This window comes from Niallia endozanthoxylica, from assembly GCF_008710145.1.
GTDB lineage: Bacteria > Bacillota > Bacilli > Bacillales > Cytobacillaceae > Bacillus_BD > Bacillus_BD endozanthoxylica.
Window position 1 is genome coordinate 1 of the sequence record NZ_VYKL01000035.1, and the last position, 105,466, is coordinate 105,466.

Annotated in this window: 94 protein-coding genes, 1 tRNA gene, 1 other RNA gene and 3 pseudogenes; 24 read left to right on the forward strand and 75 right to left on the reverse strand. The window is 39.3% G+C overall.

The annotated features are described in order from the left end of the window. Positions 1–419: pseudogene (locus F4V44_RS27550) on the reverse strand (hypothetical protein); the annotation flags it as partial. 364 nt (positions 420–783) lie between these two features. On the opposite strand from F4V44_RS27550, the gene F4V44_RS20280 reads away from it, so the two are divergent. From F4V44_RS20280 to F4V44_RS20315, 8 genes are all read left to right on the forward strand, one after another. Continuing rightward, positions 784–981 carry an IDEAL domain-containing protein gene (locus F4V44_RS20280; RefSeq protein ID WP_150441838.1) on the forward strand — a complete coding sequence of 66 codons (198 nt, stop codon included), beginning with the start codon at positions 784–786 and terminating at the stop codon, positions 979–981. Positions 982–1,166: 185 nt separating this feature from the next. After that, the gene (locus F4V44_RS20285; RefSeq protein ID WP_150441839.1) at positions 1,167–1,628 is read left to right on the forward strand and encodes a hypothetical protein; all 462 of its coding nucleotides are present in this window, start codon (positions 1,167–1,169) and stop codon (positions 1,626–1,628) included. 16 nt (positions 1,629–1,644) lie between these two features. Further along, a complete protein-coding gene (locus F4V44_RS20290; protein WP_150441840.1) occupies positions 1,645–1,950 on the forward strand; it encodes a hypothetical protein in 306 nt (101 codons plus the stop codon). 2 nt (positions 1,951–1,952) lie between these two features. Continuing rightward, positions 1,953–3,239 (forward strand): glutathionylspermidine synthase family protein, encoded by a 1,287-nt coding sequence (locus F4V44_RS20295; RefSeq protein ID WP_150441841.1) that lies wholly within the window; start codon positions 1,953–1,955, stop codon positions 3,237–3,239. Continuing rightward, positions 3,239–3,652, forward strand: coding sequence for a DUF350 domain-containing protein (locus tag F4V44_RS20300; RefSeq protein WP_150441842.1), 414 nt, complete (start codon positions 3,239–3,241; stop codon positions 3,650–3,652). The genes F4V44_RS20295 and F4V44_RS20300 overlap by 1 nt, the downstream gene beginning before the upstream one ends. A gap of 177 nt (positions 3,653–3,829) precedes the next feature. Beyond that, positions 3,830–5,314: a spore germination protein gene (locus F4V44_RS20305; protein ID WP_150441843.1), complete on the forward strand. Its 1,485-nt coding sequence runs from the start codon at positions 3,830–3,832 to the stop codon at positions 5,312–5,314. Positions 5,315–5,324: 10 nt separating this feature from the next. Beyond that, positions 5,325–6,425 (forward strand): GerAB/ArcD/ProY family transporter, encoded by a 1,101-nt coding sequence (locus F4V44_RS20310; protein WP_150441844.1) that lies wholly within the window; start codon positions 5,325–5,327, stop codon positions 6,423–6,425. Then, positions 6,409–7,485 (forward strand): Ger(x)C family spore germination protein, encoded by a 1,077-nt coding sequence (locus F4V44_RS20315; protein ID WP_150441845.1) that lies wholly within the window; start codon positions 6,409–6,411, stop codon positions 7,483–7,485. Before F4V44_RS20310 ends, F4V44_RS20315 begins: the two co-directional genes overlap by 17 nt. Positions 7,486–7,525: 40 nt before the next feature. Here F4V44_RS20315 and F4V44_RS20320 read toward each other — a convergent pair whose 3' ends face one another. From F4V44_RS20320 to F4V44_RS20365, 10 genes and pseudogenes are all read right to left on the reverse strand, one after another. Next, positions 7,526–8,527 (reverse strand): nuclease-related domain-containing protein, encoded by a 1,002-nt coding sequence (locus F4V44_RS20320; protein WP_191090789.1) that lies wholly within the window; start codon positions 8,525–8,527, stop codon positions 7,526–7,528. Between the two features lie 298 nt (positions 8,528–8,825). Beyond that, positions 8,826–9,186: a transfer-messenger RNA gene (gene ssrA / locus F4V44_RS20325) on the reverse strand. A 215-nt stretch (positions 9,187–9,401) separates the two neighbouring features. Next, on the reverse strand, positions 9,402–9,869 hold the full coding sequence (gene smpB / locus F4V44_RS20330; RefSeq protein WP_150441847.1) for an SsrA-binding protein SmpB: 468 nt from the start codon (positions 9,867–9,869) through the stop codon (positions 9,402–9,404). Positions 9,870–10,037: 168 nt separating this feature from the next. After that, complete coding sequence (gene rnr / locus F4V44_RS20335; protein ID WP_150441848.1) at positions 10,038–12,404, reverse strand: ribonuclease R; 2,367 nt, start codon at positions 12,402–12,404, stop codon at positions 10,038–10,040. 55 nt (positions 12,405–12,459) lie between these two features. Beyond that, complete coding sequence (locus tag F4V44_RS20340) at positions 12,460–13,206, reverse strand: alpha/beta hydrolase (protein WP_150441849.1); 747 nt, start codon at positions 13,204–13,206, stop codon at positions 12,460–12,462. Between the two features lie 125 nt (positions 13,207–13,331). After that, on the reverse strand, positions 13,332–13,568 hold the full coding sequence (gene secG / locus F4V44_RS20345) for a preprotein translocase subunit SecG (protein WP_150441850.1): 237 nt from the start codon (positions 13,566–13,568) through the stop codon (positions 13,332–13,334). Positions 13,569–13,737: 169 nt separating this feature from the next. Next, complete coding sequence (locus tag F4V44_RS20350) at positions 13,738–14,013, reverse strand: hydrolase (RefSeq protein WP_223881989.1); 276 nt, start codon at positions 14,011–14,013, stop codon at positions 13,738–13,740. A gap of 213 nt (positions 14,014–14,226) precedes the next feature. Then, positions 14,227–14,343 (reverse strand): annotated as a pseudogene (locus F4V44_RS20355) (hypothetical protein); the annotation flags it as partial. 269 nt (positions 14,344–14,612) lie between these two features. Then, positions 14,613–15,593 (reverse strand): DUF4365 domain-containing protein, encoded by a 981-nt coding sequence (locus tag F4V44_RS20360; RefSeq protein ID WP_150441851.1) that lies wholly within the window; start codon positions 15,591–15,593, stop codon positions 14,613–14,615. A 96-nt stretch (positions 15,594–15,689) separates the two neighbouring features. Next, on the reverse strand, positions 15,690–16,241 hold the full coding sequence (locus F4V44_RS20365; protein ID WP_150441852.1) for a recombinase family protein: 552 nt from the start codon (positions 16,239–16,241) through the stop codon (positions 15,690–15,692). Positions 16,242–16,472: 231 nt separating this feature from the next. Here F4V44_RS20365 and F4V44_RS20370 point away from each other — a divergent pair, with 231 nt between their 5' ends. Together F4V44_RS20370 and F4V44_RS20375 are read left to right on the forward strand one after the other, a co-directional pair. Beyond that, complete coding sequence (locus tag F4V44_RS20370; protein WP_150441853.1) at positions 16,473–16,931, forward strand: hypothetical protein; 459 nt, start codon at positions 16,473–16,475, stop codon at positions 16,929–16,931. 46 nt (positions 16,932–16,977) lie between these two features. Further along, on the forward strand, positions 16,978–17,979 hold the full coding sequence (locus F4V44_RS20375; protein WP_150441854.1) for a DUF3231 family protein: 1,002 nt from the start codon (positions 16,978–16,980) through the stop codon (positions 17,977–17,979). A gap of 602 nt (positions 17,980–18,581) precedes the next feature. Here the strand turns inward: F4V44_RS20375 and F4V44_RS20380 are convergent. The 11 genes from F4V44_RS20380 to rpoN form a co-directional block, all read right to left on the reverse strand. Further along, positions 18,582–19,751 carry a hypothetical protein gene (locus F4V44_RS20380; RefSeq protein ID WP_150441855.1) on the reverse strand — a complete coding sequence of 390 codons (1,170 nt, stop codon included), beginning with the start codon at positions 19,749–19,751 and terminating at the stop codon, positions 18,582–18,584. A gap of 779 nt (positions 19,752–20,530) precedes the next feature. Continuing rightward, positions 20,531–20,686, reverse strand: a complete 156-nt coding sequence (locus F4V44_RS27555) for a hypothetical protein (protein ID WP_191090790.1) — start codon at positions 20,684–20,686, stop codon at positions 20,531–20,533. Then, entirely contained in the window at positions 20,683–21,600 is a 918-nt protein-coding gene (locus tag F4V44_RS20385; RefSeq protein WP_150441927.1) for a tyrosine-type recombinase/integrase, read from the reverse strand. The genes F4V44_RS27555 and F4V44_RS20385 overlap by 4 nt, the downstream gene beginning before the upstream one ends. 160 nt (positions 21,601–21,760) lie before the next feature. Continuing rightward, positions 21,761–23,056, reverse strand: a complete 1,296-nt coding sequence (gene eno, locus F4V44_RS20390; protein WP_150441856.1) for a phosphopyruvate hydratase — start codon at positions 23,054–23,056, stop codon at positions 21,761–21,763. Positions 23,057–23,572: 516 nt separating this feature from the next. Continuing rightward, positions 23,573–25,108 carry a 2,3-bisphosphoglycerate-independent phosphoglycerate mutase gene (gpmI, locus tag F4V44_RS20395; protein WP_150441857.1) on the reverse strand — a complete coding sequence of 512 codons (1,536 nt, stop codon included), beginning with the start codon at positions 25,106–25,108 and terminating at the stop codon, positions 23,573–23,575. Further along, the gene (gene tpiA, locus F4V44_RS20400) at positions 25,101–25,862 is read right to left on the reverse strand and encodes a triose-phosphate isomerase (protein WP_150441858.1); all 762 of its coding nucleotides are present in this window, start codon (positions 25,860–25,862) and stop codon (positions 25,101–25,103) included. Before tpiA ends, gpmI begins: the two co-directional genes overlap by 8 nt. Positions 25,863–25,900: 38 nt before the next feature. Continuing rightward, positions 25,901–27,085: a phosphoglycerate kinase gene (locus F4V44_RS20405; RefSeq protein WP_150441859.1), complete on the reverse strand. Its 1,185-nt coding sequence runs from the start codon at positions 27,083–27,085 to the stop codon at positions 25,901–25,903. 298 nt (positions 27,086–27,383) lie between these two features. Beyond that, positions 27,384–28,391 (reverse strand): type I glyceraldehyde-3-phosphate dehydrogenase, encoded by a 1,008-nt coding sequence (gene gap, locus F4V44_RS20410; protein ID WP_150441860.1) that lies wholly within the window; start codon positions 28,389–28,391, stop codon positions 27,384–27,386. 62 nt (positions 28,392–28,453) lie between these two features. Then, positions 28,454–29,476 carry a sugar-binding transcriptional regulator gene (locus F4V44_RS20415; protein WP_150441861.1) on the reverse strand — a complete coding sequence of 341 codons (1,023 nt, stop codon included), beginning with the start codon at positions 29,474–29,476 and terminating at the stop codon, positions 28,454–28,456. Between the two features lie 133 nt (positions 29,477–29,609). After that, entirely contained in the window at positions 29,610–29,849 is a 240-nt protein-coding gene (locus F4V44_RS20420; protein ID WP_150441862.1) for a glutaredoxin family protein, read from the reverse strand. Between the two features lie 33 nt (positions 29,850–29,882). Next, on the reverse strand, positions 29,883–31,211 hold the full coding sequence (gene rpoN, locus F4V44_RS20425) for an RNA polymerase factor sigma-54 (protein WP_150441863.1): 1,329 nt from the start codon (positions 31,209–31,211) through the stop codon (positions 29,883–29,885). Between the two features lie 337 nt (positions 31,212–31,548). Between rpoN and F4V44_RS20430 the strand changes: the two genes are divergently transcribed. Further along, a tRNA-Arg gene (locus F4V44_RS20430) sits at positions 31,549–31,620 on the forward strand. Between the two features lie 284 nt (positions 31,621–31,904). Beyond that, a complete protein-coding gene (gene clpP / locus F4V44_RS20435; RefSeq protein ID WP_263406672.1) occupies positions 31,905–32,519 on the forward strand; it encodes an ATP-dependent Clp endopeptidase proteolytic subunit ClpP in 615 nt (204 codons plus the stop codon). A 238-nt stretch (positions 32,520–32,757) separates the two neighbouring features. On the opposite strand, the gene F4V44_RS20440 is transcribed toward clpP, so the two are convergent. The 25 genes and pseudogenes from F4V44_RS20440 to F4V44_RS20565 all read right to left on the reverse strand — a co-directional run bounded on the left by F4V44_RS20440 (position 32,758) and on the right by F4V44_RS20565 (position 58,557). Beyond that, the gene (locus F4V44_RS20440) at positions 32,758–33,015 is read right to left on the reverse strand and encodes an HPr family phosphocarrier protein (protein ID WP_150441865.1); all 258 of its coding nucleotides are present in this window, start codon (positions 33,013–33,015) and stop codon (positions 32,758–32,760) included. A gap of 242 nt (positions 33,016–33,257) precedes the next feature. Beyond that, a complete protein-coding gene (whiA, locus tag F4V44_RS20445; RefSeq protein ID WP_150441866.1) occupies positions 33,258–34,199 on the reverse strand; it encodes a DNA-binding protein WhiA in 942 nt (313 codons plus the stop codon). A gap of 35 nt (positions 34,200–34,234) precedes the next feature. Then, positions 34,235–35,218 (reverse strand): gluconeogenesis factor YvcK family protein, encoded by a 984-nt coding sequence (locus tag F4V44_RS20450; RefSeq protein WP_150441867.1) that lies wholly within the window; start codon positions 35,216–35,218, stop codon positions 34,235–34,237. Continuing rightward, complete coding sequence (gene rapZ, locus F4V44_RS20455) at positions 35,215–36,108, reverse strand: RNase adapter RapZ (protein ID WP_150441868.1); 894 nt, start codon at positions 36,106–36,108, stop codon at positions 35,215–35,217. Before rapZ ends, F4V44_RS20450 begins: the two co-directional genes overlap by 4 nt. Before the next feature lie 199 nt (positions 36,109–36,307). Next, positions 36,308–36,766: an NUDIX hydrolase gene (locus tag F4V44_RS20460; protein WP_150441869.1), complete on the reverse strand. Its 459-nt coding sequence runs from the start codon at positions 36,764–36,766 to the stop codon at positions 36,308–36,310. 478 nt (positions 36,767–37,244) lie between these two features. Next, on the reverse strand, positions 37,245–38,198 hold the full coding sequence (trxB, locus tag F4V44_RS20465) for a thioredoxin-disulfide reductase (RefSeq protein WP_150441870.1): 954 nt from the start codon (positions 38,196–38,198) through the stop codon (positions 37,245–37,247). Between the two features lie 130 nt (positions 38,199–38,328). Further along, positions 38,329–39,828, reverse strand: coding sequence for a tetratricopeptide repeat protein (locus F4V44_RS20470; protein ID WP_150441871.1), 1,500 nt, complete (start codon positions 39,826–39,828; stop codon positions 38,329–38,331). Between the two features lie 178 nt (positions 39,829–40,006). Beyond that, positions 40,007–40,658: pseudogene (hisIE, locus tag F4V44_RS28315) on the reverse strand (bifunctional phosphoribosyl-AMP cyclohydrolase/phosphoribosyl-ATP diphosphatase HisIE). Next, entirely contained in the window at positions 40,655–41,413 is a 759-nt protein-coding gene (gene hisF, locus F4V44_RS20485; RefSeq protein WP_150441873.1) for an imidazole glycerol phosphate synthase subunit HisF, read from the reverse strand. The pseudogene hisIE and the gene hisF overlap by 4 nt, the downstream one beginning before the upstream one ends. Next, positions 41,413–42,144, reverse strand: a complete 732-nt coding sequence (gene hisA / locus F4V44_RS20490) for a 1-(5-phosphoribosyl)-5-[(5-phosphoribosylamino)methylideneamino]imidazole-4-carboxamide isomerase (RefSeq protein WP_150441874.1) — start codon at positions 42,142–42,144, stop codon at positions 41,413–41,415. The genes hisF and hisA overlap by 1 nt, the downstream gene beginning before the upstream one ends. 37 nt (positions 42,145–42,181) lie before the next feature. Next, a complete protein-coding gene (gene hisH, locus F4V44_RS20495) occupies positions 42,182–42,799 on the reverse strand; it encodes an imidazole glycerol phosphate synthase subunit HisH (RefSeq protein WP_150441875.1) in 618 nt (205 codons plus the stop codon). Next, positions 42,800–43,390 carry an imidazoleglycerol-phosphate dehydratase HisB gene (gene hisB, locus F4V44_RS20500; RefSeq protein ID WP_150441876.1) on the reverse strand — a complete coding sequence of 197 codons (591 nt, stop codon included), beginning with the start codon at positions 43,388–43,390 and terminating at the stop codon, positions 42,800–42,802. A gap of 120 nt (positions 43,391–43,510) precedes the next feature. Then, positions 43,511–44,779, reverse strand: coding sequence for a histidinol dehydrogenase (gene hisD / locus F4V44_RS20505; RefSeq protein WP_150441877.1), 1,269 nt, complete (start codon positions 44,777–44,779; stop codon positions 43,511–43,513). Positions 44,780–44,804: 25 nt separating this feature from the next. Then, on the reverse strand, positions 44,805–45,446 hold the full coding sequence (gene hisG, locus F4V44_RS20510; protein WP_150441878.1) for an ATP phosphoribosyltransferase: 642 nt from the start codon (positions 45,444–45,446) through the stop codon (positions 44,805–44,807). Beyond that, the gene (locus F4V44_RS20515; protein ID WP_150441879.1) at positions 45,443–46,630 is read right to left on the reverse strand and encodes an ATP phosphoribosyltransferase regulatory subunit; all 1,188 of its coding nucleotides are present in this window, start codon (positions 46,628–46,630) and stop codon (positions 45,443–45,445) included. Before F4V44_RS20515 ends, hisG begins: the two co-directional genes overlap by 4 nt. Before the next feature lie 378 nt (positions 46,631–47,008). Next, on the reverse strand, positions 47,009–47,512 hold the full coding sequence (locus F4V44_RS20520; RefSeq protein ID WP_150441880.1) for an acyltransferase: 504 nt from the start codon (positions 47,510–47,512) through the stop codon (positions 47,009–47,011). Beyond that, positions 47,509–48,159: a pyrophosphatase PpaX gene (gene ppaX / locus F4V44_RS20525; RefSeq protein ID WP_150441881.1), complete on the reverse strand. Its 651-nt coding sequence runs from the start codon at positions 48,157–48,159 to the stop codon at positions 47,509–47,511. The genes F4V44_RS20520 and ppaX overlap by 4 nt, the downstream gene beginning before the upstream one ends. Further along, positions 48,149–49,105, reverse strand: coding sequence for a nucleoside recognition domain-containing protein (locus tag F4V44_RS20530; RefSeq protein WP_150441882.1), 957 nt, complete (start codon positions 49,103–49,105; stop codon positions 48,149–48,151). Before F4V44_RS20530 ends, ppaX begins: the two co-directional genes overlap by 11 nt. Before the next feature lie 50 nt (positions 49,106–49,155). Continuing rightward, positions 49,156–49,974 carry a prolipoprotein diacylglyceryl transferase gene (gene lgt / locus F4V44_RS20535; protein WP_150441883.1) on the reverse strand — a complete coding sequence of 273 codons (819 nt, stop codon included), beginning with the start codon at positions 49,972–49,974 and terminating at the stop codon, positions 49,156–49,158. 102 nt (positions 49,975–50,076) lie between these two features. Further along, positions 50,077–51,006 carry an HPr(Ser) kinase/phosphatase gene (gene hprK, locus F4V44_RS20540; protein WP_150441884.1) on the reverse strand — a complete coding sequence of 310 codons (930 nt, stop codon included), beginning with the start codon at positions 51,004–51,006 and terminating at the stop codon, positions 50,077–50,079. A gap of 405 nt (positions 51,007–51,411) precedes the next feature. Then, on the reverse strand, positions 51,412–51,774 hold the full coding sequence (locus F4V44_RS20545; RefSeq protein ID WP_150441885.1) for a phage holin family protein: 363 nt from the start codon (positions 51,772–51,774) through the stop codon (positions 51,412–51,414). 260 nt (positions 51,775–52,034) lie between these two features. Beyond that, positions 52,035–53,150, reverse strand: coding sequence for a DUF4097 family beta strand repeat-containing protein (locus F4V44_RS20550; protein WP_150441886.1), 1,116 nt, complete (start codon positions 53,148–53,150; stop codon positions 52,035–52,037). Between the two features lie 104 nt (positions 53,151–53,254). Further along, positions 53,255–56,116, reverse strand: coding sequence for an excinuclease ABC subunit UvrA (uvrA, locus tag F4V44_RS20555; protein WP_150441887.1), 2,862 nt, complete (start codon positions 56,114–56,116; stop codon positions 53,255–53,257). Positions 56,117–56,123: 7 nt separating this feature from the next. Then, the gene (uvrB, locus tag F4V44_RS20560) at positions 56,124–58,103 is read right to left on the reverse strand and encodes an excinuclease ABC subunit UvrB (RefSeq protein WP_150441888.1); all 1,980 of its coding nucleotides are present in this window, start codon (positions 58,101–58,103) and stop codon (positions 56,124–56,126) included. A 214-nt stretch (positions 58,104–58,317) separates the two neighbouring features. Next, the gene (locus F4V44_RS20565) at positions 58,318–58,557 is read right to left on the reverse strand and encodes a CsbA family protein (RefSeq protein ID WP_150441889.1); all 240 of its coding nucleotides are present in this window, start codon (positions 58,555–58,557) and stop codon (positions 58,318–58,320) included. Positions 58,558–58,799: 242 nt separating this feature from the next. On the opposite strand from F4V44_RS20565, the gene F4V44_RS20570 reads away from it, so the two are divergent. Further along, positions 58,800–59,117: an ArsR/SmtB family transcription factor gene (locus F4V44_RS20570; RefSeq protein WP_150441890.1), complete on the forward strand. Its 318-nt coding sequence runs from the start codon at positions 58,800–58,802 to the stop codon at positions 59,115–59,117. Here the strand turns inward: F4V44_RS20570 and F4V44_RS20575 are convergent. Beyond that, positions 59,114–60,058, reverse strand: coding sequence for a cation diffusion facilitator family transporter (locus tag F4V44_RS20575; RefSeq protein ID WP_150441891.1), 945 nt, complete (start codon positions 60,056–60,058; stop codon positions 59,114–59,116). The two genes, F4V44_RS20570 and F4V44_RS20575, sit on opposite strands and share 4 nt — an antisense overlap. 329 nt (positions 60,059–60,387) lie before the next feature. Here F4V44_RS20575 and F4V44_RS20580 point away from each other — a divergent pair, with 329 nt between their 5' ends. From F4V44_RS20580 to F4V44_RS20590, 3 genes are all read left to right on the forward strand, one after another. Next, entirely contained in the window at positions 60,388–61,254 is an 867-nt protein-coding gene (locus tag F4V44_RS20580) for a cation diffusion facilitator family transporter (RefSeq protein ID WP_150441892.1), read from the forward strand. Positions 61,255–61,435: 181 nt separating this feature from the next. Next, entirely contained in the window at positions 61,436–62,020 is a 585-nt protein-coding gene (locus F4V44_RS20585; RefSeq protein WP_191090792.1) for a YitT family protein, read from the forward strand. 54 nt (positions 62,021–62,074) lie between these two features. Continuing rightward, a complete protein-coding gene (locus F4V44_RS20590; RefSeq protein WP_223881992.1) occupies positions 62,075–62,401 on the forward strand; it encodes a hypothetical protein in 327 nt (108 codons plus the stop codon). A 75-nt stretch (positions 62,402–62,476) separates the two neighbouring features. On the opposite strand, the gene glnA is transcribed toward F4V44_RS20590, so the two are convergent. The 3 genes from glnA to gltB form a co-directional block, all read right to left on the reverse strand. After that, positions 62,477–63,811, reverse strand: coding sequence for a type I glutamate--ammonia ligase (gene glnA / locus F4V44_RS20595; RefSeq protein ID WP_150441894.1), 1,335 nt, complete (start codon positions 63,809–63,811; stop codon positions 62,477–62,479). A gap of 240 nt (positions 63,812–64,051) precedes the next feature. Next, the gene (locus F4V44_RS20600; protein ID WP_150441895.1) at positions 64,052–64,528 is read right to left on the reverse strand and encodes a diaminopimelate epimerase; all 477 of its coding nucleotides are present in this window, start codon (positions 64,526–64,528) and stop codon (positions 64,052–64,054) included. A gap of 84 nt (positions 64,529–64,612) precedes the next feature. Further along, entirely contained in the window at positions 64,613–69,127 is a 4,515-nt protein-coding gene (gene gltB / locus F4V44_RS20605) for a glutamate synthase large subunit (protein ID WP_150441896.1), read from the reverse strand. Positions 69,128–69,947: 820 nt separating this feature from the next. Here gltB and F4V44_RS20610 point away from each other — a divergent pair. Then, positions 69,948–70,508 (forward strand): DUF421 domain-containing protein, encoded by a 561-nt coding sequence (locus F4V44_RS20610; RefSeq protein ID WP_150441897.1) that lies wholly within the window; start codon positions 69,948–69,950, stop codon positions 70,506–70,508. Between the two features lie 247 nt (positions 70,509–70,755). On the opposite strand, the gene F4V44_RS20615 is transcribed toward F4V44_RS20610, so the two are convergent. The 10 genes from F4V44_RS20615 to secA form a co-directional block, all read right to left on the reverse strand. After that, positions 70,756–71,271, reverse strand: coding sequence for a DUF3189 family protein (locus F4V44_RS20615; RefSeq protein ID WP_150441898.1), 516 nt, complete (start codon positions 71,269–71,271; stop codon positions 70,756–70,758). A gap of 48 nt (positions 71,272–71,319) precedes the next feature. Then, positions 71,320–71,625: a phage holin family protein gene (locus F4V44_RS20620; protein ID WP_150441930.1), complete on the reverse strand. Its 306-nt coding sequence runs from the start codon at positions 71,623–71,625 to the stop codon at positions 71,320–71,322. A 464-nt stretch (positions 71,626–72,089) separates the two neighbouring features. Beyond that, positions 72,090–73,331: a PDZ domain-containing protein gene (locus tag F4V44_RS20625; protein WP_150441899.1), complete on the reverse strand. Its 1,242-nt coding sequence runs from the start codon at positions 73,329–73,331 to the stop codon at positions 72,090–72,092. Between the two features lie 275 nt (positions 73,332–73,606). Further along, positions 73,607–75,097, reverse strand: a complete 1,491-nt coding sequence (locus tag F4V44_RS20630; RefSeq protein ID WP_150441900.1) for a S41 family peptidase — start codon at positions 75,095–75,097, stop codon at positions 73,607–73,609. A 300-nt stretch (positions 75,098–75,397) separates the two neighbouring features. Continuing rightward, positions 75,398–76,696 (reverse strand): murein hydrolase activator EnvC family protein, encoded by a 1,299-nt coding sequence (locus F4V44_RS20635; protein WP_150441901.1) that lies wholly within the window; start codon positions 76,694–76,696, stop codon positions 75,398–75,400. A 131-nt stretch (positions 76,697–76,827) separates the two neighbouring features. Further along, entirely contained in the window at positions 76,828–77,721 is an 894-nt protein-coding gene (ftsX, locus tag F4V44_RS20640; RefSeq protein WP_150441902.1) for a permease-like cell division protein FtsX, read from the reverse strand. After that, the gene (ftsE, locus tag F4V44_RS20645; protein ID WP_150441903.1) at positions 77,711–78,397 is read right to left on the reverse strand and encodes a cell division ATP-binding protein FtsE; all 687 of its coding nucleotides are present in this window, start codon (positions 78,395–78,397) and stop codon (positions 77,711–77,713) included. The genes ftsX and ftsE overlap by 11 nt, the downstream gene beginning before the upstream one ends. Before the next feature lie 597 nt (positions 78,398–78,994). Beyond that, positions 78,995–79,318 (reverse strand): cytochrome c551, encoded by a 324-nt coding sequence (gene cccB, locus F4V44_RS20650; protein WP_150441931.1) that lies wholly within the window; start codon positions 79,316–79,318, stop codon positions 78,995–78,997. A 287-nt stretch (positions 79,319–79,605) separates the two neighbouring features. Further along, a protein-coding gene (prfB, locus tag F4V44_RS20655; RefSeq protein WP_150441904.1) for a peptide chain release factor 2 occupies positions 79,606–80,707 on the reverse strand; the annotation gives its coding sequence in 2 pieces (ribosomal slippage) (positions 79,606–80,634 and positions 80,636–80,707; 1,101 coding nt in all). A gap of 101 nt (positions 80,708–80,808) precedes the next feature. After that, positions 80,809–83,319 (reverse strand): preprotein translocase subunit SecA, encoded by a 2,511-nt coding sequence (secA, locus tag F4V44_RS20660; RefSeq protein WP_150441905.1) that lies wholly within the window; start codon positions 83,317–83,319, stop codon positions 80,809–80,811. Between the two features lie 333 nt (positions 83,320–83,652). Between secA and F4V44_RS27560 the strand changes: the two genes are divergently transcribed. Next, on the forward strand, positions 83,653–83,817 hold the full coding sequence (locus tag F4V44_RS27560) for a hypothetical protein (protein WP_191090793.1): 165 nt from the start codon (positions 83,653–83,655) through the stop codon (positions 83,815–83,817). On the opposite strand, the gene hpf is transcribed toward F4V44_RS27560, so the two are convergent. From hpf to F4V44_RS20690, 6 genes are all read right to left on the reverse strand, one after another. Next, a complete protein-coding gene (gene hpf, locus F4V44_RS20665; protein ID WP_150441906.1) occupies positions 83,800–84,351 on the reverse strand; it encodes a ribosome hibernation-promoting factor, HPF/YfiA family in 552 nt (183 codons plus the stop codon). The two genes, F4V44_RS27560 and hpf, sit on opposite strands and share 18 nt — an antisense overlap. 293 nt (positions 84,352–84,644) lie before the next feature. Continuing rightward, positions 84,645–84,995, reverse strand: a complete 351-nt coding sequence (locus tag F4V44_RS20670) for a flagellar protein FliT (protein ID WP_150441907.1) — start codon at positions 84,993–84,995, stop codon at positions 84,645–84,647. Further along, on the reverse strand, positions 84,995–85,396 hold the full coding sequence (gene fliS, locus F4V44_RS20675) for a flagellar export chaperone FliS (protein ID WP_150441908.1): 402 nt from the start codon (positions 85,394–85,396) through the stop codon (positions 84,995–84,997). Before fliS ends, F4V44_RS20670 begins: the two co-directional genes overlap by 1 nt. Positions 85,397–85,423: 27 nt before the next feature. Beyond that, positions 85,424–87,535, reverse strand: a complete 2,112-nt coding sequence (fliD, locus tag F4V44_RS20680) for a flagellar filament capping protein FliD (RefSeq protein ID WP_150441909.1) — start codon at positions 87,533–87,535, stop codon at positions 85,424–85,426. 13 nt (positions 87,536–87,548) lie between these two features. Beyond that, on the reverse strand, positions 87,549–87,914 hold the full coding sequence (gene flaG / locus F4V44_RS20685) for a flagellar protein FlaG (protein WP_150441910.1): 366 nt from the start codon (positions 87,912–87,914) through the stop codon (positions 87,549–87,551). Positions 87,915–88,143: 229 nt separating this feature from the next. Continuing rightward, complete coding sequence (locus tag F4V44_RS20690) at positions 88,144–89,343, reverse strand: CynX/NimT family MFS transporter (protein ID WP_150441911.1); 1,200 nt, start codon at positions 89,341–89,343, stop codon at positions 88,144–88,146. A 410-nt stretch (positions 89,344–89,753) separates the two neighbouring features. Here F4V44_RS20690 and F4V44_RS20695 point away from each other — a divergent pair, with 410 nt between their 5' ends. From F4V44_RS20695 to F4V44_RS20710, 4 genes are all read left to right on the forward strand, one after another. After that, positions 89,754–91,433 carry a diguanylate cyclase domain-containing protein gene (locus tag F4V44_RS20695; protein ID WP_191090794.1) on the forward strand — a complete coding sequence of 560 codons (1,680 nt, stop codon included), beginning with the start codon at positions 89,754–89,756 and terminating at the stop codon, positions 91,431–91,433. A gap of 464 nt (positions 91,434–91,897) precedes the next feature. After that, positions 91,898–92,218 (forward strand): YbjQ family protein, encoded by a 321-nt coding sequence (locus F4V44_RS20700; RefSeq protein WP_150441913.1) that lies wholly within the window; start codon positions 91,898–91,900, stop codon positions 92,216–92,218. 3 nt (positions 92,219–92,221) lie between these two features. After that, positions 92,222–92,449 (forward strand): hypothetical protein, encoded by a 228-nt coding sequence (locus tag F4V44_RS20705; RefSeq protein WP_150441914.1) that lies wholly within the window; start codon positions 92,222–92,224, stop codon positions 92,447–92,449. A gap of 262 nt (positions 92,450–92,711) precedes the next feature. Continuing rightward, positions 92,712–93,677, forward strand: a complete 966-nt coding sequence (locus F4V44_RS20710; protein WP_150441915.1) for a methyl-accepting chemotaxis protein — start codon at positions 92,712–92,714, stop codon at positions 93,675–93,677. A 224-nt stretch (positions 93,678–93,901) separates the two neighbouring features. Here F4V44_RS20710 and F4V44_RS20715 read toward each other — a convergent pair whose 3' ends face one another. The 4 genes from F4V44_RS20715 to F4V44_RS20730 all read right to left on the reverse strand — a co-directional run bounded on the left by F4V44_RS20715 (position 93,902) and on the right by F4V44_RS20730 (position 97,739). Further along, positions 93,902–94,618: a LutC/YkgG family protein gene (locus F4V44_RS20715; RefSeq protein ID WP_150441916.1), complete on the reverse strand. Its 717-nt coding sequence runs from the start codon at positions 94,616–94,618 to the stop codon at positions 93,902–93,904. Continuing rightward, positions 94,618–96,045 carry a LutB/LldF family L-lactate oxidation iron-sulfur protein gene (locus tag F4V44_RS20720; RefSeq protein ID WP_150441917.1) on the reverse strand — a complete coding sequence of 476 codons (1,428 nt, stop codon included), beginning with the start codon at positions 96,043–96,045 and terminating at the stop codon, positions 94,618–94,620. The genes F4V44_RS20715 and F4V44_RS20720 overlap by 1 nt, the downstream gene beginning before the upstream one ends. A 21-nt stretch (positions 96,046–96,066) precedes the next feature. After that, on the reverse strand, positions 96,067–96,786 hold the full coding sequence (locus F4V44_RS20725) for a (Fe-S)-binding protein (protein WP_150441918.1): 720 nt from the start codon (positions 96,784–96,786) through the stop codon (positions 96,067–96,069). Between the two features lie 233 nt (positions 96,787–97,019). Beyond that, a complete protein-coding gene (locus tag F4V44_RS20730) occupies positions 97,020–97,739 on the reverse strand; it encodes a FadR/GntR family transcriptional regulator (RefSeq protein ID WP_150441919.1) in 720 nt (239 codons plus the stop codon). Positions 97,740–98,066: 327 nt separating this feature from the next. Here F4V44_RS20730 and F4V44_RS20735 point away from each other — a divergent pair, with 327 nt between their 5' ends. Beyond that, the gene (locus tag F4V44_RS20735; RefSeq protein WP_150441920.1) at positions 98,067–99,758 is read left to right on the forward strand and encodes an L-lactate permease; all 1,692 of its coding nucleotides are present in this window, start codon (positions 98,067–98,069) and stop codon (positions 99,756–99,758) included. A gap of 179 nt (positions 99,759–99,937) precedes the next feature. On the opposite strand, the gene F4V44_RS20740 is transcribed toward F4V44_RS20735, so the two are convergent. From F4V44_RS20740 to F4V44_RS20755, 4 genes are all read right to left on the reverse strand, one after another. Continuing rightward, positions 99,938–100,255, reverse strand: coding sequence for a YerC/YecD family TrpR-related protein (locus tag F4V44_RS20740; protein WP_150441921.1), 318 nt, complete (start codon positions 100,253–100,255; stop codon positions 99,938–99,940). A 175-nt stretch (positions 100,256–100,430) separates the two neighbouring features. Continuing rightward, entirely contained in the window at positions 100,431–101,585 is a 1,155-nt protein-coding gene (locus F4V44_RS20745; RefSeq protein ID WP_150441922.1) for a Leu/Phe/Val dehydrogenase, read from the reverse strand. Positions 101,586–101,621: 36 nt separating this feature from the next. After that, positions 101,622–103,046 (reverse strand): Na+/H+ antiporter NhaC, encoded by a 1,425-nt coding sequence (nhaC, locus tag F4V44_RS20750; RefSeq protein WP_150441923.1) that lies wholly within the window; start codon positions 103,044–103,046, stop codon positions 101,622–101,624. Between the two features lie 96 nt (positions 103,047–103,142). Further along, positions 103,143–103,382, reverse strand: coding sequence for a hypothetical protein (locus tag F4V44_RS20755; RefSeq protein WP_150441924.1), 240 nt, complete (start codon positions 103,380–103,382; stop codon positions 103,143–103,145). Positions 103,383–103,938: 556 nt separating this feature from the next. Between F4V44_RS20755 and F4V44_RS20760 the strand changes: the two genes are divergently transcribed. Further along, positions 103,939–105,150, forward strand: coding sequence for a NupC/NupG family nucleoside CNT transporter (locus tag F4V44_RS20760; RefSeq protein WP_150441925.1), 1,212 nt, complete (start codon positions 103,939–103,941; stop codon positions 105,148–105,150). The last annotated feature ends 316 nt before the right edge of the window (positions 105,151–105,466 follow it).

Here is a 105,466-nt window from a genome sequence, read left to right on the forward strand (position 1 = left end):
TTGTCTTTATCTTTTTGCTTATCTTGGTCTTTGTCTTTGTTTTTGTTTTTGTCTTTGTCTTTCTCCTTGTCTTTATCTTTTTGCTTATCTTGGTCTTTGTCTTTCTCCTTGTCTTTATCTTTTTGCTTATCTTGGTCTTTGTCTTTCTCCTGATCTTCCTTTTCATGATGGTGCGGTTTTGGTTTTGTAGGCTCACTGATACTCTTTACATGTTCTGCCTGGTAATAGATAACCGAATCTTTCACAGCAAGCGCCAAATAGTCTGATTGTACATCGACAACTACTCCGTGCTTAGCTTCAGGACCACCGCGATAGACTTTTACGTCTTTTCCCTTTAAAGAATCTAAAAACGCTTGATAAAAACGTGACTTGGGACTATGGTCAGCATCTTTGTGTTGTTTGTTCTTACTTTTGCTCATTTTTATCCTCCTTGTTCATCCTCCAAAATGGTTAGATATACTGCATGTATACGTAACTTTGTACCATTTTGAATGATGAACAAACCTATTTACTGAAATATCAACACGTACCTATAAAAAAAAGAAATATGATTATTTAATTACTAAGCTTTGTTAGCAAACAATATTGATAAACCTGATTTTTGACTCATCCGTGAGAAACGTCCATTTCTCAAGCCTTTCAGCTATGCTGAAAGGTTGCTGTATGGTTATAGATGAGTCAAAAATCAACCATGTTAATAAACAGAGCTAATTATCAAAAAAATGTTTGAATTATCTGAAATTTATTGATATAATTGAAAAAAGGTTAAGGAGTTGATTTCCAATGAATAAGTACTCTCTAAATGCACCCCAACAAACTGAGGTAATTGATGATTCACTATTTGCTGAAATGGTGTTAGACAAAGCGCTGCGCGATTTCCAGAAAGAGCAAATACTAAAGGAAATCGACTTATCGTTAAGCAGCAGAAACAAAGAACAATTTTACATTTTAACAGAGAAATTACAAAAGTTTCTTGAATAGAAATAAAGAACAGCTAAATTCCCGATTTCACTGAAATCGGGTTTTTTATTTTGGCCATCTAAACATATCCTCCTAGTCTATTCGTATGAAAAGTAACAAATTACGATTTTTTCGACAAATCGTTCGAAACTTTTCTTATAATTAAGCGTACTTATTATTTGAAATTAGACAAAAGGGTGTGGGTTATGAAACTTCACAATGCTATTTTGGAATATCGACTTCGCAAAGGGAATGACCATTTTGTCCCTATTTATCATTATCCGGAGATTGAGCTTGAACAAATTTTAGCTAGAAGAGAATGTGAGTTTTTTGTTAAAGATGGCATTACCTACAAACAACTGTCCTCTGCTATTGAGGATAACCTCTTTATTATTTATGTAGAAATATATGAAGAAGGACCACCAGAACCGGCCGTTTTAATTCAGGATGGCATTCTACTTGAGGTTCGAGAATTAAATGCCATCAAAAGCCATCCACTTATTACCTCTGAATATTTGACAAGTCATCTGGATGTGTTAAGTACAATTGGCAGTGTCTATATCTACCATCAGCAGAAGGAATGGGAACGAGATTCTGCCGAGATTGATGAGGACCGTAAAGCATTTGTTTTGTATGTCACACCAACAGGCTATTCCATTAAAGAATAAAGAGAGGGGATTAAGATTGAAAAAGACTAAAAACATGATGAAGGGTGTCATTGCTGCAGCACTTGTTACCTCTTTAACAGCCTGCGGGGAGGATCGTCCGCCGGAGCCAACGGGATACGATTGTGATGATTGGGACTGGGACAGCGAAACAGGGACCTATTACTGTGATGATAATGACTCCTACTATGGCGGCAGATACTATCACAGTGGATCCTTTTATTCAAATAAATCATCACTTAAAAGCAGTCCGAGCTATAAATCTTACGAAAGCTCATACAAATCAGGGATTGGCAGCGGATCAAAAGGCGGCTTCGGGGGATAAACATGAATACATTTCGTCAGGAGAGACAGCGCTTTTTTGAAGAAATCGATGATTTCTGGCATGACCTCTTCGATACAGAATATGCTTTATGGGATATTAAAAAAGAATCACCATCTGAGATTAAAACCATTAGACAGGCAGCAGAACGAATCGGACATATTTTGTTTAAAACGGCGCCGCTCTTACGACAATTAGATGAAGAAACACTGCTGCAGCTTGGATTTCCAGAAGCCTCTCTTGCCTTTATTAAACTTCATACACTTCCTTTTGAGAGCGTAATTGCACGGTTTGATTTAGTGGTTACAAATGAGGGAATAAAGCTTCTTGAGGTCAACTCCGATACACCTACTTTTATCAAAGAGACCTTTGCCGTTAATGGCGAAGTATGCAAAGCCTTCGGATGCATCAATCCCAATCACCACTGCGAAGAACAACTTCGCGATGCCGTACAACTGGCAGTGAAAATGGCTTTTCTCTCACTCGAAAAAAGAAAAAGTCCAAACATTGTCTTCGCTTCACATGATGATCATGAAGAAGACTGCCTAACAACGAAATATTTACAGAATCTATTTGGATTAAAAAGTCAATATTTGGGCTTAAGTCAGCTTCGCCTTGTAGCTGAACCTGTAATGGAGAACGGTCAGACTATCCTTGAAAGAGGTCTTTATGACGAACAGGGGGATAAAATTGATGTTCTTTACCGACAGACCTATCCGATTGAACACCTTGTCGATGATGAGGACCCGGAAACAAAAGAAAAAGTCGGTCAGCTCTTAATGAAGCTTGTAGAAGAAAAAGAATTAGCTATCCTCAATCCTCCTTCTGCCTTTTTACTTCAATCTAAAGCAGTCATGGCACTCATTTGGGGATTGCATGAAGAAAAACATTCCTTTTTCACAGAGGAAGAACATTATTGGATTCATACTTATTTTTTACCAACCTATTTAGATAAAGACTATTTTCTTGAGCAGGGTATCTCCTATGTGAAAAAACCTTCCTTTGGACGGGAAGGAGACACAATCGAAATATTTACGGGCAGCGGAGAAAAAATAGATGAGGACTCACATAAAACATACAGGGATTCACTACCTGTTTATCAACAATTCATCAGACTTCCTGAAACTTCAGTTCAAACCGAACAAGGCAAAAAGAATGTCCATTATATGTACGGATGTTTCTATATTAACGGTCAGGCAAGTGCCATGGGTATCCGTGCCGGGAGACAAATTACAGACAATGAAGCCTACTTTCTACCAGTAGGCATCGAAAACAAGGAGGAGAAACAGTAATGGAATTTATTTCATCAGATAGTTTTTTAAACTTTCTAGCACATGTTGGAACAGGCCTAGGTTTAATTATCATCGGTATAGTTGTCTTTGCCTTTACAACAAGATTTTCTGAATGGCAGTTAATCAAGGAAGGCAACATGGCTGTTGCCTTAAAACTGTGGGGAAAAGTCATCGGTTTAGCGATTACTCTGTACACCGTTTGGGGAGGAAGCGTCAATCTTCTCGATGCCTTTATTTGGGGGTTAATCGGGATTATCACCCAGGTCGTTGTTTATCTAATTATTGAATATGTTTTAACACCTGGAACAAACCTGGAAAAAAAAGTGGAAGAAGGCAATATGGCAATCGGTTTCAGTTTATTCGCTGCCGGAATCACGGTCGGATTGGTCGTTGCCGGAAGTTTAACCTATTAAGTTTAAATTCAATTGGTAATTTACTTGAATGTCTAGATGGAAAAGCCGAATCATCGGGAACCTCCCGTGATTCGGCTTTTTTGTTTGCTTTAGAATCTCGTTTCTTTAATAAACTCATAAACTTTCCAATTCAGGTAACAATAAGCCATAGAATCAACTACTAAGGAGATACCAATCGTGTTTAATCTTTTTAAAAATAAGAACAAAGAAAGGGAAAGTATAAAGGAAGTTTTTGCAAAATCGCATGATTTTCAGTCTTTTGAATTTACAAATGACAAAACAAAACTTGCCTTTTCCTTAACGTTTCTTTCTACTCTTGTGGAGGAAAAAACGATTCGCGAATGTGCTCTCCCTTATTTGTTAGAAAGAGAATTTCATCAGTTGGAGGATGCAAAGCAGCTTCTCCCCTTGCCTGATGTACAAATTTCGACAGACCCTTCTACAATTGAAGAAAAGTTGTTAAATGGAAACGTGCTGTTGACCATACGCGGGGAAGCAAATAAATTCTGCCTTTTTGCAGCTGTAAAAGATACGACACGAAGCATCACACCGCCTGAGGTTGAATTCAGCGTGATTGGTCCGAAAGAATCCTTTGTTGAATCTATTGACCAAAACTTAAGTTTACTGCGTAAAAGAATTCCGGTAAAAGAATTAATTATCGAAGAACAGACGGTCGGATCCCTTTCCAAAACAAGAGTAGCTATTCTTTATTTAGATGGTATTACTAATAAAGAAAATGTGAATACGATTAGACAACGTATTAAGGGGATTGAATTTGATGAAATCACCGACAGCTCTTATATCGTTCAAATGATTTCAGACAACCATAATTCACCCTTTCCACAGCTTCTTGATACAGAAAGGCCTGACCGTGTTGCAGCCATATTAGCTGAGGGTAAGGTCGCCATAATGGTAAACGGTTCACCGCATGCCTTAATAGCGCCTACTACATTGGTTGAGTTTTTTAGCTCATTTGAGGATTACTATTTAAACTGGGTTCTTTCATCATTTTTTCGCTTAATTCGTTTATTTGCCGTTACCTTTTCAATTTTAGTTACACCTGTCTATGTTGCAACACTTTCTTATCATTATGAATTAATACCACAGGATTTATTAAGTGCGTTAGTGGCTTCAAGAAGAGCCATTCCCTTCCCCCCGATTCTGGAGGCATTATTTCTTGAATTAACGATAGAACTTTTACGGGAAGCAGGAGCCCGGCTTCCCACAAAGGTCGGTCAGACCATCGGTATCGTGGGTGGTATTGTTATCGGAACGGCTAGTGTGGAGGCTGGCCTGACAAGTAATGTCTTATTGATTTTTGTTGCCCTCGCTGCATTGGCTTCATTTACGACGCCTGTCTATAAAATGGGTAACACCATCCGTTTGCTGCGCTTTCCCTTTTTGCTTTTTGCTGAGCTATGGGGACTGCTCGGAATCGTGATGTGTTTCTGTTTTTTACTAACCCATCTCATTCGTTTAACATCTCTAGGAAGGCCGTTTTTAGAGCCGATTTATCCATTAAGAAAACAGGATTTGAAGGACTCCTTGATACGATTACCTTTTCATAAACAAAGAAAACGACCATTCTTCTTACGAACCCAGCAGCCAAACCGTTTCCCTGAGAAAGCTGTAAAGGCTAAGAAGAAAGATATCGAGGATTAGAGGTAGATTCATGAAAGTGACCATTCCAGAAAACAAAAAAATCGCTCCTTTTCTTGTATTTTTCACCATTCATGCCATGCAGACTGGTATTGGTATTCTTGGCTTTACAAGAATCATTGCCAGACATGCCGGCTATGATTCTTGGATGTCCATTATCCTTGTCGGGATCATTATTCATATTTTGATGTGGATGATCTATAAAATGACAGCCATTGCTGATGGAGATATTATAGCGGTTCATACGTACATCTTTGGTAAAAAACTCAGTAAAATGATCTGCTCCATTTTTATCCTTTACTTCTGTTTATTAATCGTTACCGTACTGAGAGGCTTTATTGAAATTGTTCATGTATGGATGTTTCCAGATCTCAGTATCTTTTGGTTCAGTCTTACCTTTTTTATCTTGGCCATCTATATCGTAAATGGCGGTATTAGAACCATAACAGGGATTGCTTTTTTTTCAGTCGTACTGCCCTTTTATATTGTGATAACCTTTTTGCTTACACTGCCATATGCCAGCTTTACGAATTTACTTCCCATGTTTGATCACTCCTTAACGGAAGTGCTGCATAGTACACGGAGCATGTCTTTAACGGTAATTGGGTTTGAAACGTTACTATTTTTTTATCCTTTTATTAAAAGTCCTGAAAAGTCAAGAAAATGGGCCTTTTTTTCCAATATATATACCACACTCCTCAATCTCTATGTAGCCATCTTTATCTTTGCCTATTTTTCAGAAAATCAGCTGCAAAAATATACATGGCCTCTTTTGACTATATGGAAAGTTATTAAGATGCCTTTTGTGGAACGGTTTGAATATATCGGGATTGCCAATTGGTGTTTAATTATTCTACCAAATATCTGCCTTGCTCTTTGGTGTGCAAGTCGGCTAATCAAGCAAATTTTCTCTATTAGGCAAAAAACATCCGTTCCAGCTTTGGCAATCGTTTGTCTGGTGACCATAAGCCTGATTGTCACTGGAGAGACACAAAACATGTTATCAGATCTAACAGGGAAAATTGGATTTTATATCAATTTCTTCTATTTACCCTTTTTATTTTTCGCCACGTTATTGGCAAGGAAGGTGAAAAAACGTGAGACCCCTTCGTAAATGGATAGGGTGCCTGAGCCTCTTATTACTACTTAGCGGGTGTGTCGAGAAAGAAGTATTGGACGATATCAGTTTAATTGAAGGCATCGGCTTTGACCTATCTGAAGATGGAAAGATACTTGGAACAGTCACATTCCCGCTCTACCTTAAGAATGCCCCGCCAAAGAACCAAACCTTTTCGGCAGAAGCGAAAATTAAAAAGTCCTTTTTACAGGAAGTTCAAAAGCAAACGTCAGATCCAATCGTGACAGGCAGCCTTGAGATTGTCTTATTTGGTAAGGATATCGCAAGGAAAGAAGGAATTCTTGAATTAATTGATGCTTTCCAACGAGATCCCGGTGTTGGTGCAGGTCTCTACTTGGCTGTTATCGACGGAGAAGCCAAATCATTATTAGAAGGCGAATACGGAATAAGGGGAAATGGGACCTTTTTAGCGAATTTACTTGAACATAATATCAAGCAGGAGGAAATTCCAAGAACAAACCTTCATCTATTTCTTGCTGACTTTTACCAAGAGGGAAAAACACCTTTTCTGCCCCAGTTAAAGCAGACGTCGAAGAAAAAAATTGAAATTACCGGAATCGCCCTCTTTAGTCAAGGAAAGGTCATTGATGTAATTCCACCTGAAAAGATGTTCTCCTTTAAGCTTCTAGTGGACAGGTTCAGTGAAGGAATGCATCAAGTCAGTATTAATGAGGGTGATGCCGCCATACGAAGCATTCGCTCAAGTCATAAGTTTGAGCTGAGCAAACGAAATCCAGAGGAAATTAACATTCACATAAAAGTTAAGGGTGTCATTAATGAATTTACTGGGAATAATCTGACACCCAAACTGATTACTAAGCTTGAAAAACAATTTGAAGAAGATATAAATAAGGAATGTCTTAGTATGATTGAAAAGTTTAAAGAAAAAGAACTTGATCCCATCGGATTAGGTCGTTACGTAAAAACCCAGACGAAAAATTTCAATATTAATAAGTGGAGAAATACAGAGTATAAGAATCTTAAAGTAAAGGTAACATCCGATGTGGTAATTACGGAAACTGGGGTTATTCAATAATATGGAGTACCTTGATGAAAAAGCTGAGGGGCATTTTGGTTCAGCTTTTTTGTTTGAAATGGAATTCGAAATTGTCGAGGGAAGAAATCGTATAGACGCGGTTCTTCCTTGTTCCGGTATATTTAAACATAAGTGTCTGAAAAATTCTTGTTGCCGCAGCTGAAGAATGAATTTGCAAGAAATCTCTTAACTGACTATTTGCAATCGTATTTCCAATTAACAGTTGATAATCCCTGATTGCTGGTAAGTGGGCATTTTGGGAAATTAGGGAGCACTTAGGACAATACCACGAAGCACCGTGTTTTTTTATCATGGATGGATGATTGCAATTGGGGCAAATCACTCCTTTTACGAATTCTTCTTTAGAAATATTATATGTTTCTCCTATAGAAGGGTCTAATTCTGTGTGCTGCTTTAAAAAATGCCGTGTAATTTTCTTTATTTCCTTTTCTTCGAGAACAGGATGGCTGTTTGAGTTTTCTATTTCTTCAATTTTATTAGCTAAAATATCAAGATGAATAACTTTCCGGCGTATAAGATGATTTTGGGTTGTGGAGCGAATGATAGACTGAGGATTACTAATGACAACCAATGAACAGATTGGAATTTGAGGCAGGCGGTTATTCTGAAACCATGTTTTCAATTGTGCTTCATGACGCTCAGCCTGTGTGATAGGATCAGAAAAAGCCATCTCTTTGCCATCTTTTGTTCGAATTAATTGTTTGAAAACGGGATCAAACAGTAAAGAACCTGCTATGTTTTTTACTTCGATAATAAGACACATCTTCCTAGAGAGGAGTACAGAATCCATTTGAAAGTAGCGGTTGTCATCCGGCAAGCGAAGATCATGCAAAATAAAGAAATGTTTGGTGTCCAAAAAGGAAAATTGATAGTCAAGAGAGCACTCACCCTTATAACCTGCCATTCTTTTTTTGAGATCTTCAGTAATAATAGGGACTTTTATATGATTTGATGGAAGTCTGCGTAAAAGTGCCTGTAATTTTAATATGGTTAGAGGGATTTTTCGTTGTTTTACAATCATTTCATCTCTCCTCATTTATTTTACTATCTCTATTCTTGATATTAGTGAAAATTCTTTTGAGAAGTAGCATGAAATTATGACTTATTTTCGAAAATAGCATTTTATTTTTGATTTTCTGATTTTATAATCGAGTTTACTGTTTTTATTTTCGAAAAATCCAATTTATCGATTTTTCGACAAAGACTAATAACAACAAGCAGCCAAATTCGTTATCAAACTACCATGATATGCAAAAACGGACCTGCCACTGCGGCAAGTCCGTTTATTATTAAGTATAAACCACCAACATCATTATGTATGGTGGAGACGGTGGGAGTCGAACCCACGTCCAAAGATATCGTCACTTAAGCTTCTACGAGTGTAGTCGATATATTTGCATTTCGCCGCACCATATGCCTATCGACGGGCGTCCGGGCTAGCTAGTCTGATTGTTCTCTTCCTTCATCCTCAGACGGTGGAATCCGGCGTAGCCCACTAAAGTTGAGTCCCTTACCCTACCACATGGGCAATGGAGGGAGGAACCGCTAAGCGCTTATTAAGCAGCTACAGCGAAAGAATTTTGTTGTTTGCCAGTTATAGGCTTTGACGTTTTAACGAGGCCGATCCCCTCGACTCGCAACCCAAGCTCGAACTACCCCTGTCGAATCCGTAGCGTCCCCATATGAGAAAATCAACTGATAAATAAATCATTATCAAATTGATTCGCGCTGAACTGCGCTGACGTTAGGAATGCTCAAAGGTCGAGCAAAGATTATGTGTCAGCTCCTGCTGACATAACTTATTATAACATAATTGAATCTGATTTCAATTGTAAGTTACTGGTTTGATTGGAAACCAAACGAAATGGTTGATTACTTTTAGAATAGCTCGCCTTTTACAGCTTCTGTCTCTCACGGAATGCACGTTCAATATCACGCTTTGCTTCTTTTTTCTTCAAGTCTTCGCGTTTATCAAATTTCTTTTTCCCTCTTGCTAAACCAATTAGGATTTTTGCATAGCCGTTTTTTAAATAAATCTTTAATGGAACTAATGAATAGCCAACTTCTTTCGTTTCACCAATCAGCTTGTTAATTTGTTTGCGATGAAGCAGAAGCTTTCTCGTTCTCTCCGGATCATGATTGTAGCGGTTTCCTTGTTCATATGGACTGATATGCATGCCAATCAAGAACACTTCTCCATTTAGAATTTTCGCATAGGAATCCTTCAAATTGGCCCGACCGGCACGTAGCGCTTTAATTTCAGTGCCTTGCAGGACAAGTCCTGCTTCATATGTTTCTTCAATAAAATAGTCATGATACGCTTTTTTGTTTTGCGCAATAACCTTACCTTCACCTTTTGGCATAGAGCTTTTCCCCACTTTCTTTGCTCTATTTTAGCAAAAAATAACGCTCCGAACAAATCAGAACCAACCGTTGTTTAATACTTTACCTCAATGGGGGACAGTCCCCCACCGGTTTAACGCTTTACTCAAGTGGGGGACTGTCCCCCACTTGTTTAACGCTTTACTTGCTTAACGTTTTTTCTTCCGCTTAGCTTTTGGTGCATTTTCGAAGAACTTTTTATTTCTATTTTTCTTCTTTGCCGCCGGCTTGCTGGCATTAGCTTCCTTACCTCTTCCATTACGACTTCTGCTTCGACCGCTGCCTTCACCGCCCTCTTTGCCTTTCCTAGGCTTACGGTCAGAGCTGCCTGTTTTAAAGACACGACCACCTTCACTTGGATCGCGTCTGCGCGTGCCCTTCATGCCGACAATTTCAAAATCAATCGAACGTTCATCTTTATTCACGTTAATGACCCGAACAGTAATTTCATCGCCAATGCGGAATACATTCCCGGTACGCTCGCCAATCATCGCAAAATGACGTTCATCAAAACGATAATAATCGTCTGTCATATAGCTGACATGGATAAGCCCTTCAATCGTATTTGGAAGCTCGACAAACATGCCGAAATTGGTTACAGAGCTAATAATACCGTCATATTCCTCTCCAATTTTATCTTCCATATACTCAGCTTTCTTCAACTCATCTGTTTCACGCTCGGCATCAACGGCCCGGCGCTCCATTTTTGAAGAATGTTCGGCAATATCAGGCAGGCGTGAATCCCATTTCTCACGTGTTGCTTGATCTACTTTTCCTTCAATTAGATACGTGCGGATTAATCGATGAACAATTAAATCCGGATAACGCCGAATCGGAGAGGTAAAATGCGTGTAGTACTCTGTTGATAATCCAAAGTGACCAAGGCTGTCAGGGTCATATTTAGCCTGCTGCATTGAGCGAAGCATGACCGTTGAAATGACCATTTCCTCCGGCTTACCTTGAACTTCTTCAATAATTTCCTGTAATGCCCTTGGATGGACAGAGTTCGCAGTTCCCTTTACGATATAACCAAAGTTTGTAATGAACTCAAAGAATCGACGCAGCTTGTCTTCCTTTGGATCCTCGTGAATTCGGTAAATAAACGGTATATCCATCCAGTGGAAGTGCTCCGCAATGGTTTCATTCGCCGCAAGCATAAATTCCTCTATCAAACGTTCCCCGACAGAGCGCTCACGAAGCACAACATCCGATGGTTTGCCTTCTTCATCTACAAGCACCTTCGCTTCTTTAAAATCAAAATCAATGGCCCCGCGATGCTGTCTTTTTGCATTTAATATTTTCGCTAGTTCATGCATGAGGCGAAACATCGGAACAAGAGACTCATAACGTTTGATTAATTCCTCGTCCTCATCCACTAAAATTTTATTCACATCAGAATAAGTCATTCTTTCTGTCGTCTTAATGACGCTTTGGAAAATGTCATGCTTCACAACCGTACCATCTTCATCAATTTCCATTTCGCAGGAAAGAGTCAGTCGGTCTACCTTTGGATTTAAAGAACAAATCCCATTCGATAAGCGGTGCGGAATCATCGGAATCACACGGTCTACCAAATACACACTTGTCCCTCTGTCAGCCGCTTCGCGGTCAATCGGCGATTCTTCTGTCACATAATAGCTGACATCCGCAATATGTACGCCAAGTTTATAATTTCCATTGTCAAGCTTTGTGACCGTTACGGCATCATCCAAATCTTTTGCATCTGCACCGTCAATTGTAACAATCGTTTCATTACGCAAATCGCGGCGGTTTTTAATTTCCTCTTCATCTATCGAATCAGGCGTATCATGTGCCTGCTGTAGCACATCTTCCGGAAACTCGCCAGGCAATCCATGCTTATGAATAACAGAAAGGATATCAACACCCGGATCATTTTTATGACCAAGAATTTCAATAACTTCTCCTTCTGCACTCATCCGCCCTTCAGGATAGACAGTCAATTTGACAACGACTTTATGTCCCTCTACAGCCCCATTCGATGCTTGTTTTGGGATAAAAATATCTCCAGCGAATTTTTTTTCATCCGGAATAACAAAGCCAAAGTTCTTACTCTCTGTGTATGTTCCAACAACTGTCTGGACCCCTCTTTCCAGGATTCTGACAACCGTTCCCTCCCGGCGCTGGCCTGAGGTTTCTGATGATACACGGGCAAGAACCGTATCGCCATGCAGTGCATTATTGGTTTCATTAGGTGGAATAAAAATATCATCCATTCCCGGCTCTTCCGGAATAACAAAAGCAAATCCTTTCGCATGTCCGGTAAGCTTTCCGCGAATCAGGTTCATTTTTTCCGGCAAACCGTAGCGATTGCTTCTCGTCCGAACGACAATCCCCTTTTCTTCCATATAAACTAGGGCTTTTACAAAGTCTTTAAATGCGGCAGAATCGTCTACGCCCAATGCTTCCTCTAATTCTTGAACCGTTAAAGGCTTATAGGCCTCATCCTTCATATAATGTAATAATCGATCAACATGCGGTTTTATAGCAGCATCCATCTATTTCCCTCCTTTTAGAGAATCATTTTCTATAAAAAATACTCATCCTATTCGTTTATTCTTCCCAGCCCAGTCCTTCTAAGAACTGATAGATGTCTTCATGGAGCTGATCCTTTTCTTTATCCAATGTAATGGCATGGCCGGATTCTTCATACCATTTTAACTCTTTTTGCAGGGATTCTGCCTGATTGTAAATGATATTTGCACTATCCGGATTAATCATGTAATCATGACGACCCTGGACAACAAAGAGTGGCGCATAAACCATATCAATATGATCTCGGACATCAGCAATTAAATTTTGCAGAGCTTTGAGGGTTTTCATTGGTGTCTTTTGAAACTCCATCATTTCTTGCTCAACCTGCTCTTCCGTTTTCCCTTCTAGTCTTTTATATTCGCGGGCAAAAGCAAGGATTCCTTCATACATTACTTCTTCGCTTTTTATATAGGCGGGTGCGCACATTGGCACAATTCCCTTTATAGGTACAGTGTATCCCAATTTTAAGGAAAATACCCCGCCAAGTGACAGCCCGGCTACAGCAATCTCCTGATGACCCTGCTTTTGTAAAAACTCATACCCATTCATCACATCCTGCCACCAATCTTCCGGTCCGGTATGTACAAGTTCTTCCGGCGGAACTCCATGTCCTTTATATAAGGGTGCGTGACACGTGTAGCCTTTTTTTTCGAGGAAGCGGCCAAGCATACGAACATCAGCGGTATTTCCCGTAAAGCCATGCAATAATAGTACCGCTCTCTTCCCGTTTCCAAACGTAAATGGTTTTGGGACAACAATTTTCATATAGTAAACCTCTCTATTCATAATCTAGGCATTTATAGTTTTAACAGATGAATTCGGAACATGCCATCATTCTGTTTTCATACAAAAAAAACCTGACCATATAGTACGGCCAGGCTTTTATTGTATTATAGACCAAAATAAGCGACAGCAATAGCTAACACAAAGAATAATACTGATAATACAATCGTTAATCGCTGAAGGACTAGGTCAAGTCCGCGAGCTTTTTGTTTACCAAATAATTGCTCAGCTCCACCGGAAATAGCTCCTGATAAACCAGCGCTTTTTCCTGATTGAAGAAGAACTACAACAATTAGCGCAATGGATACAATCACAAGTAACGTAATTAAAATAGTATGAAGCATGTTAGAAACCTCCTGAAACGCCCTTTTACAATATTTCTATTTTATCATACTATCCAATAGAAAACCAAATAAATTCATGAAATTGTAAAGAAGACTGATTACTCTTCTCCACAAAATATAATAGGACTAATCTCATTAAAATGAAATTAGTCCAAAAATTAATCCTTTATTATCCGAAAATTCTAATACCCTGCATTTTTTCACAATCCAAAACTAGCGTTGCTCCGGGTGCTGTAGTTTGTGTAAAGAAAGCACAACAAGTCCTGTCATCGAAGTTAACAAATGTTAATCCAGTAAATACTGCTCCACCAGATAAAAATACATCTACTAATGTTCCTGTTTGCAGATCGTCTAGTTGCTCACAAACGCAACCTTCGCATCTGTGTTGACGATTAGTGTCTTCTATACCCATTACTTCGCCTTGACGAAATCCCATATAACTCATTAAGAATCCTCCCCTTTCAACTATAAATATCATTCGCATTAATACTTTATGTTGAAAGGGCTCTTATAGATTGGACAAACAGTATGTGTCGAAAGTACATTTTTTCTGCCACTGAAAACTAGACATGAAGTGAGTTTTCTAGACAAAAGAAAGCCCCCGATAAACAGGGAGAAATCCCACATTTATTGGAGGCTTTACTTGGCTATGCCATCATTACTTCTTTAAGTTATAGAAAGATTGTAACCCAGCATATACTGCTTGCTCGCCAAGCTCGTCTTCGATGCGAAGTAATTGGTTGTATTTTGCGATACGGTCTGTACGAGAAGGTGAATTTTATACAAAACATGATTAAATCAAGGTTTAATTACTTTTTCTTTCTTATTTATATGTAGTTGTATTACACAGTTCGTGAATAGCTTTAATAAACACTTTAAGCTATGTACGAATTAATCCCATTATATCATAATCCTAAAATCTGTTGACAGATACAGCTTGTTTTTCTAATCAGATTGCAGGAGCGGAAGGGCTAATACATATCCTATTTTCAAAAATTATGTTTTTGGTGAAAAGCACCCCCATTAAAATAACATTTGAAAGCATCATTCGTGTAAAAGTTCATTTAGATATGTTGGCAAAAACCATTCCCTTACAATGTCCTCATAAAGATTACCTAGACCATTCAGACCTTCCCATAATAATCTTACTTGCGTAAAATAATATATGTCGTCAAATGTATATTCTTTGCTAAATGAAAAATTAGTTTCCCACAAACCATCTCTTTCTTTTACATTAGAAAAAGTTATAATACCTTCTTTCCCTTTTTCGCAAAGTATATTTAATTTTTCGAAATAATCCCCCATTATTGCCCACAAGTTTCTTATTTCCCAAACATCAAGTCTTAATAATATCTGAAGAAAGTGAGGATAAATCTTTAATAACTCATCTTCACTTAAATACTTAAGTTCACCCGCTTGGTAATTTATTTTGTTAAAAAACGAATATAACTTCGGTCTTTTTGCATAGAGCATAATAGGGATTTGGTTATTTGTATTATTTTTGTTTAGTATGTTCGTTTTCGGAATATATATTGTTTTAGATTTCTTCTTATAATATTCAGGGTCAGTCGGTACTAGGACTTTTTCTATATAATCATTCAGACATAAAAAATATATATTCTCATTATTAACATCTACAACAAATAACAAAATAGGTACAGCGCTACTCATTCTTTCAACTGTATAAAGTTCTGCCGTATCCAATTGAAATTTAACTACATCTATTTTCTTATAGGGTTTGCCCTGAACCCCTTCATACATCTCTACATTCTTTCTTTCATGAATTGTATATGTTGAAAAATCAATATTCTCTGTTCCTTTTACTTGTATAAAAATATGCTCGCCAAGAGTATCATAAACTCTTTTTTTATCCTCGTCTTTAGGCTCAAACAATTCTATCTCAAGGTCTATTCCATAATCAGGCTTATATTCCCTTATAGTCCAATAATCAGGAAGTATGCTACCAACAATTTCTAGAGATTTTTTTTCAATTAAATGAGTATGAGATTTCCTTTTTGTCCTCATTCTTCTCACCCGACCTATGCCAACTTTTATGGAGATTGTACATGTATATGCAACATTGAATTACAGTTTTATTATTGAATGAACCACCCTTTCCGATTAATTCTGTTTTCTTTTTGCTCGAATTAATGTACTCTTACTTATCCCTGTCAATGATTCTACTTGCTTATATGAATTGCTTTCAAGTAACTGTAAAGCATGTTCAATTTGTTTTCTGCTGTATTTGTTTGGTCTGCCTTCACGAAAATCAGCCTTTTGCTTTGCAATTGCTTTTCCTTCCTGTGTCCGTTCTACAATCATATCCCTTTCAAACTCTGCAAATGCTAACATAACGTTTAATATCAATCTTCCTGTTGGTGTATCTTCGACTAATCCCATGTTTAGCACATGCACCTTGACACCTCGTTCAAACAGTTCCTTAACTGTGTTAATACCCTCTGCTGTTGTTCTAGCAAAGCGGTCTAACTTTGTGACCACTAATGTATCATTTTCTTTAAGGATTGAAAGCAATTCTTGAAATTTTGGTCTATCCGTTTTTGTTCCAGTAAACTTTTCAGAATAAATTTTATCGCAACCTTCATTTTCCAATGTTTGCAATTGTGATTCCAAATCCTGTTGGTGTGTACTTACACGCGCATAACCATATTTCATATTAAACACCCCTTTTTTTACAAGTATTTAAGATACTAAGTTATGACACCTCCCTATATACTGATAATACTGCACTGCCAAAACAGTGTCAATACTTTTAAGTTATGACACTATTGAAATAAAAAAAGACCACCTCATATGAGATGGACACATCTTACTTGTTTCTTCAACTACATATTATTTCTCCTCTTGTGAATACTAAAATTATTACAGATATAAGGATAACATGCTATGACTTATAAGTTAGAAGCTATTCTATGGAGTATGGCTCTCCCTGGATTTGCTCAGTTACTAAATGGGAAATTCATTAAAGGAATCGTTTATATTTTCTTGGAGTTGCTCGTTAATGTTAATAGTCATTTTAATATGGTAATTTTGTATAGCTTTCAAGGAAATATTAAAGAAGCAATCGAAGTAACAAATTACCAATGGCTAATGTTCTATCCCTGTCTATATATGTTTGCTATGTGGGATGCATTTAAAGATGCCGAAGGAGAAACTCCTCCTTATTCCTATCTTCCTTTTGTATTTGGGGCTTATTTTGTAACCATTGGGCTTATCTACTCTCCTACACTAAAATTAGGACAAATATTACTGGGACCTGTGTGGCTTCCAATTTTGTCTTTATTCCCAGGTTTATTGGTTGGACATCTTTTAAAGTGTATGTTAATGCGAATTAAGATTCAATGAAAGTGGTTATTTGTTTGAGTAAATACAATAAATGGAGGCTAAAATTATGAACCAAAAACAGGCTTTAAGTTCAAGTGAATTAGGAACATTGTGGATGACCTATCAGGAAAAAACAATGATACAAAGAATGCTTGAATATTTTATAGAACAAGCAGATGACAATCGAGCTAAAGAGATTATGCAAGATACTCATATGAAAATTATTAACTATCTGGAAGATATAAAAAGCATCTTAAAAAATGAAGGTGCTGTCATTCCTGTTGGATACACGGAACAAGATGTGAATATTGGCGTTCCTAAGCTGTATGACAACATGTTTGATATTATGTTTCTTCGACTGCTCCAAGAAATAAGCATGGGATTACATACTCTCCATTTAAATATGGCATATCGTAAAGATATCGTACTTCTCTATAAGGAATTAACTGCATTTACTCAAAGTGTTTACGATGAATGCGTGGACTATTTACAAGAAAAAGATGTTTTACCACGTCCTCCTGCTGTAACTATGCCAAAGTCTGTGGAATTTGTAGAGGGAACGAATTATATGAGTGGTTTTAACTTATTTTCTGAAAAACGTGCATTGAATACAGTTGAAGTAGCACATTTATATCACGTAATTGAATCAAATATTATTGGCATGCAATTGATAACGGGGTTCGCACAAGTGGCAAATGAACCCGAAGTGAAAAAATACTTCGTAAAAGGAAAAGAATTAGCTAAAAAAATTGTGACTGATAATACGCAATTATTTCTTCAAAGTGATATTCAACCGCCTTCAACATGGGGGGCAAATGCAACAGACTCAAAAGTAGCTCCTTTTTCAGATAAACTGATGATGTACTGTACCAGCCTGTTTTGTAGCTTTGGTTTAGGAAGCAATGCATTAGGAACAGCATTTAGTTTACGAAGTGACCTCCCATTAAAAATGATTAGTGAAGCAAAAGACATATTAACTTATGGGCAAGAGGGTGGAAAACTTTTGGCGAAAAATGGTTGGCTTGAAGAACCACCTCAAATGCAGGATAGAAATCAATTAACTAAATAATCAAGATGCAATTACTGAAATAATAAAAGCTCTCCTTACTATTCAGGAGAGTTTTATTATTTTACTTATAAGATAGAAGTTCTGTCCAATATTTAACTACTTTTATCAACTCCTTCTTAAACACTAACCTGCACCGTTCGTTAAATTAATAAACTACAAATGGATAGCTCTACAATAAAAGGGAATCAAATGTACGATCCTTTTTCCTTAGAGTTTCCTTTGCTATTTTAATATTCACCGCTTATTTCTTCAACAAAATCATTCCAAACACAAATATATGCAGTTTGTATAGCTATACTCCTTCCACACGATACGCCACCATTAGTTACGATATTTCACGTAAAAGTAGCTTAATTGACACGTTTTTTGAATAATTCACACGGTATTAATATTTAACATAGTGCGGGTGTGGGACACTCATTTTTGAATAAAAATCGAATTTTATACAGTGAACCCCCACTCTAATTGGCGGGGGTATTCTTGTTACTTAGTGTTTGAAATGCTTGATTAGCATTATATATGTTCTTGTGTTTTTATATAAGGTTAATCAAATATTCCAATACCTTATTTTTCTTTTTTGGTTGCTTCAAGATAGAATCATTTTATTTAAAAGTCTGCCCGTAGTATTCTTGCAACTGTCCGATACGATTAGCATACAAACCATCAAAATACAAGGCATAATAATCGCTGTCAAATTCATAATCGTTTATTGTAGGGGTTCTAACAACAGGTTTGCCACCAAACACTTCATTTGCAATCTTGAATGGTTTAGGCTCTAAGAATTTTTCAGCCTTCTTCTGTGCATTATCAATAACATGCTCTTTACGTTTGTCATGGAATTGCTGTTCATTTTCAGCTAAAAACTTTTGTTCATCCTGCTTGAATTGCTCAATAACTTCTTTATTATATTTCTTTAAATAAGCAATAATCTTTTTCTTTCTTGCCTTTAAAATTACTGCATATGTAGTATAATAATAATCTAACCCAAGCACCTTACCATTTTCATCTTCCACAAATGCAAGCTGTTCTAAGTATTCTTCATTAAATTTAACTGTCTTTTTCGAATTTTTATATGTCATTAAGTACCATTCACTCACATCATAACGTTCCATTAACCTACGTTTTAGTGCGACCACTTGCTTATACACATCTTCATGTAGATTGATAGTTTCATCCGTTTCTGCGATATGTCCTTTAAATACAGGATAGTATTCAATGATACCTGCTTTCTCCATACGTTTAAGAGTACCTGCAACTTGATTTGTTAATTCTTTAACAGTTTGTACGAAATCATCAACAATTCTATCTTCATTTTCTTTAATAATAGAGTTATCTTTTAAATCATTTACATAAGTTTCCCTCAAACCTTCATGATGTCTTGATAATAGTAAGTCGTGCATCTTTTCTGTAATTACTCCGAAGTCTAATGCCCAATTTGCCAATGTTTGTGCTGTTGATTTTTCTAAACCTTGTTCTAGGACACTCACAACTACAACATCTAGGTTTTTAGTGTAAGAGATACTCCATGCTCCGTTTGAAGCTCTGCCATCGTCTTTTTCAGTTGCAACATCTTTTTCCTTCGCACAAGTGATAACCCTTTTAGTACCTCTACCTTCAACCGTAATTGAATCTTTTTCATAAAATCTACTTGCTTCTTTTTTAACGCTATCAAGTGTACGCTTATTAACATTTCCTTTACCATCAATTAGTGCCTGTTTTTGCTTGTCTGTGCCAAACTCATTGATAAATTGTTCTAGTGTAAACTGTTTCATTTATAGAAAACTCCATTTCTTTTTATTAATTTTATAGGATCGTGCATAATCACTTGTAATATATTCATATATTTTATTATGACTAATCTTGCACGATTCTGATTATATCTTCTTCTATTGCTTATGTACTTTGCTACCATCTCTGTTAAAAGTGCAAAAAAACGCACTTTCACCAGACCTCGCCCAAAGTACGCAAAGGGCGTGATTAATCTATTGATGTTGATTTGATTTTTCATTCACATAAAGTAAATTTGTCGGCGATGTTTTTGGGTACCTTTTTGCATCGCAACACTTTGAAATAATTCGTGGAGCATGGCGTAATGAATTTTTTCAAGTGCTTATGTAAAAAGGTACATAACTTATCATTACCCATGTAAACCCTTTCAAATGATTTAAAATGTAATATATGTATCCTTTAAATCCCATATACCCCCTTTCGCCCAAATTCAGTTGACACCTGCACTAAACATATTAATCTGTCAACCATTTACACTTAAATTATAGCATATTTTTTTGTTATTGTCGAATTTATATGCTACATACATATTGACTATTCGATAAAAATATGGTATAGAAAAAAACCGCTCTATTAAGGACATTTTTTCAATTACTCATTTTTCATTAAATCTAATCAAAATTATGTCTTTAGAGCGGTTTTTGTTCTTGCTGAAAAAATATCAATTTTTTTAGATAGATATTAAATTTAGGTTTGAAAGTAGAAGGGATAAGCGGGGCAACGAGGTTGCAACCACTTGTGTAAGCAAACAGAAATATAATTGTTAGACTTTAAGCATCTCATTCATTAATTTTTTATACAATAATAGGCGTTTATGACGAAAAGAGTTTCTAAAACCTGTATATGTTGGTCTTGCTTTTGCACCCTCTTGTGCTACTTTCTTAGTGTAATAGGCAATATGCTTCATCTGTTTATTCATTTCTTAGCCCTCCCCATATTCATTAGAGGGCTTGATTTTGATGCCAATTCTAAAATATTCTCTGTTTCTAATCCCTGCAAATACCGCTTTGTAACTTGAATATTTTCATGCCCTGCTATCTTGGAACAACTATACAAATCAAGTCCGTTTCTTAAATTAGCTTGAATAGAATAGTGTCTTAGGGTATGAGGACTACAGCGTATGCCTTCCCTTATATTCGCCATTTTTCCTGCATCTCGTACAATGTTTTGTATTTGAACGCTCGTTAGTGGTCTTCCACTTCTTGAAAGAAAATAATTATCATGTTCAAGGCTTTTCCCTTTAAAGTATTGTTCTTTTATTCTTTCATATCTAATCATGTATTTCTTCAACATTAAACTAATTGGAACATAACGCCATTTCGCACCTTTGCCGTAAATCTGCATATTGGTTTCATGTACATAGCTTGATTGTAAATTAATTAGCTCACTCATTCTTATGCCTGTATCAAAGAACATTGCAAGGATAACTTTATTTCTTGCATTGAGATAATTTTTAAAGTTATAGACATTTAGCATTCTGGATACTTCCATATCAGTAAAAGTTTTTATTACTTCTTTATCTTCTTTCAACAACCTTATACGTTTCATTATGTTGTTACTAATGTATTCCTCTTGAACTAAATAGTTGTAAAAAGAGCGTAAACTTTTGATAATCGTATTGATATAATTTGATTTATTACCTTGTTCTTGTTCAAACTGTACAAATTTTTTTACATGAACCGTTGAAATATCTTCTATTTCATCAATTTCATGATGCTCTTTTAAAAAATTAATAAATTGCCCTACGTTGTAATTGTAGGTTTCAATTGTCCGTTTGGAATAGTTCTTAATCTGTAAATCAAATGTAAATTCCTTTAACAAATCTTTTATCAACATACAAAAAACCCCCTACTTATCGTGGATTACCACATATAAATAGGAGGTTAAAAGCCATAAACTGTATGACTTAATTCATGTTAATGTATCGCTTAATTCAGACCCTTAAAAAGTCCCATGTACGACACAATTCAATCGAAAATCTTGTCTAAATTGATTATTTCTTTAAGTTATAGAAAGATTTCAACCCAGCATATACTGCCTGCTCGCCAAGCTCGTCTTCGATGCGAAGTAATTGGTTGTATTTTGCGATACGGTCTGTACGAGACATAGAACCTGTTTTGATTTGACCAGCGTTTGTTGCAACAGCAATGTCTGCAATTGTTGCATCTTCTGTTTCACCAGAGCGGTGAGATACAACAGCTGTGTAACCTGCACGCTTCGCCATTTCAATCGCATCAAATGTTTCAGTTAACGTACCGATTTGGTTTACTTTGATTAGGATGGAGTTACCAACTCCTTTTTCAATACCTTCAGCTAATTTCTTTGTATTTGTTACAAATAGGTCATCTCCAACAAGCTGAACCTTTTTACCAAGGCGGTCAGTTAAAAGTTTGTGGCCTTCCCAGTCGTTCTCGTCTAAACCATCTTCAATAGAGATGATAGGGAATTCGTTGCAAAGCTCTTCATAGAAAGAAACCATTTCTTCAGAAGATAAGCCTGTACGGCCTTCACCGGCAAGATCATATTTACCTGTTTCTTTGTTAAAGAACTCAGAAGAAGCAACGTCCATTCCTAATGCAATATCTTTTCCTGGTTCGTAGCCTGCAGCTTTAATTGCTTCGATGATGACTTCTAATGCTTCACGGTTAGAACCAAGGTTTGGCGCAAATCCGCCTTCGTCACCAACAGCTGTATTTAAGCCTTTACCAGAAAGAACCTTCTTCAAGGAATGGAATACTTCCGCACCCATACGGATTGATTCTTTAAAAGTAGGGGCTCCAACAGGAAGAATCATAAACTCTTGGAAGTCTACGTTGTTATCAGCATGTGAACCACCGTTAATGATGTTCATCATTGGTGTTGGAAGCTGCTTCGCATTTACTCCGCCAAAATAACGGTATAAAGGAAGACCTACTGATTCAGCTGCTGCATGGGCAACGGCCATAGATACACCAAGGATTGCATTTGCACCTAATTTTCCTTTATTTTCAGTTCCGTCTAAGTCGATCATCGCACGGTCAATACCAACTTGGTCAGTAACGTCCATACCGATAATTTCTTCAGCGATTACTTCGTTTACATTTTCTACTGCTTTCAGAACACCTTTACCAAGGTAACGAGATTTGTCTCCATCGCGTAGTTCAACTGCTTCGTATTCACCAGTTGAAGCACCAGAAGGCACTAATGCACGTCCGAAAAATCCGGATTCTGTTAATACTTCTACTTCAACTGTTGGATTACCACGGGAATCAAGTACTTCACGAGCATAAACATGTTGGATATATGGCATAGAAAATCTCTCCTTTAAAATTGTCTTTTATTTTAGGCTTTAGTCAACGTAACGATGATGGGATAAAAAACGACTTTTTCTATTATGTACGCTTTTTAGTTCCCATTTGCATTGCATGAAAACATTTTCAGGCACTATCAGCAGCCTTTAGTTCCCATTTATAGGCCATGAATCTACTTTCGGGCACTATCAGCAGCTTTTAGTTCCCAATTTATAGGCCATGAATCTACTTTCGGGCACTATCAGCTGCTTTTTAGTTCCCATTTACAGGCCTTGAATCCACTTTCAGGCACTATCAGCAGCTTTTAGTTCCCATTTACAGGCCTTGAATCTACTTTCAGGCACTATCAGCAGCTTTTAGTTCCCATTTACAGGCTATGAATCCACTTTCGGGCACTATCAGCAGCTTTTAGTTCCCATTTGCAGGCCATGAATCTACTTTCGGGCACTATCATCAGCTTTTAGTTCCCATTTGGGGTGTTAGTCCATCATTTATCGGTGCCTGACACCCTTATCTTAGGCTTTAATAATGGTTGTTCCAGTCATTTCAGCTGGTTTTTCTACTCCTAGGAGGTCAAGCATTGTTGGAGCAAGGTCAGCTAAAATACCGCCGTCACGGATGGTTACGCCTTCTTTTGTCACGATAACCGGTACTGGATTCGTTGTATGAGCGGTCATTGGTTTATCATCTAGAGTGATTACTTCATCTGCATTACCGTGGTCGGCTGTAATGATAGCATACCCGCCTTTAGCAATGATTGCATCTACCACTTTTCCTAAACACTCATCAACGGTTTCAACCGCTTTAATTGTTGGTTCAAGCATGCCAGAATGGCCTACCATATCAGGATTAGCAAAGTTTAAAATAATCGCATCAAATTTATCTGCTTCGATTTCTTTTAAAAGAGCATCTGTTACTTCATAGGCACTCATTTCCGGCTGCAAATCATATGTAGCAACCTTTGGTGAATTAATTAATATTCTTTCCTCACCAGGGAATGTATTCTCGCGTCCTCCGCTTAAGAAGAACGTAACATGCGGGTATTTCTCTGTTTCAGCAATACGCAGCTGGGTTAAATTATTTTGCGATAAAACTTCCCCAAGTGTATTGTCCAGGTTCGTTGGTTTGAAGGCTACATAGCCGTCAACTGACTCGCTGAAATGTGTTAAACAAACGAAATGCAACGGGCTAGGATGTTTTGGTCCACGTTCAAATGGACGGAAATCATCATTCGTAAATGTGTTTGAAATTTGAATCGCACGATCCGGACGGAAATTATAGAAAATAACCGCGTCATTGTTTTGGATGGTTGCAACCGGCTCTCCATTTTCCTTCGTCATAACAGAAGGAAGCACAAACTCATCATAAATGCCGTTTTCATAGCTGTCTTTTACGACTTGTAATGGATCGGTATAGGATGGGCCTTCTCCATAGACCATAGCACGATAGCATTTCTCCACGCGCTCCCAGCGCTTATCACGGTCCATTGAATAATAGCGGCCAGAGATTGTAGCAAATTCTCCGACACCGTATTCCTGCATTTTTTCAAGCGTGTCTTTAATGTAAATTTCAGCCGTTTGCGGACCAACATCACGTCCATCTAAAAATCCGTGAATATAGACCTTTTTCAAACCGTGTTCTGCTGCTAAACGTAACAATGCATACATATGGGTAATATGGCTGTGTACGCCACCGTCAGATAGCAGACCAAATAAGTGAAGGGCGGAATCATGCTGCTTCACATGAGAAACTGCATCAAGGAAGGTTTGATTCTTTTCAAATTCGCCTTCACGAATGGCAATATTTACTTTTGTAAGGCTTTGATAAACGACTCGTCCTGCACCAATGTTCATGTGGCCTACTTCTGAATTCCCCATTTGTCCATTAGGAAGACCGACTGATTCACCGCTGGCACCTAAATGATTGTGCGGGAACTGCTTCCAATAGCGGTCGAAATTTGGCTTCTTGGCTTGGGCAACAGCATTCCCTTTTTGCTCATCACGACAGCCAAAACCATCTAAAATGATTATCGCAACAGGCGCTTTAGTCATTCTTTCCACCCTCCAACAATTGAAGGAAAGATGATGGTTCTAGACTTGCTCCGCCGACTAAGGCTCCATCGATGTCTGTTTCTGTCATATATTCCTTAATATTTTCAGGCTTCACACTGCCGCCGTATTGAATGCGGATGGCATCGGCAACCTCTCCTGAGAACTGTTCTGAAACAACAGAACGAATATGAGCACATACTTCGTTTGCATCCTGTGCAGTAGAAGATTTCCCTGTACCAATCGCCCAAATTGGTTCATAAGCGATGACAACCTCTTTTACTTGCTCTGCTGAAAGACCCTGTAAAGCCTTTTGGACTTGAGATGCAACGAACTCATTCGTTACGCCGCTTTCACGCTGCTCTAATGTTTCACCGCAGCAAACGATTGGAATCAGATTATGTTTAAAGGCAGCCAAGACCTTTTGGTTAACAGACTCATCTGTTTCATTAAACATTTCGCGACGCTCTGAGTGACCAATAATCACATACTGTACGCCAAGGTCTTCCAGTGCAGCAGGGCTGATTTCACCCGTAAAAGCACCGTTATCTTCAAAGTGCATATTTTGAGCACCGATTTTTACATCAGTATTCTTAGCAAGCTCGACTAAACTATGCAAAAATAAAGCTGGAGCACATACCACTGACTCTACTTTATCATTAGATGGGACTGCATTTTTTATTTCTTCCATAAAGTTTTTTGCTTCAGGAAGTGTTTTATGCATTTTCCAGTTTCCCGCAATAATCGGTTTTCGCATACGTAAACATCCTTTCAGTAGTAAAAAAGCTTTTTCTATTATTTATCGTTAAGTGCCGTTACACCTGGCAGTTCTTTGCCTTCCATGAATTCCAAGGAAGCACCGCCGCCAGTGGAAATATGGCTCATTTGATCTGCTAGGTTGAACTTTTCAACTGCTGCTGCTGAATCTCCGCCTCCAATAATGGAGTAGGTATCCTTCGACTCTGCTAAAGCTTCCGCAACGGCTTTTGTGCCTTGAGCAAATTTGTCGATTTCAAATACACCCATTGGTCCGTTCCAGATGACAAGTTTCGACTTTTTGATGACATCACGATATAACTCAGCCGTCTTTGGACCGATATCAAGTGCCTGCCAATCAGCCGGAATTTCTTCAATGGCTACAACATTTGTATTGGCATCTGCGCCAAACTTGTCAGCAATGACTGCATCAACCGGCATATAAAAGTTTACGCCCTTTTCTTTTGCTTTTTCAATAAATGATTTGGCTAAATCAATTTTATCTTCTTCTAAAAGCGACTGGCCGATTTCATGTCCCTGTGCTTTGATAAACGTATAAGCTAATCCGCCTCCGATAATCAAATTATCCACTTTATCTAACAGATTATCAATTACGCCAATCTTATCTTTTACTTTCGCTCCGCCGATTATTGCTGTAAATGGGCGTTCAGGATTAGAAAGAGCTTTTCCAATTACTTCAAGTTCTTTATCCATTAAGAAACCGGAAACAGCTGGGATGTGGTGTGCAATCCCTTCTGTTGATGCATGTGCGCGGTGAGCTGCGCCAAATGCGTCATTCACATAAATATCTGCTAATTCGGCAAATGCTTTCGCTAATTCCGAATCATTTTTTTCTTCACCAGGATAGAAGCGAACATTTTCAAGAAGGAGAACATCCCCTTCATTCAACTCTGCAATCATTGCTTTAACTGACTCGCCATAAGCCTCGTCCGCTTTTTTAACATCCTTGCTAAGCAGTTCTGATAGTCTCTTAGCAACAGGTGTAAGACGCATTTCTTCTACTACTTGTCCTTTTGGACGTCCTAAGTGACTGGCAAGAATGACTTTTGCCCCTTGCTCCTGCATGTACTGGATCGTTGGAAGTGCCGCACGAATACGAGTTTCATCTGTGATCTGGCCATCCTGCATAGGTACGTTAAAATCAACGCGGCAAAATACTCTTTTCCCTTTTAAATCAATATCTTTTACGCTCTTTTTATTCAACGAAAAGATCCTCCTTTAAGGTCTAAGTATAGACAAGCAAATCTATTTGCGGTGGGAGTGGGTGTTATCGTTCTCTATCATACCTGCTGATCATCCCAATCCGCACGACGAAAAATTAAAAAAGGAGTAGGGAATGTTCCCCCTCCCCTGTGACACCATTAACCATTATAGACGTTCACTGGAAAATTTTCCATGGGTTTCTTCCACGAACATTATAATTATTTTCACAATTAGAAAAGTAATAAGTAGAGAGACCCTGGTTTATAGTCGCTAACCGAGGGCTTCTCTGTTTTGACTATTAAAGTCCCTTTTGAGCAATGTAGTTAACTAAGTCAACCACACGAGTAGAATAACCTGTTTCATTATCATACCAAGAAATTACTTTAACCATATTTCCTTCCATTACCATTGTTGAAAGTGCATCAACAGAAGAAGAATGTGGATCACCGTTATAGTCAGTTGATACAAGTGGCTCTTCACTGTATTGAAGGATTCCTTTTAATTCGCCTTCAGCTGCTGCTCTTAATGCTGCATTTACTTCTTCAGCTGTTACTTCTTTTTCAAGCTCAGCAACAAGGTCTACTAATGAAACGTTTGGAGTTGGTACACGTACTGCCATACCATTTAATTTACCTTTTAGTTCAGGTAAAACTAAAGATACTGCTTTTGCTGCACCAGTTGTTGTCGGAATCATGTTTTCAGCTGCTGCACGAGCACGACGGTAGTCCTTATGTGGTAAATCAAGAATCTGCTGATCGTTCGTGTATGAGTGAATTGTTGTCATCATACCGCGCTTAATTCCAAAATTGCTATGTAATACTTTAGCAAATGGAGCTAAGCAGTTTGTCGTACATGATGCGTTAGATAATACATGGTGGTTTGCTGGATCATATTGATCTTCGTTAACACCCATAACAATTGTAATATCTTCATTGGATGCCGGAGCAGAGATAATAACCTTTTTTGCACCCGCTTCAAGGTGTTTCGCTGCATCTTCACGCTTTGTGAAACGGCCAGTTGATTCTACTACTACATCAATACCAAGTTCTCCCCAAGCAAGGTTTGCTGGATCACGCTCAGCTTTTACAATGATTTCATTTCCATTAACCACTAAGTTTGTACCATTTACAGATACTTCAACATTTAATTTACCATGTACTGTATCATATTTTAAAAGATGTGCAAGCATGTTTGCATCTGTTAAATCATTTACTGCTACTACTTCTACATTAGGATTATTAAGTGCTGCACGAAATACATTACGCCCAATTCTTCCAAATCCGTTAATACCAACTTTTACTGTCATTATAGTTTCCTCCTCTAATCATATAAGGATGATTTATCAATTTGTCTATTTATTATAAGGATTTACCCTTTTAACAACTCTGTTGCTGCTGCTTCATCTGTGATGAGAACTGTATTTTTGGGAGCCCGATTCATATAAGCCCGAATCGCTTTCGCTTTTGAAGCACCCCCAGCAATAGCTATCACATGTTCGACATTGTTTAAGTCATTCAGCTGCATACCAATCGTTTGCACCTTGTGAATAACTTCTCCTACTTCGTTAAAATAATAGCCAAAGGCTTCACCGACTGCTTTTGATTCTTCCAGCTTCCTGATGTCCTCAGCTGCTGTTTTGCGCCGCTCAGCCATTTTTAAAGCATCACCAATCCCATGCAGGACCATGTTTGCCGATTTGATTAGCGATAAAACCTCATGAATTTCAGGTTCCTTGATCATCGATCGATACATTTCCTCGCTTACCTGATCGGGAACATATAATACTCGATGCTTACATCCTGTCTTTTCTGCCATTTTTGAACAAATGGTATTTGCTTGGTTTTTTACATCTTCACCAATGCCCCCACGTGCAGGAACAAAAACTAATTCGCGTTCATTTGATTGCGGAGTCATCATATCGGCAACAGCAGCCATTGTGGAACCGCCTGTGACTGCAATAATACTTTCCCCCATTAGATTCTCATTTATGCTTGTGACACATGCTTTACCAAGTTCATCCTTTACCCAAGGAGTTTCCTCGCTATCGCCAGAAACGATGATAACCTTTTTTATACCAAGCATTTGCTTCAAATTGGATTCCATTTCATCAATTCCAATTATGTCGCGGATGAATCCTAGAAGTTCTTCTACAAGTTCTTTTCCATCTTCAGTCAAGCTCATGCCTGCCGTTGTACTGAAAAGTAACTTTTGCTGCTTTAAAAATTCAACTTCACTTCTTAACACTCTTTCCGTCAAACCAAGCGAGGCTGCAAGACTTCTCCTGCCGACTGGTTCCATCGCTCCAATAAAGCGCAGAATCTGGAATCGCTTTTGGATAACAGTAAGCAAATCGGGTAATAATCTTTTTTGTAATTCAATTACTGATTTCATTATATGTATCTCCTTCACAGTTGGTCACTTATAGTCCATGTTAGACATATTATGTCCCGCCTGCTGCAAAAAAAATTACCCTGCAGAAGTAATTCTAACAGGTAAGTTTTACTATGACAATAGTAAAACTTAATTATTTTTTTGAAAACGCTTTATATAATGTAATTTTATCTATTTGTCCATATTGGACTTCTTTTCCATCAATTAAAACGACTGGAATCATCAAGCCATATTCTTCTATCCATTCATCACGCTCTTCAATATCGCATTCCTCATAGTCAAAATGGAATTCTTTTTTTAGACTAAAAATGATTTCCTTTGCTTTTTCACATAAATGGCAGCCTTTTCGTGTAAATAATGTTACTGTTGTCATTCTTCTTCATCCTTTTCAATCATTCAATCATTTTCAGAATCGCTTTCGTTTCGAAGACGATGGAATTCCTAATTGATTACGATATTTCGCAATCGTTCTTCTTGATACGACGATTCCCTTCTTCTCTTCCAACATAACAGCTAAATCCTGATCAGACAACGGCTTTTGCTTATTCTCCTGATCAATTAACTGAGAAATCTCCTTTTTTACTTGTACGGAAGAGGCATCTTGTTCAGAAGTTGTTTTAATTGTACTAGAAAAAAGAGATTTTAACTCGATTGTACCAAAAGGTGTTTGTGCATATTTTTCTCTGACTGCCCGGCTTACTGTTGATTCATGGATTTCCAGCTCATCGGAAATCTCTTTCATCGTCATCGGCTTTAGATAATTAGGTCCATGTGTGAAATATTTCGGCTGTTTTTCAATTATTTTCAAAGCTACTTTTAATAATGTTTCTTTTCGTTGTTCTATGCTCTTCATAATCCAATGGTAATCCTGCTGCTTTTCCTGCAAAAAGTTTATAACCTTGGTATCGCCGGTCGAGAAAAACTTTTGAAAATATTTTTCATTAAACTGGATTTTCGGAAGTGCATCATCATACATGTTAACAGAAAATGCTTCTCCATCCCATTTAATCATTAAGTCGGGTACGATATAAGTGGCATGTTCGGAATAATAATCAGAACCGGGACGAGGGTTCAACGTTTGAACATAATCAAAAACTTCCTGAATTTGTTTCAACTGGATATTAAGTTGCCTGGATATTTGCCTCCACTTCTTTTCAGCAAATAATAGAAAGTATTGGGATAAAATGGTATAGGCCAATTTATTGCTATCACCATTGTGTTCCATTTGCAGCAGTAAACATTCTTGTAAGTTTCTCGCTCCAACGCCCGCAGGCTCTAGTGCCTGTATCACTCGTAAAGCTTCTTCTGCCTGCTGCATGGTAATAGACAAAATGGAGGCTACTTCATCAAGATTGATATGTAAGTAACCGTTTTCATCGAGACTGTTTATTAAAAAAAGAATCGTTCTCTTTAAACTTTCATTGTACAAACGCAAATCAAGCTGTGCCAACAGATACTCTGTGAGGGTTGTTTCTTTTTTTGCTATTTGCTCGAGCCAATTCTGCTTATCATCACTTGAAGTCTTATTACTCTTTTTTACAGAATCGTACCGAGGGTCCATGGTTTGCATGCTTCCAGTTTTAATCTGCAAAAGCGGGTTTTCAATTGCCTTATTTTCAAGAAACTCAATTAATTCTTGACTAGAATACTGTAACAGGGCAATTGCCTGAGTTAATTCCTGTGTCATCGCTAATTTCATTGTTTGCTGCTGCCATAAGCCTGCCTTCATACTCATGAAATTCACCTCTTTGTTTATTTTATAAAAAGAACCTTTATTTGTTAATGAATATTATTAGTTAAAAATACTACTATAATTATAGTTTTATGCTAGAAATTAGCAGCTAAATATGTCCTTTTTAATATTTCGACATATACTAGTGGATATTGACTCATCTAAGCGATATGGTCAAATATCTAGCGGAAGAACCATGTTTACTACCCATACATGATAGAAAAAGAATTCCTATGTCGATTTAATAAGTTGGCTATATATAAATATTTAAAAAGAAACTTGCAAAGGAAAATGTCTTATCATATAATAAAAAGGCGTTGTTTTAATGCATTATTATTAAGCCCTCGTGGTGCAACGGATAGCACGTGAGATTCCGGTTCTTAAGATGTGGGTTCGATTCCTGCCGAGGGCGTACATATCAAAGAAAACTCCTATCTACTGTAGATAGGAGTTTTCTTTTTGCAGCCATGATTAATGTATACAAATTCGTTTAAGATTACCCATTTTTGGAAATGATGGAAGAGGAACATTCGGGCCAATAGGTAGACAAAAATATTGTCGAATAATTACTTGTTTCAAATCTAGGTCTATCATTTGACCTTATTTGACCATCAGTGTATGATTAAATTACGAACAGCTTTAGGATGAGAGTACCCTTTCTATCGCTGCTGAACCTATTGTAACGAGAAGGAGGATATAGAAATGAATTTAATCCCAACAGTTATTGAACAAACAAACCGTGGAGAAAGAGCATATGACATTTATTCCCGACTATTAAAAGACCGTATCATTATGTTAGGAAGCGGGATTGATGATAACGTAGCAAACTCCATTGTTGCTCAATTATTATTCCTTGAAGCGGAAAATCCTGAGAAAGACATATCCATTTATATCAACAGCCCTGGCGGCAGCATTACAGCTGGAATGGCCATCTATGATACCATGCAGTTTATTAAACCAGACGTACAAACAATTTGTATCGGTATGGCTGCATCAATGGGTGCTTTCTTACTTACTGCAGGAACACCTGGAAAGCGCTATGCTCTTCCAAACGCAGAAGTAATGATTCACCAACCACTTGGCGGTGCCCAAGGTCAGGCAACTGAAATTGAAATTGCAGCAAAAAGAATTCTATTCTTACGTGAAAAATTAAATACCATTCTTTCTGAGCGTACTGGTCAGCCGCTTGAAGTGATTGCACGTGATACAGATCGTGATAACTTCATGACAGCTGAAAGAGCAAAAGAATATGGCTTAATTGACCATATCATTTCTCGCAGCAGCGCTGTTGAAAAGAAAAACGATAAATAAATAAATAAATAAAGCGGAAGCGCCTTGTTCACCCCCGACAAGCACAAGACGAGCCTCACGGAAAGGTGTTCTTTATCTTTCTGGGAGGATTGGCTTGTGACCTCGAGGGGGTAAGCGCTGTAGCTAGGCAGTTATCGTTGTTAAGAAGCCAAACTACATATGACCTTTAAAAGAAAAACTCGCATGCGTGTAATGCTGCGAGTTTTTCTTTTTTCTTTTATTTAGATAAGTGGCAGCATTAACCTTCCTGCTGGATATACTTAGATAGTTCTTCGATTGCCTCGTTTTCATCACTTCCCTCTGCACTTAAAAGAACCGTACTGCCTGAACTAACGGCAAGGCTCATCAGCCCCATAATACTTTTCGCATTTACTTTCTTTCCATCTTTTTCTAAAAAGACATTTGATGAAAATCGATTGGCTTCTTGAACGAACAATGCTGCAGGACGAGCTTGCAAACCTGTTTTCAATTTCACTTCAACCTGTTTTTCTACCATCTCTTATAATCCTCCTAATTGTTATCTATAACGGGAATATACCCAAATTGTAACTGAAGTTTAATACTTTATTTGTTAAATATTTGCAAATTTTCTTCATGATTATATTATACTAATGGATTGTTAATACTATTTATCAAATTCACCCGTCGAATTTGCGCCCAGATTTTTATTGAGCTTGCTCGGGTAAAATACCTTTAAAAAATCGCAAGGCTCGCCGGAGGCTTAACTTCAGAATGAAGTTAAACTTTTTGACCTTTTCGTAACTTTTCTGCGATTTCATCAATCTTTCGAAGTCGATGATTGATGCCTGATTTGCTAATCATTCCTCCAGAGACCATTTCACCTAATTCTTTTAGCGTAACATCCTGGTAATGAACGCGGAGCTGGGCAATTTCCCTCAATTTTTCGGGTAATACCTCTAAGCCGACGGTTTCTTGAATATATTTGATATTTTCAACTTGGCGAATCGCTGCCCCTATCGTTTTATTTAAATTAGCTGTTTCACAATTAACCAAGCGGTTAACAGAATTTCTCATATCACGAACAATCCGGACATCCTCAAAACGTAATAAGGCATTGTTGGCTCCAATGATAATCAAAAAGTCAGTTATTTTTTCAGCTTCTTTTAAATAAGTGATAAATCCCTTCTTGCGTTCCAGTGTCTTACTGTTCAAATCAAATGAGTTCATGAGTTCACAAAGTGAATCATTATGCTCTTTATAGAGTGTAGCAATTTCAAGATGATAGGAGGAAGTCTCTGGATTATTGACAGAGCCACCTGCCAAAAATGCTCCTCGTAAATAGGAACGCTTACAGCATTTTTTCTCGATTAATTCTGGAGAAATGCTGTTTTGGAATTCAAAACTTTCTCCTATTATTTTTAAATCTTCTATTATACCACGGGCATTTTCGACCATTCTTACAATGTACACATTGTTTTTCTTTAAACGCATTTTTTTTCGAACTAAAAGTTCCACACCAACGGTATAATATTTTTTAATTAAAGTATATATTCTTCTTGCAATAGCCGCGTTCTCTGTTTGAATATCAACGGCCAACTTTCTATTTGTAAAAGAGAGGGAGCCATTCATTTGTATCAGCGCTGATAATTCGGCCCTTCCACAACAGTCTTTTACCTCTAAATTTGTTAGTTCTTTTTTTGTCTCTGAAGCGAAAGACATTGCTGCACCCCCCTGTGACAACTCCTATTTATTTATTACGCATGATGATGCTTTTTGGTTTCATCTATTAGTAAAGAATATAAAATCTTTGCCACTTCATTTGTATCATGACGAATCACACCATTTTCAAGACTCACAATTTCTCCGTAGATGACCTCAAGTCCTAAATCATACAGGTTGCTGACATCGAAATGAACTGGCTTTGCAGCTTCTTCGCTGTACCGTTTTTGAATTTCCTCTGGAATATCTTCACTGTTCACGAGGATTGTATCAATAAATGGTTCTTTCAAATGGTCATATATTGCCTGCACATGATCACTTGCTGTAAAATCATGTGTTTCTCCTGCCTGTGTCATTAAGTTACAGATATATACCTTTTTCGCTTTAGCACGGCAAACCTCATCACCGATTTTCGGAACGAGAAGATTCGGCAGTATACTTGTATAAAGGCTCCCCGGACCAATAATAATTAAATCCGCGGTCCGAATAGCCTGAATCGCTTCTGGAAGCGGTTTAATATTTTCCGGTGTTAAAAACACACGTTTGATTCTTTTTCCTGAATAAGGAATTTTGGATTCCCCTGAAATCATATGACCGTCCTCAAGCTCAGCATGAAGCACGACACTTTGATTAGCAGCGGGCAATACTTTTCCATGAACATTCAGCACTCTGCTCATTTCCTGGATTGCATACATGAAGTTACCTGTAATGGAGGTCATCGCCGCGAGAATTAAATTCCCGAGCGAATGGCCTGATAATTCATTAGCAGACTTAAATCGATGCTGGAACATTTCTTCAATTAATGGCTCCACATCTGAAAGTGCGGCCAAAACATTACGAACATCGCCAGGAGGTGGAATATTCAACTCATTCCTGAGTCTTCCCGAGCTTCCGCCATCATCGGCAACGGTCACAATTGCCGTTATATCCACGGGATATTTTTTCAATCCCCGTAATAATACCGGCAATCCTGTTCCGCCGCCAATTATAACGATACTCGGCTTCCCTTTTTGCGTCATGTGTGTGGTTCCTTTCTTTTCTGAATGTCACGATGCGAAATACGAGTATGATAATCCTTTTCGAAATGATGACCGATATATTCTGCCAATGCAACAGAGCGGTGCTGACCACCCGTACAACCAATTGCAATGACCAACTGCGCTTTTCCTTCACGCTTATAATGCGGCAACATAAAGGTAAGCAGATCCGTTACTTTTTCAAGGAATTTATGTGTCTCATTCCATTTTAAAACATAGCTGGATACTTCAGCATCTAAGCCAGTCAGCGGCCGCATCCGGTCAATGTAATGCGGATTTGGTAAAAAGCGAACATCAAACACAAGATCTGCATCAATTGGGATTCCATGTTTAAAACCGAATGACATGACGTTTACCGTAAAGGCAGCTTTTTTGTTTGAAGAAAACTCCGTTAAGATTTTTTCTCGTAGCTCCCGCGGCTTCATCAATGATGTATTATAAATCATTTGGGCTCTTCCTTTTAAATCCGCAAGTAATGCTCTTTCATTCTGGATTCCTTCAAGCGGAAGACCGGTTCCTGCCAGCGGATGCTTTCTTCGCGTTTCCTTATATCTTCTAACAAGAGCCTCGTCATCAGCCTCAAGAAACAAAATTTGCGGTGTCGCCCAAGAGCTTTCCACCAAATCATCTAACGCTTTAAAGAGGTCATCAAAAAACTCTCTTCCACGTAAATCCATTACTAAAGCTACTTTATTCATCTTATTCCCTGATTCTTTCATCAGTTCAAGAAACTTCGGAAGCAGAGTAGGAGGTAAATTATCAACACAGAAAAAACCTAAATCTTCAAAACTCTGAATGGCAACTGTTTTTCCTGCACCTGACATACCTGTTATTATCACTACTTGAGAATCATTAAGCGATCCGGTACTCATTCTTTTGTCCTCCTCCTTGTAAAAAACAGGCTGTGTTATGGGCTAATTGTTGATAGATGGCCTGTCGTGTATGCAGCCATGTCTCCGGTTCAGAATGAATCACTGAATGGACGCGTACGCCACAGGCCATTTATGTATCAACATCATTTTGACACAGACAAAGCCGCTGTCATTTGCTTTGTCTAATACCCTTCAATCATCAACTTGGATCCAAGCGATAACTTAGCAATTCAAAATCGGGTGTATATGTGAACGTTCCGTATATCATGCCATTTCCGTGCACCATATAATCTAATATATGATAGTCACCTTCCGCCATTGGCAGATTTTTTAGTTCATTAATGGGCTGCCAACGAATAATTCCTTCATCTGATTCATCTAAATGCAAGCCATCCGCATCTTTGGAGAAAAACGTAAACATCATCCACTCGTTTACAATTTGATCCCCATCCTTCATGATAAAGGTAAAGATTCCTTTAATATTTGGATTTCGCAAATAAATTCCTGTTTCTTCTCTGAATTCACGGATACATGAATCTCTGACCGATTCACCCGGCTCCATTTTACCGCCAGGCGCCACCCACCAATTACGTCGCGGCTTTTGCAGCAATAATACTTTATCATCCTTCAGTAATACACAATTCGTTACTCGCTGCATCTTATACACCTCCTAATCCAAACAACGTAATATCCATTCATTTATGTACTAGCCAACTTTATCAAAAAGTATGCAATACTTATAATTAAATTCGTCCCTTAACTTCACAAGTAGAGAGCTTCTGCTGAATGAAGTTAAATCGCAACTATTTCCATTTATTATACTATGTTTATGAGGTCGTCACAATGGATATAGTCTCCATTAAGTCGCCCCCTCTTAGTAGAAACAAATAACGAATCCACTTTAAGAACTTTCTAAATCGTTCTTTATACTAAACCCTTATAAACAAAAAATAGCACAGGCAGTTGCCTGTGCTTGTAAAGGAATAACTATCTTAAAGGGGGTCAATTTCTATTTTTATCATACCTTAATTATATTTCGTTCTTGTTACAAAACAATTAAATCCAAGTGAATTTTCCCAATGGGGAACCCCTAAAGAAACCGCTTGTTTTCCCAAAGAATCTTTTCTATTCACTAATTATTTTGCTTGTACCTTTAATTCTTCAATCAGCTCTTCAACGTAATGTTGAGCAGACTGAGCAGCGATACTGCCATCACCTGTAGCGGTAACAATTTGACGAAGCGTTTTTTCACGAACATCTCCCGCCGCAAAAATACCAGGTACCTTTGTTTCCATCTTTTCGTTTGTAACGATATAGCCGTTTTCATTGGTAATGCCAAGATTTTCAAATGGTTTTGTCAGCGGCACCATACCAATATAGATAAAGACACCATCTGCTGGAAGTGTTTTCTCAGAGCCGTCCTTTGTGGAAACCAATGTGACACTTCCTACTTTGCCATCCTTTTCATTGATTGATTTCAATGTATGGCTCCATTCAAAGTGGACCTTTTCATTATCAAAGGCACGCTGCTGAAGAATTTTTTGCGCGCGAAGCTCATCACGGCGGTGAACAATCGTTACCTTGCTGGCAAACCTTGTTAAGTATACACCTTCTTCAACCGCAGAGTCTCCTCCCCCGATAACAAACAATTCTCGGTTTTTAAAGAAAGCCCCGTCACACACGGCACAGTAGGATACACCGCGTCCGCCTAGTTCTTTTTCACCAGGAACGCCAATTTTCTTATATTCTGCACCTGTTGAAATAATAACGGCACGAGCTTTATATTGTTTTGAACCGGCAATGACCGTTTTATATTCTTTTCCATCGATAATTTCTTTAATATCACCGTATGCATATTCAGCACCGAATTTTTTCGCATGGTCAAACATTTTAGTAGATAAATCAGGACCAAGAATGGTCTCAAATCCAGGATAGTTTTCTACTTCTTCTGTATTTGCCATTTGACCGCCTGGAACACCGCGTTCAAGCATTAATGTAGACAAATTAGCACGTGAGGTATAAACAGCAGCAGTCATTCCGCCAGGTCCAGCTCCGGCAATAATTACATCATAAATTTTTTCTTCCGTCACGACTGAAATCACTCCTCTTTCGGTAAGCAGATTCAGCTAGTTATTTGAACTGCTGAACCATTCATCATAATAGGTCAAATACCCCTATCCCTATCCTATAAAACAACGGTTTGGATGTCCATCTATATGCTCACTGCAGGTATCCATTTACCAATGTAATGTATTTTCTTAATGTAGAAGGTGATAATCCATATTGTTTGGCCACGAGTTTCTGCGAGGATTTTTCATTTCTCAGCTTTTTCCAAACATATTCCGTTGCGGCAGCCAAAGCATCCTTATTTTTTAAAGCGATATTTGCCTCACTCATTTCAACAAAGATGGAAAACCACATTAAATAAAGTCCCGCTTCAACGGTTCCAATTGGATGATGGTGTTCATATAGTGCTTTTGCTGTTTCATGAGCCACGACAAGCTGGCTACTATCTATCTTGCCCACTTTCACCATGTTTACATATTGATTTTCAAGTGAAGAAAATTTATCATTTTTCACAATTTCTTTTGACGATAACCAGGTCTCTTTTTTCTCGGAAAGAGAAATAAGGAAAAGAGCGAATAATCTTTCCTCAATATAATCACTTTCTAATTTTTTTAAGATAGTGGTGTCATGTTCTTCAAAGCCGTCTTCATGATGTTGTTCTTCATTCCAGGGCTCAAGACCATCCTTCCCTGGATTCAGCTCAAGCACCTTATCCCATAAAGAACGGGCAAGCTGTTCTTTTCCTGTAAAATAAGCCGCATAGGAAAACCAGTAGTAATAAGACCCGTCACCTTCATATCCATGTTTATAAAGCTTGCGAAACCAGTTGTACGCTGGTTCATACTCACCAATTAAGGCAAACGTAGCTCCTAACTTAAACTGATGCTCAGTTAAAATAGGCTTTACCTTTTTTAATACATTAGAAATCGCTGCCGTTTCTTTTTCATCTTTTTGGAAATAGGCAAACACAAGCTTGTTACACATGGCATGTAAATTGCCTGGATTCTTTTCCATAACTAAATCCAATGTTTTTGCCGCTTTTTCAAGCTCCCCTAAATAAAAATAAGCAAGGGCTAAATTATTGTAAGCAGACCAGTATTCAGGAAATTCCTCTATGACATTCTTTAACAGCTTAACAGCCTTCGGAAAATGTCCTGATTCAAGTAATTCTCTAGCCTGCTCCTGCTTTGTAATTAAATCATCCTGCTCATACAATTCATCATCTAGATCATCGGCTTCAAGGGTAAGAATTTCAAGAAGATCTTCTGCATCTTCAACAAATTCCCCGTCTTCCTCTTCTCGTAAATACAAAGTAACATGAGCATAAGCATCTTTAAAATAGCCTAAATGTGCATAGTTATTGGCTAAGAAGTAATGGCACTCCATCATCTCTTCATCCAGCTCCTCGAGAATAAGATGAAGGAGTTCATTTGATTCCTTATATTCACCCATCTCGGTATGAATAATCGCCAATTGACAGACAATCATCGGCTCACCTGGTTCAAGCTGCATTGCTCGTTTTAAATATTTAATTGCCTTATGAAAATCACGACGGTGAAAAGCCTTCAAGCCCTTAGAAAAATAATATTCACCCGTAGGGATAAATGACAATAACTGTCCTTTTGATTTTTTAGCTTGAGAGTTTTTACTCATGTAATCCTCCAACTGTTACAAATTAACAAATTTTATCCGCACACAACGTTCGCGGGCGGCTATTTCTGCTCAACCAAACAATTATAACACACCCTTCACAAGGCAGAAAGTGCAAAAAAAAAGAGTGCCTGACACCACAAAAAGACAAATGTCTTTTCGTGGTGTCAGGCACCAGAAATTATTTATTTTCTTTTTGGACATGTCTTTCTTGAAGAACGTTCAGAACTTCTTTGAATGGAAGCTCTTGTTCACGCAACAGGACAAGCAAGTGGTATAAAAGATCGGAAGCTTCCCATTTTAGTTCTTCTTGATCACGGTTCTTCGCCGCAATAATCACTTCGGATGCTTCTTCCCCGACTTTTTTCAGGATTTTATCCACACCTTTTTCAAAAAGATAGGTCGTATAAGCACCTTCAGGGCGTTCTTTTTCACGTTGATCGATAATGTTTTCTAAATCAATTAGGATTTGATAGTCTTCTAACTTTGCTGCCTTTGTCACTTTCTTATTCCTCCTCTAAAATCCGCTCTGAAAAACAGCTGATTGCGCCTGTATGGCAGGCAGGACCAGCCGGTTGGACGAGTAATACAATAGCATCTCGGTCACAGTCAAGCTTCATCTCCACAATCTTCTGTGTATTTCCGCTTGTTGCCCCTTTGTGCCATAATTCCTGGCGTGAACGGCTGTAAAACCAGGTTTCTCTTGTTTCAATCGATTTCTCCAGAGAAGTCCGATTCATATAAGCAAGGGTTAAAACTTCCTTCGTAGTGGCATCTTGAACGATCGCAGGGATTAAGCCTTGTGAATCCCATTTCAGATTTTCCATATTCATCGGACATTCACACCTTTTTCCCTTAGATAGGCTTTCACTTCATGTACAGACGTTTCTTTATAATGGAAAATAGAAGCGGCAAGGGCTGCATCTGCTTTTCCTTCTTTAAACGCCTCTTCAAAATGTTTCGCATTTCCTGCACCGCCTGAAGCAATCACCGGAACAGTCACGGCTTCACTGACTGCTTTTGTTAAAGCAAGATCAAAACCTTTTTTCTCTCCATCAGAATCCATACTTGTCAGGAGGATCTCACCTGCACCCCGCTCAACAACTTCTTTAGCCCAAGATATAACTTCTTTATCAACTGGTGTTCTGCCCCCGTGAGTATAAACACGCCAAGAGCCTAGTTCTTCGTCATATTTCGCATCAATGGCCACAACAATACATTGAGAACCGAAAAAGTCTGCCCCTTCTGTGATTAATTCCGGACGATTCACCGCAGCTGTATTTAATGAAACCTTGTCAGCACCGGCACGTAACATGCGTTTCATGTCTTCAAGCGAATTAATGCCGCCTCCGACTGTAAATGGAATGGCAAGCTCTGATGCCACATCCTTTACCACATCAACCATTGTTTTACGCCCTTCATGTGAGGCAGAAATATCTAGAAACACCAATTCATCTGCCCCTTGCTCATCATAAAAACGGGCAAGCTCCACCGGATCACCCGCATCACGCAGCTGAACAAATTGAATCCCTTTCACCACTCGTCCATCTTTCACATCAAGGCATGGGATAATTCTTTTCGTAATCATTATACACCAACCTCTTTCAAAGCGTCAGAAACAGTAAAGCGTCCCTCGTAAATGGCTTTCCCGACAATCGCACCGCTGACACCTACCGCTTCAAATTCTTTTAAACGAGTTAAATCAGCCAGCGAGCTGACACCGCCAGAAGCAATGACCTGCTTGCCTGTTTCAGCAGCCAACAGTTTTACAGCTTCAACATTTGGACCTGAGAGCATGCCGTCTGTTGCAATATCAGTAAAAATAAATGTTTCCGCACCGGCATCTGCAAAGCGTTTGCCAACTTCGACTGCCTTTACTTCTGATGTATTTAACCAGCCGTGTGTCGCTACATAGCCGTTTTTCGCATCAAGGCCAATAGCAATCTGTTTACCGTACTTTTTCACCATTTCAATGGCAAACTCCGGATTAGAAATAGCAATACTGCCGATGATGACTCTTGTTACACCGTTATCCAAATAATGAACAATATCCTGTTCTGTACGAATTCCGCCGCCAATCTGAACATTGACGTTCAATTCTTTCGCCGCCTGAATCACAAATGTATCGTTCACACGCTTGCCGTCCTTCGCACCGTCCAGATCAACCATATGAATCCACTGTGCACCCGCTTCTTTAAACGACCTTGCCATATCAAACGGAGAATCTCCATAAACCGTCTCCTGATTATAATCTCCTTGAATCAACCGAACACACTTCCCGCCTCTCATATCAATAGCAGGATATATTGTAAAAGCCATCATCCGTTCCCCTTTCCTGAGATGCACCCTCTGTATTTTAGACCATTTTAGTAAAATTCTTTAACAGTTCAACACCGAGTTTGCTGCTTTTTTCCGGGTGAAACTGCATGCCGAAGACATTATTTCTTCCAACTACGGCTGGGACTTCTTCATTATAGGAAGCTGTTCCAATTAGAATGTTGTTATCGTTTGTTTTTACATAATAGGAATGAACAAAATAGGCATAATCCTCTTCCAAATTGGCAGTGATAGGCGAGCTGTTTTCCCATTTTAACCGATTCCAGCCCATATGCGGCACCTTGTAGGTTTCGCCACTTTCAGCTTGTCCTGGAAAGCGAACCACACGTCCTGGCAGAAGCGCGAGGCCTTTTGTTAGGCCGCCTTCTTCACTCTCTTCAAAAAGAAGCTGCATGCCAAGGCAAATGCCTAGAAGCGGCTTTCCTGTTTTTACATATTCGTGCAAGAAGCTGGTAAGTCCTGATTCATTAAGACGGGCCATGGCATCCTTGAAAGCACCAACTCCGGGAAGGATTAAGCCATCTGCTTTCGCCAGTTCAACCGGGTCCTCCGAGAGGAAAAATGGTACTTCCAAACGTTTCAGAGCCTGACTGACACTGAATAAATTCCCCATTCCATAATCAACAATTCCTATCATTTATAACATCCCCTTTGATGATGGAACACCTTTTACCCTTGGATCGATGGTTGTGGCTTCATCAAGCGCTCTTGCCATTGCTTTAAAAATGGCTTCAATCATATGGTGTGTATTTTGACCATAATGAACAATAACATGAAGATTCATTCTAGCTTCCAGGCAGAACTTCCAAAGAAATTCGTGAACTAGCTCCGTATCGAACGTACCCACCTTCTGACTTGGAAATTCGGCGCCGCGGATTTCCAAATGCGGACGATTGCTCAAATCAACTACTACTTGTGCAAGTGTTTCATCCATTGGTACGAATGCATTTCCGTATCGCTTAATGCCTTTTTTATCACCCAACGCTTCTTTTAAAACCTGTCCAAGGCAAATAGCGATATCTTCTGTTGTATGGTGATCATCGATTTCTATATCACCCTTTGCATTGACTGATAAATCAAATTGACCGTGTTTGGCAAATAAATCAAGCATATGAGTTAAAAAAGGTACCCCTGTATCTAATTGAGATTGACCTGAACCATCAATGTTCAATTGGAGCTCAATGTTCGTTTCATTTGTTTTTCGCTGTATCGATGCGCTTCTCGTCATAATCCTATCTCCCTATTCTGGCTCTTTTTAATAAAATGAGCTGTATTCATTTGCTAGTAAAAAATCTTATTCGATGTAAAATTGGAAGCGAAAGGAAGCAGAAGAATGTCCCTCTGCTTCTTAATCCTGTTTTCTTGCTTCGATGGCTCTGGCGTGGGCTTCGAGACCTTCGAGACGGGCAAACTTAGCGATTTTTTCGCTATTTTCATTGAACGCTTGTTCACTGTACATGATGATGCTTGATTTCTTTTGGAAATCGTCGACGTTTAACGGACTGGAGAAACGAGCGGTTCCGTTTGTCGGCAGCACATGATTCGGGCCGGCAAAGTAATCGCCAACAGGTTCTGAACTGTATCTGCCGACAAAAATGGCTCCAGCATGGCGAATTTGGCCAACCTTTTCCATTGCATGTTCCATCATGATTTCCAAGTGCTCCGGTGCTAATTCATTAATCGTTTCAATTGCTTCTGCGACTGTCTCGGTTACATAAATCACTCCGTAATCAGCAATCGACTGTGCCGCAATGCTTTTTCTCGGAAGAGTTTCAAGCTGTTTTTCCACTTCTAATGAAACGGCTTCTGCAAGCTGTCGGGATGGTGTGACTAGGACACTGCAAGCCCGCGTGTCATGCTCTGCCTGTGAAAGCAGGTCAGCTGCAATTTCATTGGCTCTTGCTGTGTCATCAGCAAGAACGGCAATCTCACTTGGACCAGCTATCATATCAATATCGACATCCCCGAATACTTCCCGTTTAGCGAGAGCGACAAAGATGTTTCCTGGGCCTGTTATTTTATCAACCGGTTGAATAGACTCCGTACCATAGGCAAGCGCAGCAATCGCCTGAGCTCCGCCAACTTTATAGATTTTTTTTACCCCTGCTTCTTTCGCTGCGACCAAGACACCCGCCGGCAACGTTCCTGATTCTCCAGGAGGTGATACCATGACAATCCGTTCAACACCTGCCACTTGTGCAGGTACAACATTCATTAAAACGGATGAAGGATAGGCAGCCGTTCCACCTGGTACATAGACGCCTACAGAATCAAGCGGAGTGATTTTCTGCCCCAAGACGGTTCCGTTTTTCTCCGTTGTGATCCAGGAATTCCGCAGCTGTTTTTCATGAAAAGAACGAATATTTTGCGCTGCTTCTTTAATAATCTCGATGATTTCCTCTGACACCTGGCTGTAGGCCTCTTCGATTTCGGATTCGGTAACAGCAAGATTTGTCAGCTGTACACGGTCGAATTTCTCTGTGTAAGCCTTTAAAGCCTCGTCCCCATTGTTTTTGACTTGTTCAATAATGTCTTTGACAATTTTCCGCTGCTCTTCTGTTCCGCTATCAACCGATCTTTTGATTGAAATTCCTTCATTTCTCGTTATGATTTTCACCGTTCTCATCCTAACTTAAAAAAATTTAAACCGTTGCTTTTTGTTTCAGCACGTCGGCGATTTTTTCCACTAGTTCGCTGATTCGCTTATCCTTCATGCGGTAGCTTACTGGATTGACAATTAATCGTGAAGTGATATCTACAATCTGCTCATACTCAACAAGACCATTTTCCACTAATGTTCTTCCTGTTGAGACAATATCCACAATGCGGTCCGCTAAGCCAATCAATGGGGCTAACTCAATAGAACCATTCAGTTTAATGATTTCAACCTGCTCACCCTGCTCACGAAAATATGTTGAAGCAACATTCGGATATTTTGTGGCAATTTTTGGCGCAACATCATTCATTTTTGTGTTTGGCAGACCGGCAACGGCTAAGTAGCACTGGCTGATTTTTAAATCAAGCACTTCATACACATCGCGTTCTTCCTCAAGCATCACGTCTTTTCCAGCAATCCCAAGGTCTGCAACTCCATGCTCCACATAGGTCGGCACATCCATTGGTTTCGCGAGGATAAAACGGAAGTTCTCCTCCTCTACATCGATAATTAGTTTCCGTGAATCATCAAATTCCGGCGGCAGCTTGAAGCCTGCTTCACGAAGCAAAGCCGCTGCTTCTTCAAATATACGACCCTTTGGCATGGCAATTGTTAACGGCTCTTTCATAGCGATGACTCCTTCCCTGCTTTTCCGACTAGCATCGTAACCTCTTCGTATAATTCCGTACTTGCGTCGAGATTTTCGACTCCATTGATATCCTGAAGAACAACTTTGATTCCGCTGCTGCGTTTTTCAAAAGCTAGCTCGTAGGCTTCCTTTCTCCTCTCGGCACTGAATAAAATACATTCAACCGGCTCGCGGGCCTCAATCGTTCCAAGCGCTTCAATCAAACGGTCAAGGCGAATGGCAAAGCCTGTTGCGCCTGTATCCTTCCCAAACTTGCTTAACAAATGGTCATAACGGCCGCCACTGGCAATTGGGAATCCAACCTGATCGGCATAAACTTCAAATAAGATTCCTGTATAGTAACTCATATGACTAACAAGGCTTAAATCAAATTTCACTCTGTCCCCTACTTGACCGTAATCGGCCAAAGTTTCCCAAAGCTGTTTTAAGTTGTCTAATGCATTTCGCCCTTTGCCGTTTTCAAGCAAAGCATTTGCCGCTTCAATGACTTCTTCTCCTCCTCTGAGGCTTAAGAAATCTAACAAGCGCTGCTTATCAATCGATGATAATGGCAATTGCTTCACATGCTCACGATAGCCGACATAATTTTTCTCATATAAAAAGGTTGTTAATGCATTGACACGGTCTTCCGTCCCTAAAATATCAGCAAAGAATTCCTTTACGAAGCCAATGTGGCCGACAGAAATTTGAAAATTCTTTAGACCTGACTCTTCTAAGGAAGAAATTAATAAAGCAATACCCTCTCCGTCCGCGCTGATTGTGTGATCGCCGATGCATTCCACACCAATTTGTTCAAACTCGGCCGGACGCCCGCCTTCACGCTGCTGGGCACGATATACGTTTGCTGAGTATGCGAGTCGTAAGGGTGTGATTTCCTTTAACATTTTGGATGCAGCGACCCTGGCAATTGGTGATGTCATATCTGGTCTGAGGACAAGTGTATGTCCCTGCTGGTCTAATAATTTAAACAACTGGTTCTCTAAAATGGCAGAAGCCGCACCAACGGTTTCGTAATATTCCAGTGCAGGCGTTTCAATAAATTGATAGCCCCATTTTTTCATAACATCGCCGATAACATGGCGAACCTTATGTTTTGTTTCATATAATCCCGGTAATGTATCTCTCATGCCTAATGGCTTTTCAAACATAAATAAACGGCTCATTTGCTAAGAACACCTCTGTTCATCACATTTATACGAAACGCTTTAGTTCGCTAATGTGGTAGTAAGTTGAAGTTATTGTATCTCTATAGGTCGATATTTGTCAAGGAAAAACTAACCAAGGTTGGCGGACCGTCAGATCTTTTAAAGTTATGTATTCTGACTGCTTTTTATTGTTTGGAGCTTAACTGGTCAGAATGAGAACCCTTTTCTTAATCCTAGTATCAGGCACTGCAAATGGACAATACTATCACTTTGTCTTTTCACGGCGCCTGACACCAATATAAAAAGGTGACAGTCACCCGCTGGGGCGTCTGTCACCTTCCGTCCAATAAGGTTAGCATTCACTCTAAAAAGAGAAATATGCACCAAAGAAATACTCTATTCTTTCAGAACCTCTCGAGCATCCTCTCGTATGATTCTCATTGGATTTCCTCCGACAAAAGCTCCTGCAGGTACATCTTTATGGACGAGGGTGCCTGCTGAAACGATGGCACCATCCCCAATCGTTACACCGGGTAAGATAGTCGAGTTGGCCCCAATCATCACTTCGCTGCCGATCCTCACATCTCCTAGACGATACTCCTTAATTAAATATTCGTGGGCAAGAATCGTTGTATTGTAGCCAATAACAGTATTTCTTCCTACACTGATTTTCTCAGGGAACATGATATCAAGCATCACCATTAACGCAAAGGATGTTTGATCTCCCACCTTCATACCTAACAAATTCTTATACAGCCAATTTTTCAAGCCGAGAAAAGGGCTGTAACGGGCTAACTGGATGACAACAAAGTTTTTGATGACCTTCCAAAACGGTACGGTTTTGTAGACATGCCAGAGTGAATTGGGCCCTTCTACCGGATACCGATCCGTGTTTCTCATCTTTTGCCCTCGACAATATCGATTAAATCGCTCATCGATTCGAGAATATAATCCGGCTCATAGGATTTCAAGTAATCAACACCCTTGATTGTCCAGGAAACACCGGCTGTTTTCATGCCGGCATATTTCCCAGCCAGGATATCATGAAAATTATCGCCAACCATAATCGCCTCTTCCGGACGAGAATCAAGGATTTCCAGCGCCTTGAAAAGGGACTCAGGATCAGGCTTTGTTTTTTCAACATCTTCAAACGCAACGAAAGCATCGAAAAATGGAGTAAGATTTGTTAATTTCAAGCCCATTTTCGCCACTTCCGTTCTTTTTGTTGTGACAACCCCAAGCTTATAGCCGTCCTCTTTCAGCTTCTTAACGGTCTCAAACACTCCTGGAAAAATGGTTACCAACCTATCATGGTGTTCTTTATTATGAGTCTGGTATACAGTAATCATCTCTTCTGCTTTTTCCGGATCAATCCCGTAAAAGGTATCTGTAAGAGATGGTCCGAAAAACGGTAAAATATTCTCCCTTGTGTATTGACCAGGAAAATATTGATCTAACGTATACTGAAAGGAAGTATAAATCAATTCATTTGTATCAATTAATGTTCCATCTAAATCAAATAGTAATGTTGTTATCTTATTGTTCATACGTTATTTCTTTACTCCTTGTCTTTGCCAAAATAGATTTATTCCAAATAAGTGCTACAGTTGCCGTCAGCACAATTGCCACCGCCAAACGAATCAACAAAAGTGGCAGTACGGGAATGCCAAGCGGAATGAAGATAAGCGTATCCTCAATAACTGCATGACAGGCAGAGAGGAAGATAAACGCAATCGTTAAATCTTTTTTACTGACGCCATCCTCTTTTACAGCCTGAATCATAACACCAGCCCCGTAAGCAAGACCAAACACTAAACCAGCAGCCAACGTGGTTGACGTATTTGGATTCATTCCTAATGTACGTGTAACAGGTGCCATCCATTTTGAAAAAACATCAATCCATTTCAGATCCTTCAAAATTTGGATTCCAATCATAAGCGGTATAACAATGATTGCTAGCTGCATTACACCCATAACAGCCGACTGAAGACCAGTCAATCCGATTTGAAGCCAGCCTGTCACCACTTCGTTGCTCCCAGAAGCAGTGACGAAACCATATTGCGCCTGCTGTGAACCGCCCTGCCATACCAAGTTAATGATAATCGCTGAAATAATCGCCAAGCTGATTCTGACAAGAAGGACAATCCATAATTTCACTCCGGTCTTTAAGGCTACCCCCGACTCAAGGATCATGCTGTGGGAAAAAGACAGCATGACTGCAATGATAAAGACTTCTTTTACAGTAAAATCAAGTGATAAAATGGCCCCGATAGCGGCATAAATATTAAGGGCATTCCCTAGAACCAAAGGAATCGCCGCATCCCCAGAGAGACCAATTAAACTCATGAATGGTGCAATTTGTTCAATAATCCATGGTAAAACCGGTGTATGCTGAAGAATAGAAATCAGCAGCGTAATCGGAAAGATAATTTTTCCAAATGTCCATGTTACCTGGAGCCCTACCATTAAACCTCTTTTACATGTTCCTAACATTTTTTCATCTTCCTTCTCCTTGTTGTCTATTAGGACAACTCCCCCTTATTTTATCCCTGATTATCTAAATAGCGAACGTTTGAGTATCCTTTTACTCTCCTATAAATAAGCAGACTGACAGCAAGCACAATCAGCGCAACCGAAATCGTTTGAGCCATTCGAAGCGTCTCTGTCAGCATTAAACTATCTGTTCTCATGCCCTCGACAAAGAAACGGCCAATCGAATACCAAATGACATAAGTTAGGAACAATTCTCCCCTTCTTAGGTTCACTCTTCTTAATAACATTAATAAAATAAAGCCCAATAGATTCCAAATCGATTCATATAAAAAGGTTGGATGGTAGTAGGTACCGTCAATATACATTTGATTAATAATAAATTCAGGTAAATATAAATTTTCTAGAAAGGCACGACTCACTTCCCCTCCGTGCGCTTCCTGGTTCATAAAGTTCCCCCATCTGCCGATTGCCTGCCCTAAAATAATACTAGGTGCAGCAATATCGGCAATCTTCCAAAAAGATACTTTTTTCTTTTTCGTAAATACATAGGCTGTAATGACCGATCCAATTAATGCCCCGTGAATGGCAAGTCCGCCATTCCAAATAGCGATAATCTCACCCGGATAACGAGAATAATATTCCCATTCAAATAATACATAGTAGGCCCTAGCCGAAAGAATCGCAATGGGGATGGCCCACAGCATAAGGTCTGTGAACAAATCCTTGTCAAGCCCGCGTCGGGTTGATTCCTTAATGGCTATATATAATCCAAGTGCGATGGCCGTCCCTATAATCACCCCATACCAATGAACCTGGATGGGCCCAAGTGAAATGGCAATGGGGTCAAGCGGTTGAATACCTTCCTCCATTCCTACAACTCCTTTAATCTCTTCGTCCAGACTTTTTCAGCTTTCATAGCTTTCAACCTCCACTATGAAGGAAAAGTTTCCATCTATCAACTTATTAGCCATTTAGTCTTTACCGTTCTCATCAATTACTTCACTGAGACGCTTTGTAAACTGTTCTGCAGCGTTCATACCCATCCGTTTTAAACGGAAATTCATCGCAGCCACTTCAATAATAACTGCTAAGTTTCGTCCCGGACGGACAGGAATCGTAATTTTCGTAACATCTGTATCAATAATTTTTACTTTCTCTTCATCAATGCCTAGACGATCGTATTGTTTTTGCTGATCCCAGTTTTCCAGACTGATAACAAGGGAGATTTTTTTATGCTTAAGAACAGAACCGGCACCAAACAATGTCATGACATCGATAATCCCTAGTCCGCGAATCTCCAGTAAATGTTCAATTAATTCAGGTGAGGTGCCTACTAACGTATTCTCATCCTCCTGGCGGATTTCTACACAGTCATCAGCAACAAGCCGATGGCCGCGCTTCACAAGCTCAAGCGCCGTTTCACTTTTACCGACACCGCTTTGCCCTGTTATCATAACGCCGACACCATAGATATCAACGAGAACGCCATGTATAGCTGTTGTCGGTGCCAACTTACTCTCAAGGAAATTCGTTAACAGTCCTGAAAACCTTGTTGTTTTTTGCTTTGATCGCATGACCGGTACGGATTCACGCTCAGATGCTTCGAGCAGTGCTTCAGGAACTTCTAAACCTCTTGTAATAATGATTCCCGGAGTCACATCTGTGCAAAGCCTTTCCAAGCGGTAATCCCGCTCACTTTCATTCAGCTTTTCAGCAAAAGTCATCTCTGTCATACCGATTAACTGAATTCGATCTGCCGGATAATAATCAAAATATCCGGCGAGCTCGATGCCAGGTCTTGATATATCACTAGTTGTGATTGGGCGATTTATTCCCTCTTCACCACTAAGCAGCTCAAGGTCAAACTTCTCAATTATGTCTTTCGTCCGTACTTTAACCAACTTTGTGCCTCCTTTTATACCTGAACAAAAAATAACAGTGGGATACTAGAATAAGTTTCACATTATTTTATCATTTTTTTGCCAATAACCAAATGAGATTTCCTTGTAAGATATAATTTTAACTTTTTTATAAAGTGAAACTTCCATCAGTGGGGTTTTCTTCACCCCCTACTGATGGTTAGTTGAGACCCACAGGTTGTGGGTCACACAGACGTTGCCACAAATGTGGCATTCTTAGTCTGTGATTCCACGAATGGACCTTTACGGGCAGTTGGTCCCCCACTCTCTTCTTTATGTATACTCATAACCTTGAGGTGGGGGGTCTTACTGCCCGTTAAGAGTGGGATAAAAGCAAAAAAAGCTGACAAGCAGCCTATCATGCACTTCTTGTCAGCTTTTTTACGATTAATGTACTTTTTCATCTTTTCGATTGAGATAGTTTTGAATGATAATATTCACGATAGACATAATCACAGCGATAAGAAAGGCCATTCCAAAGCTTTCAATTTCAAAGGATTCTCCCATGATATTATCAGTCAAAAGCAATGTCAGTGCGTTTATGACAAATAAAAATAAACCTAATGTAAAAACCGTTATAGGCAGTGTCAATATGATGAGAATAGGCTTAACAATCATATTTAGCACCGATAACACGAAACTCGCCCCAATGGCTGCGAGAATCCCTTCAATGTAAAAAGATTCATTGAAAAAACCAGACAGGGCGATAAATAAAATGGCATTGATTAAAATCCCCGCTAACCATCCCATATACTAACACCTCATACTCAAATTCGCGCGCCGAATTTGCGCCCGGATTACCTGAGCTCGCTCGATAAATTACCTTAAAAAATCGCAAGGCTCGCCGGAGGCTTGACTTCATTCAACAAGATTTTAACCTTCCTCTGAATCAGAGTACTTTTGCATTCATCCTCCACTAATAGAAGTGAGGAATGAATGCTGAATGAAGTCCAAGCTGGAATCCTTCGATTCAATTCCAGCTGCAAATCAACATTCTGTTGCACAAATTCTTATACTTTCCGAACCGCAATCGTACCTGTTTTCGTATCCGCATACAACTGGACTAGATCAATTGATTCCTTTACTGATTTAAAACTCAGCGACTTTTGGATAAATTCACTTTTCTCGTCAATAATCTGAACGCCCTCTAATTCAACGTTGAAATTTCCAAGATTAGACTTTAGCATACCGTTCACAGCAGCCTGCTCCGGTATCCCCAATTCAATATTACCAGTCGTTGTCTTTGCATCGATTACTTCACATTCATGGTTGATTGTTTTACACTGAATATTTCCGTTAAAAGTCTGCAGTTCAGCTTTACGAAAATCACCATTTAGCATAATCGCTCCATTTAATGTTTCAGCATCAATTGACTTTACTTCACAGCCAATGCATTGGATCAGACCGTTAGCCGTCTCTGCTTCCACTTCCTGGCTGTTAACAGCATCTAAGATGATTTTTCCGTTGGCCGTTTTGATTTTCATTTTTTTCATTCTGATATTTTTGCTCTCAACATTTCCGTTAAAAACCCGGATATCCCCATATTCATATTCCGATTCTGGAACATAAATAACCGTTTCAAGCTTTATCCACTTTTGTCTTGTTGAAAAATAAAGCCGTTCTTCTTTCACTGCAAAGGTGACTTCTTTTAAAAAGTTCGCTTTTGCTTCATCCTGATTATCTCCGCGGTATACTTGGGCTTTGCATTCAATACGGATGTCCTTTTGATCCCATGGAATGACACGAACATCTCCATTTGCCACATCGATAACCATATCTTTAAAATCAGCATCTGTCTGTTGAAAAATATGAGAAATGTCCATCCGTTTTCCAAAATTCAAATCCAAATCTAGATCTTTTATCTTTTTCACAGCATAATCCACAAATTCAAAAAGCTTTTCCTTTGTGGATTGATAGCTGTGCTGGGATTGAGATTGGGAATGCTTTTCCTGCTTTGTCTGTTCATCAGATTGAACGACCGTTGACAGCTCTGTCACCAGCTGTTTTTGTTTGGCTTCCATTTCTTTTGTTGATTGTTCGAGCCTTTCTAATAATGTCAGCGCTTCATCAACCGTCAGCTTTCCTTCTTCCACCATCTGTAAAATTCTTTTACGTTGTTCCTTCATTATGATTCCTCCCTTAGAGAAACATCTTCATCTAATACATACGAAATGAACAACAATATGTTTCAGAATAAATAAGAATACGTCTTGAGACTGAGTACGTCCGCTTATTGGGTTACTTCAATTTGATCATGCATTCTCTTCCGGTCACGCTCCAAAATCGGTTTAAGATATTTACCTGTATAAGACTCAGGAACTTCGGCTACTTCCTCAGGTGTTCCAGTTGCAATGATTGTTCCGCCTTTATCCCCGCCTTCTGGACCAAGGTCAATCAAATAATCAGCCCGTTTAATCACGTCTAAATTATGCTCAATCACAAGGACGGTATCACCGTTTTCTACGAGGCGTTCTAGAACAACTAAAAGGCGGGCAATATCATCCACATGAAGGCCTGTAGTTGGTTCGTCTAATATATAGAAGGAACGACCTGTTGAACGTCTGTGGAGCTCAGATGCCAGCTTCACCCGCTGCGCTTCCCCGCCGGAAAGTGTGGTAGCCGGCTGTCCGAGTGTAATATAGCCAAGTCCGACATCCATCAGCGTCTGCAGCTTCCGCTTAATTTTCGGGAGATTTTCGAAAAACTCTACCGCATTTTCAACCGTCATGTCCAATATCTCAGAAATATTTTTCCCTTTATACTTCACTTCAAGTGTTTCACGGTTATAGCGTTTCCCATGACACACCTCGCATGGAACATAAACATCCGGTAAAAAGTGCATTTCAATACGAATAATCCCGTCACCACGGCATGCCTCACATCTGCCGCCCTTCACATTAAAACTGAAGCGGCCTTTTTTATAACCGCGCACCTTGGCTTCATTCGTTGAAGCATAAACATCCCGAATATCATCGAACACACCCGTATAGGTGGCAGGATTGGAGCGCGGTGTTCTGCCGATTGGTGTTTGATCAATGTCAATCACTTTATCCAAGTGCTCTAATCCGGTAATGGAGCGGTGCTCACCCGGTTTACTCTTAGCTCGGTTCAGGTTTAGAGCCAATGCTTTATGTAAAATTTCATTCACTAACGTACTTTTTCCGGAACCTGAAACACCTGTCACTGCCATGAACATGCCAAGAGGAAACTTCACATTAATATTTTTTAAATTATTTTCCTTTGCCCCTTTGATTTCAACGTAGCGCCCGTCAGGCTTCTTCCGTTCAATCGGCAGCGGAATAAACTTCTTCCCTGATAAATATTGTCCTGTTAACGAGTTCGGGTCTTCCATCACCTCTTTCGGTGTACCGATGGAAACAATTTCCCCACCATGAATCCCTGCACCAGGACCAACATCAATAAGAAAATCAGCCGCCATCATTGTATCCTCATCATGTTCAACGACAAGCAGCGTATTGCCGATATCACGCATATTTCTCAGTGTTTCAATCAAACGGTCATTGTCACGCTGATGAAGGCCGATGGATGGCTCATCAAGAATATAAAGGACACCTGTCAAACGTGAACCGATTTGCGTAGCCAAGCGTATCCGCTGGGCCTCTCCGCCAGACAAAGTTCCAGCCGTGCGGCTAAGCGTTAAATAATCAAGTCCAACATTCACAAGGAAACCGAGACGTTCTCTAATTTCACGGAATATCAGGTGGGCAATTTTCATTTCCTTTTCTGACAAAGAAAGACTGTCAAAAAAACTTAAACTCTCCTCAACTGAAAGGGAAGTCACCTCTCCGATATGCTTCCCGTCAATCAAGACAGCCAGTGTTTCTTTTTTCAGCCTATATCCTTTACAGCTTGAACAATTGTGCTCGGCCATATATTTGTCCATCTGCTCACGGATCCAATCGGAGCTAGTATCTGTATAACGACGCTCTACATTCTTGAGCACACCTTCAAATTCAATCTCATTATCCCTGACCTGTCCCCAGTCATTTTCATAGTGAAAACGAATTTTTTCTCCATCCGAACCATGGAGGATTTTATCCATTTGATGCTGCGGGATATCCTTTACAGGGACATCCATATCAATTCCATAATGATCGCAAATACATTTCAACAGCTGCGGATAATATTGCGAGCTTGCAGGCTCCCACGGAGCAATCGCATGCTGATTCAAGGTTAATTCTTTATTCGGAATCACAAGACTAACGTCAACCTTTTTCTTCACTCCAAGGCCGTCACATTCCGGACACGCACCAAACGGGTTGTTAAAGGAAAACATTCTCGGCTCAAGAGCAGCAATGGAAAATCCGCAGATGGGGCAGGCATGGTGCTCACTGAATAAAAGCTCCTCTTCCCCTATTACATCAATTTTCACCCTGCCTTCGCCAAGCTTTAAAGCAGATTCTAAGGAGTCTGCCAGTCTTGCTTCCACGCCTTCTTTCACAACAATCCGGTCAATGACCACATCAATTGAATGCTTTTTATTTTTTTCAAGCTCGATTTCTTCTCCTAAATCATACATTTCCTCATCAATCCGTACCCTTACATAACCCTGCTTCTTGATATCCTCAAGGACTTTGACATGTGCGCCCTTTTTACCAGAAATGATAGGAGCCAATATTTGCATCTTGGTTCTTTCAGGATATTCCATGATTCGGTCAACCATTTGCTCAATCGTTTGCGAAGATATTTCAATTCCATGTGTCGGGCAAGTGGGGTGACCGACCCTTGCAAAAAGCAAACGCATATAATCATATATTTCCGTTACCGTTCCAACCGTTGATCGTGGGTTGTTGCTTGTCGTCTTTTGATCAATGGATATCGCAGGAGATAACCCTTCAATTGAATCCACATCAGGCTTTTCCATCTGCCCAAGAAATTGACGGGCATACGCTGACAAGGATTCAACGTATCTTCGCTGTCCCTCCGCATAAATGGTATCAAAGGCAAGCGAGGACTTTCCTGAACCGGAAAGTCCTGTTAAGACAACAAGCTTATCTCTCGGAATTGTGACATCAATATTTTTTAAATTATGGGCTCTGGCACCCTTTACAATCAGTTTCTCCATCGCCATCTATAAGTCATCCTTCCGCTTTCAATTCTAATATTAAATCCCGAAGCTCTGCCGCACGCTCGAAGTTCAGTGCTTTGGCAGCTTCTTTCATTTCTTTTTCCATATCGGCAATCACTTTTTCTCGTTCCTTCTTTGACAAATTAAGCAATCCAGACACCGCATTGTATTCTTCCTGCTCTTCGGCCGCATGTGTCGCGCGAATCACATCGCGGATTTCCTTTTGAATGGTCATAGGTGTAATGCCGTGCTTACGATTGTATTCCTCTTGTATCGCGCGGCGCCGCTTTGTCTCATTGATGGCTATTTCCATTGAATGAGTCATTTTATCCGCGTACATAATCACCTGACCATTGGCATTACGTGCAGCACGGCCGATTGTCTGTATCAATGATCGTTCTGACCGCAGGAAGCCTTCTTTGTCTGCATCCAGAATCGCAACAAGCGATACTTCCGGAATATCCAGTCCCTCTCTCAAAAGGTTGATACCGATAAGTACATCGTATTTCCCTAACCGCAGCTCGCGGATAATTTCAATCCGCTCCAACGTCTTTATTTCAGAATGCAGATAATTGACTTTAATACCGATTTCCTTTAAATAGTCGGTTAAATCCTCTGACATTTTCTTCGTCAGTGTCGTTACCAGAACACGCTCATTTCTCTCAACACGCTCATTAATTTCTGCAATCAGGTCATCAATCTGCCCTTCAATTGGGCGAACCGAAATCACCGGATCCAGCAATCCAGTCGGACGGATAATTTGCTCAATCATTTCCGGTGTATGCTCTTGTTCATATGGACCAGGTGTGGCAGAAACAAAAACGATATTTTTGATATGCTTTTCAAACTCGGAAAAAATGAGCGGACGGTTATCAAGCGCAGATGGAAGACGGAAGCCGTGATCCACAAGCACCTGCTTTCTCGCCTGGTCACCATTATACATCCCGCGAATTTGCGGGAGCGTCACATGTGATTCATCAATGACAATAAGAAAATCTTCAGGAAAATAATCCAGAAGTGTGTATGGAGTTGAACCCGGCGGTCTTAACGTAAGATGACGCGAATAGTTTTCAATTCCTGAACAAAAACCCATTTCTCTCATCATTTCTAAATCATAGCGCGTCCGCTGTTCCAAACGCTGTGCCTCAAGTAATTTACCGTTTTCACGGAGCTCCACTAATCTTTCCTCAAGCTCCTTTTCAATATTTTGAATCGCCACCTGCATTTTCTCTTCGCGGGTAACGAAGTGGGAGGCCGGGAAAATGGCGACATGCTCTCGATCACCCAAAATCTCTCCTGTTAAGGCATCCACTTCACGAATCCGGTCAATTTCATCACCGAAAAATTCGATTCTCAAGCAATGTTCATCCCTTGAAGCGGGGAAGATTTCTACAACATCGCCTCGTACGCGAAATGTCCCGCGAATGAAATTGAGGTCATTACGGTCATATTGGATATCCACAAGCTTACGGAGGAGCTGGTTCCGTTCCATTTCCATACCCACACGTAAGGAACAAACAAGTTCGCGATATTCCTCCGGCGAACCCAAACCATAGATGCAGGATACACTCGCAATGATAATTACATCCTTTCGTTCAAATAATGAGGATGTTGCCGAGTGACGAAGCTTATCAATTTCATCATTAATACTGGCATCTTTTTCAATAAAGGTATCTGTCGACGGGACGTAAGCTTCTGGTTGGAAATAATCGTAGTAACTGACAAAATACTCGACTGCATTGTTCGGAAAAAACTCCTTAAATTCACTGTACAGCTGTCCTGCGAGGGTTTTATTATGGGCGATAATCAATGTTGGTTTGTTTACTTGCTGAATCACATTCGAAACGGTAAAAGTTTTACCTGTTCCAGTAGCTCCAAGCAATGTTTGATGACGTTTCCCTTCCTTAATGCCTTCAACAAGTTTTCTGATGGCCTCCGGCTGATCTCCCTGAGGTGTATATTTTGATACTAGTTGAAATTGATCTTTCACAAGCTTTCCTCCCATTCGTGCATCCTTCTATCTTTAATCCGTATCCAAATTTTTCATCTATGTTCATTCTACCACATTGCCATAAAAACAAACCACAATTATAGCGAACAAATATTCTATTTTTTCAAGAGGAAAATAATTACTTGTTCGTGCTAAGAGCTATATCCAAAGTCAACGAAAAACCCGCCTCCTTTTTGTGGTGACAGGTTCTTTTTTATGATGTTGATGTATGCTTTAGTTTCTGTTCCATCCGATCTCCGTACCAAAAACCGACTGTTAAGGAAAAAGCATCGATGACAATCAGCCAAATACTATGGGTATAGCCTTTATAGACTGAGGCCGCAATTAATGCTACTGTCAAAACAAGGGCCAGCACCCGATTATAGGTGACTCTTGTAAACCATACAACCAACAAGCCGGGTAAAAAAAAGGCTGATAAAATTTTTAAAAACAATCCTCATCACCTGCTCCTACTAGAGATTATGTACCGGTCCTGGAAAGAAAGTGCCGCAAATTTCCTCGTAACCATCTTATTTTCATTTTACTACTTAGCTTTACATATGAAAAGAAACAGTTGGATTCATATGGATGTTCTTGATGATTCATCAGCGTAAAAAGAAAAAATCATGAGCAATAAGAGGATGCCCATGATTTTTCCTACTAAAGTCGTTATAATAGGTTCAAGAGGTGATTCTATTGGAAAAAGAAAACCCAATTGAAGAAATCAAAGAACTTGATGAAGAAACGCTCTTTATTGTTTCACAAACCTTTAAGGCTTTATCAGACCCGACCCGAATTCGGATTCTTCATTTATTATTTACCGGTGAACATTCTGTCAATGAAATTGCTGAAAAATTATCCTTGCTGCAATCAACCGTCTCACATCAGCTGCGTTTCTTGAAAAATTTACGTCTTGTTACATTCCGTCGCGAAGGGACCACTTTATACTATACACACGATGACGAGCATGTCATGGATATATTAAAGCAAACCATCGAGCATGCCCACCATTAATTACAGCCTTGATGCGGGTTTGGACAGCCCAGTTCATTTCGTTCTACTTGGATTGTGCTGTGTTCAATTCCAAAATCATCATGGAGAATCGACTGCGCCTTCTCCAAAATTTGATCATGAACGCCATGCTCTGAAATGGAAATATGGCAGCTTAACATAGGCATTCCCGAAGTGATGGACCAAATATGAAGATCATGTACCTCTGTCACTTCTGCAATTTTACCTAATGCAGCCTTCACTTCTTCGAGTTTAATTTGAGCAGGTGCTCCTTCCATTAAAATATGGAATGAATCTCTTGTTACTCTCCAGCCGCTGATAATAATCAGCACAGCCACAATTAGGCTCGCAATCGGATCAGCAATTCCCCAGCCAAAGAAAATCATTAAGAGAGCGGCAACAATAGCCCCGGCAGAACCAAGCATATCTCCCAATACATGCAGGAAGGCACTTCTTACATTTAAGTTTTCATCTTTGTCACCGCGCATAAGAATCCAAGCAGCAATGATGTTAACAACTAAACCAATCACGGATATCGTCAGCATCCCTATGCTCTGCACTTCAGGAGGGTCAGCAAAGCGGTGAAATGCTTCGTAAATAATATAGATGGAAATAATAATTAACGTCAGACCGTTTAAAGCTGCAGCAATAATTTCAAATCGTTTATATCCAAAGGTCTTTGATTGTGATGCCGCTTTTTCCCCAAGCTTAAGGGCAAAAAAGCTCAGCCCAAGGGCAGCTGCATCGCTTAGCATATGACCGGCATCAGCAAGTAATGCCAAACTGTTTGTTAGGAGTCCTCCAATAACCTCCACTATCATAAAAGTAGTGATGAGGATAAAGGAAAGAAATAATGCTTTTTTATTTGCAGAATGTCCATGATGATGGTGTCCGTGGTGATGACCGTGTGAATGTCCATGCGAATGACCGTGATGGTGGCCCATTGCAACCCCTGCTTTCTTTATAATATTCTTTGTAAATGACTATATGAATATGTGTTCATATATATTATGATAGAGAATGGAAAAAAGTTCAACTAAAACGCATGTATTTTGTCTATATTTTTAGAATTTTCCTTCTATATCTGCTACCTTAATAAGTTTTATTTTTCCCGAAAATATAAACGTCTTTCCTTATCGCCTTCTTTACAAATTCCTTCCATTCTCTACAGTGAACCTTTCTTTAACAAGTTACTTACCGGCCAAGTATATAATCAACTGCCCTAAACAATACTATATAAGGTAAATTTTCATGTTCATTCTAGGAGGATTGTATGGGGAACTCCAATCTAAAAAAGGCAGAAACAGGAGCCTGGATTAGTATTTCAGCCTACGTGGTTCTTTCCGCTTTTAAACTAACAATGGGCTATATAGGCAACTCCGAGGCGTTAAAAGCAGATGGTTTAAATAATTTAACCGATATTATGGCCTCTCTTGCTGTCTTAATCGGCTTAAAAATTTCACAAAAACCACCCGATGAAAACCACCGCTACGGCCATTCACGCGCCGAAACGATTGCCTCTTTAGTGGCAGCATTTATTATGATATCGGTTGGGATTCAAGTTATTATCGGCTCCGTAGAGTCCTTTTTTAATCCGAATGATACTAGACCTGAAATTATAACAGCTTTTGTTGCGTTGGCCTCAGCCCTCTTTATGTTTGGCATCTATCGTTACAATGCTGGCTTATCCAAAAAACTGAATAATAAATCCCTTTATTCAGCTGCGCAGGATAACCGTTCAGATGCCTTAGTCAGTGTCGGAGCAGCCGTTGGGATTACCGGATCCTATTTTGGCATTGGCTGGCTTGATCCACTGGCAGCAGGAATTGTCGGATTCATGATTTGCTATACGGCATGGGAGATTTTCAAGGATGCTGCCCTCGATCTAACAGATGCTTTTGAAGTATCCAAGCTAAAAGAAATCGAAGAAACCATCCGTACGACACCTGGTGTACATCTGGTGAAGGATATTAAAGCAAGATTGCATGGAAACCGTCCCATCGTGGATGCGACCATTTTCGTTGAACCAAGCTTAACGGTGATTGAAGGCCACCAAATTGCTGAAGAAGTCGAAGATCGGCTGCTAGAAAACCATCAGATAAATGATTCTCATATTCACATTGAACCGCGAATGAGCTGATACAAAAATAGGCAAAACAAAAGGAGCGAATCATAGCGATTGGCTCCTTTTGTTTTGCTGTCTCAACTTTTTTATTTTTTACAGTTCCCCCTTTGTATATACCATTTTTTTACAAAAATCCAAACAAAAAATCCTTCTAACATAAAATGCTTGGACATATATTATTTCATATCCAACGTAAATGAAGGTGACATTTATTATTCAGAAAATATTTGTAGTTTTTATTGGCAGCCTTTTAATGGGAATTGGAATTAACGGTTTTTTAGTACCTTATCATTTGATTGATGGGGGCATTATTGGAATTTCCCTCATTTTACATTATTACTTTGATGCACGCGTCGGACTTACTATGATGCTCCTGAGCATTCCTCTATTTCTATATACATGGCTTCGTGAGAGATTGTATTTTTATCATAGTCTGTACGGTCTCTTTATTGCCGCCTTTTTCATTGATTGGCTGGCACCGATGAAGCATCAGCTCCATTTGCCCATCCTTGCAAGTGCCTTGTTGGGCGGAACCTTTATCGGACTTGGCACCGGTCTCATGCTGCGCTATCAGACAAGCACCGGCGGAACCGATTTGCTGGCGAAATTAGTTTCAAACTCCTCCTCTTTAAATATCGGCATCGTCATTTTCATTATTGATGGCTTGATTGTAACAGCTGGCTATCGTGTGCTCGGACTTAGATCCTTTCTTTTTTCCTGTATTGCGATTATCACAGTCGGCGTCATGAGTTCCCTCATTATCGGCCCTGCTAAGCATTAGTAACAATCTTTAAATATTCGCATATTTTGGGAAGAGAGAAAGGGAGGGATGGTTATGGACCAAAACTATGGAAATCAATCAGGTCATATGCCTAATATGCCAAATGAACCAGATATGAAAAGTCTTTGCATGAAGTACAGGAACTATCATGTAATTACACAAATGAGTGATGGCACGCAAATGGAAGGAATTATTGAGGATGTTGATGAAGAAGGCGTAACCATGTTAGTGCCTGAAGATATCGAAGCAGATGACAGGGTATTGGGTTTTGGCGGTTATGGAGGATACGGCAGAAGAAGATTTAGAAGATTCCGCCGCCACAGATATCCATTCTTCTTCTTCGGATTTCCATTTATCTTTCCATTTCCTTATTACTACTAAAGTGGAATCGTACTACTTATATTAAAAGCAGCCTTCTAGCAAGGCTGCTTTTGTATGTTAGAGGATGCAGACTGATTAATATACACTCATATATTCATCGCGTTCCCAAGGATGAACTTGCGTGCGGAATATATCCCATTCAATTTCCTTTGCTTCAACAAAGTGTTCAAAGATATGCTCACCAAGAGCAGACACAATCACTTCATTTGATTTTAGTACATCGATGGCTTGAGCTAATGTGGATGGAAGATCCGTCACACCTTCAGCTAGACGCTCTTCTTTATTCATGGCATAGATATTACGGTCCACTGGTGCTGGAGGAGCCATTTTATTCTTTACTCCGTCAAGACCTGCTTTTAATAGAACAGCTAAAGCTAAATATGGGTTTGCAGCAGGGTCTACACTGCGTACTTCTACACGTGTGCTTAAACCGCGGGATGCTGGAATACGAATTAATGGTGAACGGTTACTTGTTGACCATGCAACATAACATGGAGCTTCATAACCTGGTACAAGACGCTTATAAGAGTTGACGATTGGATTGGTTATAGCTGTGAACGATTCTGCATGCTTCACAATACCAGCAATAAATTGACGAGCGGTTTCGCTTAGTTCCAATTCATCTTGTGGATCGTAGAATGCATTTTCCCCGTTTTTGAATAAGGATAAGTTACAATGCATACCAGATCCATTCACACCGAATAATGGTTTTGGCATAAATGTTGCATGTAGACCATGTTTACGCGCAATGGTTTTAACAACTAATTTAAATGTTTGGATATTGTCGCATGCAGTGATTGCATCTGCGTATTTGAAATCAATTTCATGCTGTCCTGGAGCTACCTCATGGTGTGAGGCTTCAATTTCAAAGCCCATTTCTTCAAGCTCAAGAACAATATCACGTCGGCAGTTTTCACCTAAATCTGTAGGAGCTAAATCAAAGTAGCCACCGCTGTCATTTAGTTCTAATGTCGGCTTCCCATTTTCATCCAGCTTGAACAAGAAGAATTCCGGCTCAGGCCCAAGGTTGAAGTCGGTAAAGCCTAATTCCTCCATTTCCTTCAATACCCTCTTAAGATTATTACGCGGATCTCCTGCAAATGGAGTTCCATCTGGTTTATTAATATCGCATATAAAACGTGCCACTTTACCTTTCTCAGCGGTCCAAGGGAAGATAACGAATGTATTAAGGTCAGGACATAGGTACATATCCGATTCTTCAATACGGACAAATCCTTCAATAGAAGAACCATCAAACATCATTTTATTATCAAGCGCCTTTTCAAGCTGGCTGATTGGAATTTCTACGTTTTTGATGACACCTAAAATATCGGTAAATTGAAGGCGGATATATTTTACATTTTGCTCCTTACAAATTTGTCTAATATCCTCTTTTGTATACTTTGTCATACACTATCTCTCCTTTTTTTATGTGGCTCTGTTAACGAATAAATATTGATAAATTAGATTTTTGACTCATCCGTGAGAAATGGACATTTCTCACGCCTTTCAGCTGTGCTGAAAGGTTGCTGTATGGTTATGAAGTGATAGGAGAAAATGAATTTCTCCTATCACTTCATAACCATACAGCTTTAGATGAGTCAAAAATCAACAATGTTAATAAACAAGGCTTTATATAAAAATATTTAACTACTCATTTTGATCAAGAATATCTTGCGATTTTAGTAGAGTCATCTCCTCTAATTCACCATAACAAACATATCTGACTTCATCTTTTGGCCAAACACGATTCAGGTTATCCCATACGACTACATTATTTACTTTTCGTTTTTCCCCAACCTCCACTTTGACACTTACATCTCCATCTATTGTCTCAATCGTGAAGTTTGGAGATTCAGCATACATCGTATCGTATAGATAGGCAGCAGCACATCGTATACCGCTTAAACAATGGTTAGCTTCTATCCCATCTTTATTGAAAATCCTTATGCTAAAATCGGCTCGATCGGAAGGGCCAATGATAAGAATACCATCCGAACCAATCCCAACCTTCACATTTGAAACCAGTTTCGATAGCTCAGAAAAATTGACATGTTCCATCGAATCTTCTAAAAGATTAAATAATACATATGAGTTCCCTAAGCTCTGCATTTTGGAAAATTGCAAACCGATCCTCACCTCCTTTAATTTCAACTTCAAATCATTTAGTCTTCATTAATAAGAACTAACTTCCTTGCCGAGGAAATGAAGTTATTTCATTAAGAACTTACTGGAGTTGGATTGAAGCATCCCCTTAAATTCTTTCGGAATCACTTTTACCCACTTTGAACGAGTTTGTTTCCAATTGTTAAGAATATGGAATGCCTTTATACTACCTGTATAGTTGTAATGGTTTTGTACGAGGCGATAAACCTCTTGACCATCTTGTTCTTCTTCTAAAGCTTCTAAATTGACCAACTCTTGATTGCAGCGTTTTTTGAATTCTTCCAACTGCTCACTGTAAACATAGGCGATGCCGCCAGTCATACCTGCAGCGAAGTTTTTACCCACTGAGCCCAATACCACAACACGTCCGCCAGTCATATACTCACAGCCATGGTTTCCGACTCCTTCCACAACGGCATGAACCCCGCTGTTTCTTACACAGAAACGATCACCTGCAAGACCCCGGATATAGGCTTCTCCAGCTGTGCCGCCGTAAAAAGCGACATTACCAATAATTGTATGAACTTCTGGAGTTATAACAGACTTTTCAGATGGCTTTACAATGATTTTTCCGCCAGAAAGACCTTTACCAACATAATCATTTGCCTCACCTTCAAGATCTAATGTAAGTCCTTTTGGAATAAAGGCACCAAAGCTTTGTCCTGCCGTCCCAGTAAAATTCAAACGAATAGTATTTTCTGGAAGCCCATTCGCACCATAACGCTTCGTGATTTCACTTCCAAGTAAAGTACCTACTGTTCGATTAATATTTTGGATTGGAAAGCTTGCTTCTACTTTCTCTTTTCTTTCTAGCGCAGGCTGACTAACGGATAGAAGCTCTCGATAATCAAGCGATTTCTCTAGTCCATGATTTTGCTTTTGTTTATGGACCGCTCCATTATTCACCGATCCATCAGGCTGGTAAAAAACAGCTGACACATCTAAATCTTTCACTTTCCAATGAGATTTAGCCTTTTCACTTTGAGTTAATAAATCCGTACGGCCGACCAATTCATTGATGGTTCGAATACCTAAATTAGCCATAATTTCACGAACATCCTGTGCGATAAAGCGCATAAAATTCTCCACATGCTCTGGCTTACCAAGAAACTTCTTGCGTAATTCTGGATTTTGTGTGGCAATTCCTACCGGGCAAGTGTCATTTTGACATTGACGAACAAGGACACATCCTAAAACAACTAACGGGGCTGTGGCAAAACCAAATTCTTCTGCTCCAAGCAAGGCTGCCATAACCACATCACGGCCAGTCATTAATTTTCCATCCGCTTCTAGTACAACCCGATCACGCAGACCATTTAATAGTAAGGTTTGATGAGTTTCTGCAAGTCCAAGCTCCCATGGCATACCAGCACGCTTAATGCTTGTTCTTGGTGCAGCGCCTGTTCCACCGTCAGCTCCACTGATTAAAATCACATCCGCAAGACCTTTTGCCACTCCGGCTGCAATCGTTCCAACTCCTGCCTTTGACACAAGCTTCACACTGATTCTGGCACTTGGGTTGGCATTTTTTAAATCATGAATTAGCTGGGCTAGATCCTCTATCGAGTAAATATCATGATGCGGCGGCGGTGAAATTAAACCAATACCTGGTGTGGAACCGCGAACTTCAGCAATCCATGGATAAACCTTACTGCCTGGTAAGTGTCCTCCTTCACCTGGCTTTGCCCCTTGCGCCATTTTTATTTGAATCTCATCTGCACTCATTAAATAATGACTGTTTACACCAAAACGAGCGGATGCTACTTGTTTAATGGCACTGCGGCGCAGATCGCCATTTTCATCTGGCAAATAACGGTCAGGATGTTCGCCGCCTTCACCGCTGTTGCTCTTGCCACCAAGACGGTTCATCGCAATCGCAAGGGTTTCGTGCGCTTCTTGACTTAGGGACCCATAGGACATCGCCCCAGTTTTAAAACGCTTAACGATTGACTCAATCGGCTCTACTTCTTCGATTGGGATTGGACTTGTTTTCTTAAAGCTAAATAAATCCCTTACAAAGATCAGCTTCGATTCATTTGCTTTTTCTGTATAGGTTTTATATTGCTCATAATCATTCGTACGGCATGCCTGTTTGAGCAAACGAATAACATCCGGACTATAGGCATGTTCTTCTCCGCCTTTACGCCATTTGAAATCTCCACCTACAAATAGAGGCTGTTCTTGACCTTCAGCATTTTCAAAGGCTTTTTCATGACGAATCAGTGTTTCCGTGGCGATGGTCTCAAGCTTTATTCCGCCTAGTTGGACAGAAGTTCCATTAAAATATTTATCGATCACACCCTGATGAATGCCCACAGCCTCAAAAATTTGTGCGCCGCGGTAACTTTGGATGGTTGAAATACCCATCTTTGAGAGAACCTTCACAATTCCCTTTGTTACTGCTTTGATGTAATGATTAATTGCCTTAGATAGCTCCATTTCGCCTAATTTACCGTTATGAAAGAAGTCTTCAATGGTTGCAAAAGCAAGATAAGGGTTAATGGCATCTGCTCCATAACCAATTAACATACATAGGTGATGGATATCCCTTGGCTCACCAGTTTCTACAATAATACTTACCTTTGTCCGTGTACCTTGACGGATTAAATGCTGGTGGAGTCCGCTGACAGCAAGCAAGGCTGGAATAGCCGCCTTTTCTTTACTCAACCCTTTGTCAGATAAAATAATCAGTGAGACACCCTCTTTTACTGCTTCATCGACCGACTGAAATAATTGTGTCAGAGAAGATTCAAGATGGGATTCTCCATTAGCCGCCTGAAACAAGATTGGGAATGTTCTTGCTTGAAATGGAGTTCTTTTCAAAAATCTAAGCTTATTCAAATTTTCGTTTGTTAGTATCGGCGAATCAAGGCGAATACGCTGGCAGCTTTCTTCACTAGGGTTTAAAAGACTTCCTTCCGGCCCTAGTAATGTCGCTGTTGATGTAACATAGTGTTCTCGTATCGCATCGATCGGCGGATTCGTTACTTGGGCAAACACTTGTTGAAAATAATTGTATAATAACTGAGAGTGATTGGAGAGCACCGCAAGCGGCGTATCATTCCCCATCGAACCAATTGGATCTTTTCCTTCTTTTGCCATTGGAAGGATTTGATCATTCAATTCTTCCTGTGTAAACCCGTATGCCTGATGGTATTGCTTTAATGTGGCATGATTTTTACTATTATCCATGGCATTTAATAATTCATTGATATGAACACTTCGATTATTTAACCATTGTCTATAAGGCTGCTCATGTGAAACCATCCGCTTCGCTTCATCATTATTAAGGATGCATCCTTTTTCTAGATCAACTAGAATCAAGTCACCAGGGCTTAATTTTCCTTTTTCAAGAATTCTTTCTTCTTCGACCTCCAGAACGCCCGCTTCAGAAGCAAGGATGATTTGGTCATCTGCTGTCACATAGTAACGAGCGGGACGCAGACCATTTCGATCCAGCATAGCGCCAATTTGTTTCCCATTTGTAAAAGCAAAAGCTGCAGGACCATCCCATGGTTCCATTAAATGGCTGTGGTATTCATAAAAGGCTTTTAAGCTATCATCCATTGTGTCATCTTTTTCCCAAGGCTCTGGAACCATCATCATGACTGCATGTGCCAAGGAACGGCCAGTTAAATGTAAGAATTCCAGACAGTTATCAAAGGATGAGGAGTCACTTCCATTTTCATCAATAATAGGCAGTACTTCATGACCAAACTCACCAAAGACAGAATAATCAATCATCTTTTCGCGTGCTTTCATCCAATTCACATTACCTTTTAAGGTATTGATTTCTCCATTATGAATCAAATAACGATTTGGATGAGCTCTTTCCCAGCTAGGAAATGTATTTGTACTATAACGTGAATGAACTAAAGCAAAGGAGGATGTAAAGGATTCATCTTGTAGATCAAGATAGAATGGTTGGATTTGATCCGGCGTTAGCATCCCTTTATAGACAATTGTTCTTGATGAAAGACTCGCAACATAAAAGGTCGATTCTTGTGCTAGTTGTTTTTCCTGAACTTCTTTTTCTACTCGTTTCCTAATCATATATAGCTTTTGATCAAATTCGATTTCACTCTGTTTGCTATTTGCTTTTCCGATAAATACTTGTCGAATGAAGGGCTGACTTGATTTGGCTGTTGTTCCAATCGCATAATCATTGATTGACACCGTTCTCCAGCCTAGAAGGTTCAATCCTTCTTGGACAATCATGTCATTAAATGCAGTCTCACATTGTTTTCGCTGCTTGCTATCTTGAGGAAGAAAAATCATTCCGACTCCGTAATCGCCTTCTTTATAGGCACTTAATTGTGGACACGCTTTTGTGAAGAATTCATGGGGAATTTGAGTCATCAATCCTGCTCCATCACCTGTATCCCGATCGCTTCCTTGACCGCCGCGATGTTCCATTCGAGACAGCATCGTAAGACCTTTTTGCACGATAGTGTGCTCTTTGTTGCCTTTTATATTTGCAATTAAGCCAATCCCGCAGGCATCTCGTTCGTTAATTGGATTGTAAAGACCTTGTTTTACAGGAGGTTTATTCTGATTCATGTTTACTTCACCCTTTATCTAAAAATATGATTAATAACAAATAGCTTGTTTCCAAACTGTTCTCGATTTGTTATTAAATTTCTTAAATTCATCATATTACAACATTAATAATATTTCTAATATGTATTTTGCATAAAATCAATCTAATTATGAGATGAATAAAATATAATTAATGCGAATTCCCTATTATTAAAGGGGTTGACGACAGCTAAACAAGCTTATTCAACCAATTCCTCTTTCATAAAAAAGGAAAAAAGATTCAAATTAATTAGATTATAAGTTTTTAAAAAATCAAGAAAAAAGGAAAAAACTACTTGACCTATCCTTATTTTAATAGATCAAGCAGTTTGCATAATTATTTATTCCGGAAAATAATTAGTGTATCCCATGTTGTTTTGTTGTTTTGTTCTTTTGCAACCATTGCTCCCTCTTCCCATTTTTTCAACAGATGAATCAGGAATAACCCCTCAAATATTTGACTCATCTTTTTATAAGGCTTTGTTTATTAACATGGTTGATTTTTGACTCATCTAAAGCTGTATGATTAGGAAGTGACAGGAGAAAATGCATTTTCCCCTGTCACTTCCTAATCATACAGCAACCTTTCAGCATAGCTGAAAGGCGTGAGAAATGTCCATTTCTCACGGATGAGTCAAAAATCAGGCCTATCAACATTGTTCACTAACAGAGCTTTTGATAAAATGTTTAAACTCTAAAAAGAAAGTATGATTATACTTAACTGCATGTTCTTCTCCATTCCTACACATCATAACAACAGCAATAGGTAACTAATTAGAATCCTACAAAAGGTGATTAAGGTATGATGAATAATTTTATAATCGAGTCCTTAATATTATTAATTTCCGCTGTCATTTTAATAAGAATAGCTGGCAAAAAGTCTGTTGCAAAAATGACTAGCCTTGAAACCGTCATTATATTAGCAATAGGGACTACAATGGGACATGCCATTAAAGAAAATTCTCTATGGCAAGTGATTATTATTCTATGTATTTTTGTTCTATTTTTAATATTTATTCAAAAGCTGCAATTAAAACACAAGCTCTTTGAACGCTATCTAATTGGAAAAGCAACTCTTGTCATTACGGAAGGTAAGATTATTGAGGATAATTTAATAAAACTTCGAATGACAAAAGAACAATTAGAAATGAGGTTACGAGAGAAAGGGATTTCTTACATTACTGATATCAAAAACGGAACCATTGAGTCTAATGGAGATTTTGGCTTTGAATTAGCTGACCATGCGAAACCTATTACTAAAATGATGCTTTTAGAGATTTTAAATAAATCACAACATGAGAATAAAAACCAAAGTAATCATACGGAAAGTTTATTTGATCAAGTACTAAAAGATAATAAATAGGCAAAGTTATGGACTCCCCATCCACTAAGCTTTTTCCCCTTTTCATAAACAAAATCATTTATGATTAGAGACCCTTCCTTATTGAGAGATTTCCATTTTTCTTCTCCCTCTCCATTTCATTCTTTGCAAAAGATGATAAAGGCCGCTAAATAGCACATCATTTAGCGGCCTTTCCTATCTTACTTGTTGAGGAAGCGTTCATCCTATCTATCGTTTGACCAATCGTAAATGGATTTTCCTCTCTTAATTATACTTTAAAATTTTTATTATCCAGGATTATGACATTCTTCTCTGTCTCTTTTCTTGCTGCTTGTTTAGTATGCTCTACAAGCTTAAATACAACCTCACTACTTTGCTGAGCTCCTTTAACGAGCAATGGAACACCGATTACATCTATTTTTAATCCTCTTGAAAACATCCCCCCAAAAGTCATCGCAAGTGGAACGGTAGGGGATGTATTGGATAATACAAGCTTATCCTTAAATTCATACTTATTTTCTAATAATAAATAGAAATCCAACAGTAGAGGGGCTGCTTGCTTAAACCTTCTTCTTGCGACTGTATATACCTCATTGCCCTCTTCATCTTTTCCGTGAAAGATGAGTTTCCCCACATCCTTCTTCGTTAATTTATTAAAATAAGGGACCGCTAAAATTTCTTCTCTCGTTAGCTTTCTCTTCGTTGGAGTTAAGAGTTTTAAGTGACAAGCAGCTGCTAGTGAAGTAGAATGTGTACCGGCAAAATCGTGATAAATAAAAATCATCCTTATCACCTACTTAAAAAGTTATAATCTAAAAGAGTCTATCTATTCTTATGTTAGTTGTTTTCGAAATTTTTTCACTATAGCTTTCTTTTTATAGGCAATGATTGCCGTTTTTAAAGAGGCATAACTTCCTATCGCTGCATAGCCATAAAAGTATCCCATAATGATACCCGCTAAAAGATTTCCTCTATGACTAATAAAAATAGAAATAGCATAACCCAAAACGACAGCTGCGAAAGGAATATACTTTTTCTTTATTTTAAAACTCTTTTTGATTACCTGCGTGAGGATCATAACTGCCGGCACAGCAATCACTGCATCCCAAAAATTAGTATGTATAGTTGGAAAATCCAAGGCCATCACCCTTTTCTTCTATGCTATATTTTAGGTTGTGTTAAAGTACTATGTTGATAAAGCTAGATTTTTGACTCATTCGTGTGAAATGTTCATTTCACATGCCTTTCAGCTATGCTGAAAGGTTGCTGTATTGTCATGAAACGGTAGGAGAAAATGCATTTTCTCCTACCGTTTCATGACAATACAGCTTAAATGAGTCAAAAACCAACAATATTCTTTAACAAAGCCATATTTTATAAATATTTTATAAAAACATCTATCCGTATTAGTTTTACTCATAAATGATGATTTTACCCACCATACATGGATAATATTCCACCAATTATATGATCTAAACGCTATTCATAATACAGTGCAAAAAAAGAGCTGTCCCAAAGGCAAAGGTTTCAGGCACCACAATACAAGAAAAAAACTGCTTGACCTATCCTTATTTTGATAGATCAAACAGTTTGTATAATTATTTATTCGGGAAAATGATTAGTGTATCCCAAATCGCTTTGTTCTTTTGCAACCGCTACCTCATCTTCCCATTTTTTCTCATTCTGAACAAAGAGAATGCCGAGCTGATGATGATCGCCTTCATATAAAGCTCTTTGCACGAAGCGAACCTGTTCATTTACATCAAACACTTCAAGCTTACAGTGAGCACGATTTTTTTGCATCGCTTCATAGAAGCTCTCCTCATCTGTAATCGTGACACCATTCACTTTAAAAACAACTTCGCCAACGTCAAGCCCCATTTTTTCGGCAGGTGAGTCGGGAATAACACCTAGAATCATCACACCATGATTGCGCTGTGAAAAATAAAACGGAAGGTTGTCCTCGACTAAACGCTGGCGCATAGATAACAACTCACGCCCAATGATCGCAAGGGCGACAAGAACAATCGATGCAAGCGGATACCAGTACCCGACTACTGACAAGCATGTGAGCACGATTCCAAATTTAACGATTTTCTTTCCAGCCTGCATAACAGCTAATACAGGGAGCTTCCCTTGAATTTGCTGATAGTATCCAATGGCAAAAGGAACAAGCAGGATGGAATAGGTTTGACCGCCGACAGAAAATACCGGCCACCATTCAAATGGCACCTGCAACGCTTCACCCGGAATAATCAAGAATAAAGGCAGCATCCAAAGCCGTTTCACTTCATGGACGCCGACACGCAATCCTCTTCTGCCTTTAACTAACTTAGGAGATGTTCCCTTCCTTCCATTTCGAAAAATCAAAATACCCTCAGCAATGATTAATAAACCCAATAAAGCGGCAATCGGAGGAAGAATCGATTGATTCCATTCTGGCGTATGACTTTCAATAAGAGGAAGAGACCATTTTTTACTCAAAAAGAACAGCGTAGCAAAAAAGGCAAAACCAATTGTGTAAACCGGAGATAAAAAGCGAAAATTTGTGGTTAAGCTCCATAAAAATGTGAACAATGCGGCAAAAATAACCGTTTCAATTGGAATAACCAATCCAGCTGCAATGGTAACAACGGATAGTATCAAACCAAGGACAAACCCCAACGGAAGAAGCTGCCGTATTTCAAAAAAGGGATCCTTCGCCCGCACATGAAATTGCTTCCGTTCTCGCTTCACCCTTGAAAACCCCAATAAACCTGCAACGATAAACAAATAATAAAACAGCGGATTTAGAAATAGTTTCTGTAATCCATTTAAAAACTCAAAACCCCAATCTAGTGCCAATACTGCCACCAACCTCTATTTATCATTCATTTAGAAATCTATTACGTCTATAATCTCTATTTAACTATTCTATCAAATTAATCCAATACAGTAAATTAGGCGTAATGATACATTTTCTATTTCATCTAGACTATTTACTAGAATGACTGCTAATACTGCTAGTTTCATGATTACTAAGACTTTATTACAGAAAAGAAGGCTGATATTCAGCAAACACGAACTAGAATGTACTATGATTCTAGTCATGTTACTGATTTCAGCCCCATACTTTTTGGCTATCTGCTTTTAGCTGCCTGTGCAATAAATTTTAACGCTGCTTGCAATTGCAGGTCGTTGCTTTCCTTTTTCAATTCCTTAACCACATTTTGTTCAAGTGCTGCAGCAGTTTTTCCATCAATGACGCCGGTAACCTTCAACTCATTTTCCTGCTGAAAGGCTTTGACTGCTGTTTCTGTAGCTTCGTTAAAATAGCCATCCTTTCGCCCTGTTTCATACCCAAGGCTTTTTAAGATTTGCTGAGCGTTTTTCACCTGCTCATTGTTCATATCCTTTTTCAAAGGTTCAGTTAGCTGCAATGGATGCGTGTGATAAAGCTCCGTTTGCGTTACTTCTAAATTAGGCTTAATCCCTTTCTTGTGAATCCAGTTTCCTTCCGGTGTCAGCCATTTAAACAAGGTCAGCTTAATATTGCTGCCGTCTCCCATTGGTACGGCCTGCTGAACCGTTCCTTTACCAAAGGTCGTCTCTCCAATCAGCGTAAATCCTTCTGCCTCCTGCAGCGCACCAGCAAGAATTTCCGATGCCGAAGCACTTCCTTTATCAATTAAGACCGCAACAGGATACGGCTTTTCTTTTCCTAATGTCGTATAATATTTTTCCCTTTCCCCATTACGCTTCTCGATCTGCATATATGGATTATCCTTCGTGACAAATTCCTTTAATATTTCCTGGACACTTTCTAAAAATCCTCCTGGATTGCCGCGAACATCAATGACCAGCCCGTCGATATCCTTTTTCTCCAGCTGGCTTAGCTGCTTTTTAAATTCAGTAGCGGTATCTTCTGAAAAGGATGTAATTTCGATATATCCGACGGATTGATTGTCCTGCTTCTTCGTTTTCGAGTAGACAGTAATTTGCGGAATTTCATCACGCTTGACGGATACCGTAATCGGCTCCTTTAACCCCTGCCTCATAATCTCAAGCTTTACTTTTGTTCCTTTCTCGCCGCGGATTCTTAACGTTGCTTCATACAGATCAAGCCCGTCCACACTTTCGTCGTCCACTTTGAGAATTTGATCATTTGGTTTAAGTCCTGCTTTTTCCGCTGGAGAATCTTTAAATGGAGCAACAATCACAATCTTCCCATCTACCATGCTGACTTCTGCCCCAATTCCTTCAAAGGATGAATCTAATGACTGACTGAACTTCTTGGCCGTCTCCTTGTCCATATAAACGGAATAAGGATCATCCAATGTCTTGAGCATCCCTTGAATGGCCCCTTCAACCAACTTTTCCTCTTTCACTTCCTCCACATAATTTCCTTTAATCAACTGATAGGCCTGTACAATTTTATCCATGTTGCCTTCCTCAATGGTGATGTCAGGCACAGTTTGCTCTTGTGAGTGTGGTTTTTCGGATTCTGCTTTTTTTGTTTCTTCCGGCTGTGCAAGCAGAATATCCATTTTAAACATCATGGCCGCATATGTACCACCTGCTCCTGTCAGCAAGGCTCCTGCCATCAAGAGCGCTATCCATTTCCGGTTCATCTCCATCTTCCTCTCCGTATTTCGTGAACCATTTTTATCAAATGACGCAACCGCCAGGTCATGGCTGGACGAGTGATCCAAGCCTTCTTAGTTCAATATATGTGGAAAAGGACAGGTTATGAAAAAATCTGTAAAGCAGGAAGGAAATTAAGTTATTTGAGAGTTGAAGAGCGTGTTCGAGACGAGAATCCATTCTAGAAATCTAAATCTACATTCTATCATACAGCAACAAAAAAAAACGGAAGAGCCGCATTTCTGCACTCTTCCGCTTTATCTAAAACGATAGTAATCTATCTTTTTTTACAATGGTACAATCCCAACTGGGTTAATGGCATTCGATTTCGCTGCATTCCAGGCTCCTCTGTGGAGTTCGAAATGTAAATGCTGGCCGTAGGAATCACCCGTATTCCCCATATAACCAATGACTTGTCCTTTTGAGACAGCAGTTAGGTTGCCGACTGAACGGCTGCTTAAATGAGCATAGACCGTTGTATAGGTTTGTCCATCAATAATATGGGTAATCATAATCGTTTCACCGTATGAAGACGATGAGTATGATCGGGATACAACTCCGTCAGCTGCCGCAACAATTGGCACGCTGCCGCCCTTAGCGATGTCTACACCGTAGTGGAAGCCACCGCCGTTAAAGCTGCGCCATCCGAAACCAGATGTAAGTGTACCTGCTGCCGGTCTAGTAAACGTTCCATCTGAAACAGGAATCGTGGAGACAGCACTTGAACTACTTCCAGATGGGCCACTTGCCTGTGCCGCTGCTGCCTGGGCTGCTGCTTCCCTTTGTCTTTTCAGTTCTGCTTGTCTTTGCTGCTCTAGTTCAATGGCTTTTTGAACCGCTGAATCCTGGGCTGCAAGGTTTTCATTTTGTTCTTCTAAACTCATTTTTAATTCGTTCACTTGTGCTTCTTCTTGAAGCAGAGACGCCATCAATTGATTTTTCTCTTCTTTTTGAACATTTAAATCAGCCTGCAACTTAGCAAGCTCTGCACGCATAGCCTCCAGCTCGCTTAGTTCCTTTTCTACCTGTGCCTGCTTTTGCTCAAGCGCTTCTTTATCCGCATTATGCTCCGCTAGAATGTCCTGGTCCGCTTCTAAAATAACAGCAACTGCTCCAACGCGGTCAATAAAGTCAGAAAAGCTTTCTGCCCCTACTAACACTTCAATATAGCTGACCATGCCGCCGCTTTCCTGATAGGAACGAGCACGATCCTTCAATACTTCATTACGTGCTTTTATACGCTCTACTAACACATCAATTTCCTTATTGAGCTGTGTAATCTCTATATTTTTTTCCTCTATCTGCTGATTTTTTTCCGTTATTTTCGCTGTTGTATCACCAATCGCTAAATCAATTCGGTTAATCTCAGCATTGACCTGAGCTTTTTCCGCACTGATTTCATTTAACTGAGCTTCAGTCTGATTCAATTCATTCTGAATGCCCTCCTTCTTATTTTGAATCTCTTTACTTTTCTTTTCTAATTCACCTATCGATTCAGCCATCGCAATTCTATCAGGGAAACCAGTTAACGCTGTACCCAATCCAACTGTCACGGCCATTGATAATATCATAATGGTCTTCTTCATCTTCGATTTCTCCTCTCTGCGCAGGTAAATCGCTTCTCTCTCTTTTTCTAGTAAGCTAGTAAAATCCATCCTTTCAAAGATGGATTTAATATGTAGAGGGAACATGACGTACATGCTCCCTACATGCATACTTATACCTTTAGGAACTTTCTTACTGACATTAAGCTTCCCCAAACCCCAATAAGTGCACCCAATAGAATCAGCAATCCAGAAATTTGATAGATAAACGGACTAAACTCCAATAATTGAATGAAATTTCCTGCCAGTTTTTCTGATAAATATCCGTGGGCATAGTAATAGGTTGTACCCACTACGATGATAGGAATAATAGATCCTAATAACCCAAGCCATAATCCTTCAAGGAAGAAAGGCCAGCGGATAAATCCATTCGTAGCACCTACAAGCTTCATAATCTCAATTTCTTTTCTTCTAGCAAAAATCGTAATTTTAATAGTATTGGAGATTAAGAACATCGCAGTAAACAACAGTCCGACAACTAAAATAAGACCAATGTTTCGGCTGACGCTCGTTACTTCAAAAATCTTCTCCACACTTCCCTGACCATATTTTACTTTTGAAGCAAACTGCATTTTTTCAATCTGCTTAGCCGCTTTCATGGTATCTGTTGGGTTTTTCGTTTTTACGACAAATACGTCGTTAAGCGGGTTATCCTGTTCAAACAATGTAAAGGCTTCTCCCTCTTCACCTAAGCTGGTAATCAAATTATCGAGCTCATCTTCCTTTGGCGAAAATGTAACACTCTCAACTTCCTTGAGCTTTTCTATTTGACTCTGCAATGCTTTCTGTTCCTCATCTGATGCGGCAACATCAATGTGAACGCGGATTTCAACGTCCTCTTCAATACTTTTTGCCACATTATTAAGATTCATCATAATAACGAAAAAGACCCCAACCAACAGAAGTGTAATGGTTACCGCACTGACAGATGCAAACATCATCCAGCCGTTTCTTCCTAAACTCTTAAAACTTTCTCTTACATGGCGGCGAAGTGTATTAGCTTTCATAGCCGTAATCACCTCTCTGTTCATCACGGGTAATCATACCGCTTTCAATGGCAATCACTCGGTGTTTAATCGCATTGACGATTTCCCGGTTATGTGTTGCCATGACAACAGTTGTCCCGTTCCTATTAATTTCCTCAAATATTTTCATAATCTCCCAGGAAGTTTCAGGGTCAAGGTTCCCAGTCGGCTCATCTGCAATCACAACCTTAGGATTGTTCACAATCGAACGAGCAATGGACACACGCTGCTGCTCCCCACCTGACAGCTCAGAAGGCAACATGCGGGCTTTTTGTTTTAAGCCTACAAGAGCTAACACTTCCATTACCCTTTTTTTAATATGGTCGGGATGCTCCTCAATCACTTCCATGGCAAAGGCTACATTTTCAAAAACCGTCAGAGTTGGAAGTAATTTAAAGTCCTGAAACACGACGCCTATCTGCCGGCGAAGCATGGGAACCTTATTTGGCTTCAACTTTTCTAGATTGACACCGTTTATCATAATGGTTCCTTTTGTCGGAAGTTCTTCGCGATACATCATTTTTATAAACGTAGATTTCCCGGCACCGCTGGGTCCTACGACATAGACGAATTCACCTTGCTTTATAGAGACACTAATCCCATTGGCTGCAACAATACCATTAGGGTACTTCTTAAATACTTCTTCCATTTCAATCATGTTATCACCCAATGTTTTTTTTTGTTGAAAAAAACAATCAAATTCGCTCCACCGAATTTGCGCCCGGATTTTTATCGAGTTTGCTCAATAAATTACCTTTAAAAAATCCGTGGCATCCGCCGGAGGCTTAACTTCATTCAGCAGAGATTTAAACCCTAACTGAATCAGAGAACTATTTTTGCATTCATCACTTAACTTAAGAAACGACGAAATTTGCTGAATGAAGTTAATTACAGTCGACAAACTTCAACAAAAACCTTTATGTTTTTCTCACACACACCATTATAACATCATAATCCAGCAATAATAGTATTAAAAATATTACAGTTTCTTTTCATAAGAGAAAAATGTCGTTTTATAAGGGGGTAAATTCTTGTAAAATATTGAAGAAATACGGCTTTTCATGCGGTAATTGCTATTTATGAAGCCCATTTAATAATTTGTGAAAGTTTTAGGAAAATAGAAGTGTAAAGTTTGAAATAATTGTAAAATAAGAAGATGGAGGTTGGATGGAAAGTGATACGTATATATAAAGGGTCTGATTTGTACAAACGGCATAACGAATCATTACACAAAGAAATCAGACCCTTTATTCTTTTATTTTTTAGAAGCGAGCCATTCTGCTACTGCCGTTACATCTTCCCCTTCAATTAAACGCGGAGGCATCGCACCTTGTCCTTCGTTAATGACCGTTTCAATATCTTCCTGAGAAAGCTTTGATCCAACTGTAGTAAGGTCTGGACCGACTCCACCCTGTAAGTTTTGTCCATGACAGTTAGAGCATTTTTGAGTATAAATTTTCTCGCCAGCACTCACTGTATCTGTCGTTGCCCCTTCACTGGAAGTTTCATCCTCACCGCCGCCACAGGCTGCAAGCACAAGGGCAGTCCCTACAAATAAGGCTGCTAGTTTCCCCTTCATTTTCATTCTCTATCCCCCCTTTGAACTACATATTCTAGATATATTATAGCATAATCATTTTCTATTAAAAATATTTCTAATCTACTGTAGAGTCATACAATTGTAAAGAATCCAATCATATGAAGCATTCGAAGCAATTATTTCCACCTTGTGAATTATTTTCCAAATGTTCAAAGCGGTTAAATCTATTTTTTCCTATTTTATTAGTACCATGCATGAGAGAAAAAAGAAAAGGTCTCCTAAACGGAGGCCTTTTAAAAAAGTTAACATTTCAAACCCATTCATTATTAAGAAATTCTTGAACGCAGATACGCATTAATAAACTCATCAAGATCCCCATCCATGACTCCACTCACATTCCCAACCTCTGTGTTGGTACGATGATCTTTGACCATGGAATACGGATGGAATACATAGGAGCGAATCTGGCTTCCCCAGCCGATATCCTTTTGCTCGCCGCGAATTTCAGCCATCTGTTCTTCTTTCTTTTCGATTTCCAATTGATAAAGCTTCGACTTTAACATTTTCATTGCGGCTTCACGGTTTTTAATCTGTGAACGCTCGGATTGACACGTTACCACAATATTGGTTGGAAGATGCGTAATACGAATAGCCGATTCCGTTTTATTGATATGCTGTCCACCGGCACCGCTGGCACGATACGTATCCACCTTTAAATCCTCTGTTCGAATCTCAATTTCAATTTCATCATTGAATTCTGGCATGACTTCACAGGAAACGAACGATGTATGACGTCGGCCTGAAGCATCAAACGGCGAAATACGCACAAGACGGTGGACTCCTTTTTCTGCTTTTAAATAGCCATAAGCGTTATGGCCTTTAATCGCAAGTGTCACACTTTTAATCCCAGCTTCATCACCAGGTAAATAATCCAGTGTTTCCACCTTAAAGCCCTTTTTCTCTGCCCATCTTGTATACATACGTAAAAGCATAGAGCCCCAGTCCTGTGATTCGGTTCCCCCCGCACCAGGGTGCAGCTCTAAAATCGCATTATTTTTATCATATGGTTCGCTTAAAAGCAGTTGAAGCTCAAATTGGGCTAATCGCTCCGAAAGGCCGGTAATCTCTTCTTCAAGCTCGCTTTGAAGCTCCTCATCACTCTCTTCCTTGACAAGCTCATAGGTCAACTCAAGGTTTTCGTACGTTTCATAAAGGCTGTTAAACTCATTAACCTGGTCCTTCAAGGCATTGGATTCGTTGATGACTCCTTGCGCCTTTTGTTGATCATCCCAAAATCCCGGCTGCAGCATCACTTCATCCAGCTCGGCAATTCTTGCTTCTTTATTTTCTAAGTCAAAGAGACCCCCTAAAGTCCGCTAATTTTTTAGCTGATTTTTCTAACTGATTACGAATTTCTGCTAATTCCATTTCCCTTCACCTCAAATAAAATTAATCTATACTCACTAACAAGTATAACAAGGCCTATTCAGGATAGACCTTGTTATATAGCATGTAATGGATGGAATGGACTACTCCAATAATCCATGACAATTTTTATATTTTTTTCCGCTGCCGCATGGACACGGATCATTTCGCTTAATCTGATTGGTTTTCACAACCGGCTTTTTCTTCACTTCTCCGTCTTCCTTTGGATTCACAGCCTGTCCTTTTGCGACCTCTTCACGCTGAAGATTATTGCGAATTTCTGCTTTCATCACATACTTCGCTACTTCCTCTTCAATTGATTCAATCATTGCTTCAAACATCGCGAAGCCTTCCTGCTGATATTCACGGAGCGGGTTGATTTGTCCGTAGGCACGTAAATGAATTCCTTGACGAAGCTGATCCATCGTGTCAATATGATCCATCCATTTCGAATCAACGGCACGAAGAACAATGACTTTCTCAAACTCACGCGCTTGCGCTTCGCCTAGCTGCTCTTCTTTTTCATCATATTTTTCTTGTACCTTAGCCAATACCATATCAATGACTTCCTGGCTGTTCTTGCCTTGAAGATCATCAAGAGTGATGTCGCCCTCATTTAGAAGGTTTCCATTGATGTAATCTAACAGGCTTTGGACATTCTTTTCTTCTGGATCCTCGCCGCCTTCAAGATGAAGTGATACATTACGTGATAACGAAGCTTGAATCATATTTTCAACAATGCTGCGCAGATTTTCTGATTCTAACACTTCATTACGCTGTGCGTAAATAATTTCACGCTGTTGACGAAGAACATCATCATATTGCAGAAGTTGCTTACGAGCATCAAAGTTATTCCCTTCCACCCGTCTTTGTGCAGATTCAACCGCTTTTGATACCATTTTACTTTGAATTGGCTGGGTATCATCCATACCAAGCTTCTCCATCATGGCCTTCATATTATCGGAGCCAAAGCGGCGCATCAATTCGTCTTCCATAGAAAGATAGAACTGTGTCACCCCAGGATCTCCTTGACGGCCAGAACGTCCGCGAAGCTGGTTATCGATACGACGGCTTTCATGACGCTCCGTACCAATAACAGCAAGACCGCCAAGCTCCTTCACGCCTTCACCAAGCTTAATATCCGTACCGCGTCCGGCCATGTTTGTCGCAATCGTTACAGCACCAGGCTGTCCGGCATTTAAAATGATTTCTGCCTCGCTCTCATGGTTTTTCGCATTAAGGACATTATGCTTGATACCTTTTTTCGTTAAATAACGTGAAATCAGCTCAGACGTTTCAATGGCAACCGTACCAACAAGCACGGGCTGTCCTTTTTGATTCCGTTCAGCGATGTCTTCTACAACGGCCCGGAATTTACCATCCATGCTTGAATAGATTAAATCCGCTCTGTCATCACGGGCTATCGGCAGGTTGGTTGGAATGACAATGACATTCATATTATAAATGTTACGGAATTCTTCTTCCTCTGTCTTCGCCGTACCTGTCATACCAGACAGTTTTTCATACATCCGGAAATAGTTCTGGAACGTAATCGTTGCAAGAGTCATGCTTTCATTTTGAATTTCGAGCGCTTCTTTTGCTTCGATAGCCTGGTGGAGCCCTTCACTATAGCGGCGTCCCTTCATTAAACGTCCGGTGAATTGGTCAACAATGATAATTTCTCCGTCCTGCACCACATAGTCAACATCACGATGCATGCTTGAATGAGCCTTTAACGCCTGGATAATATGATGGTTCAGTGTTACGTGACGAATATCGAACAGGTTTTCAATTCCAAACGCACGCTCCGCCTTCGTCATTCCATTCTCTGTTAAAAGAACCCCTTTTGTTTTTTCATCATAGGTAAAGTCTTCATCTTTAATCAGCGTGCGAACAAACGCGTTCGCCTGAATATAAAGCTGTGTGGACTTTTGCGCGGAGCCGGAAATAATCAATGGTGTACGGGCTTCATCAATCAATATCGAGTCAACCTCATCAATAACAGCAAAATGCAAAGGACGCTGTACCTTTTGCTCTTTATACAGAACCATGTTATCACGTAAATAGTCAAAGCCGAGCTCATTATTCGTACTATAGGTGACATCGCAGGCATAGGCAGCCTGCTTGTCTTCTTTTGACAGACTGTTTAGGTTCAGTCCTACGGTTAATCCAAGGAAAGTATAGAGCTGGCCCATTTCACTGGCATCACGGCTTGCTAAATATTCGTTGACCGTTACAACGTGAACGCCTTTTCCTGTTAAGGCATTTAAATAAACAGGCATGGTAGAAGTTAATGTTTTCCCTTCCCCTGTTTTCATTTCCGAGATATTTCCCTCATGCAGGGAAATCCCCCCCATGATTTGAACAGGGTATGGATACATACCGAGTACACGTCTAGCCCCTTCACGCACAACGGCGAACGCTTCATATAATAAACTATCAATGGATTCTCCGCCTTGATAACGAGCCTTAAATTCCTCCGTCTTGCCGCGCAGCTCATCATCCGAAAGCTTTTCCATGTCAGAAGCAAGCGCTTCAACCTTCTCAGCCATTTTTGTGAGGCGTTTTATCTCCCGCTTATTCGGATCAAACACTTTACTTAAAATCCCAGCCATACGAACGCTCCTTTATTTGTTTCATGGGGAAGCACAGAGTCGATTCTATTTGCTTCCTTATCATATGCATGTCGCGAAAGCGTGATGTCAATTCTCCCGCTTCCAACGATATACATGTCGCTTCATTTTAATTACATTTTCTATCAATTATGAATGAAAAAAGATTCGCCTTCTAGAATATCGAATCCTCTCAATAATAACCGTTAATTTCCTTCATTATCTTACCACTTCCATTGAATAGTGACAACTTATCTTAGAGGGATTAACCTGACGATGGACTACCTTCTTGGAAAAAATAATCATTGTTTTCTGAGGATGAAAGGATGGTTTTGGATGTTCAAAAGGATAGTTAATATCTATCCATACCCACTTATTTCATTTATATACGATAGGCTGATTGAGAAAGAAGATAATAAAACGCAGCTCCTTTTGGAAAGAGCTGCGCTAGATGTTCATAACTATCATGATTGGGAGTTCACTTTAGTGAGCTTCGATTAATCCGTAACGGCCATCTTTACGCTTGTAAACAACGTTTGTACGGTTTGTTTCAGCATTTGTAAAGACATAGAAGCTGTGGCCAAGCATGTTCATTTGAAGGATAGCTTCTTCATTATCCATCGGCTTTAGATCAAAGCTTTTTTGACGAACAACTTCCAAATCAGTTTCTTCCTCAATTGCAGGTTCAGTTGGTTCATTTACTACATTAAACAATGTGCTGATTCCGCCTTTTTCACGGAATTTACGGTTTACTTTTGTTTTATGTTTACGGATTTGACGCTCTAACTTGTCAGTAATAAGGTCAATTCCGGCATACATGTCAGCGTTTACTTCCTCTGCACGTAATACAAGATGCGGGATTGGAATGGTTACTTCCACTTTCGCTTTTTTATCGCTGTACACTTTAAGATTAACATTTACGTTTGCTTTTGGTGTTTCTGTAAAGTATTTTTCAAGACGGCTAATTTTCTTTTCAACATACTCTCTAATTGCTGGAGTTACCTCAATGTTTTCACCACGAATGTTGTAGTTCATAAGTGAACTCCTCCTTTTCTTTTTCACTTTCGGCAAATCCTTTGCTTTTCTGATAGCAACAGGCATTTAGTTCCTGCTACCATCAGTAGTATAACCTTAGAGTCTGCCGTTGTGTGTAACTTTTATTTCTATATGATTATATTTCTATGTTGCCCTTCCAATCTCCTGCTAAATCAACTAATTTTTTCAAAATATGTCGAAACGGTGACAATTTTGTAAGAAAGCAGGAAACTCAAGGCTGGAGTAGTTTTTTTGAATAAGAAAATCTTCTGATGTCATGCATGAATAAAAAATTAATTTCGTTTGTCGTAAAAAACACCGTCTGCTGTTGGGAGTGAATCGTAAGGATTATGGTATTTTGTTTGTGATTGCTTCTTTTTTTGCAGTGTTTGGATATCCCTTTTGATGGACTCTTTTTCAACTGCCAGAAGCCTTGCTAACTTTTTTTCAAGCTCGACTAGCTGTTTTCCTCTTTCTTGGTCTTCTTGTGAAAAAGGGGGCTTCATCCCTTGCATGAACCCCTCCCGCTTTTCTAACAGTTCTTCAACCCCTGCAATTTTACCATCACGGTCATTAGACTGCTCGTTTTCAAGCAGTTTTATTAATTCAACCGTAGTTTGGTAGTAATCCTCTACTGCGCTCACTAGACTTGCCCGCCCTGTGCGAACTGCTTCTGACGATTCAATTGGATGACTTCTTTCCATGTATCACGAAACTCTGTAACAAAGCCTTCTACTTCATCTAGTATCGCCGGATCATTCTTTGTATTGGCTTCAATCAAACGGCGAAGTAAAAAGTCGTATAAGGACATCATGTCTTTGGAAACAGGAATATCCATATTTAATGTCACCATGAATTCTTGAATAATTTTTTGTGCTTTAATAAGGTTTGTGTTTTTTTCTTCTATATTCTTTTCAGCCATCGCTCTTTTAGCCATACGGATAAATTTGATACATCCATTATAAAGCATGAGTGTTAATTCTCCTGGAGATGCAGTGGTGACGGAATTTTGCTTATAAGATTGATAAGGATTTTGAACAGACATTTAGTGTACTTCCTTTCTATTTCTTCATTACATGGAAAAATTCTGCATGATATAGGCGGATTGCTGGTTGGCATTTTGAATGGCTTTTTCCATCGCTGTAAATTGTCTGTAATAGCGATCCTCCATAGCCTTCAATCGGTCTTCCAGACTGTCCATTTGATTATCAATATTGTTCAGTTGTTTACCAATGGCAAATTGATTATTCGTTGAATAGCTTTTCCCTGCTTTTTCATATAATATATCCATCGTTCGACCGACCGTATCATATAGACGCTGGGCAATCCCTTTTTGTGAATTGTTCGTGCCAGATGCATTGAATAAGGCTTCAATTGATTCAGGATCTTCTTCAATGGCCTTCTTCAGCTCTGCTTCATTAATCTCAAGCTTTCCGCCTTCTAAATAATTCGCCGTTGTCTTAATGCCGATGCTTGCGAGCTGATTATAGATAGGATTGATTTTCTCTGATTCTACTTTTCCGTAAAAATCCATCCGCATCGATGAAAGCAGGCTTGTTAACGTCTGATCCCGTCTTAAAAGACCGCTCTTTGCTTTCTCTTCCCACTGCTCCTGCTGCTTGTCCGACAGCTGTTCCCGCTGCTCATCCGTAAGCGGCGTATACCTTTTGAAACGCTCCTGCTGGGTTTTCTCTTGGATTTTCCCGATTAGTTCGTTGTACTTGTCGATGAAGCCTTTGATGTTTTCGAATATGGCATCGTTGTTGTTGTTGATGGCGATGGTGACGGGTGGAGCTGTATTCTTAGTTGCATCGGTGGAATCATTGAATGTTTGTTTTAGCGTAAAAGTCACTCCGTTAATTGCGAATGTGTTTGATGGACGATTGGTTTCTAGTCCATTTATCGTAAAAGAGGCATTTTCTGCTTCAACACTAATTCTACTTGTTCCTACTGCTTCCATCTGAAGCAAATCACTTATTCCTCCAGAAGTTCTAATTTCATTGCCAGTATCAAAATCACCGGTTTCAGTTCTTGTAAGTGACATCTTTCCAGTCACGGTATCATAGAACATATTGACTCCCGTATTAGCTGAGTTTACTCTGCTGATAACTGAATCCAGCGAGTCGTTGCCTGAAATAAGAAAGGAATCATGCCGTGCCCCTTTAGATGTATTTGTATCTAGAGAAAATGTTGTATATTTATGATTATAGGTAACTTCTAAAGTCATCGAGGTCTTAGAATCCTTTGCAGGTCTTAGCATATCTTCTGTTAATGTAATTTCTCCTGTTTCCCTATTAAGAATACCTACGACAGTTTTTTCCCCGGCCCTTGTCTCATAAATATCATTGGTATTAGCATCAATAGTAAAGGTACGACTTTGTTCCTCGTCTAATACTCCATCAGTCATTACTTTTAATGTAACGGAAGTATTTATACTCTGAATAGCACCTTGACTTAATTTTATGGAAGAACCTTCAGCAGGAATACTTATATTATCTGTTCGATTCTCAGCAATATAATCGACCTTAATTGCACTATCGATTGAAAGAGCATCTTTAAAATATAACTTATTATCTAAAACTAAAACTTCATTCTCAGCTAAGTCAGATTGTACCTTGTTCGTTACTACCTTGTATCCTTGACCATTAACTTTAACACTCCAGGAGGAAATGCTTTCTGTATCAATATTAGTAAGATTTAGCCCTATACCATTTTCACCTTTTTTAGCATTAAGCTCTTTACTTTCAATTGCACCAGTTTTCCATATCGCTTCCTCTGTACCCGTATATTGTAATTTACTTATTTGAGAATATATACTCTTTTTCGATTCAAAAGTGCTATCTTTGTAAATTGTATCAACTACTCTCGTTTCCGCACTTGCCAATTTAGAAACACTAGATATCGAATACGACGACAACGATGCCGCCCCCGACGCCGTAGCTGTCACTTTCGAATCATCCGTCGTTGTTGTCTCACGTGTTCTGTATTTTGTCGTTAACTTCATTTGTGTTAATTCCGAACGGAAGTTTAGGAGCAATGTATTCATTTCGCGGTAGTCGTCCCGCTGCCATTCCATTGTCTGTTTCTGCTGCTTAAGTTTATCAAGCGGCATTCGTTTGATTTTCATCATGTCGGAAACAATGGAATCAATATCCATACCGCTGGCTAATCCGCTGATTCGCATATTACTTCACCTCTTAAATCTTCTTATCTACAAGCAAACCGACAGATTCCATCATGCTGGCATAGGTGTCCAATATCTTTTTCGATGGAATTTCTCTTATCACTTCTTTTGTTTTATCATCAACAATCGTTACATAGAAATCATTTAATTTTTCATGCAGGACAAAATGAAGAGAAGTACTGACAGGCTGGATAAAGTCATTCAACCCTTTTACGATATCTTCCATTTTTTTCTTATCTACCTTAGACTGCTTTTCCTCTTGATTCTGTTCAGGCTTTTTCAGAATATCCTCGACCGGTTGTGTGGGTTGTGTCTTTTCTACTGGAGACACTCTTGCTGTATTTGAATTCGTTGGTTGATGCACACGATCAATATTCATAGAATCCCACTCCTATATTTTTCGCTTACTGCCTTTTATATCGGCAAAAGCGGGAACTTTTTAATAGAAATCTTACAGAATCTTTTTCAAAACGTTGTAATATTACTCCGAGAAAAATAAAAAACCCGAGTCATGACAACTCAGGTTCGTTAAACTATCCCATCCTCTAATAACCATATTCGCACCAGCATCCATTTGTGCCTTCACTGCCTTCCAATTCATCATCCTATTATACATATTGGTTTCGGCCGGCGCTTGCTCCGAAGAGACCAACGAGTACGCTGACTGCTATGAGAGTGATTAACGGAACGGTCCAGGTATGGGCGAAGTCGTAGAGGGATCCAATGGCAATCGGTCCTATTGCCGCGAGAATGTACCCAACGGACTGGGCCATACCGGATAATTCAGCAGCCTGTCTCGCATCCCTGCTCCTCATGCCTAAATAAGCCAGTCCCAACGGAAAACTTCCTCCCAATCCTACACCTAATAAAATGATACTAATCATTAGAATGGCAAACGATGTGCTAAACATAATTCCCGCATAGCCAAGGATGGAACAGGCACCAAGAATACCGGCCAGCCAGGCTTGGCTGCGAATTTTCCCGGCAATCACAGGCACAAAGAAGCTTGCAGGCAGCCCGATAAATTGAGTAAAGGAAAGCAGCCAGCCTGCTGTTGACGTACTGACACCAAAATCATGAAGCATTTCAGGCAGCCAGGCGATCGTGACATAAAATAGAAACGATTGAAAGCCCATAAACAAAGCCACATGCCAAGCAAGCGACGAGCGCCATATTCCCTTGCCTTTTTCTGAGGACCGTTTCATTTCCCCCTTATTTCCCTTGCTGTTTTTGATCAGATATATCCAAAGAAGGATGGCGATGACAGCTGGGATTCCCCATACGAGCAACGCGCGCTGCCACCCAAGATCAAATCCAATGGCCAACGGCACGCTGAAACCTGATGCCAGCGAAGCAACAAGTCCCATGGAGGTCGAATAGACACTCGTCATTAATCCGAACTTGGCTGGGAATTTATCTTTAATCACAACCGGTAAGAGCACATTACAAATCGCGATCCCTACACCAATCAAAAACGTTCCAGCAAAAAGGAAAAACACCGTTGAAATGGTTCGAACGATGACTCCAATTAGGATTGTTACAAGACCTATTTGCAGCGTCAACTCATTGTGAAACCGGCTAGCAATCTTCGGAACTAAGGGTGACATGAAAGCGAAACAAATAAGCGGGAGGCTCGTAAGCAGACCTGCACTCCAATGCGCGAGCCCTATATCCTCTTGAATCATACCGACCAATGGGCCCACTGACGTAATGGCAGGACGTAAATTGAAGGATACTAGCACAATGCCGACAATAAATAAATTTATGTATAGCGATTTTGTTTTTATAGCTGAATCAGGTAAAACCACAAACGTATCTCCTCTCTAAATACACCTTATATTAATATAACATAAAGATATTTTTCGTCTCCAAAAATAGTTGTATACTCTAAACCTTGAAGAGGAAATGTTTACTGTAAAGGTCACCCTCTCTTGTTTGACTTTTTTATCCCACTCTTAACGGGCAGTAAGACTCCACCTTAGGATTCTGAGGATATAAACAAATAGATGGGAGATCCAACTGCCCGTAAAGGTCCGATTAGTGAGATAAGGATTTTCTTTGGGCTTCAGCCCTTAGAAAATCCAATCAGGCTCTGCGTGACTAACCATCAGTAGGGATGAGGAAAGAATCCCCACTGACGGAAGTTTCACTTTATCTACTAGTCAGCGCAACTTTCTCATGGTATAAAAGATATATCGGTATAACTGGAGGAAGAGGTATGGGTTTATTAAATAAAATTTCTAATCTTTTTAAACAAAAAATGAATACTTCCCAGCAGCTTGAGATTGGAAAAAACCCGCTATTTACCCAACATCCAGATGCGACCCTTGTTCTTAACAAAGACAACCAAATTTTATTCATGAATCATCAAGCAACAGCATTGCTTGGCTATACTCTTAAAGAGGGAAAATCATCACTATCCAAATGGATGTCTGTAGATATGTATGAAAAGATGAAATCCTCTATTCAGCAGTCATTAAATAGTGAATCTGCCTCTGTTGACGTATTACTTCTTCATCAGAAGGGATACGAAATTCCAGTCAGCCTTACTTTGATTCCAAATGGAAGCGATTTCTTTTATTGTATTTGTAAAGATTTACGAACACTTAATGAATATAAAAATCAAATATCAAAATTGTATGATAATCTGCTTTATATTCAAAAAATCACCAATATCGGCAGCTTTGATTATGATGTGGTAAATGATAAGGCCTTTTGGTCACATCAAACCTATCAGATATTTGGTGTGGATGATGACGATTTTACCCCATCTTGGAAAAATATTGTTCAGTCTATACATCCAAATGATCGGACATTCTATGAAGAAACGATTCAAAAGGCCATTGATACAGGACAAGGATACGAGATGGAACACCGTATTTTGAGGAGCGGCGGGGAAGAACGAATTGCTTTTCAACGCGGTGATGTCATGATAGATGAAACAGGAAAATCCGTTCGACTGATTGGAACCATTCAAGATATAACAGAACAAAAAACGATTGAATTAAAATTAATCCAAAATGAAGTGCAGATGAAATCGGTCACAGATCGTCTTCATGTTGGCATTTGGTCATATGATGTAAGACAAAAACGATTTACGCTTTGCTCAAAAGGGATGGAAAAAATCTATGGTGTGGACCAAAAAGAATTCTTAGAAAGGCATTCAACCTGGTTTAAGTATATTCATCCGGAAGATTTGTTTTCTGCCCTCTATTTCTTTAAACATTCTATGAATGGAGAAGAAATGACATATGAACACCGAATTATTGATAGGGAAGGAAAGATGAAATGGATTCACCATCAAGTCCTGCCATACAAGAATTCAGACGGTAAGGTCATTCGATTAGACGGCATTATTGCTGATATTACAAAGGATAAAGAGCATAAAGAAACACTAACGTTTAATGCGAATCATGACCATTTAACAAAACTTCCAAACCGGCGTTATTTTGAAAAAGAATTAGAAGAACTTCTGCAACATTCCCAGCAAAGTTCAGAAAAGTTTGCTGTCTTTTATCTCGATTTGGATGGATTTAAATTGGTTAATGATACACTTGGCCATGAGATTGGCGATAAACTGCTCATTCATGTGGCCGAGCGATTGAAAAATATTTTAGGAGAGCACACCTTTCTTGCCCGTTTAGGCGGGGATGAGTTTGCCGTCTGCGTGAAGCAATTTGAAAATAATGAAGAGGTCAGTACGATTGCCAACCGCATCATTCTCGCTATGAAAGAGCCATTCCATTTAAATCATGAGCTGGTGAACACCGCAACGAGTATCGGAATCAGCTTTTTTCCAAAAGACGGCCAGGATGCTCCTACCCTGCTGAAGAAAGCGGATTTTGCTTTGTATCAAGCGAAGGAAGCAGGAAGAGGAAATTGGAAGTTTTATTCATAAAAATTATATACAGATACACAAAACCCTAATAGAAAAAGAGATTTCATATCTGAAGTTTCTTTTTCTATTAGGGTTTTTCTTAAGAAAATATCCCCTTGATGATACAGCAATCTAAATACTTATTTTTCCAGGCATATGGTATGATTAGAATAGATAATACATATATTCTTTTGATGTTTTTGGATAGATCAAATTCGTCCCGTCGAATTTGCGCCCGGATTTTTATCACGCTTCAAAACACCACATCCTGTGGTTTCGCCTGACTAGGACATCCTGTCCGTCGTCGAGCTCGCTCGATAAACTACCTCTAAAAAAATCCGTGGCATCCGCCGGAGGCTTAACTTCATTCAGCCGAGGTTTGACCTCCCTCTGAATCAGAGAGCTTCTTGCATTTATCCCTTAACTTTAGAGATGAAAGACTTCTGCTGAATGAAGTGAAAAAGATGGAGAATGGAGTGAAATCAATGATTATTGTAACGACAGAACGAGTTCCAAACTATAGGATAACAGAAGTAAAAGGGCCTGTTTTTGGATTGACTGTTAGAGCCCGCGGAATTGGAAAGGATATTATGGCTTCATTCAAAGGCTTGGTTGGCGGAGAAATTAATCAATACACAGAAATGCTCGAAGATGCCAGAAAGCAGGCCATGGACCGGATGGTCGAAAATGCAAAAGCGATGGGCGCGAATGCGATTATCATGATGCGGTTTGATTCAGGGGAAATCGGGCAGAACATGAGCGAGATTGTGGCCTATGGAACAGCCGTCATAGTTGAGCAGGAATAAAAAATGGAATGGATTCTCGGTTATTTCGGTGTACAAATTCTTATACTCGCTGTTTTGATTTTCGGCTCCTGGTTTATTTGGGACCGCCGCTTCAAAACAAAACATGGGACAGACGTACCCGAAGGCTATATCCGGACAAACGAAGTCTCCATTGATCCAACTACGAAGAAAAAACTTGTCGTCTACTATCACCCAGAAACAGGTAAGAGATTTTATAAAGAAGAAGATTAATAGTGCCGGGGGCAGATTATACCGTTTTACTAAAAACCATCTGCCTCTACGTTCGTTTGTGTCAATCGTATTTTCTTTTCACGTTCCTCCTCTCTCTATCCCCTTTTTTCTATCCCTTCAACGTTGAAAAATTCAGCAAAATCCTATGTAATGTGATATAAGTCATATTTTAGTAGTATAAATAGTATTAATATTTAACTAGTATAATGCCTTCCTTTTACCTATTTTAAATATCCACTTATTAGAAAGATTGGTGTAGAGTATGTTCGTTACGAAAGCCCGCCTTCATGAAATCGAAAAAGAAAAATTAGAGTTACAAGAAAAGATTGACCAAATGTTTTCTGAGTTTAAAGACAAAGAGTCCTTCTTTCAATCCTTTCTAGAGCGTTTTAATCAAGAATTAACCCAAACCATCGAACAGCATGAGCTTGTGAATAGCCAGCACTATACAATGGCAGATTTAGTAAAAGAAATCAAAAGTCATTTTGATAAAGTAGATCATTTAAGTTATTCCTCCTTTGAAAACTCTAAAAAGCTTCATCAAAAAGGAGAAAATTTAATCTTATCGGCAAAGGATATGGTGAGTAAATCGGACGAAGGAAGAGATTCCGTTAACAAGGTCGAACAACTGATTATCCAGCTTGGTGAGAAACTGGAAGAAACCTATAATAGAATGAATCAATTAAATGATCGTTCAAAGGAAATCGAATTGATTGTCATGACAATTAAGGAAATTGCCGAACAAACGAACCTTTTAGCGCTAAATGCTTCTATAGAAGCCGCGAGAGCTGGAGACCAGGGAAAAGGTTTTGCTGTTGTTGCGGAGGAAGTTCGAAAGCTTGCGGAAAGCACGGCTATGAGTACAAGCGACATCAGCCTGTTAACCCAAAACATTCAGAAAGATATTCATGATACCCTTCAATCGACCAATTCAAGTACCGAATTAATAAGAGAAGGAATGGATTTAAGCAAGGACACCTCTACCAAAATCGATTTTATTTCTTCGGTTATTTATCATGTGGAGAACGAGGTCAACACAGTGATTCAAAAGATTATAGAACAAAAAGAATATTCACAGGAAGTGATGGACGAAATCTCAAAAACGAAGTTTGTCTTTGATACGGCAAATCAATTAATCCTACAGCATATTGAAGATGCGAGTAAAGTGGATATGAAATTAGAAGAAACGATTAGACAAGTTACCTCTTTAGATGTAAAAAACAAGTAAACTAACAGTAAAGATTTTGATGATTGATCTTAATGTCCTATTGGAATCCTATTAATATAGAAAAAGTTATTTCAAATAAAATGAAGTCAATTTCTGTCTTTTTTATAGATAATAGACAAATGAAAGACATGACATATTTTATATAAAATACGTCATGTCCTTTTTATTCCACGATTGTGATCCATTAGGGGACAGTTAAAGCATAGGTAGAGCCCCTTCTATTTCTACAAATCTTCTACTACAATGTATTTCATTTTAACTGGTCCATGAACACCGACAACAAGGTTCAGCTCGATATCCGCTGAATTACTCGGACCGGTAATATAGTTAATACAGGAAGGAACTTGTTCACCCTGCTTAATCTTTTCACGTAATATTTTTGCCGCTTGGGTCATGCGCGGAACAATGGTGCTTTTTGGGACGATTACAATAGAGTTTGTTGGCAAAAAGCTGATGGTTCTCCCTCTATCCTTGCTGCTGTACAAAACAACGGTACCTGATTCAGCCAATGTGATTTCACTAATCGTTATTCCAACATTCGCTCTTTCAGCTTTCACAATATTTTCTTTCCCTAACGCAGAATTCCATTCAAATACATCAACATTGTCACTCGGTAAATCTTCCTTTAATAGTTTTCCAAGTCCAAATTGCTCAAAGCGCTTATCCTTCCACGTCACAATGGGTCCGCCGCCAACTGCTTCAATTGAACCCTTTAGTATTTCCGGTAATGTTTCTTTCGTCGTAACAACTAGTTTCGTATGAACTTTTGTGCATTGAAGTTTTAACACGTCTAACAATTCATCTTTAGTAGCACCCTTTAATACCTCTTCTTGCGGATTGTAAGCCCAATTTGGCTTTTTTACATAGGTTTTTCTTTCTCGGCCAAGACGATTAGCAATATCTTCTAGAAAAGCCTCACGATTTTTAATAGTTCCTTGCATTATTCATTTCCTCCTTTTGGCCGATTTTTAAACCAATCCCGGAAGCGCTCTTTATTAGGCGCTGGGAGATCGCGAATATCTGTCCATTCTTTTAAAAGACCGACACCTCTCGTAATATGGTCATCCGTAGACAGTGGTTTCGAAAGCACTGGTGCCATTTTTGAAGCCATATTATATAGAGTGGGTGAAGATGTTCCCATTCCAATCGTCTTCATAAGAACTTTTTCGGAAAAAGGCGCCTTCCCTTCCTTTTCAACAATCACTTGTCTGTGCTTCAAGATTAGCTCATGAAGCGGGATCTTTACCGGACATGCGTCCGTACAAGCCGAACATAAGGTGGAGGCATATGGTAATTCTTTATAATCATCATAGCCGCCAAGAAGCGGTGTTAAGACAACTCCAATGGGTCCAGGATAAATAGAACCATAAGAATGACCGCCGACATGTCTATATACTGGGCAAACATTTATACATGCTGCACAACGAATGCATTGAAGAGCCGATTGAAATTCCGTTCCAAGAATGTTTGAACGACCATTGTCAACGATCACTAGATGAAACTCTTCAGGACCATCCACATCGCCTTCCTCACGTGGACCTGTTAATGTTGTAATATAACTTGTTAATTTTTGGCCGACGGCACTGCGTGTAAGCATGCCGACCAATACTTCCATTTCTTCAAAGGTTGGAACAATACGCTCCATCCCCATGACAACGACTTGTGTTTTTGGCAGGGCCGCAACAAGGTCCGCATTGCCTTCATTTGTCACAAGTGTAATAGACCCTGTTTCTGCCACCGCAAAGTTACAGCCTGTTATCCCAAGATCTGCGGTCAAATAGTCTTGGCGTAAGGTTTGACGGGCAAATAAAGCAAGTTCTTCAGGTTTTTCTGTCTTTTTATAGTCTAGTTTTTCTGCAAATACATCCCTTATTTGCTCTTTATTTTTATGTAATGCAGGAACAACGATATGGGACGGAGGATCATGGTCGTCAACCTGTAAAATATACTCCCCCAGGTCCGTTTCAATCACTTCACAACCAATAGCTTCTAGTTTTTCATTGAGACTGATTTCCTCTGTCACCATGGATTTGGCTTTGACAATTTTTTTTGCCTGATTCTTTTTGGCAATGTTCGTAATATATCCTCCAGCCTCTTCAGCTGTTTTAGCAAAAAAGACATGACCGCCTCTTTTCGCCACATTTTCACTTAACTCAAATAAATAGTAATCAAGATTTTCGAGTACATGTTTTCGAATTTCTTCCCCATGATTACGCCATTCTTCCCAGTTCCCTAACTCATCCGTTACCATTTGCTTTCTGCCTTGGATTGTCTCTTGGGCGCTGGCAACCGCTCCTCTCATAAAGGAGTCTTGAATTTGATTTTTGACACGAACTTTAAATTTCTCTGAGCTCGTTTTCATTGACATATGTTTCTCCCCCCTCTTAACCTATACGCGACTATTTAACACTTCAGCGATATGAAGCACTTTGATTGGCTTTCCTTCTCTTGTAATCCGCCCTCCAATATTCATTAAGCAAGACGCATCGGCACCAATTAAATAGTCAGCACCCGTTTCTTCCACATGCTGAACTTTTTCATTCACCATTTGCTCAGATATTTGCCCCATTTTAACGGAGAACGTTCCGCCAAAACCACAGCAATTTTCTTTCCCTGGAAGCTCTATATATTCTAATCCCTTTACATAGCTTAATAATGTTAGTGGTGCCTTCTTAACTCCTAGTAATCTTGTCATATGGCATGATGTATGATAGGTAACCTTGCCAGGGAATGTCGCCCCAACATCTTTAATTTTTAAGACATCAACAATGAATTCCGTTAATTCATATGTTTTAGCTGCCAACTCTTTCGCCTTTGGCCCGTAGATCGGATCGTCTTTAAAGATATGTTGATATTCACGGAACATGTAAGCACAAGATCCAGATGGACTGACTACATATTCAGCATGCTGGAAGGTATCAATCATTTTTTTCATCGTTGGCTTCGTGTCCTCTACATACCCGCTGTTGTAGGTTGGCTGGCCACAGCATACTTGCGATTCGGGAAAATCAATTTCACAGCCAAGCTTTTCTAACAGTTCGACTGTTGCCTTCCCTACGTTCCCTTTAAACATATCAACAAGACATGTGGCAAATAAAGTTACTTTCATTTCGTCCATCCCTCTCCGAATAAAAATGAATCATGCAATTATTTTATTTATCTAAATAGAGTAAAAATTAATAAACTTACTTTACTACTAATCTATCAACTGGTCAACAGGTCATCTGATGACCAGTTGATAAAAAATACAATTAACACTTTTATAATACTATAAACATTTGATATTTCGAAAGTGTTTTCAAAATTTTTTAAAAATAAAAGGAGCTTTTTAAAAAAAGCTCCTTAATCCTTGTCTTCAAAATACTCTTGTAATATTTTTTCTACATTGTTCAAATGGGTAAGCATTGCTTTTCTAGCCTTTTCACCATCCTGTTTCACAACGGCTTGATAGATTTCAACATGCTCTTCATATAGCTTCTCGGTTGTCGTCCATTTAGAAAATAACAATAATCGCCGTGTTTCTCTCATCGTTTCCTGCATTAGATCAGAAACATGAAGCAATAAATTGGAGACGAGTGGATTTTGTGTAGCACCTGCCAGGGCTAAATGAAATTCCATATCCGATTTCTCCCCTAATTCTTCATTCCCATTGGAAACCTTCATTTCCTCTAATGCCGCTTTCATCTGTTCTAAGCTCTCCGCACTCCGTTTACTTGCAGCTACAGAGGCTGCCCCTACTTCAATAATCTTTCTTACCTCGAGAAGATTTTTCACATCTTCTTTATTCATCAACATCGCCGTTGAAAGTGGAAACGTTATATTTTCTGCCTCAAATTGCCTAACATATGTACCTTCACCCTGTTTCATTTCGATTAAGCCCATTGCTTTTAGAGCAGACAATGCCTCCCGAATGGCCGATCGGCCGACTTGGAAATTTTCCGCTAATTGCTCTACCGAATTTAGTTTATCTCCTGGTTTAAGTTGACCATTGCGAATCGCTTCATGAAGGGCTTCTGCCACTTCTTCGTATATTTTTTTGGGCTTAATTTGTTTATATTTCATTATTTCCTCCTCACATCCTTAGGTTACTATTCCTATTACTAAAATTATAATGGTTTATTAGTCCTTTACACAAATAAACTTAAATCACTTTTCTGAAATAAAATTCAGAAACTTTTCATAAATCTATTGTTTTTTTCAAAATTGCCAATTATAATTCAGACTATCGAAGTCATCCAGTCATCAGATGACCTTATCATAACACCTATGTTGAAAACATAAAAATGTAAACGATATCTAGTTAAAAGGAAGGGGGATTAAGTCCTACTTACATTAGAGGAATACAGAAAGAAGAGCAATAGTTTCATTGATTAATTGGAGGGTATATCTATGACATTTACTCAAAATTTTACGATAGTTGGAGATAGTTTAGCTCTAACAGCCATAGTGGCCGTTATCCCTATATTATATTTTTTCTGGGCACTTGCGATTAAACGTATGAAAGGACATATAGCTGGATTAACCACACTGGCTCTGGCGATTCTCCTTGCTATAATCGCTTTCAAAATGCCTGCTGCCATGACTTTTATGTCTGCCACTCAAGGGGCGGTTTACGGTATCATACCGATTGGCTGGATCATCGTAACATCCGTTTTCCTTTATAAGTTATCAGTCAAAAGCGGGCAGTTCGAAATTATTCGTAACTCTGTCCAATCGATTACAGAAGACCGCCGCTTACAGGCTTTACTCATTGCCTTTTCATTCGGGGCTTTCTTGGAAGGTGCCGCTGGATTTGGGGCTCCTGTTGCGATTTCAGCAGCGTTACTTGTAGGATTAGGCTTTAACCCGTTATACGCTGCCGGAATTTGTTTATTAGCCAACACCGCTCCTGTTGCCTTCGGGGCGATTGGGATTCCTATTACAGCGATGGCAGGTCCTGTAGGCATCGATGCCATGGAAATATCAAAAATGGTCGGACGCCAGCTTCCATTTATTTCTGTTTTTATTCCGCTGTATTTAGTGATTATTATGGCAGGATTTAAACGATCATTGGAAGTGATGCCTGCCATCCTTGTATCAGGACTATCATTTGCCATTGCCCAATATTTAAGCTCAAACTTTTTAGGCCCTGAATTACCGGATATTCTATCAGCTTTAATCTCATTATTTGCGTTAACCATTTTCTTAAAATTCTGGAAACCAAAAACGATTTTCCGATTCAAAGGGGAAGCTGAAATCGCAGCAGCTTCAGCAGTAAAAAATGAAAGAATTGAAAACGTTCACTATACAGCTGGACAAGTATTTAAAGCATGGTCTCCCTTCTTAGTTTTAACAGCATTTATTTCTTTTTGGGGGATTCCAGCAATAAAATCCGCATTAACAGGACATTATGAAGGAACAAATGTGATTCTAAAAGGCGTTAATTCGATTGGGCATCTGCTTACATATGCACCGGAAGTACCCTTCTTGCATAATAAAATTCTAAATGATGCAGGTACAGCGATTGCCGCTGTATATAAGCTTGAATTATTAGGTGCAGCTGGGACTGCCATTTTAATCGCTTGTTTTATCACAAAATATATTACTGGTTTATCTTGGAGCGATTGGTCAAAGACATTTAGTGAAACACTAAATGAATTAAAATTGCCTATTTTAACCATTGGTTCGGTTGTGGCCTTTGCTTATGTCGCTAACGCTGCAGGTATGACACACGCTCTTGGGATGATTATCGCAAAAACAGGTTCATTATTCCCATTCTTCTCACCATTCCTTGGCTGGCTCGGTGTGTTTATTACAGGTTCAGATACATCTGCCAACCTGTTGTTTGGAAACCTGCAAAAGATATCGGCCATGCAGGTTGGAATGGATCCATTGCTTGCTGTCGCTGCCAACTCTTCAGGCGGTGTTACCGGAAAAATGATTTCACCACAATCCATTGCCGTTGCATGTGCAGCCGTTGGACTAGCTGGAAAAGAATCCGAGTTACTTCGCTTTACGTTAAAGCATAGCTTCTTCCTAGTCATTCTTGTTGGAATTTTAACCTTCCTGCAAAGTAATGTATTGTCGTGGATGATTCCATAAAGTAAAACTTCCATCAGTGGGGGGAATCTTCTTCCCACACTGAAAAAGTTCAGATTGTTTAAAATAAGCGTAGACCTCCTTAATTAATCAAGGAGGTCTACGCTTATTTTCTTTCGTATTTCGTCCTAGACACCATTAATCCGCTAACCAAAATCAACATAGCCTTATGTATGAGCGGTCTATCCGGTCCCTTCAAACGATTCTAAATCCCCTATGCGATTTAGAATGAGCTCATAACCTCCTCCTCCTGATTCAATTAATTTTTTAATTCTTTTAATTGAAGTCGATGAGGCGCCGGTCTCAATCTGAATATCCATATAGGTATCGCCATCTCTAATCATCCTTGCCACTTCAAGCCTTTGACTAAAGGATTTCAACTCATTGATTGTACATAAATCATCAAAAAACTCCATACATTCTTGTTTTGTATTTAAGGAGAGAATCGCATGAAATAATTGTTTGACTATAGTTGATGATAATTCTTCTTTAATTTCCATTCCCTGCCCCCGATAAATTTTGTTATAAAGAATAACCTGAGAATTATTTTCATTAGTTATCACTATAATTATAGAAAAAATCTTAGTAAACATCAATTTTTTCTATAATTATAGTAGAAAGGGCTCCCGCAGACTTGGGCAGCCCCTCTAGATTTCTATTTATCTATGACAATGATTAACGACGAATTTCCCACTTTGGACGTTTCGTTGGAGAGAAGAAGCTATTTCTTACCTTTGTGATATTCAATCTTTTTTCACACATAAGATTAGCTGCTTCAAGTGTTGTCATATTTTCTTTTTCCGATTGTTCAAGTACCTCTAAAATCGAACGATAAATATTCTTTGTTTTGCTCAATATCCGCTCCTTATTTGGTCCATATAATTCATCCGCTACTTGGATCACACCGCCGCTATTTACAATATAATCAGGTGCATAAAGAATTCCTTTATCTTTTAACACCTTTGCATGGCTTTCATGAAGAAGCTGGTTATTGGCCGCACCTACAATGCCTTGTACCTTTAGTTGCTCAATTGTTTGGTCGTTGATAATTCCACCAATCGCACATGGAACGAAGATATCCGCATCGACTCCATAAATTTCACTGCCATTCACAGCCTTTACGTTTCCACCCATTTGTTTTGCTTTTTCTACTAACAGGTTGATGACTTCTTCGGAAATATCTGTTACATATAAATCTGCCCCCTGCTCTAGTAAATGTTCAGCTGTTTTATAACCAACCTTTCCTAGTCCCTGAATGGCAAATTTCTTTCCATTTAAATTCTCATGTCCCCATAATGTCTTTGCAACAGCTTGAATGCTGTATAATACACCAAGTGCTGTCGGAATGGACGTTTCACCGCCGCCGCCGTATTCTTCAGGCAAACCAGCAATGCAGTTCGTTTCCTTATGGGCATGAACGAAATCGTCTAAAACCGTTCCCATATCCGTACCTGTGTAAAATCTTCCTTTTAAGGAATCAATAAATTGTCCATAGGCACGGAATAATTCCGGCGTTTTGTCCTTCAGCGGGTCGCCGATAATTACACCTTTTCCGCCGCCAAAGTCGTTACCAGCGGCAGCATTTTTGTATGTCATCCCTTTTGATAAGCGCAGCGCATCTTCCAAAGCTTCTTCAAACGTGTCATATGGTCTCATTCTTGTTCCGCCCAATGCAGGTCCAAGTGTCGTATTATGAATCGCAATGATGGCTTTTAGGCCTGTTACTGGATCATTGCAGAAGACGACTTGCTCATGCTCTTGAATTTTTGTAAATAAGTCGAATGATTGAATAGATTGTACTGTTTTTTCATTTGATAAGGTTACTGCCATTTTAAATTCCTCCTAATAAGTTCGTATGTGTATGTGTTAACCCTCAAGTACTTCTCTTTGTACTTCAATGGTTTCTTCTTTCATTGCTTTTTCTTCTTGTAAAGGTGTGATGCCAATTCCGGTGTAGCCATAAATGATTGCTACAATCGGCGTGATGATACTAATAAAAACAAATGGAGCATACTCTACTCCGATATTTAACGTGGACATGATAAAGGCCCCTGTGACACCCCATGGAATCATTGCATGAACAATTGTCCCGCCATCTTCCAACGTTCTTGACAGGTTTTTCGGATGAAGCTTCAGTTTTTGATAAGCTGATTCAAATAATTGCCCCGGTAACAGAATGGATAAATATTGCTCACCGACAGTTAGGTTAATTCCAATGCAGGAGGCAACTGTTGATGCAATCACGTTTCCCCTGCTTTTTAACATGTTCTGAATGCCTTCAATAATGGATTGAGCAATTCCTATGTGTTGAATCATTCCTCCAAAAGCAAGTGAGATTAAAATGAGTGAAACACCAAATAACATACTGCTTAAGCCCCCAAGCGAAAGCAGACTGTCAATAGCTTCTACACCTGTATCCGCCACAAAACCGGTATGCATCGTTGTCATAATCGTTCCGATTCCCACACCAGGAACCGTATAGAACGTCGTTAAAATAGCTACCATTAAACCAATCACAAGCGATGGAATTGGGCTTACTCGTTTGATTGCGAGTATAATAATTAACAATGGTGATAGAATGGTAATCGGTGTAATCATAAACTCATCATTAAGAACTTGAATAAGTGTTTCAATTTGTTTACTGTCGGCCACACCCTTGTCTATAAAAAGACCGATGACCGTAAATGCCGCCAATGTCAGGATATAGCTTGGAATGGTTGTCCATAGCATATGTTTAATATGATCAAAGATATTGACCTTGGCAGTGGCCGCTGCTAGATTTGTTGTATCTGAAAGCGGAGAAATTTTATCACCAAAAATAGCCCCACAGACAATAGCCCCTGCTGTCATGGCTGGAGAAACACCTAAACCATAGGCAACCCCCATTAACGAAACCCCTACTGTACCAATTGCACTCCATGAGCTTCCGCAGACAACCGAGACAACCGAGCAAATCAACACGGTTGACACTAAGAAGAAATCTGGAGATAAAGCATGCAAACCATAATAGGTGATTGTTGGAACGGTTCCATTTAAAACCCATACTCCTATTAGAATTCCAATTAAACATAGAATTAAGATAGAAGGAATCCCTTGGGAAATACCTTTTGCCATGGCACTCTCTAAATCCTTCCATTTATACCCTAATGTAAGTCCATAACAAGCAAGAAAAATCGTTGCGATGACAATGGGAATCTGCGGTGCAACACCAAATTTCAGAATACTGATACCTAAAAATGTAATCACACTTAGTACAATCCCTATCGAGGCTAAAAATGAAGGTTTTTTCATGTATCTTCTCCTTTATCTCCTTTTATGAAAACAAGCATCCTTAGTAAGAAAAGCGCCAGCCACTCATTTTGATTCCATTCAAACAGTTCAATCAATTTAATAATGATTGATACTTCTGCTTTTTATTGATATTTTATATATAAGTATTATTTTTCTTTGCTGCCACCTGCTATTTCTAGGTGGTTTTTTATCTGTATAAGCAAAATAATGAAACTCGAAATTTCCAAGCTTGATGACAAACGGGGATCCTTTATTACTAGGCTGACCCATTTTACATAATGGGTTTTGCCTATAGAAAACGGAATCCGCTTTCATTTTTGGCAATACAGTATACATAGATTTCCTCCTTTAAGTGCTGCAACCTATTTTCTGGTGGGATTGATGGTATTTCCTTTTCCCATACAAGCATGATGTTTTTTTAATAAATAGAGCTAAACTGTTTTCATTTCCGACTATTATGAAAATTTAGAATTGTTATATTAGCACTGTCATTATATTAATTAAATCATTATGATGCAAAAATATTTATTAAAACGACAATGCGTTAGTGGATTAAAGGATTTACTTGCACCTTCATTCGCACGACTTCAATACAAGATAAGATGACCTGCGCTAATGCTGTCATCTTTTTTATCCCACTCTTAACGGGCAGTAAGACCCCCACCTCAAGATTCTGAGTATGCAAAAGAAGATAGGTGGGGGATTAACTGCCCGTAAAGGTCCGATTGGTTCAACTAACCATCAGTAGGGGATGAAGAAAACCCCCACTGATGGAAGTTTCACTTTATTTCAATTTATTGTCATCCTAATCTGCCCCTTCCAAACTTCATGAGTAAGCTATTCCCATACAGGAAATGATACTTAATAACGATAAAGTTATTGAGGTGAACTGATGAACGTTTTATGGGGAATACTAGGAATTATTGTTGTGTTTTCATTAGCTCTATTACTCTCAATCAATAGAAAAGCAATTAATTTGAGAACGATTTTAGGCGGATTAGCGATTCAAATTACATTTGCTTTTATTGTATTAAAATGGAATGCAGGCAGAGCGGCCATTAGCTGGGTTTCAGATCGGGTTCAAGATATTATTAATAGCGCCGCTGAAGGAATTGGTTTTGTATTTGGCCCTGCCGCTGATGCAGCCAATTTCGGTTTCGTGTTTGCCTTTCAAGTATTAACGATTATTATTTTCTTTTCCTCCTTAATTTCCGTTCTTTACTATCTCGGAATTATGCAATTTTTTATCAACATCCTTGGCGGCGGTTTATCGAAGCTTTTGGGAACAAGTAAAGCGGAATCGATGTCAGCTGCAGCAAATATCTTCGTCGGGCAGACAGAAGCGCCTCTTGTTGTTCGGCCTTTTATTCAAAAGATGTCCCAATCAGAGCTGTTTGCCGTCATGACTGGCGGGCTTGCTTCTGTTGCGGGATCAACTCTTGTTGGTTACGCCCTATTAGGGGTTCCGATGAATTATTTGCTGGCTGCAAGCTTCATGTCTGCTCCCGCCGGATTAATTATGGCAAAATTGGTGGTGCCAGAAACAGAAAAGATTGATGAAAAGGATTTTGCGATGGAAAAGGATACCGACTCCACAAATGTCATTGATGCAGCAGCACGCGGAGCGAGTGACGGACTTTCGCTTGCTTTAAATATTGGGGCCATGTTACTAGCGTTTATTTCATTAATTGCTTTGATTAACACCATTTTTGGAGCCATAGGAGGATTATTTGGTTATTCCGGACTGACGATGGAAGGAATTTTGGGTGTGATTTTCTCCCCGCTTGCCTTTGCAGTCGGTGTTCCATGGTCAGAAGCTGTCATAGCTGGCGGCTATATCGGGCAAAAGCTTGTATTGAATGAGTTTGTTGCTTATTCAGCCTTTGGACCACAAATTCCGGAGTTGGACCCTAAAACCGTGATTGTCGTGAGCTTTGCCCTTTGCGGCTTTGCGAACTTAACCTCCCTCGCTTCGCTTCTTGGAGGAATAGGCGGACTTGCACCAAGCAGACGCCCCGATATTGCGAGAATGGGATTGCGCTCGGTTGCTGCCGGAATGCTCGCATCACTGTTAAGTGCATCTATTGCTGGGATGTTTTTGTAGAATAGCAGGAAAAATGGGGTATTCGAGAAAACGGATAAAGTATGAAGTTGTTGAAAAGATTTTTTTCAGAAAGGGATAGGGCAAAAAGCCTGATACTGTTAGAATGGGAGATTGATTTTGACAGGGCTAAGCCAAAGTAAGCGTGAAACTGTCAGAGTGAATGCTTGATTTTGACTCGGTTAAGCGTTTTTCGTTCATTCCTGTCAAAATAAGAGCCCCTTTCTGACAACGTGAAGCTTTTTTCGGACAGTCCTGTCAGAATGAGAGCCGCTTTCTGACAACGTGAAGCTTTTTTCGTTCATTCCTGTCAAAATAA

What these genes read in the sequence shown, in the direction of transcription:
- F4V44_RS20280 (WP_150441838.1), top strand. Translation starts at nt 784, where the DNA reads ATGAATAAGTACTCTCTAAATGCACCCCAACAAACTGAGGTAATTGAT.
- F4V44_RS20285 (WP_150441839.1), top strand. Translation starts at nt 1,167, where the DNA reads ATGAAACTTCACAATGCTATTTTGGAATATCGACTTCGCAAAGGGAAT.
- F4V44_RS20295 (WP_150441841.1), top strand. Translation starts at nt 1,953, where the DNA reads ATGAATACATTTCGTCAGGAGAGACAGCGCTTTTTTGAAGAAATCGAT.
- F4V44_RS20300 (WP_150441842.1), top strand. Translation starts at nt 3,239, where the DNA reads ATGGAATTTATTTCATCAGATAGTTTTTTAAACTTTCTAGCACATGTT.
- F4V44_RS20310 (WP_150441844.1), top strand. Translation starts at nt 5,325, where the DNA reads ATGAAAGTGACCATTCCAGAAAACAAAAAAATCGCTCCTTTTCTTGTA.
- F4V44_RS20320 (WP_191090789.1), bottom strand. Translation starts at nt 8,527, where the DNA reads ATGATTGTAAAACAACGAAAAATCCCTCTAACCATATTAAAATTACAG.
- smpB (WP_150441847.1), bottom strand. Translation starts at nt 9,869, where the DNA reads ATGCCAAAAGGTGAAGGTAAGGTTATTGCGCAAAACAAAAAAGCGTAT.
- rnr (WP_150441848.1), bottom strand. Translation starts at nt 12,404, where the DNA reads ATGGATGCTGCTATAAAACCGCATGTTGATCGATTATTACATTATATG.
- F4V44_RS20340 (WP_150441849.1), bottom strand. Translation starts at nt 13,206, where the DNA reads ATGAAAATTGTTGTCCCAAAACCATTTACGTTTGGAAACGGGAAGAGA.
- secG (WP_150441850.1), bottom strand. Translation starts at nt 13,568, where the DNA reads ATGCTTCATACTATTTTAATTACGTTACTTGTGATTGTATCCATTGCG.
- F4V44_RS20350 (WP_223881989.1), bottom strand. Translation starts at nt 14,013, where the DNA reads ATGAGTTATATGGGATTTCGTCAAGGCGAAGTAATGGGTATAGAAGAC.
- F4V44_RS20360 (WP_150441851.1), bottom strand. Translation starts at nt 15,593, where the DNA reads ATGAGGACAAAAAGGAAATCTCATACTCATTTAATTGAAAAAAAATCT.
- F4V44_RS20365 (WP_150441852.1), bottom strand. Translation starts at nt 16,241, where the DNA reads ATGAAATATGGTTATGCGCGTGTAAGTACACACCAACAGGATTTGGAA.
- F4V44_RS20370 (WP_150441853.1), top strand. Translation starts at nt 16,473, where the DNA reads ATGACTTATAAGTTAGAAGCTATTCTATGGAGTATGGCTCTCCCTGGA.
- F4V44_RS20375 (WP_150441854.1), top strand. Translation starts at nt 16,978, where the DNA reads ATGAACCAAAAACAGGCTTTAAGTTCAAGTGAATTAGGAACATTGTGG.
- F4V44_RS20380 (WP_150441855.1), bottom strand. Translation starts at nt 19,751, where the DNA reads ATGAAACAGTTTACACTAGAACAATTTATCAATGAGTTTGGCACAGAC.
- F4V44_RS27555 (WP_191090790.1), bottom strand. Translation starts at nt 20,686, where the DNA reads ATGAATAAACAGATGAAGCATATTGCCTATTACACTAAGAAAGTAGCA.
- eno (WP_150441856.1), bottom strand. Translation starts at nt 23,056, where the DNA reads ATGCCATATATCCAACATGTTTATGCTCGTGAAGTACTTGATTCCCGT.
- gpmI (WP_150441857.1), bottom strand. Translation starts at nt 25,108, where the DNA reads ATGACTAAAGCGCCTGTTGCGATAATCATTTTAGATGGTTTTGGCTGT.
- tpiA (WP_150441858.1), bottom strand. Translation starts at nt 25,862, where the DNA reads ATGCGAAAACCGATTATTGCGGGAAACTGGAAAATGCATAAAACACTT.
- gap (WP_150441860.1), bottom strand. Translation starts at nt 28,391, where the DNA reads ATGACAGTAAAAGTTGGTATTAACGGATTTGGAAGAATTGGGCGTAAT.
- F4V44_RS20415 (WP_150441861.1), bottom strand. Translation starts at nt 29,476, where the DNA reads ATGAAATCAGTAATTGAATTACAAAAAAGATTATTACCCGATTTGCTT.
- F4V44_RS20420 (WP_150441862.1), bottom strand. Translation starts at nt 29,849, where the DNA reads ATGACAACAGTAACATTATTTACACGAAAAGGCTGCCATTTATGTGAA.
- rpoN (WP_150441863.1), bottom strand. Translation starts at nt 31,211, where the DNA reads ATGAGTATGAAGGCAGGCTTATGGCAGCAGCAAACAATGAAATTAGCG.
- F4V44_RS20440 (WP_150441865.1), bottom strand. Translation starts at nt 33,015, where the DNA reads ATGGTAGAAAAACAGGTTGAAGTGAAATTGAAAACAGGTTTGCAAGCT.
- whiA (WP_150441866.1), bottom strand. Translation starts at nt 34,199, where the DNA reads ATGTCTTTCGCTTCAGAGACAAAAAAAGAACTAACAAATTTAGAGGTA.
- F4V44_RS20450 (WP_150441867.1), bottom strand. Translation starts at nt 35,218, where the DNA reads ATGACGCAAAAAGGGAAGCCGAGTATCGTTATAATTGGCGGCGGAACA.
- rapZ (WP_150441868.1), bottom strand. Translation starts at nt 36,108, where the DNA reads ATGAGTACCGGATCGCTTAATGATTCTCAAGTAGTGATAATAACAGGT.
- F4V44_RS20460 (WP_150441869.1), bottom strand. Translation starts at nt 36,766, where the DNA reads ATGCAGCGAGTAACGAATTGTGTATTACTGAAGGATGATAAAGTATTA.
- F4V44_RS20470 (WP_150441871.1), bottom strand. Translation starts at nt 39,828, where the DNA reads ATGAGTAAAAACTCTCAAGCTAAAAAATCAAAAGGACAGTTATTGTCA.
- hisF (WP_150441873.1), bottom strand. Translation starts at nt 41,413, where the DNA reads ATGATTACGAAAAGAATTATCCCATGCCTTGATGTGAAAGATGGACGA.
- hisA (WP_150441874.1), bottom strand. Translation starts at nt 42,144, where the DNA reads ATGGCTTTTACAATATATCCTGCTATTGATATGAGAGGCGGGAAGTGT.
- hisH (WP_150441875.1), bottom strand. Translation starts at nt 42,799, where the DNA reads ATGATAGGAATTGTTGATTATGGAATGGGGAATTTATTCAGTGTCAGT.
- hisB (WP_150441876.1), bottom strand. Translation starts at nt 43,390, where the DNA reads ATGACGAGAAGCGCATCGATACAGCGAAAAACAAATGAAACGAACATT.
- hisG (WP_150441878.1), bottom strand. Translation starts at nt 45,446, where the DNA reads ATGAAAGAGCCGTTAACAATTGCCATGCCAAAGGGTCGTATATTTGAA.
- F4V44_RS20515 (WP_150441879.1), bottom strand. Translation starts at nt 46,630, where the DNA reads ATGAGCCGTTTATTTATGTTTGAAAAGCCATTAGGCATGAGAGATACA.
- F4V44_RS20520 (WP_150441880.1), bottom strand. Translation starts at nt 47,512, where the DNA reads ATGAGAAACACGGATCGGTATCCGGTAGAAGGGCCCAATTCACTCTGG.
- ppaX (WP_150441881.1), bottom strand. Translation starts at nt 48,159, where the DNA reads ATGAACAATAAGATAACAACATTACTATTTGATTTAGATGGAACATTA.
- F4V44_RS20530 (WP_150441882.1), bottom strand. Translation starts at nt 49,105, where the DNA reads ATGTTAGGAACATGTAAAAGAGGTTTAATGGTAGGGCTCCAGGTAACA.
- lgt (WP_150441883.1), bottom strand. Translation starts at nt 49,974, where the DNA reads ATGGAGGAAGGTATTCAACCGCTTGACCCCATTGCCATTTCACTTGGG.
- F4V44_RS20545 (WP_150441885.1), bottom strand. Translation starts at nt 51,774, where the DNA reads ATGGGATGGTTAGCGGGGATTTTAATCAATGCCATTTTATTTATCGCC.
- F4V44_RS20550 (WP_150441886.1), bottom strand. Translation starts at nt 53,150, where the DNA reads ATGAAGGAACAACGTAAAAGAATTTTACAGATGGTGGAAGAAGGAAAG.
- uvrA (WP_150441887.1), bottom strand. Translation starts at nt 56,116, where the DNA reads ATGGCGATGGAGAAACTGATTGTAAAGGGTGCCAGAGCCCATAATTTA.
- F4V44_RS20575 (WP_150441891.1), bottom strand. Translation starts at nt 60,058, where the DNA reads ATGGGCCACCATCACGGTCATTCGCATGGACATTCACACGGTCATCAC.
- F4V44_RS20580 (WP_150441892.1), top strand. Translation starts at nt 60,388, where the DNA reads ATGGGGAACTCCAATCTAAAAAAGGCAGAAACAGGAGCCTGGATTAGT.
- F4V44_RS20585 (WP_191090792.1), top strand. Translation starts at nt 61,436, where the DNA reads ATGAAGGTGACATTTATTATTCAGAAAATATTTGTAGTTTTTATTGGC.
- F4V44_RS20590 (WP_223881992.1), top strand. Translation starts at nt 62,075, where the DNA reads ATGGACCAAAACTATGGAAATCAATCAGGTCATATGCCTAATATGCCA.
- glnA (WP_150441894.1), bottom strand. Translation starts at nt 63,811, where the DNA reads ATGACAAAGTATACAAAAGAGGATATTAGACAAATTTGTAAGGAGCAA.
- gltB (WP_150441896.1), bottom strand. Translation starts at nt 69,127, where the DNA reads ATGAATCAGAATAAACCTCCTGTAAAACAAGGTCTTTACAATCCAATT.
- F4V44_RS20610 (WP_150441897.1), top strand. Translation starts at nt 69,948, where the DNA reads ATGATGAATAATTTTATAATCGAGTCCTTAATATTATTAATTTCCGCT.
- F4V44_RS20615 (WP_150441898.1), bottom strand. Translation starts at nt 71,271, where the DNA reads ATGATTTTTATTTATCACGATTTTGCCGGTACACATTCTACTTCACTA.
- F4V44_RS20630 (WP_150441900.1), bottom strand. Translation starts at nt 75,097, where the DNA reads ATGAACCGGAAATGGATAGCGCTCTTGATGGCAGGAGCCTTGCTGACA.
- F4V44_RS20635 (WP_150441901.1), bottom strand. Translation starts at nt 76,696, where the DNA reads ATGAAGAAGACCATTATGATATTATCAATGGCCGTGACAGTTGGATTG.
- ftsX (WP_150441902.1), bottom strand. Translation starts at nt 77,721, where the DNA reads ATGAAAGCTAATACACTTCGCCGCCATGTAAGAGAAAGTTTTAAGAGT.
- ftsE (WP_150441903.1), bottom strand. Translation starts at nt 78,397, where the DNA reads ATGATTGAAATGGAAGAAGTATTTAAGAAGTACCCTAATGGTATTGTT.
- cccB (WP_150441931.1), bottom strand. Translation starts at nt 79,318, where the DNA reads ATGAAGGGGAAACTAGCAGCCTTATTTGTAGGGACTGCCCTTGTGCTT.
- secA (WP_150441905.1), bottom strand. Translation starts at nt 83,319, where the DNA reads ATGGCTGGGATTTTAAGTAAAGTGTTTGATCCGAATAAGCGGGAGATA.
- F4V44_RS27560 (WP_191090793.1), top strand. Translation starts at nt 83,653, where the DNA reads ATGTTCAAAAGGATAGTTAATATCTATCCATACCCACTTATTTCATTT.
- hpf (WP_150441906.1), bottom strand. Translation starts at nt 84,351, where the DNA reads ATGAACTACAACATTCGTGGTGAAAACATTGAGGTAACTCCAGCAATT.
- fliS (WP_150441908.1), bottom strand. Translation starts at nt 85,396, where the DNA reads ATGTCTGTTCAAAATCCTTATCAATCTTATAAGCAAAATTCCGTCACC.
- fliD (WP_150441909.1), bottom strand. Translation starts at nt 87,535, where the DNA reads ATGCGAATCAGCGGATTAGCCAGCGGTATGGATATTGATTCCATTGTT.
- flaG (WP_150441910.1), bottom strand. Translation starts at nt 87,914, where the DNA reads ATGAATATTGATCGTGTGCATCAACCAACGAATTCAAATACAGCAAGA.
- F4V44_RS20695 (WP_191090794.1), top strand. Translation starts at nt 89,754, where the DNA reads ATGGGTTTATTAAATAAAATTTCTAATCTTTTTAAACAAAAAATGAAT.
- F4V44_RS20700 (WP_150441913.1), top strand. Translation starts at nt 91,898, where the DNA reads ATGATTATTGTAACGACAGAACGAGTTCCAAACTATAGGATAACAGAA.
- F4V44_RS20705 (WP_150441914.1), top strand. Translation starts at nt 92,222, where the DNA reads ATGGAATGGATTCTCGGTTATTTCGGTGTACAAATTCTTATACTCGCT.
- F4V44_RS20710 (WP_150441915.1), top strand. Translation starts at nt 92,712, where the DNA reads ATGTTCGTTACGAAAGCCCGCCTTCATGAAATCGAAAAAGAAAAATTA.
- F4V44_RS20715 (WP_150441916.1), bottom strand. Translation starts at nt 94,618, where the DNA reads ATGCAAGGAACTATTAAAAATCGTGAGGCTTTTCTAGAAGATATTGCT.
- F4V44_RS20720 (WP_150441917.1), bottom strand. Translation starts at nt 96,045, where the DNA reads ATGTCAATGAAAACGAGCTCAGAGAAATTTAAAGTTCGTGTCAAAAAT.
- F4V44_RS20725 (WP_150441918.1), bottom strand. Translation starts at nt 96,786, where the DNA reads ATGAAAGTAACTTTATTTGCCACATGTCTTGTTGATATGTTTAAAGGG.
- F4V44_RS20730 (WP_150441919.1), bottom strand. Translation starts at nt 97,739, where the DNA reads ATGAAATATAAACAAATTAAGCCCAAAAAAATATACGAAGAAGTGGCA.
- F4V44_RS20735 (WP_150441920.1), top strand. Translation starts at nt 98,067, where the DNA reads ATGACATTTACTCAAAATTTTACGATAGTTGGAGATAGTTTAGCTCTA.
- F4V44_RS20740 (WP_150441921.1), bottom strand. Translation starts at nt 100,255, where the DNA reads ATGGAAATTAAAGAAGAATTATCATCAACTATAGTCAAACAATTATTT.
- F4V44_RS20745 (WP_150441922.1), bottom strand. Translation starts at nt 101,585, where the DNA reads ATGGCAGTAACCTTATCAAATGAAAAAACAGTACAATCTATTCAATCA.
- nhaC (WP_150441923.1), bottom strand. Translation starts at nt 103,046, where the DNA reads ATGAAAAAACCTTCATTTTTAGCCTCGATAGGGATTGTACTAAGTGTG.
- F4V44_RS20755 (WP_150441924.1), bottom strand. Translation starts at nt 103,382, where the DNA reads ATGTATACTGTATTGCCAAAAATGAAAGCGGATTCCGTTTTCTATAGG.
- F4V44_RS20760 (WP_150441925.1), top strand. Translation starts at nt 103,939, where the DNA reads ATGAACGTTTTATGGGGAATACTAGGAATTATTGTTGTGTTTTCATTA.